Genomic DNA, 112,726 nt, shown 5'->3' on the forward strand with positions numbered 1-112,726 from the left:
GGCGTTGGGGTGCGTGCATCGCAAGGCGGAGGAGGGAGTCCATGCGGAGCATCGGCGACTGACGACAACGCGGCGAGGTGCGTGCCCCAACGCCGCCACGCAGGCGGGAGTTTGAAGACACGCCCTAGCTCTCCGGACCCGCGTTCCTAGGCCTTCCAGGCCGGGTCCCGCCCGAGCAGGGCCAGCGCGCGGTCGAACCGGCCGCCCGCCGTACCCGCTTCGAGGCGCGGGGCGAACGCCTTGCCCGGCACCCGGTTCTCCGGTGCGGCCGGGACGGCCTCGGCGACCGCCAGCAGGGTCGCCGCCAGCTCCTCGTCGCCGTCCACGACGGCGGTGAACGGGGCCTGGACGCCGAGCGCGGCCGCGACGTCCCAGCCGTGCACCAGGGTGTCGAGCAGGTGGAAGCCGACCGCGTGCGCCAGCGGGAAGGGGCCGCCGTGCTGGATCTCCGGCAGCCAGACGTCGCGCCCGGCCGCCGCGGCCTCGCGGAACGCCGCGGTGAGCTCGGCGCCCGTGCGACGGAAGGCGCCCGCCGGGTCGTCGCCGACCGGGGCGTCGGCCCAGAGCGCGAGGTCGGGCCCGGCGCCGCGGGCGGCCGCGGCGAAGCCCTGGTGCTGGCCGACGATGTGCCCCATCAGCCGGCGCAGCGTCCAGCCCGCGCACGGGCTCGGCAGCTCCAGCTGGTCCGGCCGCAGGCCGTCCACCACTTCGACGGCCAACTCCAGCGATCGGGCGTGCAGTTCGACGAGTTCTCCGGCACGGCTCATGCGGCGCTGACCTCCTGACCGGCCGACAGGAAGCCGATCGCGTTGTCGATGACGGTGGGCTCGGCGACGATCCGGCGGTGGCCGAGCCCTCGGGTGACCAGTAGCTCCAGCCGGTCACCGTACGCGGCTTTCAGGCGCCGCGCGTGCGATATTCCGACCACGTCGTCGCCCTCGTCGTGCGCCACCAGGATCGGCGGCGACACCTCCTCGGGCCGGTGCGCGGCGTCGAAGCGCCGCCACGGGTCCTCGGTGCCGGCGAACAGCTCGTGCTCGATCCGGTGCCGCAGGTCCCGCTCGATCACCGGGCCGAGGCCGAGCCCGGCGCAGAACGCGCCCGGCAGGTAGGCGAATTCGCTGACCCCGGCGAGGGCGACCAGCCGCCCGGCCCGGACTCCCTCGCGCAGCGCCAGGAACGCCCCGGCCACGCCCAGCGAGTGCGCCACGATCGCCTCGAACCCGCCGTAGCCGTCCTGGAGTTGCCCGGCGATGGCGCGGTACTCCAGCACCGTGGTGGCCCGGCCGCCGGAGTCGCCGTGACCCGGCGCGTCGAAGGCGACCGGGCTCAGCCCGAGCGCGCGCAGCCGGGGCACGTAGGGGGCGAAGCGCGAGGCGCGGGAGCGCCAGCCGTGCATCAGCAGCACCGGCCGGGCGCCGTCGCCCCAGCGGTAGACGACGACTTCCTTGCCGTTCACGGTGATCCGCTCGACGGCGGCCTGTCGGTGGGTCTCCCGCTCGGCGGGGCGGACGGCGCTGCGCCGCAGCGGACGCTGGAACAGCTCGTACGCGGCGCGGCCGGCCAGCCGGGGCGCCAGGTGCGAGGTGGTGTTGAGGGCGGTGCGAACCAGTGCGAGGGCCGGGTCCATGCGGTCTCCCTGTCGGTGCGGACGGGCGTGCCGGGGTGCGGGGGCCGTGCTGGGTCCGGATATTAGCACGACCGTTCGTGCAATTTTATGGACGGGAAGTCCGCCGCCCACCCCCGGGCTACCCTGGCGGCACGCACCGCGACGGCGACGGCGACGACGAGAACTGAGGTGGCCGATGGCCGGATCGACCACGGACGGACGGGTCCTGCGCGGCGAGGAGACCCGCCGGGCGGTGCTGCACCGCGCCGTCGCGATCGCCTCCGTCGAAGGCCTCGGCGCGCTCTCCATCGGTCGCCTCGCCACCGACCTCGGGCTCAGCAAGAGCGGCGTGTTCGCCGGCTTCGGCTCCAAGGAGGAGCTCCAACTCGCCACCGTCCGCGCCGCCCGCCGCATCTTCGCCGACGCCGTCGTCGCCCCGGTCGCCGACACCCCGCCCGGCCTCGCCCGGGCCCGCGCCCTCTGCGAGAGCTGGCTCGCCTACTCCCGGGCCCGGGTCTTCCCCGGCGGCTGCTTCTTCTACGAGGTCACCGCCGAGTTCGACGCCCGCCCCGGCGCCGTCCGGGACGCCCTCGCCGACTGCGCCCGCGAGTGGCGCCAGGTGATCGCCGACGCCCTCGCCGAGGCCCGCGCCACCGGCGGCCTGCGGCCCGACACCGACCTCGACGACCTCGCCTTCGCCCTGATCGCCCTCCTGGAGACGGCCAACTCCCAGGCCGTGCTGCACGACGAGGACACCCCCTACCAGCGGGCCGCCCGCCTCCTGCTGCGCCTGCTGCGCGCCGAGGCCACCGACCCGGCCGACCCGGCGCTCGTCTAGGTCGCCTCTAGGCTTCTCGGCCCAGCGCCTCTTCCAGGAAAGCCGCCTGGGCCAGCAGCCGCTCGTCGCCGCCCGCCGCGCCGACCACCTGGAGGCCCAGCGGCAGCCGCTCCGCCGTCCGCCCGGCCGGGAGGCTCAGCGCGGGCAGGCCCAGGTAGCTCCACGGCAGCGACATCACCGGGTCCCCGGTGCTGTGCAGGCCCTCCGGCGCCCCTCCGGTCGCCGACGGCGCCAGCCACAGGTCCACCCCGGCCTCGGCGGTCGCCCGGGCGACCCGCTCGCGCAACCGCTCCCGGGCCTGGAGCGCGGCCGCCCGGTCCTCTGCCGCAACGCCCTGGCCGACCCGGATGCTCGCCGCCGTCTCCGGCCGGTACAGGCCGCCGAACCGGGCGAACCAGTCGGCGTGGCCGCGGGCCAGCTCGAAGCGGTTGATCGTCTGCAACTGCCGGGTGATCCCGGCGAAGTCCGGGAACAGCGGCACCCGGCGCACCGTCAGGCCGGCCTGCGCCAGGCGATCCAGGCTCTCCTCGAAGGCACGCAGCGCCGCCGGCTCGGCCCGCTCCAGGTACGCCCCGTCCGGGACCCCGAGCACCGGACGGCCCCCGGCCGCCGGTCCGCCCCGCCAGTCGTCGCCCCGCCAGTCGTCGCAGAGCAGTGCGGCCGCCAGGGCCGCCCCGGCCAGGTCGGCCGTGAACACCCCCAGGGTGTCGAAGCTCGGCGCGTTCGGGATCACCCCGGCCATCGGGATCCGCCCGTACGTGGGCCGGAAGCCCACCACCCCGCAGTACGCGGCCGGCCGGATCACCGACCCCACCGTCTGGGTGCCGACCGCCAGCGGCACCAGCCCCGCCGCGACCGCCGCCGCCGACCCGCTGCTGGAGCCGCCCGGGGTGTGCCCGGAATGGTGCGGGTTGCGGGTCGGTCCTGGCGCGCTCGCCGCGAACTCGGCGGTCACCGTCTTGCCGGCGACCAGCGCCCCGGCCGCCCGCAGCCGGTCCACCACCACGGCCTGCGGCCCCGCCAGGACTCCAGGCGGCAGCGCCGAACCGCCGTGCGTGGGCAGCCCGTCCACGTGCACGATGTCCTTGACCCCCACCGCCACCCCGTACAGCGGCGGCCGCCCGGCCGGCTCGGGGTGCCGTGCGGCCAGCGCCCGCGCCTGCGCGTGCAGCCGGTCGTACCGCCCCGGCTCCGGGACGAACGCGTGGATCAGCGGGTCCACCCGCTCGACCAGCGCGCAGAAACGGTCGACGTGCTCGGACAGGCCCGGTACGCCGGACCGCAGCCCGGCGGCCTCACGGGTCAACGACCGCGGCCGGGCGAGGGGTTGCTCCATGCCGATCACGGTAGACCACCCGTGGACGCGCTACTGGTGTTCGGCCGACAGGTACGGCGTCTCGCGCAGGTAGTACGCCCCGCAGGTGTGGCAGCACAGCTCCGGTGTCTTGCCCCAGTCCACGGGCTCCCGCACCTGCGCGCCCGGGTCGAGCTCCCGGCCGCACATCGCCACGCTCTCCACCCCCCGGACCATGTGCCACAACCGCACCCCGCCGGTCGCACCCCCGGCCCCGTACTCGGCTCGCATCTGGTGCTTCATGCGGCCATCGTCAGGCCCCCCGGCCACCCCGGCAACCGGTGGCCGAACGGGCGCCTGGGCAGCATCGATCACTTAGCGCCAAATCTGATCGAAACAAGCCACTCGCAACCGGTATGGTTCGCGGGCGCGACCCGCGCCGACGGCCCTACCGGAGGCCTCAAGTCGCCCGAAATCGACCCCATTTACCCCAATCTGGAGCTTCTCAACGTGCGCTCTTCTCGCCTTCTGGCCGCCTCCGCGCTGATGGCGCTCTCCTTCGGCACCACGGTCGGCGCCGTCAGCGCGAGTGCGGTCGGAGTCCCCTCCTCTCCGCCCCCCACCTCCACCACGGCCACCCCGAGCGCCACCACGCCGAGCACCCCGGCGCCGACCACTTCGGCCCCGACCACTTCGGCGCCCACCACCCCGGCCCCGACCACCCCGGCGCCCACCGGCAAGCCGACGAACCTGCCGACCCCGCCGATGCCGACGCACAGCGGCGGACCCTGCCGCGGCTACCTGCACCAGGACCTCAAGGTCACCGGCACCGGCCTCGCGAAGACCACCCTGGTCAAGGGCGGTGCGGCGCAGGAGGCCACGGTGACCTTCGAGAACACGGGCCCGGTCGACCTCAAGAAGGTCGACGCCGACTTCTTCTTCACCAACGTGAGCGAGGTGGAGCCGGTGATCAACCCGGTCACCTGGGGCAAGGAGTCGTTCACCATCCAGGTCAAGCTGCCCGGCGGGGACTGGAAGACCCCCGACGCGAGCAGCGTCAAGGGCGGCATGACCTACCTCCAGGTGGGCCTCGGCGAGTACAAGATCGCCAAGGGGCAGAAGATCACCTTCCAGGTGCGTCTCGCGGCCACCGACAAGGCGGTGACCGCCCGCTACTTCGCCCAGCTGAGCGGCAACTCCGAGCAGTTCGAGAGCAAGGACGTGCCGGGTGCCCCCGCCACCGACAGCTGCCTCGAGTACGACGGCAGCTACCGGGTCGACGACCTGTTCAAGGTGACCGACGCGTCGGCCGCCACGCCGACTGCCGGCACCCCCGCGGCCGCCGGCCACGGTTCGGCCTCCGCCTCGCCGTCGGCGGGCCCGCACCTGGCCGAGACCGGCGCCGACTCCAGCACCCTGCCGATCGCCCTCGGCGGCGCCGCCGTCCTGGCGGCCGGCGCCGGCACCGTGTTCGTCCTGCGCCGCCGCAAGGCCGGCGCGCACAGCTGACCCTGAGCCCGGGTGAACGCCGGGGGCGCGGACCATGGTCCGCGCCCCCGGCGTTCGTCGTATCAGTTCGTCGTATCAGTTCGTCGTATCAGCCCGTCGTCATCAGCGCGTCGTCATCAGTTCGCCGTGTCAGGACGCCTGCAGCAAGGCCCCGTCCTGCCACTTGAGGATCTTGTCGAAGCTCACGATGGCGCCCCGGAGCGGGTGGTTGCGGAGCTGGACGTGGTCGGTGAGGGCGTGGATGAGGAAGAGGCCGCGGCCGGATTCGGCGGTGAGGTCCGGGAGGGCGTCGAGGTCCACGGGGCGCAGCGTGGGCGCCGCGGGGCGGGCGGGGAGGACGTGGGTGTCGTAGGGGTGGCCGTCGCGCCGGGGCTGGTGGGCGGTGAGGACCCGGGCCGGGACGGTGGCGCGGCCGCGGCGGGGGCGGCGGTGCGCGGCCGGGCGGGGCGGCGGCGGGGGGACGGGGCGGCGGCGCAGCGGCGGGGCGGGGGTGCCGACGGGGCCGGGCAGGCCGGGGCCGGAGTCGGTGACCTCGATCCGCAGGCGGTCGCCGCTGATCGAGGCGGTGACCTGGAAGCCGTCGTCGGGCCGCCCGCCGGCGCCGTGTTCGACGGCGTTGGCGCAGGCCTCGCTGAGGGCGACGCCGAGGTCGTGGGCGATCTGCGGGTCGACGCCCGCCGTCGCCATGGCACCGAGCAGGATGCGCCGGGCCAGCGGGACGCTGGCCGGGTCGCGCTTGAGGTGCAGAGTCCACCAGATGTCCACGGGAGGTCCCTCCTGGCTGCGGCTCCACATACAACTAGGTATCTCCGGGCGATTCGGCGGTGAACCGTGCCCGGGGCCCGCTGCCGCCCGTTCGGCGGATGGACTGAGGCCGTGGATTGTGCCGAGTGGCGCACTCTCCGGCCTGCACGCCGCTGCCGAACGGGGCATTCGTAGGGATTTCCCACCCTGCCCACGCGGGTGAGGTAGGCGGTGAGATGATGTCTCGGCCATGACTGCCCTCCCCGCCGCCCCGCTCCCGGGCGCCCTCGCACCGGATGCGCCGGTGGGGGTCGCCGCTTGGGACCTGCGGCTTGCCCGGGCCGTCCCGTTCGCCCTGGTGTGCACGCTGATAGCGGCCGCCGGGCACGCCCTGGCGGGTGGCGGGAACGTGCCGCCGGCCGCGTTGGCGACGGGCTTCGCCGCGGTGCTGGTGCTCGCGGTGGCCTGCGGTGGGCGGGAGCGTTCGCTGACGGCCATCGCCGGTGCGCTGGGCGCGGGTCAGCTCGGGCTGCACTGCCTGTTCCACAGCTTCAACGGCCACGCCGCGATCGGCGGCATGGCCGGCATGCACCACGGCGGCTCCGGTCCGCTGACCCTGCCGACCGTGGCGGGCCGGCTGATCTGCAACGAGGCGCGCCCCGGCACGCTGGCCGGCCTGCCCGGGAGCCCGACCGCCGAGCAGCTGGTCTCCTCGGCGGGCCTGGACCCGAACACGTACGCCGTCGCCCCGTGGTGGCAGGGCGGCGTGTTCGGGATGACGCCGTCGATGCTGGCCGGGCACCTGGCCGCCGCGCTGGTGGCGGGCTGGTGGCTGCGGCGTGGTGAGGCGGCGCTGTGGCGGCTGGTGCGGGTGACCGCGTCGGCGGCCCGGGAGCACTGGGCGGCGCCGCTGCGGTCGGCGCTGGTGCTGGTGGCGGCGCTGCTGCGCGGCCTGTTCGGCGCGGCCGGTCCGGCCCGTCGGTTCGGGGTCCGGGGCGGGGAGAGTCCGCTTCCGGCGGGTGCCGCGCTGCGGCACAGCGTGGTGCGGCGCGGTCCGCCGCGCGGGGCCTTCGCGTACTGATCCGGCTCCTGGCGCCCCGTTCGTGTCGGGCCCCGGTCGTGCGCAGCGTCCCCGGGCCGGTCCCGTGTGTCCCCGACATCCCGTGTGTCCCCGACACGCCGACGGCCCCCGGTTCCGCCCCCACACGTCCCCAGCACGTCCCCACGCGCGGCCCCGCCGAGGCACGGTCTTCCCGTCGCCCGGACGCGGGCCGGTCCGCCGAGCTCCGATCGGAGACACCGCATCATGCGTTCCCTTCCCACCCGCCGTCTCGCCGCCGTCGCCCTCACCGCCGCCGCCTCCGTGGTGGCGCTGGCCGGCCCCGCGTTCGCGCACGTCACCGTGAACCCGGGTGCGGCCGCCCAGGGCGGCTACACGGCCGTCGACTTCCGGGTGCCGAACGAGAGCGACGCCGCCGGCACGGTGAAGCTGGAGGTCAACCTCCCGCTGGACCACCCGCTGGCCTCCGTCCGCACCCTGCCGCTGCCGGGCTGGACCGCGGCCGTCGAGAAGGCGAAGCTCGACAAGCCGCTCAAGGTGCACGGCAGCGACGTCAACGAGGCCGTCTCCAAGATCACCTGGACCGCCGACGCCGGCACCAAGATCGCCCCCGGTCAGTTCCAGGAGTTCCGGGTCTCGATCGGCCCGCTGCCGTCCGACGCCGACAGCATGGTCTTCAAGACCCTGCAGACCTACGACAACGGCGACGTCGTCCGCTGGATCGACGAGTCCAAGGACGGCCAGCCCGAGCCGGCCCACCCGGCCCCCGTCCTGAAGCTCACCAAGGCCGCCGCCGGTGAGGACGCCCACGGCGGCGTCACCGCCTCCCCCTCCGCGGGTGCCCACGGCGACAGCTCCGACCACGCCGCGGCCCCGGCCGGCGCCAAGTCCAGCGACTCCACCGCCCGGGTGCTCGGCGTGGTCGGCATCGTGGTCGGCGTGATCGGCACCGCCGTCGGTGTGCTCGGCCTGCGCCGCCGGAGCAGCGGCTCCGCCTCCTGACCCACCCCGCCGGCGGGGCCGTACCCACGCCCCGGGTACGGTCCCGCCGGCGGTCCCACCCCGCACGATCGGATCTCCCATGCCCCGCACCACCCGCACCACCCGCCTGGCCGGCGCGGCCGCCGTCGCGCTCGCCGCCGCCCTGACGCTGACCGCCTGCGGCTCCTCCGGGGGCGGCTCGACCCCCGCCAAGGTCACCAAGCAGAAGTCCGACTCGCCGTACCAGGGCACGGTGCTCACCAAGAACTTCGAGAAGCCCGACCTGCAGCTGACCGACACCTCCGGCCAGCCGTACGACCTGCGGCAGCAGACCAACGGCAAGACCACGCTGCTGTTCTTCGGCTACACCAGCTGCCCGGACGTCTGCCCGACCACCATGGGCGACATCGGCGTCGCGATGAAGGCGCTCCCGGCCGAGGAGCGGCAGAAGGTCAACGTCGTCTTCGTCTCCACCGACCCGCAGCGCGACACCCCCAAGGTGCTGCGCACCTGGCTGGACTCGATGGGCAGCGACTTCATAGGCCTGACCGGCGACCTGGCCAAGGTGAAGACGGCCGCCAGGTCGCTCGGCATCATGATCGAGGACCCGGTGGTCAACGCGGACGGCACCGTCACCTCGACCCACGGCGCGCAGGTGCTGGCCTTCCTCCCCTCGGACGACAAGGCGCACGTGCTCTACCTGAGCGGCACCGAGGAGAAGACCTACGAGCACGACCTGCCGCTGCTCGCCAAGGGGGTCGCGGCATGAAGGCCTCGACCGGCCACGCCCCGGCCGGCCGCGCGACCCTCGGCTTCCGGCGGACGGCGCTCACGGGCGCGGTACTGGCGACGGCCCTGGGCGGCGGCGCCATCCTGGTCGCCTGCGGGGCAGGCGGTCAGGACGGTGCCGGCGGCGGGGCGGCCAAGCTGAGCGTCGCCGACTCCTACATCCCGCTGCCCCCGGCCGGCGGGATGGCCGCCGGCTACCTGACCGTCCGCAACGACGGCGGGCAGGACCAGCTGGTCAAGGTGAGCAGCCCGGGCGCCGAGTCCGTCACCATGCACCGCTCGACCCCGTCGAGCATGGAGCAGGTCCCGAGCCTGGACGTGCCCGCGCACGGCGCGTTGCAGTTCGCCCGCGGCGGCACCCACCTGATGATCATGGGATGGCAGAAGGCCCCCGCCCTCGGCGACGAGCTGGAGCTCGACCTGACCTTCGCCAAGTCCGGCACCCTGTCGGTCAAGGTGCCGGTCAAGGAGCTCACCTACCGCCCCGGCCAGAGTTAAGGGGACCGCCAGCATGGAGAAGGCCGCCCACCGCCGCATCGCCGGACTGCTCGGGACGCTCGGCGCGCTGCTCGCGCTGATGCTCGCCGGCGCCGGACCGGCCGCCGCGCACGCCACCCTGGAGTCCACCGACCCGCACCAGAACTCGGTGGTCGCCACCGCCCCGCAGGCGGTCACGCTGACCTTCAGCGAGTCCGTGTCGCTGTCCAGCGACTCGGTGCGGGTGCTCGACCCGGCCGGCAAGGCGGTGGACACCGGCAACCCGGGGCACGCCGACGGCAAGGCGGACACCGCCCGGGTCGGACTGAACAGCGGGCTCGCCAACGGCACGTACACCGTCGCCTGGCGGGCCGTCTCGGAGGACTCGCACCCGATCGGCGGCGCGTTCACCTTCTCCATCGGCGCGCCCTCGGACACCTCGGTGTCCGCCACCGCGCTCCAGGGCGCCAAGGCCGACGGCCTGGTCTCCGCCCTCTACGGCACCGGGCGCACCGTCGCGTACGCGGCGTTCGCGCTGCTCGCCGGCGTCGCCGCGTTCGTGCTGATCTGCTGGCCGGAGGGCGCCACCCGGCGCCGGATGCAGCGGCTGCTGATGACCGGCTGGGCGGCGCTGCTGGCCTCCACCGTCGCGGTGCTGATGCTGCGCGGGCCGTACGAGCGCGGTTCGGGGATCGGCAAAGCCCTCGACCTGTCGCTGGTGCGCGCCACCCTGGACGAGCGGATCGGCACCGCGCTGGCCGCCCGGCTGCTGCTGCTCGCGGCGAGCGGGGTGTTCCTGTCGCTGCTGGTCGGCCAGTTGGGGCAGCCGGCCCGGCCGGCGGCGCAGCCCGGCGGCGCCGGGAGCACGGGAAGCGCGGGGAGCGCCGGACGCGTCGGCGACGAGGAGGCCGAGGAGGCCGAGCTGCGGGAGCTGGAGCAGCGCGCCGCCGAGCGGCCGCAGCGCGAGGCCCGGCTGGGCCTCGGCGTCGCCGGGCTGGTGCTCTCGATCGCCCTGGCGGCGACCTGGGTCGGCGCCGACCACGCCTCGGTCGGCATCCAGGTCTGGCTGTCGCTGCCGCTCGGCATGCTGCACCTGATCGCGATGGCGCTCTGGCTGGGCGGCCTGGCCGCGCTGCTGGTCGCGCTGCGCGAGGGTGTCGGCGCGCAGGTCGTCGACCGCTTCTCGAAGGTCGCCTTCGGCTCGGTCGCGGTGCTGGCCGCCACCGGCGTCTACCAGTCCTGGCGCGGCCTCGGCAGCTGGGGCGCGCTGACCGGCACCGAGTACGGGCGGCTGCTGCTGGTGAAGACCGGCTGCGTGGCCGTGATGCTCGGCGCCGCCTGGTTCTCCCGCACCTGGCTGGCCCGGCTGCGCGCGGCCCCGGCCGAGGCGGCGGAGATCGAACGGACCGCGGTGCCGGAGCCGGTCGGCGCAGCCGCCGCGCACTCCGAGGACCCGCTCCGGCAGGCCCAGCTGGCCCGCCAGCAGGCGGCCCGGGAGAGCGCCGGGCGCGAACGCGGGCTGACCCCGACCAGGGCCGGGCTGCGCCGCTCGGTGCTGGTCGAGGCGCTGGTCGCGGTGGCGGTGCTGGTGGTCACCACGATGCTCACCAACTCCCCGCCCGGGCGGGTGGCGAGCGAGGTCAAGGCCGGTGCCGTCGCACCCGCCGCCGGGCCGGCCGCCGGGGGCGCGCCCGCCCCGCAGACCGAGCCGGGCCGCACCGTCGAGCTCAAGCTCCCGTACGACACCAAGGGCCGCACCCCGAACGCCAAGGGGACCGCGACCGTCACCCTCAACCCGGCCCGGACCGGCCCGAACGAGGTGCACCTCGCGCTGACCGGCGCGGACGGGCAGCCGGTGGACGTCCCCGAGGTGCAGCTCGCCTTCACCCTGCCGGACCGCGACCTCGGCCCGCTGCCGGTGGCGCTCACCCCGGAGGGCACCGGCCGCTGGAGCGGCACCGCGCAGCTGCCGCTGGCCGGCACCTGGGTGGTGTCGGTGCAGATCCGCTCCTCCGACATCGACCAGACCACCCCGACCCAGCAGTTCAAGATCGGCTGACCGCGATGGAGCACACCTCGACGGACCGCACCACAGCGGACCGGGCCACGACGGACCGGGCCACGACGGAGAGGCCTGCAGCACAGGGTGCCCAGGCGCCCGGCCGCGCCGGCTTCACCCGGCGGGCCCTGCTCGGCACCGCCGGCGCCGGGCTGCTGGCCGGCGCCGGAGCCGGCGTCGCCGGTGCGGTCGCCCTGGACCGCCCCGGCGCAGCGCCCGCCGCCGGGGCGGGCGGCGCGCTCGGCGCGGCCCGGGTGCCGTTCCACGGCGAGCACCAGGCCGGCATCCTCGAACCCCAGCAGGCCCGGGTCCAGCTGGCCGCCTTCGACCTGGCCGAGGGCGTCGGCCGGGACGGGCTGCGCACCCTGCTCCAGCGCTGGACGAAGGCCGCCGAGCGGCTGACCGCCGGGGAGCCGGCCGAGGACGCCGACAACCAGGTGGCGCTGGACGCCGGCCCCTGCTCGCTCACCCTCACCGTCGGGTTCGGCGCCGCCCTGTTCGACAAGGCCGGGCTGGCCGACCGCCGCCCGCAGGCGCTCGAACCGCTGCCGCCCTTCCCCGCCGACGCGCTCGACCCGGCGCGCGGCGACGGCGACCTGTTCGTCCAGATCGGCGCCGACGACGCCCTGGTGGCCGTGCACGCGCTGCGGGTGCTGCAACGCCAGGCGGCCGGCACGGCGGCGCTGCGCTGGCAGTCGGCCGGCTTCGCCCGTACGCCCGGTGCCACCGCGCGCCCGATGACCGGCCGCAACCTGATGGGCCAGATCGACGGCACCAACAACCCCCAGCCGGGCGAGGACGGCTTCGCCGCCAAGGTGTTCTGCACCGCCGGGCCGGACCAGCCGGCCTGGCTCGCCGGCGGCTCGTACCTGGTGTTCCGGCGGATCCGGATGCTGCTGGACAACTGGGAGGCGCTGCCGACCGACCGGCAGGAGCGGGTGATCGGGCGGCGCAAGTCGGACGGCGCGCCGCTCGGCGCGCCCGCCGGGGCCGGCGAGCGCACCCCCGTCGACCTGGCCGCGCAGGGCCCGGACGGCGCGCTGGTGATCCCCGCCGACGCGCACGTCCGGGTGGCCGCCCCGGCCGCCAACGGCGGGGCGGCGATGCTGCGGCGCGGGTTCTCGTACCACGACGGCCTGCTGCCCGACGGCTCTCCGGACGCCGGGCTGCTCTTCCTCGCCTTCCAGGCCGACCCGCGCAAGGGCTTCACCCCGGTGCAGCGCAAGCTGGCCCGGGGTGACGGCCTCTCCCGCTTCCTGCGGCACGAGGCCAGCGGCCTGTACGCGGTGCCGCCGGGCATCCCGGCCGGCGGCTACCTCGGCCAGCAGCTCTTCGAGTAGCACGCCCCCGACGGTCTCCGGTCCCGGCCACTGAAACGCTTTCCTGGCCGGCGCGCGGAGTCGTTATGGTGACTTCTTCGGCAACACCCCTGCCCCGGTTCCACCCTGTTCCCCACGGAGGCGTCATGTCGGCCACCCGCTACACCTACCTCGGCCCGGCCGGCACCTTCACCGAGGCGGCGCTGCGCACCCTGCCCGAGGCCGCGACCCGGGAGCTGGTGCCGCTGGCCTCGGTGCCGCTGGTGCTGGACGCGGTGCGCGGCGGGGACGCCTCCGGGGCGTTCGTCCCGATCGAGAACTCGGTCGAGGGCGCCGTCACCGCGACCAATGACGAACTCGCCGCCGGCACACCGCTGATGATCTACCGTGAGGTGCTGCTGCCGATCTCCTTCGCGCTGCTGGTGCGGCCGGGCACCGACCTGGCGGGGGTCAAGACGGTGACCAGCCACCCGGTGGCCCAGGCGCAGGTGCGCCGCTGGCTGGCGGCCAACCTGCCGGACGCGCAGTGGGAGTCGGCCGCCTCCAACGCGGACGGCGCCCGGCTGGTCGCCGAGGGCCGCTACGACGGGGCGTTCGCGGGCGAGTTCGCGGCGCCGATCTACGGGCTGGACCCGCTGGTCAAGGACATCGCGGACGCGCAGACCGCGACCACCCGGTTCGTCCTGGTCGGCCGCCCGGGCCGGGTCTCCTCGCCGACCGGCGCGGACAAGACCTCGATGGTGGTCTGGCTGCCGGACGACCACCCGGGCGCGCTGCTGGAGCTGCTCCAGGAGTTCGCGGTGCGCGGGGTCAACCTGATGCGGATCGAGTCGCGGCCGACCGGCGAGGGCATCGGCAACTACTGCTTCCTGATCGACTGCGAGGGGCACCTGTCCGATCGCCGGGTGGCGGAGGCCGTGATGGGGCTGAAGCGGATCTGCCCGCAGGTGCGGTTCCTCGGCTCCTATCCGCGCGCCGACCGGCAGGTCTCCACGCACCGGCGGCCGGGGACCTCGGACGACGATTTCACGGCCGCCGCCGACTGGCTCTCCCGGTGCCTCGACGGGCGCGGCGACATCTGATCCACGCGACGGCACCGCGACGGCACCGCGGCAACATCCGATCGCCGCCCTTTGTCTTTCCGCCCTTTTCCGATCGTTTTCCCGCGGCCGGACGGAAGGGGGCGGGTGACCGCACCCGTCGTCCACAGGGGCCCGTGGCCCCGGAACCCGCCATCCACAGGGGCGGGGACTATCCACAGCCGAAAGTTATCCACAGGCCTGGGGATGAGTCGACAAACCGGTATAGCCACTGCGGGTTTCGGTCGGATCATTGGTTAGCGGCGTAGAGATGACTAATCGGACCAGAGTCACCCGTGTGCCAGCAAATCACCTGTCTGAGTGCTTCAATTCCCTCACCCGAGAAGGTCAAATGAGGTTTGAAACCTCAATTCCCTGGCTTCGGTGATCGGAGGGTCGACCTCCCCTTCAATCCACAGGCACCGCCCGGATCCTGTGGATAACCCTGGCCCCGCCCGTTCCCCACAGAAGTTATCCACAGGATCCGGGCGGTTATCCCCAGGGGAAAACCCGTACCGGTGGACGAGCCTGCGCCCGGTACGCTTGGGCCTGTGATTGACCTTCGCCTGCTTCGTGAGGACCCTGACCGAGTGCGCGCCTCGCAGCGCGTCCGTGGCGAGGACGTCGACCTGGTCGACGCCCTCCTCTCCGCCGACGAACGGCGCCGGTCCTCGGGCAGTCGCTTCGACGAACTGCGCAGCGAGCAGCGGACGCTCGGCAAGCAGGTCGCCCAGGCCAAGGGCGAGGAGAAGGCCGCCCTGCTGCAGCGCACCAAGGAGCTGGCCGCCGCGGTCAAGGCCGCGGACGCCGAGCAGGGCGTGGCCAAGGAGGAGGCCGAGCGCCTGCTCCGCTCGCTGGCGAACCTCATCGACCCGGCCGCCCCGGTCGGCGGCGAGGAGGACTTCGTCACCCTGGAGGAGATCGGCACCCCGCGCGACTTCGCCGCCGAGGGCTTCGAGCCGCGCGACCACGTCGAGCTCGGCCAGATCCTGGGCGCGATCGACACCGAGCGCGGCGCCAAGGTCGCCGGCGCCCGCTCGTACTACCTGACCGGTGTCGGCGCGCTGCTGGAGCTCGCCCTGGTCAACATGGCCATCGCCCAGGCCACCGCGGCCGGCTTCATCCCGATGATCACCCCGACCCTGGTCCGGCCCGCCGCCATGGACGGCACCGGCTTCCTCGGCCAGGCCGCCGAGAATGTGTACCACCTCGCCGAGGACGACCGGTACCTGGTCGGCACCAGCGAGGTCCCGCTCGCCGCGTACCACATGGACGAGATCCTCGACGCCGAGAAGCTGCCGCTGCGCTACGCCGGCTACTCGTCCTGCTTCCGCCGCGAGGCCGGCACCTACGGCAAGGACACCCGCGGCATCATCCGCGTCCACCAGTTCGAGAAGGTGGAGATGTTCGTCTACACCACTCCCGAGGACGCCGAGAACGAGCACCGCCGCCTGCTCCAGTGGGAGAAGGACTTCCTCAACGCGCTGGAGCTGCCCTACCGGGTGATCGACGTCGCCTCCGGCGACCTCGGCGCCTCGGCCGCGCGCAAGTTCGACATCGAGGCCTGGATCCCGACCCAGGGCAAGTACCGCGAGGTCACCTCGACCTCCAACACCACCGAGTACCAGGCCCGCCGGCTCTCCATCCGGATGCGCGAGGAGGGCAAGACCCGCCCGCTGGCCACCCTGAACGGCACCCTGGTCGCCGTCCCGCGCACCATCGTGGCGATCCTGGAGAACCACCAGCAGGCCGACGGCTCGGTGGCCGTGCCCGAGGCGCTGCGGCCGTTCCTCGGCGGGCGGACCGTCCTCGAACCGGTCAAGTAGCACCGCGCCACCCGCACCACCCGCAACTCCCGGGAGACGTACGGCCCATGAGCACCACCAGCCCCAGCCCCGTCTCCCCCAACGGTGAGCACCCGAGCGGTGGCGACCTGCCCTACCGGCTGGTCGCCACCGACCTCGACGGCACCCTGCTGACCAGCGCGGAAACCGTCTCCGAGCGCACCCGCGCCGCCCTGGCCACGGCCACCGGCGCGGGCGCGCTGCACATCGTCGTCACCGGCCGCTCCGCCGCCTGGGCCCGCCCGGTCTTCGACGAGATCGGCTACACCGGGATAGCCGTCTGCGGCCAGGGCGCCCAGGTGTACGACGCCGGCGCGCACCGGCTGCTCACCTCCCTCACCCTGGACCGCCGGCTCGCCGCGCTCGCCATCGCCAAGATCGAGGCCGAGACCGGCCCGTTGGCCGTCGCCGCCAACCAGGACGGCCTGGACGGCCAGGTGCTGGCCGGCCCCGGCTACGAGCTGCTGATCGGCTCCGACCTCCCGGTCGTCCGGGTCGACCGCGACCAGCTGCTCGACGCCCCGGTCAGCAAGCTCTACATCCAGCACCCGGGCCTGACCGACGACGCGCTCGCCGAGGCCGCCCGCCGCGTCGCCGGGGACCTGGTCGGCGTCGTGATGGCCGGCGCCGGAGTGGTCGAACTGCTGCCGCTGGGCCTGTCCAAGGCCACCGGGCTGGCCGTCGCCGCCCGCCGCCTGGGCGTCCGCGGAGCCGACACCATCGCCTTCGGCGACATGCCCAACGACGTGCCGATGTTCGGCTGGGCGGCCCGCGGCGTGGCGATGGCCAACGCCCACGAGGAACTGCTCGCCGTCGCCGACGAGGTCACCGCGAGCAACGACGAGGACGGCGTCGCCGTCGTCCTGGAACAGCTCTACCCGGGCGTCTAGAGGCTCTCTTTCGGATCACGCCGTGGTGTTCGGCGAGGGTTCACCTCCAGTTGTAGGATGACCGGGCAAGCGGTTGTAGGATGACCGATGACCGGCGTTGACCAGCGACGCGGCGACCAGCGACGAAGGGAGCACCGGCATGACCAACGACGGCAACAGCCTCCAGGCGGCCGGACGGCGCTCCCTGGTGGACACCGCGATCGACCAGCTGCGCGAGCAACTGGCCGGCGGCATCTGGCCGGTGGGATCGCAGATCCCCACCGAGCACGAGCTCGCCGAGCGGCTCCAGGTCGGCCGGAACACCGTCCGGGAGGCGATCCGGGTGCTGGTGCACGCCGGCATGCTGGTCTCCCGGCAGGGCGAGGGGACGTTCGTCCGCTCCACCAGCGACCCGGCCGCCGTCCTGCGCGGCGTCCAGCGCTCGGGCATCCGGGACGTCCTGGAGGTCCGGGCCGCACTGGAGACCGAGGCCGCCCGACTGGCCGCGCTGCGGCACACCCGCGAGGACGTCGAGCGGATGCGGGCCGCGCTGGCCCGCGAGGCCGAGGTGATCGCCTCGCACGCCGAGCGGACCGACCGCGAGGCCACCGTCGAGCACGACCTGGAGTTCCACACCGCCATCGTCGAGGCCGCGCACAACCCGGCGCTCACCGAGGTCTACCGCTACTTCGGCGCCTCCGTGCGCGAGTCGATGACCTCGGCCTTCGGCGACCACGACATGCCCGAGGTGGCCGTGGCCACCCACGCGGCGCTGGTCGACGCGATCGAGAGCGGCGACCCCGACCGTGCCGAGGCCGCGTGTCGTGCGCTGCTCGCCGAGCCGACCGCGGCCGTCGAGCAGCTCCTCGCGGCCATCGCGGCCCGGAAGTGACATAGGCACCCGCCTGCCTTCCGCCCTCCGCGCCCTCGCGCACATTCACGAAAGAACAGCACACCCATGGCCGTCACCCGTGCCCAGCAGCCGGTTGCCACCACGTCCCTCCCGCTTCCCGTCCGCACCCGGCTGGCCCACCCCGCGCTGCTGCTGACCGGCATCCTGCTGGTCGCGCTGAACATGCGCGCCTGCCTGGCGGCGGTGTCGCCGATGGTCGGCGAGATCCAGCGGACCTTCGGACTCTCCGCCACCGCGAGCGGACTGATCACCACCGTGCCGGTGCTGTTCCAGGGCGTCGGCGCCCCGCTCACCCCCCGGCTGACCCGGCGGTTCGGCACCGAGCGGGTGGTGCTGGGCGCCGTCCTGGTGCTGGGCGCGGGCGTGCTGCTGCGGGTGCTGCCCTCGGTGGCGGCGCTGTACGCGGGCTGCGTGGTGATCGGCGTGGCCATCGCGGTGCTGAACGTGTCGATGCCGGGCCTGGTCAAGCGGGAGTTCCCGGACCGGGCGGCGGCGATGACCGGCGTCTACTCGACCACCATGCTGGTCGGCGCGACCATGGCGGCCGGCCTCTCGGTGCCGCTGGAGCACGCCCTCGGCGGCGGCTGGCAGGCCTCGCTGGGCACCTGGTCGCTGCTCGCGCTGATCGCCGCGGTGGCCTGGCTGCCGCAGGTGCTGCGCTCCCGGCAGGAGCGGGCGGCGGCAGCGACCGGTCTCTCCGCTGGCCCTGCGGCCGGTCAGGCGACCGGTCGGGCGGCCGAGAAGCCGATCGAGGGCATCTGGCGCTCGCCGATGGCCTGGCAGATCAGCCTCTTCATGGGCATCTCGTCGCTGCTGGTGTACACCCTGGTCGCCTGGATGCCGACCATCCTGGCCGACCACGGCATGGACCGCGGCGAGGCCGGTCTGGTCTTCGCCTTCTCCAACCTGGTGCAGGTCGCGGGCGCCTTCCTGGTGCCGCTGCTGGCCGGCCGGATGACCCGCCAGCGCGGGCTGGCGGTGGCCATGGCCGGGCTGAACGGCCTCGGCATCGCCCTGCTGCTGATCGCGCCGGTGTCCGGCGCCTGGGTGTCGGCGACCATCCTGGGCGTCGCCCAGGGCGGTTCGCTGGGCCTGGGCCTGGCCTTCATCGTGCTGCGCACCGGCAGCGCGGCCGGCGCCGCCCAACTGGGCGGGATGTCGCAGGCGGTCGGCTACCTGGTCGCGGCGGCGGGCCCGGTCGGCGCCGGCGCGCTGCACCAGCTCACCGGCGGCTGGACGGCCACCCTGGTGCTGATGCTGGTGCTGGCCACCGTGGTCGGCGCGGCCGGCTGGGGCGCGGGCCGCAACCGGACGCTCGGCTAGCACCTCTGCTCGGACCGACCCGGGCTGCCCCGGGTCGACCCCAGTTACCCCGGGTCGGCCCCGGCCGGCTACTCCTCGGCGGCCAGGGTCAGTCCGGCCAGCTTCACCGAGGCCAGCACCGTCGCCGCGACGGTGACCGCCAGCAGCAGCGGGACGGCCACCCCGAGCGAGACGTCGGCGCCGATCGCGGCGTCCCCGGCGACCGCCTCGGCCACCGACCGGCCCCACTGCTGGACGCTCAGCGTCCGGGCGCCCGACACGAAGTTGCCGATCAGCGACTCCCAGACCAGCGCGTACCCCAGTCCGGCCACCACCGCGTGCCGGGTGACCACGCCGAGCAGCAGGAACAGCGCGCTGTACGCCACCCCGGCGACCAGCACGGCCACGGTGTAGCCGAGCGCGATGCCGTCCCTGGTACCGATCAGCAGCAGGCCGCAGAGCAGCGTCGGGAGGGCGGCGAACACCCAGGTGGTGCCGATCGCGACGACCAGTTTGGTGGTGACGATCTTCCACCGCGGCAGCGGCTTGGCCAGCAGGTAGACGATCGAGCCGTCGTCGATCTCGGTGGCGATCACGCCGGTGCCGACGACCAGGCCGAGGATCGGCACCAGGGTGCCGAGGCCGAGCTGCCCGAGGATCTTGACGGTGAGGTCGTGCTCGTTCCCGCTGGCGGTGCCGCTCGCGACGGCCGAGATGACCAGCAGCAGGGCGGGGACCACCAGCAGCAGGAGGCCGCGGCGGCGGCCCAGCAGGCCGCGCAGGGTCAGCCTGGCGACGGTCGGGTTCATGGTCGGTCGGCCCTTTCCTGGGTCCGGTACGGGAGTTCGGTGGCTCGGACGCCGGGCCTCACGCGGAGACCAGGTAGGAGAAGACGCTCTCCAGCGACTCGTCCGCCGGCGAGACGGTGTACAGCCGGATGTCCGCCTCCTGGGCGACCCGGGGCAGCAGGGTGGTGAAGCCCTGGAAGTTCACCGCCTCGATCCGCAGCGCCCGTTCCCGCGCGTCCACCTCGACACCGGTCGTGGAGCCGTCGGCGATCAGCGCGGCGGCCAGCCGGCGGTCGTCGCTGGAGCGGACCAGGTAGCGGTGCGGCCGGTCGGTCATCAGCCGGCGGATCTTCCGGAAGTCGCCCGAGGCGGCGTGCCGGCCGGCCACCACGACCTCGATGTGCCGGGCCAGTTGCTCGACCTCCTCCAGGATGTGGGAGGAGAACAGCACCGTCCGGCCGTCCGCGCCGAACCGGCGCAGCAGCTCCATCAGCTGGAGCCGCTGGCGCGGGTCCATGCCGTTGAACGGCTCGTCGAGCAGCAGCACGGCCGGGTCGTGGACCAGCGCGGAGGCCATCTTGACCCGCTGCTTCATGCCCTTGGAGTACGTCCCGGTGCGGCGGTCCTTGGCGTAGGCCATCTCCACCAGGTCCAGGGCACGCCGGGCGGCGGCGCCCGGGTCGGCGAGGCCGTGCAGTTCGGCGTTGGCGAGCACGAACTCCCAACCGGTCAGGTAGTCGTACATCGACTCCCGCTCCGGGACCAGGCCGATCTGCCGGTACACCTGCTGGTTGCGCCAGATCGGCGCGCCGTCCAGGGTGACCGCCCCGCTGGAGGGCGCGAGGAATCCGCTCATCATGTGGATGAGGGTCGACTTGCCCGCGCCGTTCGGACCGAGCAGGCCGGTGATGCCTGGGCCGATCGTCATACTGATGTCGTTGACGGCGACCACGTTCCCGAACCAGCGGGAGACCTTGTCGATGGTGATGGTGGCCATGACGCCCTCTCAAACTCCTCGGTTCATCAGACGCTGCGGTAGCGGCGCAGCAGCAGCCCGTACGAGCCGGACACCATCGCGACGACGGCGACGGTGAAGACGACCACGCCGAGCCCGCCGGGCGCGTGCATCCGGCCGTCCATCCCGCCGACGTCGAAGAGCTGGTTGGTCAGGCTCTCCACCAGGTCGTTCGGCGACAGCAGCGCGATCCACTGGGCGGAGTCCGGGACGGTGAGCTCGGTGGCGGTGCCGATCCGGGTCAGGATCGCCACCACGGCCGTGCTGATCGCCAGGTAGCCCATGATCCCGGCCACCCCGAAGCCGCGGCGCGGGGTCGCGGCGGCGACCACCAGCGCCACCGAGGTCGGCACCAGGGAGTACAGCAGCGCGGCGACCAGACCGGACAGGAAGTGCCCGGTGTTGTGCCCGAAGTCCAGCCCGCCCAGCAGCGCCCCGATGTAGAGGACCAGCAACGGCGCCGCCATCAACAGGAACTGGGCGCTGACCATGGCGGCGAACTTGGCCCGGACGTAGTCGGCCCGCGTGATCGGGCGGGAGAAGTACAGCGGGACGGTGTGGTACCGGAGATCCCGGGAGAACAGCACCGGCGCCTGCGAGGCCAGGAAGATCGACACGACCAGCACGAACGAGGACAGGTACCGCGGGTAGTCCAGCGGCAGCTCCTTCGCACTGGTGGCGAGCGCCACCGCCACCATGACCACGGCCGGCAGCGTCACCACGCCGAGCACCAGCATCGGCAGCACCTTGGACTTGCCGGAGCGCCCGAGCCCGTACGCGGCGCGCAGGCTCTGGGTGAACAGCGAGCGGGTCGCGTAGGCCCGGCCGAGCCGGGGCCCGGTGTAGCCGCGGTAGCCGATGTCGTGGATGACGCCGGTGTCGGAGGACCTGGTGTCAGGAGGCAGCGACATCGTCCGTCCCTCCCCTGTTCTCGTCGGTGAAGATTTCGGCGACCCGGTGGCGGCGCTGCTCCAGCCGGACCAGGCCGAGACCCAGGCCGGCGACGGCGTCGCGGATGGTGTCGTAGGTGTCGTCGCCGGCCAGCCGGACCAGCAGCAGGTGCGAGCCCTCCGGCTGGACGGACAGCCCGGCGGCGGCCAGCCGTGCGCGGACGGCGTCGCCCGGCTCCGGGACGGCGTCCTGCGGGTGGTCCGTCACCTCGACCGCCAGGACGGCCGTCGCCTCGGTGAAGGAGGCGGTGGAGGAGGAGCGCAGCAGCTTGCCGCCGTCGATCACGACCAGGTGGTCGCAGGTGCGCTCCAGCTCGCCGAGCAGGTGGGTGGTGACCAGCACCGAGATCCCGAAGTCGGTGTGCACCCGGCGGATCAGGCCCAGCATCTCGTCCCGGCCAGCCGGGTCGAGACCATTGGTCGGCTCGTCCAGCAGCACCAGCTTCGGGTCGTGCACCAGCGCCTGCGCGAGCTTGACCCGCTGCTTCATGCCGGTCGAGTACCCGCCCATCGGCCGGTACCGCTCCTCGTACAGGCCGACGTGCCGCAGGGTGTCCGCGGTGCGCTCACGGGCGGCGGTGGCCGGCAGCCCCGCCATCCGCGCCATGTGCACCACGAACTCGGTCGCCGACACGTCCGGTGGCAGGCAGTCGTGTTCGGGCATGTAGCCGACCCGTTCACGGATCTCCGGGCCCCGGGTGGCGACGTCCAGGCCGAGGACCTCGCCGCGGCCGGACGTCGCCGGGGCGAGGCCGAGCAGGATCTTGATGAGGGTGGACTTACCCGCCCCGTTGGCCCCGACCAGCCCGACCACCCCGGGCCGCACCTCGACGGTGAGCTGGTCGAGGGCGGTGACCCGGGGGAACCTCTTGGTGAGGCCATCCGTCTTGATGACAGCAGTGGACACCTGCTCAACGTAACGGGCTTGCGCGCCAAGGGCTATGAGCTGGAATGACGAGCCCGTCTGCTGCTGCGGTATGACACCGCCGACGATCTCCCCTAAGGGGCGGAGGATCTCCCCCTCAGGGTCGGCAACTCCGGACCCCGCTTGTACTCTTGTCGGACTCTTGACCAACGCGGGTGCCGGAGCACTGCGCCGGCTCGAAGGGGGGACGAGCAAGATGTCGGATCGCGCCACGGCGTTCGACCGGATGATGAACCCATGGGCCTACGACGCGGACGGCAACCTGACCGCCAGGGCCCGGGCCCAGGAGACCGCGCGCACCCAGGTCAACTCGGCGCAGGCACCCGGCGGAGGCGGCGGCTTCACCGTCGACCCCGACGCGCTCGCCACCGCCGGCACCAACTCCGACCAGGTCCACGCCCGGCTCAACACCGACGGCCGCGGCGCCGACTACGCCACCGCCAAGATCGCCACCTCACTGGCCAACTGGAGCACCGGCAAGGCCGCCCAGGCCGTCTTCACCACCTGGGACCAGCAGCTCGCCGCCCTCGGCAACACCATCGGCCAGACCACCCAGGCACTGCACGGCAGCTCCGCCAACTACCGGCAGAACGAGTCGGCCGTCCAACACGACCTCGGCACCTGATCGGTACCTGAGAGGACGACGCCCATGGTCGACTTCCACGAACTCGACAACGCCAGGTTCGACGTCCTGGAGAACGCCGCGACCGCCTGGACCACCGTCGCCCAGAAACTCAAGGCGATGGACGACGACTGGAACAGCACGGTGATCGCCAAGGTCGACTCCGCCTGCTGGAGCGGTCCCTCGGCCGACCAGGCCAGACCCGCACTGCAGCGCACCAACCAGCAGCTCACCGCCGCCGTCACCGAGGCCAACGCGCTCGCCTCCCTGTTCAAGGACGCCGCGAGCGAATTCCAGGCCGCCAAGGCCAAACTGGACAAGGCCGTCGCCGACGCCACGGCCGCCGGACTCACCGTCGGCTCCGACGGCACCGTCAGCTGGCCGTCACCGGACACGGCCACCCGGCACGACCCCGGCGGCTACCACGAATACCAGAAGGAGTGCGGAGCCAAGGCGGAGACCGCCCGCAAAGCCATCGACGCGGCCGTCCAGGAGGCCACCGCCGCCGACGAGCGGATCGCCTACGCCCTGCGCTCCGACACCAGCACCGACCAACAGAAGTCCTTCAACGGCGCGGCCATCGGCGGCGGCCCCGAGGCGGACGGCAAACGCGCCGCCCAACTCGCCGCCAAGGGCGGCGACATCAGCGACCCCGAACTCACCGAGCTCAACTCGCTGCTGGCCGCGCACTCCGGCGACCCGAAGTTCGCCACGAAGTTCTACCAGGACCTCGGCCCCGACGGGCTGATCAAGTCCTGGAACAGCATGGTCGGCGACCCGGCGCACTACCGCGACCCCAAGGACCCGCGCTGGAAGGCGTACCAGGACCTGCAGCGAAACCTCGGACTCAACCTCGCCACCGCCACCCGCACCACCAACGAGCCGCACCTGTCCGACGAATGGGCCGCCGCCCTGCGCAAGGCCGGCGCCCAGAAAGTGTGGGACAAGCCGTACCGGGCGTCCGGCCTGAACTACCAGCCGTACGGCTACCAGGTGCTCTCCGGCATCCTCATGACCGGGAACTACGACCCGCACTTCCTCAACCCCGTCGCCGAGCACATCACCCAGCTCGACACCCAGGAAGGGTACTGGCCGGCCCCACCACCCAACGTCGCCAACCGGGTGCACGGCTTCAACCTGCTCGGCGGCCCGGAGGCCGGCGCCGGGTTCCGGCCGACCACCGCCATCCTGGAGGCCCTCGGCCACAGCCCGGACGCGGCCAACACGTTCTTCACCAACCCTCCGACCGCGTACAACCAGGACGGCACCGTCAACCCCGGCGGCAAACCCAAACCGGCCGACTACTTCGACTACTACGTCCACGACAAGGACTGGATCCCGGACACCAACTCCCCCAGGGACCCGGACGTCGCGAACACGACCAAGCAAGGCGGCCCCGCCGCCCTCGGCCACGCCCTGGAAGCCGCCACCACCGGCCACCCGTACGACGAACCGGCCGCCGTCCCGCCGGCCAAGCACACCCCCGAGCAGGCCGGGCTGATGCAGAAGGTCGTGGACACCTTCGGCACCCACGGCGGCCACGGGGCACTCGACGACATCAAGGGCGACGGCAAACTCGCCCCGATGCGGACCAGCCTCGGGCACATGAGCGCCGAGTACATCGGGGACGTCCAACGGGCCCTGTCCGACGCGAACGACCTACCGGTCAACGGCTCCCCGGCCGGCCTCAACGGACCTGCGGTGCACGGCCTGCTGGACGCGCTCGGGCGCGATCCGGAGTCGTACGGCGCGGTGACCAACGCCAGCCAGGCGTACACCACCGCCCTCGTCCGCGGCCACATGGACAGCGGGCAGACCGACTTCGCCCGGCTCCAGGCGGACATCGACCACGTCGCCCGGGCCGGCGGGGTGGTCAACGGCCTCCTCGGCGAGGCCCGCATCGACGAGGTTCACACGCAACACGCCGTCTCCGACAAGGAGTTCAACGACGCGTTGGAGAAGAACGTGGGCTACGCCAAGGACGCCTTCAACAGCACCATCGGCATGGTGACGGACAAGGTGCCGCTCGGCGGGGAGATCTCGGGTGCACTGATCGACTCGATCGCCGAGAACGTGATCACGGCCAACTCGCGCGACACCACCGCAGACGGCCAACAAGAGGCCCGCTACTACGTCGACGAGGCCAAGAAGGGGGCGACGAACGCGGCCTACCAGGCGGTCAAGGACGCATCCATCAACGCCAACCTGCGCTACGACGACATCGAACGGCTGGCCAACAGCGCCCACGACCGGGCGAAGGACGGCTTCATCGACGGCCTCTCCACCGAGATGGCAACCATCGCGAAGGGCAACGCATGAGGGCGATCGGAGGCCGATGGGTGCTCTCCGCCACCATCGCGGTGGCGGTGGCGGCCACCGGAACCGTCGGCTACCTGGACTGGCGGGGCCACCGCCCCGTGGACCCGCCCGGCCGGGCGGCGTACCTCTGCGGACTGCGCACCGCTGACGACACCCCGCTCGGACGGCTGCTGCCGCCCGGTGGGCAGGACGTGGAAGAAGAGAAGGAGGGCCGCACCGGCGACCCGGTGTCCTGTTCCATCCGCGTGGACGGGCGCACCGCGCTCACCGTCTCCAGCGTCCTGCAGATGGGCCCGGTCACCCTCTCCCCCGAGGCCGCCGAGCACCCGGACACGCACAGATTCGACGCGGGCGGTGCGGCGGCCTCCTGGCCCGGCGGCGCCACCGCATCCGACTACTGCCAGGGCGGGCCCGTCGGCCACGCCCAGTTGGTCGTCAGCGCCGGCGAAGCGGCGCGACCCGGCACCACCGGCCGACAGGCGGACCTGGAACAGATCGCCCGGGACGGATTGAAGAGAAGCAAGAAGGACGTCTGCCAGTGAAACACTCCGGACCACTGATCGCGGGCGGGACGGCCCTGCTGCTCGGCAGCGGCCTGCTCGGTTGGCACCTGTACCTCGACCACACCGAGTACCGGCCGCCGGCCGTCGAGCTGTCGCACGGCGAGTGCAAGGGCGCCCTCGCCGACCCCGACGTCGCCGAGCTGCTCGGCGGCACCCCCCGGGTCTTCGTGAGCACGCGCTACCGGTCGGCGCAACCGAACTCCCCGGCCGCCCTGGACTGCACGCTCACCGGGGAGCGCGGGCGCGTCCTGCTCGCCGCGGTGACGAAGGGCTCCGCAGCCGCCTCCGGCGACAACGCCGGAGCGGTGGCCTTCACCTGCACCCTGAACGGCACGACCACGCCCTACCGGGCCTCCCTCAGACTCACCGACAAGACCCTCCACGCCACCGACAGCCCCAGCCCGGCGCGGATGGGTGAGTTGGCGACCGGCTTCGCCAGGCGGACCGCCGAGACCTTCGGCTGCGCCAACGGCGCCGAGTCCCTCACCACGAGCTGACCACCCGTGCCCTGTCGGCCGTCGGCGGACCGGTTGCTCCACGTGGATCGGCGGCGCGAACCACGTGGAGCGCTCGGCGGGGCCGGCAGCAGAATCCGTGATCAGCCCAGTTGGGCGAGGCCCTCGGTGGCGATCCGCTCGAAGACGGCGAGGTCGTTCTCGAAGATCGAGTCCGGCACCGGCCAGTGGATCACCAGCTCGGTGATGCCCAGCTCCTGGTACTTCCCTGCCCAGTCCACGAAGGCGTCCAGCGACTGAAGCGGCCGCTCCGCCGTCGAGCCCTGGAGCAGCATCTTCTCCAGCGTGGCCACATCGCGGCCCTTGGCCTCGCAGGCCACCGTCAGCTTCTCGATCTGCTGGGCGATCACCTCGGGCGCCCGCTCGACGGGCACGTCCGCCGGACCCTTCGGGTCCCCGTACGTCACCCAGCCCTGGCCGTACTCGGCCGCCAGCTTCAGCCCGCGCGGCCCGGTCGCGGCGACGTAGAACGGCAGTCGCGGAGTCTGCACGCAGCCGGGGATGTTCCGGGCCTCGACCGCCGAGTAGTACGCACCCTCGCGCGTCGTGGCGTCCGTACGCAGCAGCTCGTCCAGCAGCGGCAGGAACTCGCCGAACCGGTCCGCCCGCTCCTTCGGCGACCACGCCTCCTGCCCCAGCGCCGTCGCGTCGAAGCCCGTCCCGCCGGCCCCGATGCCCAGCGTCACCCGCCCGCCGGACACGTCGTCCAGCGTGATCAGCTCCTTCGCCAGCGTCACCGGGTGCCGGAAGTTCGGCGACGTCACCAGCGTCCCCAGCCGGATCCGCTCGGTGGCCGTCGCCGCAGCCGTCAGCGTGGGGACCGAGCCGAACCACGGCTCGTCCCGGAAGCTCCGCCAGGACAGGTGGTCGTAGGTGTAGGCGGCGTGGAAGCCGAGCTCCTCGGCCCGCCGCCAGATCTTCTGCCCCTCGCTCCACCGGTGGATGGGGAGGATCACGGTACTCAAGCGCATGCCGTCGACCCTACGTGTTCACTCCGGCAGGTGAGGTTTCGAGCGGCCCTCGGCTAGAGCGCCTTCACGGCCGCTACCGTGGCGCCGTGGGTGCATCGGGCAGGGCGGGGCCGAGCTTTGGACCATGATCGATGAGGGCCACCGTCGATGCCTACGGCGAGAGCCGAGCAACTCGCACATCACTTCGGATCACTTCGGAACCGGCTTGTGGGGAGAGCAGGACATGGCGATCGCCGTTCGGGGCGCGGATCACGGCGAGCGCTCGCTCGCCGACCTCATCGAGCGCAGTGCCGAGTTGAAGGGAGAGCTGGTCGCCTTCGCGCAGGGTGCGCGCTTCGACCGGTGGTTGACTCCCCTTCTGTTGGAGGCCGCCGGGCCGGAGCGGCTGCTGGACGAGGGTGAGGCGGTCCGGATCACCGACCACTTCATCCTGCGCTTCCGCCTGCCGGACGGTTCGACGGTGGTGGACCGGTTCGTCGGTGGGCGGCGGGACTTGGGCGAGATCGACCGGGAGATGCTGCTCGGCTGGCGGGACCCGGTCGAGGGGATCTTCGAGATCCGCCGCAAGGACGGGGATGCCCTCATTCTGCTGAACCTGGTCGACGACCTGGAGTACCGCACCTACTCGAACGCCGGACGGGCTGCTTTCCGCGGAGTGACGAGGGGAGGGTTCCTCCACACCTGCCTGGTGCCCGTCTTCTCGGCCGACGGGACGTGGCTGGTCTCCGGGGCGATGTCGTACTACCCCAAGTCCAGCGCCACCGAGATCGCCCGGGCCGCACTCCAACTGGCCACCAGCCACCCCGAACTGGTCTTCCGCAACCCCGAGAAGATCGAGCAGGGATGGGAGTCGATGCGGAAGGACCGGGCCGCGTTCGTCGAGTTCTTCGGCAGCGACGAACTGGTCCTTCCGCCCGCCGAAACCGAGGAACGGCTCAACGCCTACTACCGGCACCGGCGGGAGAACACCGCCGCCGAGCATCCCGACCGCGCCCGGGGCAGGCGGCGCCCGGCCCTCGACTTCCCGGCTTTCGAGCTGCCGCGGGACCTTGCGGACGCGGACACCGTCGGAGTCATCTACGACGAGGTCGACGGACTCAACTTCTACGCGGGCTACGGGCTGTTGCGGGACCTCTTCGCCGACCCATCCCGCACGGGCCGCAAACCGCACCAGGACCTGCTGCGCACGTACCTGCGCGAGGAGTCGATCACGCCACTGCCGATCCGCCGACTGGCCGCCGCCCACCCGGAGGCGGCCGACTCGGTGTTCCGGAAGCTGCTGCGGAAACCCGGGTTCACCTGGAGCGAGCACGGAGAGGCCTTGCTGCGCCGCCACAAGCCCTGGTACTACGCGCAGGAGCCCCGCCCCGGCTTCTCCGTCATCGGCGAGCGCCTCGGCGAACTGGCCGCCGGCGGGCGACGGCAGCGGTTCACCAGCGCACGGCGCGTGCCGGGCCAACCCCATCGCCCGTAGCCGCGAACGCCGTGGCCGCCGTCGTCAGAAGTCCGCTGAAGGGCGGCCGGTCAGAGCTGGCGGACGATGGGGAGGGTGTCCGTGCCGTGCTGGCGGGCGGCGCGGCGGGCGAGGCCGGGGGAGTTGCCGGTGCCGAGGATCTGGCCGTCGGCGATCGCGATCCAGGTGCCCGGCGCCAGCCCGGTGGGCGGGGTGAGGGAGAGGGCCGACGTCAGGGCGGGGTCCGGCTGGAGGCGGTCGGGGTGTGGGGCCGGCGAGTCGGTGCCGGAGCGCCAGCGGGCCGTCGTCCGCTCGCCGCCCAGTCGGCGTGACCACAGCACGTGCTGCACCACGATCAGGGGGCCGAGCACGGTCAGCAGGGGGAAGCCCGCCGTCAGCGCGCCCAGGGCGAACAGTGCGCTGACCGCACTGGTCACGACCACTCCGACGGCTGCCGCCAGCAACGCGGCCGTCCGTCCGAACGCCTTGGCGGCGACCAGCGGGAACAGCACGAGGAGCAGCAGGTCGCCGAGGCCCACGGCGACCGGCGGGCTGCCGCCCGTCAGGACGAGCATCGGGGCGAACGGCCTTCCCTGGACCTGGGTGACGAAGTTCGCGGTGACCTGCGTCAGGGTGGTCGCCACCAGGTCGTAGCAGGACAGGACGGCGGCCAGGCCGGCCGCGTGCGCCGATCGCATTCCGCTCTGCGTCCACAGGTTGGCCACGCCCACCACCGCGACGGCGAGCATCACGTCGGTGCAGGCGCGCACCGCGGCGGGGTGGCCGCTGCACGCCGCCGTGGCTCCGGCGGCCACGAGGGCGAGGCCCCAGGCCCAGCGGCCGGAGCAGACCGGTGCCAGGGTGAACTGCACCGCCAGGCAGAGCACCAGGCCGAACAGCGCCGAGACGACCACGCCCGGCAGCTTGAGGTAGAGCAGCGGGGCCAGCACGACGCCGACGCACAGGACGGCGATGTCGCCGGAGGTGTAGACGCCCACCGGGGGCCTGGGCATCCGCACGCGGACCAGGTACCCGCCGGCCGCGGCCATCAGCAGGGCCACGCAGCAGCTCAGGGCGACGAGGGGGATCGCGTTCATGCGCCGCTCCCGGCCCGGACGCCGACCGGACGGGCCGACTCGAAGGTGTGTTCCCGCAGGTCCGCGCGGACCGGGCTGGACGGCGGCAGTTTCGACCGGTCGTCGTGGAGCACGATGCCGGCCAGCGGCAGCCCCGCCGCCGACGCCCCCTGTTCGAGCCTGCGGTGCAGTGTCGCCGCGGGCAGCGCACGGACCAGGAGGTGCAGCAGCGCACCGCCGTCCGGCTCCTCGGTCAGCGTGTACCTGGCCGGCAGCGGCACGTCCGGCTCCCCCTCGACCAGGTCGAGGACGTCCCTGGTCGGCACGGAGGCGCTGAGCGGCCCCGACCAGCGGCCCAGGACGGCGGACGTGGCCGGCAGGTGCGCCCACTCGCACCCGGCCTCGCCGACGGGCAACCGGACCAGGTCGCCGGTGGCGTACCGCAGCAGCAGGGTGCACTCCCGGTAGGGCACGAAGGGGGTGTGCACCAGCATCCCGACCTCCCCCGGCGCGGTCGGCTCCCAGGTCTGCGGGTCGAGCACCTCCAGGTGCCCGAACTCGGTGGTGTGGTGCAGATGCCCCTGGGAGCACGGCATGCCGCCCGAGGGGAGCGTCTCCGTCATCAGGTAGGACGTGGACACCGGTGCGCCGAACGCCGCTTCGGCCCGCTCCCGCAGGGGGGCCGACAGCACCTCGCCGCCCACGCCGATGTTCTCCAGCCCGAAGTCCGCGGACCGCCACCCGCCCTGTTCGGCCTCCTGCACGAGCGCGGAGAGGTACGACGCGGAGGCGGTGAGGTGGGTGATCTGCGGGGCCTTGCCGGGCAGGCCGAGCGGTGCGGCGAGGCGGTCCAGGGCGAGCGCCGGGTCGATCGTCCCGAACTGGACGAACGAGGCGCCGACCCGGGTGGTGGACTCCTCGGCGACGACCAGCGGCAGGGTGGCCCTGGAGCAGCCCGCGTACGCCACGGTGTGCCGGGGGCGCAGCCCGAGGGTCAGGGCCGCCGAGATGGTGCTGAGGGCGATCGTCGTCTCCAACTCGGCCCGGGAGTACCAGACCGCGGTCGGGGTGCCGCTGGTGCCGGTGGTCAGCGCCATCAGGGCGGGCGCGGCGGCGGCGGAGACGAACGCGGCGGGCAGGCCGCGCAGGGCCGCCTTCGGGGTGACGGGCACCCGCGACCAGGTCTCCGTGTCGAGCGTGTCGGGGTCGATCCCGAGGTCGTCGAAGGTCCGCCGGTAGTAGGCCGTGTGGCGGACGGCTGCGCGCGCGGTGGCCCGCAGGCTCCGCCGGGTGACCGTGCGCCGCACCTCCGGGTCGACCTGCCCGGCCTGCCCCGGCAGCAGTGCCGAGTCCGCGCCCGGCTCGCCGAACTCGGCGAGCGTGCGGACCATGTCGTCGGCGATCCGTCCGAGGTCCTGGGGCCGGATCCTGCGGTTGAGCAGGATCGATGCGCCGTACCGGAGTTGACTCACCGCAGTGCCGAACACGAGACCTCCTGGAACCTGGGCCGGGGATGCTCACCCCGGCCCAGGCCGGGACGACTCGGTCAGGCCATGTGCGCGAACATGGCGGCGGTCAGGGTGCTCAGGGCGTACTTGAAGTAGTGCTTGACCATGTCAAGACCTCCTGGTGGGGCTGGCCGGCGCGGCCGAGCACGCCCCGATGACGTGCTCCGGTGCCGGCGGGTGGGGAGTGCAGTTTAGGGAATCGAACAATGCGCGACCAGAGGTGAGACGGCATCAAATTCCCTGCCCTGAAAGGGCGGTGCCGCAGCTCGGCCGGACCGGACCTACGGGTGCGGGCGGGTGCGCTGGGCCGGGAGGCGGGGCTCGGGGGCGCGGCGGGCGATCTCGGCGAGGGTGTGGAAGAGGACGTCGCCGAGCAGGACCGGCTCGCGGGAGGCGTCCGGGGAAGCGCCCGAGGAGGCGTCCGGGGAGGCGGCGGGCGGGATGGTCGGGGGAGGCTCGTCTCGGAGCTGGCGAGTGGGCATGGCTCTTCCTGCCGACGGGGTGGCCGTGCACACTCCTGCCCGTCGCGCCCCGGGGACACCCCGGCCGCCGGGCGAATAGGCCGGAAACGGCGCCTCGGGGTCCGAAAGCCACAGGTCCGGCGGGTCGGCGGCGCCGTCCTGCGGGTCCGCGACGAGGTCCGTCCTCGCCGGTGACCGGTGTGGCACCGATGGGCGAAGATGGACCGGTGACCGAAGCCCGTACCGCCCCCCGCCTCATCGCCACCGACCTGGACGGCACCCTGCTGTGCGCCGGCGGCACCGTCAGCGAACGCACCGCCGCGGCCCTGGCGGCCGCGGAGGCGGCCGGGGTGCAGGTGGTGTTCGTCACCGGGCGGCCGCCGCGCTGGATGCAGCAGGTGAGCGCGCACATCGGCGGCCACGGGGTGGCGATCTGCTCGAACGGCGGCGCGGTGGTGGACGTGCGGCGCGGTGAGCTGCTGGAGTCGTTCCCGCTGCCGGTGGAGACCACCCTGGCGGTGGTCGAGGTGCTGCGCGCCAAGCTGCCCGGCACCGCGTTCGCCTTCGAGTACCCGGACGGGTGGGCCCGCGAGCCCGAGTACGCGGTACCGATGTGGGGCGACGACCTGGAGCACGCGGTCGGCCCGGCGGAGAAGCTGCTGAGCGCCGGCGGGCCGGTCCGGGGCCTGTTCAAGCTACTGGCCAAGCACCCCGACCTCGACCCGGACACGTTCCTCACCCAGGCCCGGGAGGCGGCCGGGCAGCTGGCCGAGATCACCCGCTCGGCGCCGATCCCGCTGCTGGAGATCAGCGCGCCCGGCGTCACCAAGGCCAGCACGCTGGCCCGTTGGTGCGCCGGGCACGGGATCGACCGGAGCGAGGTGGTGGCCTTCGGCGACATGCCGAACGACCTGGAGATGCTGGACTGGGCCGGCACCGCGTACGCCGTCGCCAACGCGCACCCGCAGGTGCTGGCGGCGGTGCCGCTGCACACCGTGAGCAACGAGCAGGACGGCGTCGCGGCGGTGCTGGAGGAGCTGCTGCGGCTCCCCTGGCTCCCCTAGCTCCCCTAGGACGTATCGCCCGGACCTAGCCGAAGCGGCCGTTCACGTAGTCGGAGGTCCGCTGGTCGCGCGGGTTGCCGAAGACCTGCGCGGTCGGCCCGGCCTCCACGATCCGGCCCGGGGTGTCGTGGGTGGCCAGGAAGAAGGCGCAGGTCTGCGAGACGCGCTGGGCCTGCTGCATGTTGTGGGTGACGATCACGATGGTGAGCCGCCCGCGCAGTTCGGCGATGGTCTCCTCGACCCGTCGGGTGGAGGTCGGGTCGAGCGCGGAGCACGGCTCGTCCATCAGTAGGATGTCCGGCGAGACCGCCAACGACCGTGCGATGCACAGGCGTTGCTGCTGCCCGCCGGAGAGCGAGCCGCCCGGGGTGTGCAGCCGGCTGGAGACCTCGTCCCAGAGCCCGGCGCGGCGCAGGCTGGTCTCCACCAGGTCCCGGCGCTCCTCCTTGGAGACCTTGATCCCGGCCAGCTTCAGGCCGCTGGCGACGTTGTCCTGGATGGACATCGCCGGGAACGGGTTGGGCCGCTGGAACACCATGCCGATCCGGCGCCGCACCTCGGCGGGGCGCCGACCGGGACGGTAGACGTCGTCGCCCTCCAGCAGCACCTCGCCGGAGAGCGCGGCGCCGCGCACCATCTCGTGCATCCGGTTGAGGATCCGCAGGTAGGTGGACTTGCCGCAGCCGGACGGGCCGATCAGCGCGGTGACCTCGCCGGCCGGCATCGCCAGCGAGACCCGCTCCAGCACCTTGCGGGCGCCGAACCAGGCGGAGACCTCCCTGGTCTCCAGCCCGGCCAGCGGCTCGCCGCCGGGGTGCGGGGCCGGCGGCAGCGGCGGGAGGGTGAGGGTGTCGGCGGCCGGGTCGGTCGCCGGGGCGTCGACCGTCCCCAGGCCGGTGGTCGGGGTGTCGGTCATCGGTGCATCCGTCATCGGTACGGCCTTCCGGGCGCGCTTCAGTAGAGGTTGGGCAGCAGGGCGGCGGCGTTCTCGTAGACCGCCCAGAGCAGTGCGCCGAGCACCGGCGCGAGGCTCAGGTAGGCCGCCGAGGCCCGCCAGTACCGGGCCAGCAGGAGCGCGCCGAGCACCACGCCCAGCAGTCCGAGCGACCACAGTTGCAGCGTGGCCAGCGCGCCCTTGTCGGCGGCCAGCGCCTTGTCGTACGGGACGGTCCGGGGCCGGCCGCCGGGGTTCTGCTGGGGGTCGCCGTCCAGCCGGGCGCCGACCATCACGGTCGAGCCGGGGATCCAGTCCGAGTCCCCGGTGACCAGGACGAGCCGGTTGCGGGCCGGGTCGGTGATCGGGTGGTCGCCGTCGCCGTACACGTTGACGGTGTAGGTGAACTTGCCCTGCCCGGTGGTGGCCTCGATCTTGTCGCCGACCCGGAGCCCGGACAGTTGCGCGAAGGGCGCGCCGAAGGTGGCGCCGCGGCCGAACAGCACCGCGACGCCGCCCTGGCCGGGCAGGGCGGTGTCCCGGCGGTGGCCGGGCCCGCGCATGAGGTCCCGGCCGGTGGTGCCCTCGACCACGACGGCCTGGTGCAGGCCGATCGCCGGGATGTCCAGCAGGGCCACCGGGGCGCCGTCGGCGGCGGCCCCGGTGGGGGCGACGGCCCGGGCGAGCTGGTCCCGGAAGGTCTTGTACGCGGTGGACTGGAAGTGCCGTTCCTGGACGTGCGAGAGCGTGAACAGGTAGCCGACGAAGCCCAGCACCAGCGCGGCCAGCAGGCTGGCCACCCGGGCGCCCTGGAGGAGGCGGCGCCGCGAAGGGGCGGCGGCGGGCCCGGCCGCGGGGGTCGCGGCGGGCGGGCCCGCGGGCGTGGCCGGCCGCGCGGGGGCGGCCGGCTTCTCCAGCACCGGGGCGGTCACGAGGCGCCGTCCGAGGACTTGCGCCGCCGCAGCAGCCGCCGGCCGAGCAGCGGCGGGACGAGCACCACGGCGAGCAGTTCGAGGGCGGTGAGCGTGCTCAGCGTCCAGTCCTCGGGCTTGCCGGCCACCTCGACCACGTTCGCCGCGACCTCGGTGCTGCCGCCGCGGCCGCGGGCGACGACCTGGCCGGTCTGCGGGTCGACCACGTCCTCGGTGCCCGGGTCGCCCGGCGCGGCACCGGCCGCGTTCGGGTCCGTGCCGGCCGCGCCGTCGGCAGCTGCGCCGCCGTCCCCGGTGCCGCCGGTGCCCGCGCCGCCGCCGCCCGTACCGCCACCGGTACCGCCGGTGCCGCCGGACCCGCCTGCGGCCGTGCCGTTGCCGGTCCGGCCCGAACCGCCGGCGGCCGTGCCGCCCGTGCCGCCGGTACCGCCCGTGCCGCCCGTGCCGCCGGTCCCGCCGGCCGCGCCGCCGCCGGTGCCGCCCGAACTACCAGCGCCCGAACCGGTCTTGACCGGCTGGCCGTCCTGCACGGTGCAGTCCAGCGGAGCGCCCTGCTTGTCGCAGGGGCTGGGCTGCGGCGCGTTCTTGAGGACGGTCAGCTCACCGGCCGAGTTGAAGGTCGGGTTCGCGCAGTTGGAGAGGGTGTCCGGGTCGACGGGGCTGGCGTTGCCCGGGATGCTCTTGGTCTGCAGCAGCCCGCCCTTGACCAGGTTGCGCGGGATCGGCGAGTAGCCGAGGCCGTCCGCCTCGCCCTGGCCCTCGCACAGGACGTAGGCGAGGAAGCGGCTGAGTGCGCCGCCCTTGTCGTTGTTGAAGCGGGGCGGCGGCTTGAGCTCCGCTCCGGCGCGCGGCACGATCACGTAGCTGTAGCTGGAGATCGGGTAGGCGCGGGGGTCGTCCATCGTGTAGACGCCGTCGAGGTTCTGCTGGAGGTAGTTCGGGTCGGTCGCCGGGGTGTTGTCGTCGACGCCGCGGATCTTCGCCGCGGTGAGCGCGACCGCCACGTTGGAGGCCGTCGGCAGGGAGTAGTAGCCGGCCTTGTTGAGCACCTTCACGACCGGCCAGTTGCTGCGCTTGGCGAAGGCGTACTCGTCGTAGCCGATGGTGCCCTGGCCGATCGAGGACTTGATGTAGCCCGCGACGATGTCGGAGCCGTTCTGCGCGGTCATCCGGCCGGACGGCGGGTAGAACTCGGTGTAGTCGCCGCAGGTGGTGCCGTTGACGGACTTGCAGTAGTCGTCCCACTGGGCCTGGTAGCTGTGCTCCATCCAACGGGTGAACTGCGCGGTAGCGCCGGAGCCGTCCGAGCGGACCACCGGGGTGATCGGCATGCTCTGCAGCGGCTTGCCGTAGTCGGCGGTGATCTTCGGGTCGTTCCAGTTGGTGATCTTGTTGGTGAAGATGTCCACGATGGTCTGCGGGGAGAGTCGCAGGTCGCGGACCTGCTTGCCGCCGACCTGCAGGTTGTACATGAAGGTGGTGCCGCCCGCGGTGATCGGCACGTACGAGAAGCCGTAGACCGGGTTCTCCCGGCCGCCCTGGCCGCCGGTGCGGGCCGATTCGCTGAGGCCGGTGTCATCCCCGCTGCGGAACGGCACGTCCGAGGCGGTGAAGTCGGTCTGCCCGTTGCTCCAGGCCGTGCGGCCGGCGGCCGAGCCGACCGGGTTGAAGTTGATCTGGATGCCCTGCGGCCCGACGTCCTGGCGCCACTGGTCGATCGCCGGACCGGACCAGCTGGAGCCCTGGGCGCTCAGCGCGACCGACGCCGCGAACGCCGCCCCCTGCCCGAGCAGCAGTGAGGCCGCGGCGAGCGACAGGGACAGCAGCACGGCCAGGGTGCGGGCCACGGGGCGGCTTGCGGCCTCCCACGACATGGGAACTCCTCTGGTACGGAGGGTGGTTGGGCTGGGCATCAGCGCTTCTCCGGCTGGATGGCGTACGGACGGGCGACGGCGGCCGCGGCGGCCGCCTCGAGACGACGGGCGTCCCGGTTGATCCGGCGCTTCTGACCCCGCGTCAACTGGCCGGGCCGACGGCCGCCGAGCACCCGAGCGGTGACGAACAGGACCAGCACCACGGCCATCAGGGTCAGCCCCGCGGCGAAGGCCCGCGCGACCATCTCGGGGTAGGGCTGCTTGACGTAGTTCCAGATGTAGAGCGGCAGCGACACCTGGGGCTCGGTGAACGGGTCGGCATTGAACTGCGCGGTGAAGCCCGAGGTCAGGAGCACCGGCGAGGTCTCGCCGACGCCGCGCGCCATGCCGAGCACCACCGCCGTCACCAGACCGGGCCGGGCGGTCGGCAGCACCACGTTCCACACCGTCCGCCACTGGCTGCCGCCGAGCGCGTACGAGGCCTCGCGCAGGGTGCCCGGCACCAGCCGGATGACCACCTCGGCGGCCCGGGTGACGATCGGCATCATCATCACGGTCAGCGCCAGCGAGGCCGCGAACCCGCTCTGCTCGAACCCGAGGGTGAGGATCACCACGCCGAGCACGAACAGGCCCGCGACGATCGACGGCAGCGCGGTCATCGCCTCGACCAGGGTCCGCACCGGACGGGCCATCCGGCCGCCGACCTCGGACATGAAGACCGCCGCGGCGATGCCCAGCGGCACCGCGAACAACGTGGCCAGGCCCAGCTGTTCGAGCGAGCCGACGATCGCGTTGAGCGCACCGCCGGAGGTGATCGGGGAGAGCGCGGCCGTCCTCTCCATCGACTCGGTGAAGAAGTTCAGGTGCTGGGCCGCCTCGGAGCCTCGGACCACCAGATAGCCGATCTGGTCGACGATCAGCGCGAGCACCAGCAGTCCGGAGCTCCACGCGACCACCGACACCAGGCGCTCGCGCACCAGCAGCCTGCCCCACTGGAGCCGCCCGAGGGTGAAGTAGCCGGCCAGGAACAGCACATACCAGCAGACCAGGAAGCCGAACGCGCCGCTGAACGGCAGGATCCGCTCGTAGCTCATCCAGTCCAGCGCCAGCGAGCCGACCAGCGAGCCGGCCACGGTGAGCACGTCCTCGCGGGTGACCCCGCCGAGCTTCAGGCGCTGCTCCGGGCGCGGGGGTACGGGTGCGGGGGCGGGCGGCGCCTCGGCGGGCTCGGACGCGGCCACGGGTGGCAGGTCGAGCGTGGTCATCGGGTCGTCCCTTCAACGGGGTTGGTCATGTCGGCCGCCCTTCTCAGTCCGCGGTCGAGGCGCCGGAGCGCGACCGGTTGATCACGAAACCGGCCGCGACGTTGACCAGCAGGGTCAGTGCGAACAGCACCAGGCCGGCCGCCATCAGCGCGGAGAGCGACAGCGCGTCCGACTCGCCGAAGCGCAGCGCGATCAGCGCCGAGATCGAGTTGGCGCCGTTCTCGAGGATGTGTGTGATGGTCTTGAAGTTCGGCGAGATGATCAGCGCGACGGCGATCGTCTCCCCCATCGCCCGGCCGAAGCCCAGCATCACCGCGCCGATCACACCGCCCTTGCCGAACGGCAGCACCACCGCGCGCACCATCCCCCAGCGGGTCGAGCCGAGCGCGTACGCGCCCTCCCGCTCGCCCTGCGGGGCCTGGGAGAACACCTCCCGGCTGAGCGAGGTGACGATCGGGATGATCATCAGGGAGACCACGACGCCCGCGATGAAGGTGGACGAGGTGTAGGACGTCCCGATGTCGCCGGTGCGCACCTTCAGGAAGGGGATCGCGTCGCCGAGGTGGTTGGCCAGCCAGCGGACGAAGCCGATGATGCGCGGCTGGAGGAAGAACAGCCCCCACAGGCCGTAGATGATGCTGGGGATCGCCGCCATCAGGTCGATCAGCGAGACCAGCACCGAACGCAGCCGCACGGGCGCGTACTCGGCGATGAAGACCGCCGTGGTCAGCGCCACCGGGACGGCGATGGCCAGGGCGATCACGGCGATCAGCAGGCCGTTCGGCAGGACGGCGGCGATGCCGAAGTTGTGCGCGGCGGTCTGCCACTTCTGCTCGGTCAGGAACGACCAGCCCACCGCGCGCAGCGCGTCCGTGCCGCGCAGCAGCAGGAAGAACGCGATCAGCCCCATGATGGCGAAGACCGAGATCCCGGCGAGCCGCAGCACGCCGCGGAACACCCGGTCGCCGGGGGTGGCGGGGGCGGTGATGACGCGCGGGACGTCGGGGTCGGGCTGGCCGTCGGGGTGGCCTGGCGCCCCGGCGTACGGTGCCGCGGGCTCGGCGGCGGCTGTCATGGTCTGCTCTCCGTGCTCGGGTACGGGTGCCGGGGCGGTGCCCCGGCCTGGACGGCGGCCCGACGAAAGCGTCGAAGGCGGCTCGGTCGGCTGGTTCGTGGTCGTCGGTCGGTCGTCGGCGTTCCGGTCGGTCGCCGGCGTTCCGGTCGCCGGTCGGTCCGGTCGCCGACGTTCCGGTCGCCGGTCGGTCCGGTCGCCGACGCGCGGGCGGCGCGGGTCGGGCTGCGGGCCTGGTCAGCGGGCCCGGGGCAGACGGCAACGGGACCGGGCGGACGAGTCGGCGGGGCCGGAACGGCGGCCCCGCCGAGTCGTCCGAGGTGCGCCGGCGTCAACCGGCGCGGGCGTCAGCCGCGGGCGTCAGCGGCCCCAGCGGCGGCGACGCACCCGCGACCAGCCCTCGCGCAGCCCGGTCAGTGCCTTCTGCCCGGCCGGAGTGCCGCCCAGCAGCAGCGTCGCCGGTCCGCCGACCAGCAGCACCAGGCCGCCGATCAGCGCGATCGGGAGCAGCAGGCGGGCCATGCCGGAGCGGTCCGCCGCCGGCGTGCCGGCCGCGACGGGCGCCACGGTGATCGGCTTGCCGGACGCGGCGGGGGCGGCGGCGGCCTTCGCCCCGCCGGCCGTTGCGGCGGCCGGGACGGCGGCGGATCCGCCGGTGCCGGCCGTGCCGCCGGTCGTCCCGGTGGAACCGGTGGATCCGATGGAACCGGTGCCGCCGGTGCCGCTGGTCCCGCCGGTCGTGCCGAAGGTGTTGCCGTCGGCCGAGGTGTCCCCGGTCCCGCCGGCCGCCGTGCCGCCGTCGCTCGCGGGCGCGGGCGCGGTGCCGGGAGCGGCGCCGTCCGTGGAGCCCGATCCGCCCGCCGGGGTGCCGCCGGTGCCGCCGGTCGTCCCCGGGTCGGGGGTGACGGGGGGCGGGTTCGGCGGCGCGGCCTGGTTGCCGGGCAGCTTGCCGTCCTGCGTCTCCACGTGCGAGGCGGCGTCCGCCGCCTGCGCGCGCTGGGCGTTGGTCAGGGCGAGGAAGCCCTGCGCCAGCCGGCCCGGCTCGGTGCCGTACACCTGGCCGCTGGTCGTCACCGTCTTCAGGAACTTGGTGATCGCCGCCGCCTTGGCGTCGGGCACGCCCTTGGTCGGCACCATCGCGTACTGCACGCTGGTCAGCGGGTAGGCGAACTGGTCGTGGGCGTACGCCGTGTCGGCGACGCCGTACGGCAGTTGCTGGACACCCGTCGACGCGTCCACCGTCATGTCCGCCACCGCGGACTGGAAGCTGGACGTGCTGGGCGCAGCGAACCCGCCCGCCGGGTTGAGGAGTTGGGCCTCGGGGAGCGCGTAGGCCTTCGCCTGGCCAGCGTCCATGATCGAGAACAGCGTCCGGCTGCCCGGGTCCATCGGCGCGCACTGGTTGTGGCCGCCGTCGGGCTGGATGGTCGGATCGATGCAGGTCGGCTTGTTCTGCAGCAGCTTCCGCGCCACGTCACCGAGCCCCGTGGTGACCGGATTCCACTCGTACTCACGCCAGTTGCTGCGCGGCTGCGTCGTCGCCCCGACCAGCCCGGAGGAGTCCTGCCGGGCGAAGGAGTCGGTCGGGTAGCCGGAGAAGGCCGGCCGCAGGTAGTACGTGTCCACCCGCATGCCCCACGGGTCCGGCTCGCCGTCCAGGAAGCGCGCGGCGTCCGGGTCGGAGGCGATCCACGAGGTCAGCTGGTACACCAGGTCCGTCGTGCCGCCGACCACGATGGGGCTGGACTGCGAGACCGCGCAGGACGTCGGCCACTTCAGCCCGCTCTCCGGCGGCAGCGGGTTCAGCTTCAGGAACTCCTGGTCCCGGAAGATGCAGGTCGGGTTGCCCTTCACGGAGGCGATCACGCCTCCGGCGGGCGAGTACGACTGGGTGAGCAGCTTGGCCAGCAGCCGGGCGTTGAGCTTCATGTCCCTGATCTGCCGACCGGTCGACGGGTCGTCGACCACGAAGGCCACCGACACGCCCGAGGCCGACAACGGCGCGTAGACGTACGGGCGTTGCGGCGTCGACGTGTCCGGTCGGACCGTCAGGGCAACATCCGTCGCTCCGCCGAGGAAGTCGGCCCGGGCCTGCGGCTCGCCGCCGGCGGGAAGGTACTGGAAGGACAGCGGGTTGTCGCCCAGGCACAGGCCTGAACGCCACAGCTGCACGGCCCGGTTGGCCGCCTCCAGGCCTGCGGCACGGAACGCCGACGTCTGCGCCTCGCAGGCGGCCGGCGAGGGCGCGAAGGCCAGCGGCACCACGGCCCGGTTCTCCCAGGCGCACTGCTCGCCGCTCGACATGCCGTTGGCCGCGTCCTTGCCGAACACCTCGTCCGACGCGAGCTTGTATCCGGTGGTGAGATCGAGGGTGTGGTTCGTGCAGTCCACGGTCTGCTGCGGATTCGTCTGGCCGAGGCTGTCACCGCCGTAGTTGGCCTCCACCACCAGGGAACACGGGTGGGTGGCATCGCAGGCCAGGGTCGGGCTCTGCAGCCCCGTGTACAACTCGATGGTCGCGGCTCCCGAACCGTCCATACTGGTGGGGGAGATCACCATGTTGCTCGGGAAGTCCGGCGCAGGCACGTCGGTCTTCCGCTGCTGGAACCCGGCAGCCGGATCAAGCCCGTACATGGTGCTGCCGTAACAGTCGGTGACCTTTGGATCGGTACCGCGGCACTCGTAGATCCGGACGGCGAAGAAGGAGTAGGCGTCGCCGGGCTTCACGATCGTCCTCGGCTGGCCGTTGCCGTCCGTGGTCGGGGTGAAGCCGCTCCAGGAGAGCTGGACCACCTGGTTGGTGAGGTCCTTCGACTGCGAGAGCGTGATGCTCCCCTGCTTGCCGTACGTCCCGGTGCTCGGATTCCAGAGCTTCGGCCCCTTCACCGTCACCGCGGACGACGCCGCCACCGCCTGTGGCACCGCCCCCAGGCCGATCGGCACCACCCCGAGGGCCACCACCACCGACCACACCATCGCGATCGCCGGCCATCGGCGACGCCACCACCCCGGATCCCTCCGGTCGGGTAGTCGGACTCTCATGGCGGGCACCTCCGTGCGAATCCGCGCCGCCCAGCACGCGGCGCAAGGGGGATCAGGCATGCGGACGACCGGACGGTTCCGGTACCTGACCATTGCGCCAGCCGGATATGGCCGGATCCGGTCGACAGGGTGTACGAGACCCCAACGCGGCACCCATGGAACGGAGTTGCGTCGTCCGAATGCGTACGGGCCCGCACCGGGGTGCGGGCCCGCAGATCACCCCGCGGTCATCGCGGGCCGGGGGTCAGCTGCCCGGGGTGAAGGACAGGGCGAGCGAGCCGACCGACTGGCCGCCGGTGAAGTACGTGGTGCCGAGGGCCTTGTCCAGGTACTGCGCGCCCTCCGCGTCCACCTGGAGGCTGGAAGCGGTGAGGCTCTGCGTGGTGCCGGTACGGCCGACCTGGGTGTCGCCCAGCGGGTCCAGCAGCGCCACCGGGTTGGTGCCGCCGTCCGGGACGGCCGTGATCTTCCAGCTGCGGACGCCGAAGTCGAGCTGCTTGAAGACGACGCTCTTGCCGTTCGTGGCGTTGAAGAAGAGCAGGCTGCCGCCGAACTGCACGTCCCCGGAGAAGGACGGGATGTTGGCCGCTCCGCCGGTCACCGGGAAGGTCGCGGTGATGGCGTTGTTGGCGGCGGCCGCGGTGGCCGGCGTCAGCGGGACGACGACGATGCCCTTGAGCACCGACTTGGCCAGGAACGCGCCGTCGACGGTGATCACGGCGCTGCCGGTGGGCGCGGTGGCGGTGGTGTCGGCCACGGCCACACCGCCGACACCGGTGACCGCCAGGACGACGGCGGCACCGGTGGTGGCGAGGCGGGTACCGGTTCTTGCCATGCTGAACTCCTTGGGAGAGGTGGGATGGTGCGGGTGGAGCAGTGGTCAGCTGTGCGTGATGCTCCCGCAGGCGTGGGGCGGCAGCGGAAGGAAGCCGAACCCGGTGATGTCCGCGAGGGCGGTCGGATTGGTGCAGATCCAACCGTCGGCGCCGAAGACGGAGCGCAGTGCGGCACCGTGGGCGTCGGCGGCGTTCCAGTCGGAGCGGCGGAGCACGTGGTAGAGGGAGAGGACGTAGCTACCGCCGACGAAGTTCTTGTTGATGGCCTTCTTCGCGGTGTCGACCGGCGCGTCGCCGTTGACGTTGCGGATGGTCAGCGGGCCCTGCACATCCGAACCGCTGCCCCGGCCGTAGTACATCTGCCCGACGTAGTGCCCCACGGAGTAGGGGACCAGCGCGTCGGGGTCGTTCAACTGGGCGTCGCTGCCCTCGTTCTCCTGCACACCCTCGGTCACACAGAGGCCGAAGGCCGAGACGCCGATCTTCCACAGGAAGTTCGTGCGGAGGGCTGAGCCGGGCTGCGGCAGGAACGGCTTGATGGTGGTGCTGGGCAGGCTGGGGTCGATCTGTTCCCAGGTGGTGACGTTGCAGGTGTAGATGTCCTTGAGGTTCTGCGTGGTCAGGTTGGCCGGCGCGTTACCACCGGATTTGGCCGCCCAGGACACCGCGTCCGATGCGAACGCCACGAAGTCGAAGGTGTTCGGGTCGGTCAGTGCCGGACCACGTGAGGAGCGGGCGAAGTCCACCACGGTACTGGTGTTGTTCTTCAAGGCCTGGATGCCGGCGTCGGCCCCGTTCGGGCGGGCGATCGACGTGGCGCCGGTCTTGGTGGTGATCGGCGAGGTGCCGGTCGCGTCCCAGCTGTACAGGCGCGGCGTGGTGGTGTCGGTGCTCGGGATGGTGGCGTTGTAGTCCGCGGAGAGCTGGTTCATCACCAGCTGCGTGACGCCGTCCCCCACCCCCACGATGTCCCGTGCGGCCGGCAGCGACGTCGGATCGGCGGCCCCCGTGCCGCCGGTCGCGGTGACGACCGCCGTCGCCAGAGCGGCGGCGGCGAGCAGCTTCTTCGTCGTTCCACGCATGATCCCGGGCCCCTTCGACGGCTCCTCCGATGGCCGGCGGCCACGGGCGCTGCGCCCGTGGCCGCCGGATGGTGCGGGGTGGATCAGGAGTGGGTGACGCTGCCGCAGGCGCCGGCCGGCAGCGGCAGGAAGCCGAAGCTCTTCAGGTCGGCGGACGCGGTGGCGTTGGTGCAGACCCAGCCGCTGGTGCCGAAGATGGCGCGCAGCGCGGTGCCGTGGGTGTCGGTGGCGATCCAGTCGGAGTGACGGACCACGTTGTAGACGCTGCGGGCGTAGGAGGTACCGGCGAAGGCGTTGGTGATCACCTTGTTGACGGTGTCGACCGGGGCGACGCCGTTCACGTTGCGGATGGTCAGCGGGCCCTGGACGTCGGCGCCGCTGCCCTTGCCGTAGTACACCTGGCCGACGTAGTGGGCGACGGAGTAGGGGACCAGCGCGTCGGGGTCGTTCAGCTGGGCGTCGCTGCCCTCGTTCTCCTGCACGCCCTCGGTGACGCAGAGGCCGAAGGCCGAGACGCCGATGGTGGAGAGGAAGAAGGAGCGGGTGCCGGAGCCGGACTGCGGCAGGAACGGCTTGATGGTGGTGCTGGGCAGGCTGGGGTCGATCTGGTCCCAGGTGGTGACGTTGCAGGTGTAGATGTCCTTGAGGTTCTGCGTGGTCAGGTTGGCCGGCGCGTTGCCGCCGTTCTGGGCCGCCCAGGACACCGCGTCCGTGGCGTACGCCACGAAGTCGAAGGTGTTCGGGTCGGTCGACGCCGGGCCGCGCGAGGAGCGGGCGAAGTCCACGGTGGCGCTGGTGTTGTTCTTCAGCGCGGTGATGCCGGCGCCGGAGCCGTTCGGGCGGGCGATGGAGGTGGCGCCGGTCTTGGTGGTGATCGGCGAGGTGCCGGTCGCGTCCCAGCTGTACAGGCGCGGGGTGGTGGTGTTGCTGCTCGGAATGGTGGCGTTGTAGTCCGCCGAGAACTGGTTCAGGACGGCCTGGGTGGTGTCGGAGCCGACGCCCACGATGTCCTTGGCGGCCGGGAGCGACGCCGGGTCGGCCAGGGCGGTGCCGCTGGCGACGGTGGCCAGGGAGGTCGCCAGGGCGGCAATGGTGAGCAGCTTGGCAGCGGTCTTACGCATGTTTCTCTTCCTCCGGTGGGAGAGACGTCCATCGCGTGGACCCGTGCTCTGGTTGGGAGCCCGGGGCCGGTGGCCGCGTCCGCTGCGGCCGCTCCGGCAGTGCAGATCCTGTCCGGCCCGGTGGTTCCGCCGGAAGGGAGGTCGAGGGCGGGTCGGGATTGTCGACTCATCGGTTCGACGAGGTTTAGCGACTGGTCAGCGCGGGCGCGGCGGAGGGGAAAGGGGGTGGTCGGAGGCCGGTGACGTTCTTCTCCAGGTGGCGACTCGGGGTGTTGCCGGAAACCTGCGCTTCACCGGAACTGCACGTGGGCCCCGGCCGCCTCACAGCGGCCAGCGGCCGTCCCGACCGCCCCGCCGCAACTCCTGCCCCACCCACTGGAGTCCGGACAGGAAGCCCTCGGCGCCGGCCTGGCACTGGTCGCGCCGCAGGTAGCCGCGGGCGCTGCGCGCCACCGGCGCGGGCTCGATCGCCGTCCGCCGGGTGCTGCGCACCGGCAGGTAGGCGGACCACACCCACTGCCGGCCCTCGGACTGGGCCACCGAACATCGCAGGGCCGCCCGCTCGATCAGCAACACCCGGACCGCCTCGGCGAGTTCCTCCTCGCTGCGGTAGGTGCGCACACCCATGCCGAGCGGCCGCCCGTTGGCGGCGCGCAGCGCCCAGCCCAGGCAGCGTTCGGGTGCGGGGACGATCAGCAGACGGGGGCCGCGCCCCTCAGCGGCCATCGGGGCGTCTCAACGAGACGGTGTTCCGGGGAAGTTCACGGCCCGGAAGTTCACGGCCCGGCAGGTCTCGAACCGGCCGCTCCCGAGCGGGCCGCTCACGAACGGACTGGTCGCGAGCGGGCCGGTCCCGAGCGGGCAGCTCACGCGCGGGCAGCTCACGAACGGGCAGGTCCCGCGCGGGCTGTTTGGCCAGCAGCACGACGAAGCGCCGGAAGGCGTTCTGGCAGGTCGCGTACCGCTCGTACGCGCGGCTGGAGCGCACCTCGGGCAGGCTGCGCGACCCGGGGACGACCCAGATCCAGCCGATGCCGTCCCGGACGTGGGTGATCCGCGCGGTGAGTTCGGCGGCCCCGACGCGTAATCCGTCGAAGCCGCGCTCGGCCTCGCCGGGCGTCTCGAACATGGCGGCGGTGATGGCCACCACCCGGCCGTTCGGCGCCTTCAGCTGCCAGCGGTACCGCCCGTCCGGGGCGCGCTCCGTCCTGAACCCGCCTCGACTTGCCCCTGCTGCGGTGTTCCCGCGGCCAGACGCGTCCACTGCTCCCCCGTCCGGTTACCCCTCCGAGACCGGTGCAAAGCTATGTGTGCACACGGACCCACGGAAAGCCCAGAACGTTCACAACTTGCGCTGTTGGTCGGGAAGTTCTCCCTCGTTTAACTTTCACCGGCCAACCGCCGAGGAGGATCGGGCCGGGTTCAGAGCCGGGCCGTCCAGCGGACCCTGGTGCCCTTCCCGTACGGCCCGGCCTCGTGCCAGGCGGCGCCGCCGAGCGCCTCGGCCCGCCGGGTCAGGTTGAGCAGGCCGCTGCGGCGCCCGCCCGCCGGGATGCCGACGCCGTCGTCGGTCACCGTCAGCAGCACGCCCGGGCGCCCGCCCCGGTCCAGCGACTCCGGGTCGCCGCTCACCGGCCGGCCGGTGTCGTCCAGGTGGGCGGTCGCGTCGATCTCGACGCCGACCCGGGAGGCCCGCGCGTGCCGGGCCGTGTTGGAGAGCATCTCCCTGAGCGCGGCGAGCAGTTGGCGGCCGTTCTTCTCCTCGACCAGGCTCTCCACCGGCCCGACGAAGCTCACCGAGGGCTTGAAGCCGAGCGCGGCCGCGGCCTGGCTGGCCTCCCGCAGCACCCGGGTGCGCAGGGTGTCCGGCGCGTCGCCGTGGTTGTCGTGCTGGAGGGCGTAGATGGTGGTGCGGACCTCCTGGATGGTGGCGTCCAGCTCGTCCACCGCCTTGCCGATGCCGACCTTCACCTCGGGCACCACGGACCGCCGGGCCGCGCTCTCCAGCATCATCCCGGTGGCGAACAGCCGCTGGATCACCAGGTCGTGCAGGTCGCGGGCGATCCGGTCGCGGTCCTGGAAGACGGCCAGGCGCTGCTGGTCGCGCTGGCCCTCGGCGAGCCGCAGGGCCAGCGCGGCCTGCGAGGCGAAGGTCTCGGCGAGCTGCTTCTCGGTGTCGGTGAACGGCAGGGCGCCGCGCGGGCGCCAGACGCAGAGCCCGCCGAGCACCCGCCCGGCGGCGACCATCGGGACGGCCATGGACGGGCCGAAGGCGCGGGCGAGCCGGATCTCCACGGTCGGGTCGCTGGACATGTCGTCCAGGTAGACGCTCTCCCCGGCGAGCAGCCGGGCCGCGAAGCTCTTCCTGGGCAGCAGCTCGCCCCGGACGAACTCGGCGGCCTCGCCGGAGGCGTGGGCGACCCGCATCTGCCCGTCGCCGTCCTCCGCCGGTTCGGTCGGGAGCAGGATCATGCCGAGCGCGGCGTCCGCCAGCTCCCGGACCTGCTCGGCCGCGACGGTGAGCGCGGTCTCGGCCTGGTCGGTGGAGAGCAGCGCCGTGGTGACGGCGGAGGCGCCGGCGATCCAGCGTTCCCGGCGCCGCCCCTCCTCGTACAGCCGGGAGTTCTCGATGGCGACGCCGGCCGCCGCGGCGAGCGCGTGCACCACCTGTTCGTCCTCGGGGGTGAAGGCGCCGCCGCCCTTCTTCTCGGTGAGGTAGAGGTTGCCGAAGACCTCGTCGCGGACCCGGATCGGCTCGCCGAGGAAGGTCTTCATCTCCGGGTGGTGCGGCGGGAATCCGGAGGAGCGCGGGTCGGCGCCGAGGTCGGCGAGCCGCAGCGGCTCGGGGCGGTCGATCAGCGCGCCGAGGATGCCGCGTCCGGCGGGCAGTTCGCCGATCTCGGCGGCGGTCTCGTCGTCGACGCCGACGTGGATGAAGTCGGCCAGACCGGTGCGGCCGGGGGCGATCACACCGAGGGCCGCGTACCGGGCGTCGACGAGTTCGGCGGCGCCGGTGGCGATCCGGTGCAGGGTGGCGTGCAGGTCGAGCCCGGCGCCGATCGAGACCACCGCCTCCAGCAGCCGCTGCATCCGGTCGGTGACCGCGGCGGCCGACTGCAGCCGCTCCGCGACCTCGGTGACCAGGGTGTCCAGCCCGAGCGAGGCGATCTCCGGCACCCGATGGGGTGTCGGCTCGGGCGCGGCGGCGGAGGGCTCTGGCGTGGGGTCCATGCAGAAAGCCTAGTTTGTACGCTTTTCATCCGAAGGACGGCGCGGCTCGGGAAACGCGCCCTGACCGGGCCTGGCAGGCGGCCCCGACCGGGCCTAACGGGTGGCCCCGACCGGCTCCACCAGCCCGTCCGCCTCCCGCTCCAGCAGCCCGTCCGCCTCCCGCTCCCGCCGCCACATGGCGTGCAGCCGCCCGTCCCGGTCCGCGATCAGCTCCGACCAGCGGCCGCGCTCGGCGACCCGGCCGCCGTCCAGCACCAGCACCTCGTCGACGGTGGTGTCGTCCAGGCCGGCCAGCCGGTGCGTGATCAGCACGGTGGTGCGGCCCTCGGTGGCGGCCAGCAGGTCGGTGGTGAGCGCGTCGGCGGTGGGCAGGTCGAGGTGTTCGGCGGGCTCGTCCAGGACGAGCACCGGGAAGTCGGCGAGCAGGGCCCGGGCCAGTGCGAGGCGCTGCCGCTGGCCGCCGGAGAGCCGGGCGCCGTGCTCGCCGACCATGGTGTCCAGGCCGTCGGGCAGGGTCAGCGTCCAGTCCAGCAGCCGGGCGGCGGCGAGCGCGGCGCGCAGGTCGTCCTCGGTGGCGCCCGGCCGGGCCAGCCGCAGGTTCTCCCGCAGCGAGCTGTCGAAGACGTGGGCGTCCTGGGCACACAGTCCGATCACCCGGCGGACGTCCTCGCCCGCGAGCGCGCGGCTGTCCACTGCCTGGGGGCGGCCGTCGGCGAAGGTGACGCCGCCCGCGCTCGGCTCCAGGAACCGCAGCAGCGCCTGGGCCAGCGTGGTCTTGCCGGAGCCGGACGGGCCGACCACGGCGATCCGGCGGCCGGCCGCGAGGTCGAGGTCGACGCCGGTGAGCGCGTCCGCGGCCTGCCCGGGGTGCCGGACGGTCAGTCCGCGCACGGCGACCGGCAGCGGCTGTTCGGGCAGCGCGGCGGGCGCGGCCGGCTCCGGGACGGCGGCCTCGGCCTCCAGCACCTCGTCCAGCCGGGCCCGCGCGGCCCGGCTGCGCTGGCGCGCCTGGACGGCCAGCGGCATCCCGGTGACGGCCTCGAACGCGGCCAGCGGGGTGAGCACGACCACGGCCAGGCAGACCGGCGCCAGCGCGCCGCCGTGCACCCCCTGGACGCCGACGGCCGCCGCGGCGGTCACGGTCAGCCCGGTGAGCAGCGCGATCAGCCCGGTGCCGAGCGCGGTGGTGGCCGCCGAGCGGGCGGCCAGCCGGGTGAGCGCGGCGTCGGCGCCGTGGACGGCGGCGAGCCGGCCGGGCAGCGCGCCGGCCACGGTGAGTTCGGCGGTGCCGGTGAAGGCGTCGACGACGGTGGTGGCGAGCCGCCCGCGCTCCGGGGCCTGCCGCCGTTCGGCACCGGCCGACCAGCGGGCGGCCAGGGCGGGCACCACCGCGCCCGCGAGCAGCAGCCCGATCCCGAGCACGACCCCGGCGGCGGGCAGGAAGGCGCCCATCGCCGCCGCCGCGGCCAGCGAGACCACGCCCGCCACGGCGGCCGGCAGCCGCCAGCGCAGGTGGTGGTCCTGGATCGCGTCGACGTCGGCGACCAGCCGGGAGAGCAGGTCGCCGCGCCGGAAGGCGGGCAGTCCGGCCGGGGCGAGCGCGGTGAGCCGCCGGTAGACGGCAGCCCGCAGGGTGCCGAGGGTGCGCAGCACGGCGTCGTGCGAGACCAGCCGTTCGGCGTAGCGGAAGACGCTGCGGCCGATGCCGAAGGCCCGTACCGAGGTGACGGCCATCATCAGGTAGAGCACCGGCGGCATCTCGGAGGCCCGGGAGATCAGGTAGCCGGAGGTGGCCATCAGCGCGACGGCGCAGCCGAGGGCGAGCGCGCCTAGCAGGACGGACAGCGCCAGCCTCGGGGTGGCGGCGTCGGCTTCGGGCTCGTCCTGCGCCGTGGCGGGGGCGGGCGTCGGCCGCCCGCTGTGCGCGGGCCGCCCGACCGCAGCGGAGGCCGCAGTCGCAGCCGGGCCGGCAGCCGCGGCCGGGGCGGGCGCCCCCGCCAGCCGGACCCGCTGGTCGGCGACGGCCAGCAGCGCCGGCCGGTGGGCGACGATCAGCACGGTGCGCGCCGGGTCCTCGGCGAGCGTCCGGACGGCGTCCACGACGGCGGCCTCGGAGGCGCCGTCCAGGTTGGCGGTCGGCTCGTCGAGGAGGACCAGCGGCCGGTCGTCGGCGAGCAGGACGCGGGCGAGCGCGAGCCGCTGGCGCTGCCCGGCGGAGAGCCCGGCGCCGTCCTCGCCGAGCGGGGCGTCCAGCCTGGTCACGAAGTCGAGCGCGTGCGCGGCCCGCAGCGCCGTCCACAGCTGCTCGTCGGTGGCCTCCGGGCGGTAGAGCCGCAGGTTGTCGGCGACCGTCCCGGCGAACAGGTGCGGGTGCTGCGGCACCCAGGCGATCTGCCGCCGCCAGCTCGCCGGTTCCAGTGCGGCCAGGTCGTGGGTGCGCCCGTCGGCGGCGGTGATCCGGACGGTGCCGGCGTCCGGGGCGACGAGGCCGAGCAGGACGGCGAGCAGGGTGGACTTGCCGGCCCCGCTCGGGCCGGTGAGGGCGGTGGTGGTGCCCGGGCGCAGGGTCAGCGCGGCGCCGTCCAGGGCGGGCTCGGTCCGGCCGGGGTGGCGTACGACCAGGTCGGAGACGGCGACGACGGCCCCGGTGAGGGCGGGTGCGGGCACCGTGCCGGCGGCGGGCAGCGGGGTCTCCAGCACCTGGAAGATCTCGTCGGCGGCGGTCAGGCCCTCCACGCTGGAGTGGTAGAGCGCGCCGACCTGGCGGATCGGGAAGTACACCTCGGGGGCGAGGATCAGGATCAGCAGCCCGGTCTCCAGGTCGAGCGTGCCGTCCACCAGCCGGAATCCGACGGTGACCGCGACCAGTGCGACCGACAGGGTGGAGAGCAGTTCCAGCGCGAAGGAGGAGATGAAGGCGATCCGCAGGGTGCGCAGGGTGGCGCGGCGGTAGTCGGCGGTGATCCGGGCGATGGTGGCGGCCTGGGCGCGGGCCCGGTTGAACACCTTGAGGGTGGGCAGTCCGGCCACCACATCGAGGAAGTGGTGCGAGAGCCGGGCCAGGGTGCCCCACTGCCGGTCCATCCGGCTCTGGGTGGCCATCCCGATCAGCACCATGAACAGCGGGATCAGCGGGAGCGTCCCGGCGATGATCGCGGCCGAGGTGAAGTCGGCGCCGACGATCCGCAGCAGCACGATCACCGGGACGACGACGGCGAGCGCCAACTGCGGCAGGTAGCGGGCGAAGTAGTCGTCCAGCGCGTCGACGCCGCGGGTGGCGAGGGTGGTGAGTTCGCCGGTGCGCCGGCCCGCCAGGTAGGCCGGGCCGAGCGCGGTGGCGTGGTCGAGCAGCCGGCGCCGCAGGGTGGACTTCACCCGGGCGACGGACCGATGCGCGGTGAGTTCGGTGAGCCAGCCGACCAGCCCGCGCCCGACGGCCGTCAGGGCGAGCAGCAGCAGCGGCGTGGTCAGTTCGCCGAGGGTCGCCTGGCGCTGGAAGGCGCGGACGACGATCTCGGCGATCAGACTCGCCTGGGCGACCACCAGGGCCGCGCCCGCCCCGCCGAGGAGCACGGATCCGGCGAGGAAGGCACGGGTGGTGCGGGCGTACCCGAGGAGTCGGGGGTCGACCGGCTTCACGGCGTCAGGCCTGGTCGAGCGCGGCGGCCGGGTTGTGCCCGGGGATGTGCTGGACGCCGATGCGCTTGCGGAACACCCAGTACGTCCAGCCCTGGTAGAGCAGCACGAGCGGGGTGAACACCGCGGCCACGATGGTCATCAGCTTCAGCGTGTACGGCGAGGAGGCCGCGTTGCTGACGGTCAGGCTCCAGCCGTCGTTGAGGGTGGAGGGCATGACGTTCGGGAAGAGCGCCAGGAAGAGCATCGCGACGGCGGCCACGATGGTCGCCCCGGAGAGGATGAACGCCCAGCCCTCGCGGCCGAGTTGGTTGGCCGCCAGAGCACCGACCAGGGCCAGCACGGCGATGATCAGGGCGGCCAGGCTGCGGCCGTTGCCGTTGTCGGCCTGCGTCCAGAGCAGGAAGGCCAGCGCCAGCACCGCCGCCACCACGCCCACCCGCAGGGCGGTGGCCCGGGCCCGGTCGCGGATGTCGCCGACCGTCTTGAGCGCCGCGAACACCGCGCCGTGGAAGGTGAACAGGCTGAGCGTCACCAGGCCGCCGAGGATGGCGTACGGGTTGAGCAGGTCCCAGAAGGTGCCGACGTAGTTCTTCTGCGCGTCGATGTCGACGCCGCGCACGATGTTGGCGAAGGCCACGCCCCACAGGAAGGCCGGGAGCAGCGAGGTCCAGAAGATGGCCTCCTCCCAGTTGCGCTGCCAGCGCGCGTCGTCGCGCTTGGCCCGGTACTCGAAGGCCACGCCGCGCACGATGAGGCAGACCAGGATGATCAGCAGCGGGATGTAGAAGCCGCTGAACAAGGTCGCGTACCAGTCCGGGAAGGCCGCGAAGGTGGCGCCGCCGGCGGTCAGCAGCCAGACCTCGTTGCCGTCCCAGACCGGGCCGATGGTGTTGATCAGGACGCGCCGTTCGGCGGTGTTGCGGGCGAGCGGCTTGGTGAGGATGCCGATCCCGAAGTCGAAGCCCTCCAGGAAGAAGTAGCCGATCCACAGGACCGCGATCAGTACGAACCAGACGTCGTGGAGTTGCATGTCAGATCCCCTGTGGTCCTCAGTAGGCGAAGGCGAGAGGCTTGTCGGCGTCGTCGTCCGAGGACGGTCCGCGCAGGGTCGGGTCCTTGGCGGGGGGCTGCTCGGTCACCACCGGACCGGCCTTGGCGTACTTCACCAGCAGCCGGACCTCGACGACGGCGAGGATCGCGTACAGCAGGGTGAAGGTGGTGAGGGCGCCGATCTGGGTGCCGACACTCACGTTGGGGGAGACCGCGCTCGCCGTGGTCATCAGGCCGAAGACGGCCCAGGGCTGGCGGCCCATCTCGGTGAAGATCCAGCCGAAGCTGTTGGCGATCAGCGGGAATCCCATGGTCAGGATGCCGATCCGCCAGCTCCACTTGGTGAGGAACGGACCCATCTCCCGCCCGGGGGTGAGCATCAGCCGGGGCACCTCGGTCTCGCCGGTGCGGAACTCGGGGCGCAGGAACTTCTTGCGCCGGGTGGTCCAGAGCCCGATCAGGCCGGCCACGAAGGAGGTCATCCCGAAACCGATCATGAGGCGGAAGCCCCAGTAGGTGACGAAGATGCTCGGGATGTAGTCCTTGGGGTCGCCGCCGTACTTGGCGGCCTCGGCGGCCGCGGTGTCGTTGATGCCGGGGACGGAGGAGTTGAAGTCGCTGTGGGCGAGGAAGGAGAGTATCCCGGGGATCTCCAGCTCGACCGAGTTGTGGCCCTTGCTGACGTCGCCGACCGCGAAGATCGAGAACGGCGCGGGCGACTGGGTGTCCCACAGGGCCTCGGCGGCGGCCATCTTCATCGGCTGCTGCTCGAACATGACCTTGGCGAGCGAGTCGCCGCTGAGCGCGGTGCCGGCGCCGAAGACCACGGCGAGGACCAGGCCGAGCCGCAGCGAAGTGCGCATCACGGCGGTCTTCTTGGGGTCGGCGCTCTCCGGCTTGCGCTTGGCCTTCCAGAGGTGGAAGGAGGCGATGCCGACCATGAAGGCCGCGCCGGTGAGGAAGGCGGCGGTCAGGGTGTGCGCCACCACGGTGAGGGTGGTGTTCTGGAACAGCACCTTGGCGATGTCGGTGAGCTGGGCCTTGCCGGTGGCCGGGTCGATCGAGTAGCCGACCGGGTGCTGCATCCAGGAGTTGGCCGCCAGGATGAAGTAGGCGGAGAGCACGGTGCCCAGGGCGACCATCCACATGCAGGCGCAGTGGATCTTCTTCGGCAGCTTGTCCCAGCCGAAGATCCACAGGCCGATGAAGGTGGACTCGAAGAAGAAGGCGATCAACGCCTCCATCGCGAGCGGGGCGCCGAAGACGTCGCCGACGAAACGGGAGTAGTCGGACCAGTTCATGCCGAACTGGAATTCCTGGACGATGCCGGTGACCACGCCCATCGCGATGTTGATCAGGAAAAGCTTCCCCCAGAACTTCGTGGCGTGGAAGTACTTCTCCTTGTTCGTCCTCACCCAGGCGGTCTCCAGCCCGGCCACGATGGCGGCGAGGCTGATGGTGAGCGGGACGAAGAGGAAGTGGTAAACGGTGGTGATGCCGAATTGCCATCGCGCGATGGTCTCGTGAGCGATTGCCAGCTCCACGTCGCCCTCTCTCCAACCGACCGGCCCTGTTGAAGGGCATGTTTCGGACAAACTTCATCTATAGCTGTAGACCGCTGCCCAACTACGCAAGCTTGTCCGCTTGTGAACGTGAACACGTTCACAAGGAGCAGTATCCATCATCCTTACGAAGGAATCGCAGGCGGGGTGGGGTTGACACCTTCGGAACGGTGCGTAGCCGTACGTAGCGGGGCGTGGCCGCGTGTGGCCGGGTGTGACCGTGCGGCGGCGGTGCAGTGGTGAACGCAGTGGCGGTGGGGACAGTCTGCGGAGCCGCCCACGGCCCTGACAACGAACGGCCGGGCAGCCGGCGGAGCGGTCTTGGCCGATCCGGCGCTTGACACGACGGCGCCCACGCCGTCGCGGACGACGTGGGCGCCTGAAGGGACCAGCGGCCCCTGGTCCCGTCCTCGTTTCTCCGCTACACCCTTTGGCTACGGGCTACGCCCGGCCGAGGAGCTGGGTGCCCGGGGTGGAGTCGGCGCGGGCGGTGAAGAACTCGGTGAAGCCGTGCAGGAACTCCTCCACGGTGATCCGGCCGTCCCCGTCCACATCCAACTGGCGGAACCCGTGCGACAGTTCGGCCGGATGAACGCGCGGGCCGCCGAACACCGCCCGGTACTCGTCCGCCTCCAGGAAGCCGCTGCCGTCGGTGTCCGCGGCAGTGAACACGGCCCGCAGCGCGGGCAGCAGCCCCTGCTCCAGATAGGCCGGATCCCGGTCGCAGCCCGCGACGGTGGCCGCCACGAACTCCTCCCGGCTCACCTTGCCGTCGCCGTTCGCGTCCATCGCCGCGCGCAGCTGCTCCCACCAGCCGTCGAAGGCCTGGTACACCCGCGCCTCGGCGGCCTCGTCCAACTCCAGCTGCCAGCACACGTTGTGCGCCATCGCCCGCAGGTCGTGGACGGTGAGGAAGCCGTCGCCGGTCTGGTCCAGCACCTCACGGAAGAACCGGTCCACCCGGGAGCCGCGCGCGTCCCGGCGCGGGTCCCTGCGCGGCGGACGCCACCGGGCCGGAGCACCGCCCTGGTCCGGAGAGCGGTAGCGCACCCGGTCCGGCAGCAGCGGGGCGACCGCGCCGGCGCCCCGGTGCAGCAGCCAGGACAGCAGCGCGGCCCGCCGCGTCCGCACCAGCCCGAACCGCTCCCGCACCGCCGGCGGCAGATCCGCCACCGTCAGCGCCGTGATCGCCCGCGCCACCACCACCCGCAGCACCCGCCACCCGGCGTCCCCGAGGAACCACAGCCGGCGCGGCCGCGGCGCCCCGCGCAGCATGTCCTCCAGCAGGTAGCGGGTCGCCTCGGTGAACTCCAGCCGCTCGCGCGCCGCCCGGGCGAAGTACGCGGGCAACTCGGCGGCGCTGGCGGGAAGTTCGCCCTCAGGCAGCCCGAAGGCCGCCACCGATCCGGTGAACTCCCGGTACGCCGCCTCCAGTTGACCGGCGTCGTACGGATCCCCGCCCAGCCGCCGCATCGCGACCACGCACTCGAACAGCGTCAGCAGCACCCACGCCCGGGTCGCCGCGTCCTCGGCGTCGTACGCCCGCCCGTCCGGCGCCGTCCCGCGGATCCGCTTGTGCGCCCGGTCCAGCCGCGCGACCTCCCGCCGCAGCGCCTCCCCGTCCTGGTAGAACAGCCGCCGCCCGCTCCCCAACGTGTGCTCCACCCGCCGCCACGGATGCGCCTGGTACGTCGAGTGCTCGGCCATCCCGGCCCCCACCACCGGATCCGCCGCCTGCAACACCAGCAACCGCCACGCGACCAGCGCGACCCGCCACTCGGACAGATCCCGCCGGAACGACACCCCAGGACCAGCCACGGGATCAGCCACGGCGCTCACCGGTGATCTCCGGCCCGATCACGAACCCCTTCGCGGGGCCCTCGGGGATCACGGCCTCCTCGCCGTACGGGATCCGGGTCGAGGAGGCGTAGGCACGGCGTTCGGGATCGGGACGGGAAAGTACGGTCACGGTACCGCCGTGATCGTAGTCATCGATGATCGCGTACACCGGAATGTCTGCGGAAGCGTAGGCGCGCGGCTTGAACTCCTGGTCACGGCGTTCGTAGCAGTCGGGCCACACGACCTCGGCGACAAGGGGAATCCCGGACGCCAACAGCCCCACACCCTCCGGGTGTTCGGTCGCCTTCGTGTCGTCCGGTGCCACGGCGAGGTCAGGTTTCATCGCCTTCAAACCGGCGGTCACATACCGGCCTTGCGTCGCCGTGTACCCCGTCCCACGCAGGTGCTTCGTCAGCGCCTTCCTGAGGCCACCTCCCACCGCTGCATGGCGGAGGTCACCGATGACCGAGATGGTGATGCTGTCTTCGTCGATCTCTGCGCGTGCGATCTCCGGGACGGCCATGGCCTTCCAGGCCTTCCACAACCTCTGATCAGGGTCCATAGCGATCTCCCGGTGCGTGAGTGAGCACCTGGACCGTCGCACACGACCGGGGGGCCGGTCGGGTGAACTCCCGCCGTTCACCCGATCGGGGCGTTTCGGGCCCGGAAACGCGAAACCGCAGGGCGGGCCGGGAGGGGGCCTGCCCTGCGGTTCGGGGTGCTGTGGGGTCCGCGCCCTCCTCCCGAGCGGGCGCGAACCGGGTGGATCAGGAGGAGGAGCGGGCCGGCTTGCGGCGGGAGACGTAGAGGGCCGCCGCACCCAGGCTGAGGGCCAGGCCGGAACCGAGCGCCAGGTACGGGGTGGCCGGGTTGGAACCGGTCTCGGCGAGCTCGGTGGTCGAACCGGTGGTCGCCTTGGCCGTGGCGGCGGTCGTCGACTTGGCCTGGGTGCTCGCGGTGGTCGCCTTGGTGCCGGTGCCGTTGGTGGTGGTGGTCGCGGTGGTGTCCGAGACCGGGGTGACGGCGGCGGGCTGCTGGGCCGGCTGCTCCGCCGGGGCCGGGGCGGGCTGCTCGACCGGCTTCTCGCTCGGCTTGTCGCTCGGCTTGTCGGCGGGCTTGTCGACCGGCTTCTCGGCGGCGGCCTTGGCGTCGGCGAGGGCCTTGTCCGCGGTGGCCTGGGCGGCGGCCGCGGTCTTGGTGGCCTCCTGCAGCCCGTGGAGCTTGCGCATCGCCGCGACCTTGGCGTCGTCCAGCGCCGTGCCGGCGGCGGTCGCGGCGGCCTTGGCGTTGGTGTCCGCGTCGGTGGCGGCGTTGGCCGCGTCGAACGCCGCCAGCATCCGCACCCTGGCCGCTTCCAGTTCCTCCGGCTTCGCGGAGCGGTACGCGGCGGAGGCCTCCACGGCTTCGTTGTAGGTCTTCTCGTGGGCCGCGGCGGCCGTCTTGGCGGCGGCCTGGGCCTCCTGGAGCTTGCCGAGGTAGGGCTGCGGGTTGTTCATGAAGGCCGTGGTCTCGGCCTGCCCGGCGGCCTCGGCGGCGACGGCGGCCTGGTGGGCCTTGGCCGCGCTGGCGGCGGCCTTCTCCAGCTCCGCGATCGAGCCGGTGTCGTTCTGGGTCTGCGCCGTCGAAGCCGACTCCGCGAAGGCGGGTGCTGCGGAGAGCATGGCTGCGGGCGAGATCACGGCAGCGACGAGGGCGGCCGAGACCAGCGTACGGCGGAGTTTCACAATGACCCCTTTCGGGTCGGAAAGAAAGCAAAAGCCGTGTGCCGGGCCGTTATTGACGCCCCGACAGCGTTGATCATAGGCACACGGATTCTTTACGCTCCATGCCGTGTTCCGGCAACGAAAACGTCCTTCCATTGCCTGGTCAGCAAGGGAATTGACGTGTCGACAATGCCGTCAGGAAGTCCGGTCACCGTTGGTGGGCAGTTCGACCCGGAACGTGGCGCCGGCGCCGGGGGCGGTGTCCAGGGTGAGGGTGCCGCCGTGCGCGTGGGTGAGCGCGGTGGCGATGGCGAGGCCGAGTCCGGCGCCGCCGCCGCCGTGCCGGCTGCGGGAGGCGTCGACCCGGTAGAAGCGGTCGAAGACCCGCTGGGCCTGGCCGTCGGTGAGCCCCGGCCCGGCGTCGGCGACCTCCAGCAGGCAGACGCCGCCCGCGCCGCCGACCCCGATTCGCACCGGGGTGCCGGGCGGGGTGTGCTTGACCGCGTTGCCGACCAGGTTGGTGACCACCTGCCGCAGCCGGGCCTCGTCGCCGAGGACGGGGGCCGCACCGGGGGCGCCGGTGCCGGACGGGCCGGTGAGGGAGACGGGCCGGGTCGGGTCGAGGGCGGTGAGGTCGTGCAGCGCGTCCGCGGCGAGGGTGCGCAGGTCCATCGGGGCGAGGTCGAGCGGGCGTTCCTCGTCGAGCCGGGCGAGCACCAGCAGGTCCTCGACCAGGGCGCCCATCCGGACGGCCTCGCTCTCGATCCGGGTCATGGTCCGTTTGACGTCCCCGTCGGTGGGCAGCGCGCCCATCCGGTAGAGCTCGGTGAAGCCGCGGATCCCGGCGAGCGGGGTGCGCAGTTCGTGCGAGGCGTCGGCGACGAACCGCCGCATCCGGGCCTCGGATTCGGCGCGGGCGGCGAAGGCGGCCTCGATCTGGGTGAGCATGCCGTTGAGCGCGATGGAGAGCCGCCCGACCTCGGTGCCGGGGGAGAGTTCCGGCATCCGGTGGGAGAGTTCGCCGTCGGCGATCCGGGCGGCGCCGGCCTCGATCCGGCGCAGTGGCCGCAGCCCGGCGCGGACGGCGAAGAACCCGAGCGCGGCGATCAGCACCAGGACGGCGCCGCCGATCGCGAGGAAGGAGCTACGCAGCTTGCCGACGGTGGCGTCGATGTCCGCGCGGGAGACGGCCACCATGACGTAGGTCGCGGTGACGGCGGGCGAGGCGTAGTCGCTGGGGCTGGCGGCGGCCGGGGCCCGGGGGGTCTGGATCGGCAGCACGAGCACCCGCCAGTTGTAGTGGCCGCGCTGGTCGGGCAGGTCGAAGGGGACGTCGGGCTCGGTGCGGGTCGGGTCGAGGCCGGCCAGTTGGGGCGCCGGGTCGCTGTCGGAGACGGGCTGGCGCATGACGGCCTGCACCTTGCCGTCCGAGGAGAGGTACTGGACCAGGTACTGGCTGGGCAGGGTGCTGCGTTTGCCGGTGACGGCGGGGCGCCCGGCCTCCGGGGTGCCGACCCGGACCGGGCCCTTGTGGGACAGCGGCAGCCCGTACCGCTGGAGCTGCTCGTCGAGTTGGTCGACCAGCTGTACCCGGACGGTGCCGAGGACGACGGCGTCGCTGACCACCAGCCCGGTGGTGACCAGCACCAGCGCGAGCACCAGCAGCCGGGCGCGCAGGGACAGCCGGGACAACCTTGACAGCTTTGACAGCCCCGACAGCTTTGACAGCCGGGAGAGCGGCCGCCGGGGCAGGGGCAGCCGGGAGAGCGGCCGCCGGAACACCGACAGCCGGGCGGAGAGCCGGGCGGACACGAAGCGGACCGGTCAGCCCTGCGGGGGGCGGCGCAGCGCGTAGCCGATGCCGCGCACGGTGTGGATCAGCTTGGGGCCGTGGGCCGGGCCGGAGTCGAGCTTGCGGCGCAGGTAGGAGATGTACGACTCGACGATGGAGAGGTCGCCGCCGAAGTCGTAGGCCCAGACGTGGTCGAGGATCTGCGCCTTGGAGACCACCCGGCCGACGTTGGCCATCAGGTAGTGCAGCAGCTTGAACTCGGTCGGGGAGAGCGCGACGGGGATGCCGGCCCGGGTGACCTCGTGGGCGACCGGGTCGAGGCTGAGGTCGGCGACGATGAGCCGGCCGTCCTCGGCGGGCCCGCCGGAGCGGCGCAGGATGGCGCGGATCCGGGCGATCAGCTCCTCCAGGCTGAACGGCTTGGTGACGTAGTCGTCGGCGCCCGCGGCGAGGCCCTGGACCTTGTCGCCGACGCCGTCCTTGGCGGTGAGGAAGAGCACCGGGAGGTGGTCGCCGGGGTGGCCGTGCACGGGCCCGGCGATCTGGCCGCGGTTGGTCCGCTCGCGCAGCTTCTCGACGACGGTGAAGCCGTCGAGGTCCGGGAGCATCACGTCGAGGACGACGAGGTCGGGGCGTTCGACGGCTATCAGGTCGAGGGCCTCGGTGCCGCTGGCGGCGGAGGCGACCCGGAAACCGGAGAAGCGCAGCGAGGCGGCGAGCAGCTCGCGGATGTTGGGTTCGTCGTCGACGACGAGGAGGAAGGCCTCGCCAGGGCCGCCGGCCACCGTGGACCCGCCTGGTGTGGTGACTGTGCCTTGCACGGGGCTTTCGCCTCCTGGTCGGACGATGGCGTTCAGCATGAGGCTAGCCCCCGGAGGCTATGCGGCATCGATGAATGTTGGATTAACACCTTATCGGTCGGTTTTTTAAGCACAAGGCCCCCAGCACAGGCTGGGTGGTATGCGCACGGACGGTAACGCCCCGGAAGCGCCGACGGCCGAGAACCCGACGCCCGAGAACCCGACGCCCGCGGCCGGGGAGGCCACTCCCCGGCCACGGAAGGTGCTCCGGTCAGGCGTGCTGACCGGGCCGGTACCCGCCGGCGGGCATCCGGGTGATCACGTTGCCGCGGTTGAAGGCGTTGATGATCGCGATGAGGGACACCAGGGCCGCGAGCTGCTCCTCGTCGTAGTACTTCACGGCGTTCGCCCAGGCCTCGTCCGTGACCCCGCCCGCCGCATCGGCCAGGCGGGTGCCCTGCTCCGCCAGCTCCAGGGCGGCGCGCTCGGCGTCCGTGAACACCGTCGCCTCCCGCCAGGCCGCGACCAGGTTGAGGCGGGTCGCCTCCTCCCCGGCGTGCACGGCGTCCTTGAAGTGCATGTCGACGCAGTAGCCGCAGCCGTTGATCTGGCTGGCGCGCAGCTTCACCATCTCCTGCGTCGCGAACGGCAGAGTCGAGTCCACGATCACCTTGTTGGCCGCGATGAGGTGCTTGAGGAACTTGGACATGGTCTGGCTGGCGAAGGGGTTCAGTCGGGCTTCCATCGTGTGCTCCCTTGTCGTTGTCCGCTGGTGCCCTCTGAGACAGGGCACCCCGGCGAGTCGTGACAGGTGTGGATGTGACCTGCATCACCATCTTCGGCGTGCCGTTGGGTAGCCTGCGGATACCCTGCTCGGCGAACCGGGGGAGGAGCTCCATGGCGGAATCGGCAGTTGCGACGGATGCGGCCGGCTACCGACCGCTGCTGTTCTCCATCGCCTACGGGATGACGGGCTCCGTCGGCGACGCCGAGGACATCGTCCAGGACGCCCTCCTCGGCCTGACCCGGGCCGACCGGGCCGGGACCACGATCACCAACCTCAAGGCGTACCTGACCACGTCGGTGACCAGGCTGGGCATCAACCACCTGACGTCGGCGAGGGTCCGCCGGGAGACGTACGTGGGCGAGTGGCTGCCCGAACCCGTCGTGGTGACCGCCGACCGCCCGGGGCCCGCCGAACACGCCGAGCTGGCCGACGCGTTGTCCATGGCGTTCCTCATCCTGCTGGAAGCCCTCTCCCCGACCGAGCGGGCGGTGTTCATGCTCCGCGAGGCCTTCGGGTACGGCTACCCCGAGATCGCGGACGCCGTCGGCAAGTCCGAGGCCAACTGCCGCCAGATCCTCACCCGCGCCCGCAAGCGCCTCGCCCCCTCGGCCCAGGCCGTCGACACCCGGGCACGCAAGGCCGAGGCCGACGAACTCGCCCGCAGATTCTTCGAAGCCACCGAAGGCGGCGACCTGGACGCCCTGCTCCACCTCCTCTCCCCCGACGTCGCCTTCCACGGCGACGGCGGCGGCAAGACCCGCGCCCTCGGCAAGGCCCTAACCGGCCTACGCCGCGTCGCCCAACTCCTCATAGGCGGCCTCCGCCGCAACCGCAGACTCGGCGTCACACTGACCCCCGCCACCGTCAACGGCCACCCCGGCGCCGTCCTCCACGACGCCGAGCGCCGCATCGTCGGCGTACTGGAACTCGACATCGCCGACGGCGCCATCCGAGCCGTCCACTCGGTGTCCAACCCCGACAAACTCACCCACCTCGGCCCGGTCTCCGACATCGCCCTGGTGAAGCCGAAGTGACCCTCCTCAGAGCTTCCACCGGATCGAAGATCCGTCCGGCCCCGTGTAGCCCACGAACTGCCCCTCAGGCCCCGTCTCGACGGTGAACCATTCCCGACGGGGCCGCTGACGGCGACGGTCGACGAGCCGTCGGGGCGGTCCCTCGACCACCCGCGAGGGCAGCACCGCGCTCCCCCGCTCGATCTCCGAGGCCAAGCCGATCCGCAGGAGTTGCTCATCGAGGACGCTGGTCATGCCCGGTCGGTCCTTCCAGGTAGTCACAGATGGCGATGGTGGTGCCCAGCCGTCTACTCGCCGGGGTCGGGCCCCTTGTAGGCCGGCGAGCGGAAGATCCGTGGGAACGATCCGGGCCCGTGCCGCCGGGCGAGCCAGTTGGTCAGGCGGGCCAGGTCGCCGCTGATCATTGCGGCGACTATGAGCTCGTGCAGCGCGCCCGCGGTGGCCCCACCCATCTCGGCCAGAAAGCGCTGGTAGCGCGCGCCGATGCCGCGCTCGTATCCGGCCATGGCCAGCTGGAAGCGCGTCGCCACACCAGGCTCGAAGTGGTCGAAGTCGCTTGGCTTCAACCGTCCTGTGGTGTCGCGGAACGCCAGCTGGTCGGGCAGTGCGATGCGCTCGGCCAGGCCGAGTCGGTCGGCCACCATCGCAGCGATCATCCGGGCCTCCCGGTCGGTGGCCCCCTCCATGATGACGCCGAGATTCCGCGTCGAGACGGCGTCGTCCTTGTCCAACGCCGAGTACGCCTGGCCCTGCGTGTCACGCCGGTTGATCCCGTACCGGCTGCGGATCACCTGCCCACCCTGGAGCCGGTACTCCCGGAACGAGCCGAAGTGCAGGCAGTCATGGGCGTACGACCGCAGCAGATCGAGCGCACCCAGTTCGGGTGACGCCGACCCCGGATCATTCAGCCTCCCGTACATCGTGATCACCGACGCGAGCTGAATATGTCGGTAGCCCTGGTTCGGGTGGTGGAATCCACCGAAGGCATCGGGCTGAGTCGAACGCACCCCGACCCACACGCGGTCGATCGGTAACAGCTGTCTCAGACCCAACTCCCGGTACCGGTCCGCCAGAAGCCCAGACCCCTGGCGGAAGACCTCACGAGCCGCCTCGTCGGCCCAGGTGTCCAACACCCAGTGCAGCAGCGAGAACGCCATGTGCGGGTGCGCCTGGTCGAGCGCCGCCGTGGACCGCCGAGCGGCCAGCAGGTGTGCCAATTCCGAGCGATCGGCCGCCCCGCCGGCCAGTTGCTCGTTCGGCCCCAGGCACGACGGTGTGAGCGAGCGGCCCAGCGTCAGGAGCGCTGACGGCCGATCAGTTGCCGGTGCGACTCCTGCAGTCCCTCGGGAAGGTCGTCCGGTGAGAACCATCGAGCCTCCAGAATCTCGAACGAGGCCACCTCGATCCGGCCGCTGACGTACAGCGCCTCGTAGGCGACTTCGACCCGCAGTTGGTAACCGCTCTTCAGGTGCACCAGCTCGCACACCTTCACCGTGAGCCCGGCCTCCTCCCGGACCTCGCGCACGACGGTGTCCTCGAAGGTCTCCTTCGCGTTCGCGTAGCCGGTCGGCAGCCCCCACTGCCGACCCTCCGGCCACATACGGTGCTTCAGCAGCAACACCCGGCCGTCCTGGTCACGGACGATGCCCGTCACACCGACCATGAACTTCGAGTGCCACAACCACAGCACCCGCCACTGCATCGGCCCCCGAATGATCCGCCAGAGCCGCGCAGCGATCTTCTTCATGGGTTCGCCCCTTCATCGGTCGGGCCACTCTTACGCTTCTCGCGCAGTCGACCCACGATCCCGCACGCCACGCCACCGACGCCAACTCTGCGATTTGTCAGATGAATTCGAGGATCAACTCGCGCATCGGGGCTGCCACCTCACCCGTGGCGGGCGAGCACCAACATATAGGTCGGTAAGGCGCGCTAGAAGACGATTTCCTGTTCCCTCAAGAACTCGTCCCTGATGCTCTCGATCAGGCTACGCATCTCCTCACCGGACAAGGCCACGCCCACGAACCCGTCGAACTTTCGAACATAGACCTCAACGTCGCGAGGGTCAGTGACTACCACCTCGGCATGAACGGTTTCGACCGTGACCATGCGGTCATCCCGGATGACGAAGGAGTGTGCAGGCACGTCCGACTGCGGTGCAGCGAGAGGCACAATTCGAATATCCACATGCGGCAGGCGGGATACGGAGGCGATACGGTCCAACTGTCCGGCCATCATTGCGGGCGGGACCAAGCGCCACCGGAGAACGGGCTCGGTGATGACGAACCGCAGCGTTTTGGTGGCGTCGTAGAGGGATTGCTGCCTTGCAAGCCGTGCTGCAACCGCCCTCGACAACTGCTCTTCGGTGAGGTCTTTTCTCGCGAACACGGCACGCACGTACTCCGGGGTTTGCAGCAGCCCGGGAACCAGGGAAGGCTGGAACAGACGAAGAAGCGTGGTCGAGTCGTCCAACGCTTTGATCTGCTGCTGCTTGCGGTGGTAGCCCAGACGCCGGATCAGGCGCCACGCTGTCGCCTCCGTGGCCTCCGCCCGTGCAGCGGCCATGTACTCGGCCCTGACGTCATCGGACACGCCTATGGCCGTGAGGATGCGCTCCACGTCCACGACGGTGGGTGACACCTTGCCGGTCTCGATCTTGCTCAGCTTGCTCGCAGACATGACAGCGCTGCGGGCCACGGCTTTGGCTTCTTTGCCTGAAGCCTTCCGAAGTTCCCGCAGCGCCGCCCCGAGCCGTGTTCTGTTCACTCGCCGTACTGGTCCCACCATTCCGCGAACGGCACGGAACGCGCCATCACCGTTTCGCGGTACGCCCTGAACTCATCGATCCGGCCGCCGTCGAGGAATTCACTTCCGAGGTACTTTCCGTTCCCGTCATAGCTCATTGCGGCCACGGCCTCGTCATCGAACAGCCAGAAATCCGGAGCCTCCGGAATGGGGTTCTCCTGGCTGGTGGTATCGAGGATGAAGAACTCCTCACCAGCCGCCATGTTCCTCTGATATCCCCATCCGAGCTCGAACCGAAGGTAGTCGGTGAGCGGACGCGCGAGGATGTGAACTCGATACATGCGCTTACCGGCACACGTGGCATCGGCCACTGTCCTGACCCAGTCGGCGGTCTTGAAGTCAGCCGGCTGGGCCTCGCCGGCAAGGAATGCACGATAGGCATCCACTCCTCCGGACTGGCTGTAGTCATCCAGCGTTTCCAACCGAAAAGCATCCCGGTTGAATACCGAGAACCAGTCCCCGAGAGTCCTAGATGAGGTTGTCACGAACGGCCTTTCGAATGAGTTCGACGGGAATTTCGACCAGGATCTCGTGAGCCGGGATCCGGAGGTCGTGTTCGGTCACCTGCACGCCCTGGACGGCAAGCGTGCCCCGATCAGTCAGGTACAGGGTCGGACAATCACCCTCGTCACAGGAACCCACAAGCTTTGTCAGCTCCACCATTGCCCCCTCGATCGCTCGACGTCCCCACGATGTTCCCGAGGCAACCACGACACGGCAAGAGGTTCGCGTTTCCGATACTGGAAACCGTCCAACTTCGAACAGTTGATCCGGAGTTCATCGACCGCACGCCTGTCCGGCGGCAGCCCCTCGCGCGGGTGGGCACGAGGGGGCGGCGGCTTCGGCGCAGGAAGTCGGTTTGGCCGACTTCCTGCGCTGAGGGGACTCGGACAGTGCCGTGGCGCGCCGTCAGCGGCTGGGTGTGGGAGGGGGTGGGGCGCGTCGGGGCGCTGTCGGTGGGGCCGGGCGGGGGCAGGTCGCGCGAGTCGGCGTCGAGGCTCCCGGGCGTGGGCAACCTTTTGGGCCGCTCGCGGCATCTAAGTGGTGTCGGGGCTGCGAGAGGGGGAGGGCGCGGTAGGCGGGCAGGCGTGGTCCGTGGTCGTGCCACCGAGGGGGAGCTGAATTGGTTGCGGGCGTCCTGAGTTTCTTATTGCATTGATTTGGTGCGTATGCGACTTGATGTATTGAAGTCGAATTCCGGTATCTGTTGCACAGCCGTGACAGCCGCATGCGAAAAATCGTTCGACCAGCGAGGTGTGCGGGCTAGCATTCCTGGATGGAATCGAATCTCCCTCCGATATGGAATTCCTCCGACAGCGCGGCTCTCCCCCCGCCCCGCAAGGCGCCGCTTCGGCTGGCCCGCTTCGGTGCGATCTTCCTGGCGGCGAGCGTGGTGTCCGGTGTGCTGCTGGCGGGCCTCGCCCTGCCTGCCGCCGGCGGTTTCGGGCTGACTGCCAAGGGCACGGCGGAGGGCTTCGAAGACATCCCCAGCGACTTCAAGACTCCGCCGCTCACCCAGGCGACGCAGATCTTCGACGCCAAGGGCGGCCTGATCGCCAAGGTGTACGAGCGCGACCGTACCGTCCTCGCCCCTGAGCAGATGTCGCCGTTCATGCGGCAGGCCCAGGTCGACATCGAGGACGCCCGCTTCTACGAGCACGGCGCCGTCGACCTCAAGGGCGTGCTCCGGGCGATCGGCAAGAACGCCGAGAGCGGCACCGCCTCGCAGGGTGCCTCGACGCTGACCCAGCAGTACGTGAAGAACGTCAACGTCGAGAAGGCGGGCGAGGATCAGGCCGCGGTGCTGGAGGCGCAGCGCAAGACCCTGGGTCGCAAGATCCAGGAGCTCAAGGTCGCGATCAAGCTGGAAGAGGACCTGTCGAAGGACCAGATCCTCACCAACTACCTCAACATCACGTACTACGGGAACGGCGCCTACGGCGTGGAGGCCGCCTCCCAGCGCTACTTCAGCAAGAGCAACAAGGACCTGACCATCGCCGAGGCCGCCATGCTGGCCGGGCTGGTGCAGAACCCCTCCCAGTACGACCCGAAGCTGCACCCGGTGGCCGCGCAGAAGCGCCGGGACACGGTCATCGACAAGATGCTGGAGAACAAGCACATCACCGCGGACCAGGCCAAGGAGGCCAAGGCCGCCCCGCTGGGTCTCAACTTCAAGGATCCGCAGAACGGTTGCATCACCGCCACCGCCCAGGGCGGCATGGGCTTCTTCTGCGACTACGTCCGGCACGTGGTCAAGCAGGACCCGGCGTTCGGCCAGAACGCCGCCGACCGCAAGAAGTTCTGGGACACCGGCGGCCTGAACATCTACACCACGCTGGACCCTGACAAGCAGGCCGCCGCCCAGAACGCGGTGACCGCCAACGTGAAGGTCACGGACAGCGTCTCGGCCGCCGCCACCATGGTCGAACCCGGCACCGGCAAGATCCTGGCCATGGCCCAGACCCGCCCGTACGGCCTGGACGCCAACAAGAACCAGACCGTCGTCAACCTCAACGTCGACGCGGCGATGGGCGGCGGCAACGGCTTCCAGCCCGGTTCCACGTTCAAGCCGGTCGTCGCGGCCGCGGCCCTGGAGGCGGGCCTGCCGGCGACCCAGGAGTACTCGGCCCCGAACTCGATGGAGTACCCCACGATGAAGACGTGCGAGGGCACCTGGAAGAACCAGGGCCGGCCCAAGGCGGTGGTGCCCAACGAGTCCGCCAGCGAGAAGGGCCCCTACCAGCTGAAGCAGGCCATGGCCCTCTCGGTCAACACCTACTTCGTGCAGATGGAGCAGGAGATCGGCCTCTGCGCGGTCAAGCAGATGGCCAACAAGCTGGGCGTCACCGGCAAGGCCAGCGGCAAGCCGCTGGAGGAGGTCCCCGCGATGGCCCTGGGAGTAGAGGAGATGAGCCCGCTGACCATGGCCAACATCTACGCGACCTTCGCCGCCCAGGGCAAGCACTGCGCCCCGATCGCCATCAACAAGATCACCACCGTGGACGGCAAGGACGTCCCCGTCCCGGCCGGCCAGTGCGAGAAGGCGTTCTCCGATGACACGGCGCGGGCGATGAACACCGTCCTGAACGGCGTGACCGAGAACAAGGGCACCGGCGCGGCGCTCAACCTCGACGACAACCGCCAGATCGCCGGCAAGACCGGCACCTCGGACCGCAAGCGGGCCGCCTGGTTCAACGGCTACACCCCGCAGCTCGCCACCGCCGTCTGGCTCGGCGGCCCCAACGGCGGCGTCGAGATGCGCAACCTCACCATCAACGGGAAGTACCGCACCGAGGTGTTCGGCGCCGACGGCCCCGGCCCGATCTGGCGCGACGCCATGAACCAGGCCCTGCGCGGCACGCCCAAGCAGTCCCTGCCGATGGCCGACATCCCCGACCCGGCCCCCAAGACCGACCCGAACAACACCGGCACCGGCACCGGCGCCCCGGCCACCAACCAGCCCGACCAGCAGCACTGACAGCAGTCACACCGGCGGCCCCTTGCGAGCAGCAAGGGGCCGCCGGATCGTTTCGCTCAGACGTCGGCGGTCAAGTGGTCGAACTCCCCGGCCTTCGCGCCCTGGAGGAACGCGGCGAACTTGAGGGCGGTGGTGCGGACAATGACCTCGCCCTCGTCGGACTCCCGGAGTTCGACCAGCCCGGCGACCGCACGGACCTCGACACAGTTTTCGCTGGAGCTACTGAAGGACGACTTCTGCCATTGGTCTTGAGACATCTCAGCCTTTCAGGTTCTTGCCCGTGCGATGGATTAGATCTCGCGAATCCTCGCCGCTGAGGGCAGCCTTCTCGATGCGGTTGAAGACTTCACGATAGGACTCAAGCTCACTCGGGGCATCGAAGAAAATCGGGCCCTGCGATGACTCCACCTCGGCCGTATCAAGCTCGGGCACCTCCCCGGAGGTGTAGATGAGGCTCTCGACCGGTCCGGGATAGGTGTGGGCGGTGAAGGGAATGACGCGGATGCTTATGTCATCCCTGAGGGAGTCATCGATCAGGCTGTGAAGCTGCCCTCTCAGCACGTCGGTGCCACCGAAGCGCGTGAGCAGACTGGACTCATGTAGATAGGCTTCGAGCTTCTTCCGAGGGCTCTGAAGGACCCTCGTTCTGCGCTCCGATCGGAACGCGACATGCAGATCGAGTTCGTCGGCAGGAAGTCGAGGGATCCGTCGACTGAAGATTCCTCGTGTGTAGTCGTCTGTCTGCAGAAGCCCCGGAAGGAACGTCGACGCGCAAACCCTGATCGTCGTTGCCGCGAAGTCCTCGTGCTCGGCGGATTCGAGGAAGACGTCGGGGATGTGGTTGCGGTACTGCTCCCACCAACCCTTGTCTCGCACTGTGATGATGCCGTTGAGGGCGTCGATGAGCGGCTGGTTGTAGCACTCGCAGGCATCGGCGACTGTCCGGAGCCGGTCCACGCTGACGCTGGTCTTCCCGCTCTCCATCTGCGTCACCTGGGCAGGGCTCACTCCGAGCACGCGAGCAAGTTGGCTGCCTCCGAGGCCTGCTTGCTCTCTCATCTTTCGCAGTTCAGCGCCCAGGCGACGCTGACGAAGGGTTGGGTTGTGGCGACCTGGCATGGCGTCCTCTCAACATCCTGTGGGATCAGTGTGCCGCGTCGGCTGCGGCAAGGACCATCCGTCCCCCGGGAGAGGGATCTTCCTCGCAACTACCTAAATTTAAGTTCCAATGCGCTATCGTCAACCCCAGATCGATCCGATGGATCGTCAGAAATGCCTGTTCGTCGGGCAGTAGGCGCCTGCTGCCCGCGCGCTGAAGGCATCCCCCCTCCCCACACCAGCAGCCTCGCGGAGGTTCCCGTGTGCACCCTCAACACCCCCTCGCTCGCGCTCGCCCGGCAGTCCCTGCGGGACGCCCTGACCCGCTCCGGGTGGGACGCCGAGACCATCTTCTTCGCCGAACTCGCCCTGGCCGAACTGGTCGTCAACGCCTGGCGGCACGGCAAGACCGCCTCCCCCGTCGTCCTTCTCTCCCTCCTCGGCGGCACCCTCCGGGTCTCCGTCTCGGACGAGAGCGACGTCTTCCCCGAACGACGCCAGCTCCCCGCCCTGGCCACGACCGGCCGGGGGCTCCAGCTCATCGAAGGGCTCACGCATCGCTGGGGCGTGGACTCCCAGGAGCGCGGCAAAACAGTCTGGTACGAGCTGGACTTCGCCGCGTGAGCGCCGCCCGCGAACCCGTCGCGCCGGACGACCCCCGGATGCGCGACTACACCCAGCCCCAGATCGTCGCCCTGCTCGGCGAGGTGCACCAGCGCGGGCGCTCCTACGGGCTCCTCTGGGGCTCCGCCTTCCCCCACGAGACCACCCTCGACGGCCGGATCCTCGTCGACTTCGGCAACGCCCCCGTGAGCACTCTGCTCAACCTCCTCCACCTCCTCCGCGACGTGGAACGGGACGAGGCGTGGGGGTGATGAACTTCTTCGTCGGAGCCGTTCCCCTCAGAATTCCGCGCCCCGACGACCGCGACGACCGCAACTACCGGCGCTGACCACACGCGAAGGCCCTCGCCCCAGGGATGGGCGAGGGCCTCGCGGCGTCCGGGAGCTACGGGGTCAGCCCCCGGACGGGTTCTTGGGAGCACCGCCACCGCCGAAGCCGCCGCCGAAGCCCGCGCCGCCCGCACCGGCCGCCGCGCCCTCGACGAGCTGGCTGGCCGCGTAGCCGCCGTTGGCGTCGGGGGTGCCGACGACGGTCACGCTCTGGCCGGGCTGGAGGTCGGCGACCTTGCCCTCCTTGTTGAGCTGGACCTTCGTCGCGTCGCCGGTGGTGACCTTGACGGTGTTGCCGTTGGCGTCGGTCAGGTAGACGGTGGTGCCGTCGACGGCCTTGACCGTGCCCCGAGTGAGCCCGCCCTGGCCGCCCTGCCCAGCACCCTGACCAGCAGCACCCTGCCCGCCCCGGCGGGACCCGCTCTGCCCGTACCCCCCGCCACCACCACCCGCCCCGGCCGCCCGCTGCTGCCCGGCGGCGGAAGCCGTCGCGTGCGAGGCGCCGCTGTTCGTCCCGTGGTTCTGCTGGTACCAGACCCCGCCCGCGAAGGCCCCGCTGGCGATGACGCCCCCCGCCAGCACCAGGCTGAGCCAGGGCAGCTTGCGCCGCGGCGGGGCGGCGAGTTCGGCGGTGACATCGCGGGCGTCCGGCGGGGTGGCGAGCAGGGCGACCTGCTCGGCCGGCGTGCTGCTGCTGACCGTGGCGATCTCGTTGCTCATGGGAGTCCTACTCGTGCCGGAGGGCGTCGATCGGCCGCAGCGAGGCGGCCCGGTTGGCGGGGTAGCTGCCGAAGAACAGCCCGATGGCGACGGCGATGCCGAACGCGCCGATCACGGATTCGGGGATCACCACCGGTTTGATGCCGACGATGCTGAAGTGCGAGCCGGCGATCCCGGCGGCCACCCCGAGCCCGGCGCCGAGCACCGAGAGCAGGGTCGATTCGGTCAGGAACTGCCCGAGGATCACCGCGCGCGGGGCGCCGAGCGCCTTGCGGATGCCGATCTCCCTGGTCCGCTCGGTGACCGTCACCAGCATGATGTTGGTGATCCCGATCCCGCCGACGAGCAGCGAGATCGCCGCCACCGCGCCGAGCAGCACGGTGAAGGTCTTGGTGGTGCTCTCCCTCGCCGTGAGCAGCGAGGACTGGCTGGTGATCCGGAAGTCGGCCTTGGTCGGGTCGGCGATGGCGTGGGTGCCGAGCAGCACCCGGGTGATCTCGGCCTGGGCCGCGGTCGTACTGTCGGCCGAACTGGCCTGCACCAGAATCTGGTTGACGGCCCCGAAACCGGTGAAGGCGTTCTGCACGGTCGGCAGCGGGGCGATCACCACGTCGTCCGGGTCGGTGAAGCCGCTGCCGCCCTTGGCCTGGAGCACGCCGACCACGGTGAACGGCGTGCCGCCGAGGACGATCTTCTTGCCGACCGGGTCCGCGGTGTCGAACAGCTGCTTGGCCGTCGTGGCGCCGAGCACCGCGACCTTGCGCGAGCCGAGCACGTCGTCGTCGGTGAAGTACTCGCCGTGCGCGACCTTCTGGTTGGCGGTCTCGAAGTACGCCGGGTAGGTGCCGACGATCGAGCCGGGGCTGTACGAGATGTCGCCGTACAGCGCCGTCCCGCTGGTGGTGACCACGGGGGCGACCGACTTGATCGCGGTCGAGTCGGTGTCGGCGGCCAGCGCCTTGGCGTCGGCGACCGTCAGCTTCTTCACCGAGGAGGTGGCACGGGAGCCGCCGCTGGCCGAACCGGAGCTGACCGTGAGCGAGTTGGTGCCGAGCGAGGTGATCGACTCCTTCACCGCGACCGACGAGCCGTTGCCGACGGCCAGCAGCAGGATCACCGAGGCGACGCCGATCAGCACCCCGAGCATGGTGAGCGCCGAGCGCACCTTGTTGGCGGCCAGGCCGCCGACCGCGAAGCGGAGCATCTGCCAGAGGATCACGCCGGCACCCCCAGCTCGCGCAGCAGCGGCGGCGGCCCGTCCACCGGGGCCTGCCGGACGTCGCTGACGATCCGGCCGTCGACCAGCCGGAGCACCCGCTTGGCGTGCCGCGCGACTTCGTCCTCGTGGGTGATCAGGACGACGGTGCGGCCGGTGGCGTTGAGCGCGTCGACGAGGTCGAGGACCTCCTCGGTGGAGCGGCTGTCCAGGTTGCCGGTGGGCTCGTCGGCGAGCAGCATCGCGGGTGCGGTGACCAGTGCCCGGGCGACCGCGACGCGCTGCTGCTGGCCGCCGGAGAGCTGGTTGGGTCGGTGCCCGGCCCGCTCGGCGAGGCCGACCAGGGAGAGCGCGGCCAGGGCCCGGCGGCGCCGTTCCGAGGCCCGGACGCCCGCGTAGGCGAGCGGCAGCTCGACCTGGGCGAGCGCGGTGGTGCGCGGGATCAGGTTGAAGGACTGGAAGACGAAGCCGATCTTGCGGTTGCGGACCAGCGCGAGCTGCCCCTCGTCGAGGTGGCCGACGTCGATGCCGTCCAGCAGGTAGCGGCCGGCGGTCGGGACGTCGAGGCAGCCGAGGATGTTCATCATGGTGGACTTGCCGGAGCCGGAGCTGCCCATCACCGCGACGTAGTCGCCCTGGTGGATGTTCAGGCTGACGCCGAGCGGGCCGCCGGTGTCCGGGTCCTCCGGGCCGTGCAGCGCGTGCACGACGGCGTCGCCGTGCCCGTACGCCTTGGTGATCCGGCGCAGCTGGATGACGGGCGGGGGCGCCGCCGGGACGCGCTTGTCGATGACGTGACGCATGCTCAGCCCTTACCGCCCCGGCCGGCCCCGCCGCCGGCGGCACCGCCGCCACCGCCGACGCCCGCCAGTCCGGCGCCGCCGCCCTGACCGCCGCGGCCCTGGCCGCCGCCGACGCCCGGGAAGGAGGCGTTCGGGAAGCCGTTGCCGCCGCTGGTGGTGGGGAGTTCGACCTTGTCGCCCTCCTTCAGCCCGGAGACCACCTGCACCGTGCTGTCGCCCTCGACGCCGACCCCGACGCTGACCCGCTCGCTGGAGCCGTCCGGGTGCACCACGGTCGCGGTGCGGCTGGTGCCGGTGCCGGAGAGCGCGGAGGTGGGCAGTGACAGCGCGCTGTCCGCCTCGCCGGTGATCACCTGGACGGTGGCGCTGAGGCCGGTGCGCAGCGCGCTGGTGTCGCCGCTGAGCTGGAGCGTGGCGGCGTACTGGACGGCGGTCGAGCCGGCGCTGCCGCCGCCGCTGCTGGGCAGCGAACTGACGGACAGGACACTGGCGTTGAGCTTGGTGTCGGACTGCGCGTTCAGGGTGACGGTGGCCGCCTCGCCCTTCTTGAGCTTGAGCGAGTCCAGCTCGGAGAAGTTGGCGGTGACCTGCATCCCGGTCGGGTTGGTCAGCACGATGAAGCCGCTCGGCGCGCCGCCCGAAGCGGTGCTGCCGGTGGACGACTTGCCGGTCGACCCGGCCGACCCGGTGGAGCCGGACGAACCGGATGAACCGCCGGAGCTCGCGCCCACGGTGTCGCCCACCTTCGCCGAGACGGACGCGACCGTCCCGTCCACCGAGGCGGTCAGGGTGGTGCCGGTCAGCGCCGCCTGGGCGTTGGCGAGGGTGGTCTGCGCGGTGGCGACCTGCTGCTGGGCCTGGGCGACGGCCGCGTCGTCGACCTTGGTGGTGGTGATGGTGGTGGTCTGCGGAGCGGGCGTGCTGTTCGCGCCCGCTCCGCGTTCCCCACCACCGCCGCCGTTGCCGCCGGCGCCGGAGGTCGCACCCGGCAACGGCTGGGTGGTCGTGGTGGTGACACCGGCCTGCGCCTTGGTGAGGTTGGCGTCGGCCGTGGTGAGGGACGCCTGGGCGGCGTCCACCTGCTGCTGGGCGGCCGTGGTGTCGACGGTGGCGAGCAGCTGGCCCTTCTTGACGGCGTCCCCGACCGCGACCTTGACCGAGGTGAGCCGGCCGCCGGTGGCGAAGTCCTGGGCCGCGTCGGTCGGTGAGACCAGAGTGCCGGTTCCGGACACGGTGGCCAGGACCGTTCCCTTGGCCACGGTCGCCGTGCGGATCTGGGTCTTGCCGGCGGCGGCACTGGTGCCGCTGTTCACTGTGGCGTACACCAGGGCGGCACCGCCCAGGAGCGCCACGCCGAGCGCGGAGTTGACGAGGACGACGCCTCGCCGTCGCGGGAGCACCTTCATGCCGGACAGCTTTCCTGGGCGCTCTTGCGGAGCCCTGGGCGCGGGCTGGGAGAAGACTGACCGGGCGGATCCGGGCATTCCGGTCACACCGCCCGGTTCGCGCGGGCGCCTTGGCCGTGCCGTGGGCCGTCGTTGGCCGAACTCCCAGCGGGCTCCCAGTGAGTTCCGATGATCTCCAGCCATCCGGCAGCGCCCCGGGCGGCCGGCCCGTAGCGCCGGAAACGCCGCAGGGGCGCACCGCGAACCGGTGCGCCCCTGCGACGGAACCTGTGAAGGCCCCTGCGGAGGAGCCTGCGAAATCTACGGAACCCGCGAAACAGCCGGTCAGAGCGTCTTGCGGAACGCCTCCGCCACCGAGAGGAAGATCGAGTTGCCCTCGGTCTCGCCGATCGAGATCCGGACGCCCTCCGGGAACGGCCGGACGATCACCCCGGCCTCGGCGCACGCGACGGCGAACTCCTGCGAGCGCTCGCCGAGGCCCAGCCAGACGAAGTTGGCCTGCGAGTCCGGGATCTCCCAGCCCTGGGCGCGCAGCGCGGCCACCACCCGGGTGCGCTCCTCGACCAGCGCGTCCACCCGCTCCAGCAGCGCCTGCTCGGCGCGCACCGAGGCGACGGCGGCGTTCTGGGCGAGCTGGCTGACGCCGAACGGGACGGCGGTCTTGCGCAGCGCGTTGGCCACCGGCTCGTGCGCGATCGCGAAGCCGACCCGCATGCCCGCGAGGCCGTACGCCTTGGAGAAGGTGCGCAGCACGCAGACGTTGGGGCGGTCCCGGTAGAGGTCGATGCCGTTGGGCACCTCGGGGTCGCGGATGAACTCGATGTACGCCTCGTCGACGACCACCAGGACGTCGGACGGGACGGCGTCCAGGAAGCGCTCCAGCTCGGCGCGGTGGATCACGTTGCCGGTGGGGTTGTTGGGGTTGCAGACGAACACCAGCCGGGTCTTCGGGGTGATCGCGGCGAGCATCGCGTCCAGGTCGTGGTCGCCGGTCTCGGTGATCGGCACCGGGACGGGGGTCGCGCCGGCGACCTGGGTGATGATCGGGTACGCCTCGAAGGAGCGCCAGGCGAAGACCACCTCGTCGCCGGGGCCCGCGGTGGCGAGGATCAGCGACTGGGCGACGCCGACCGAGCCGGTGCCGGTGGCGATGTGCTCGACGGGCACGCCGAAGCGCTCGGCCAGCACCTCGCTGAGCTCGCCGACGGCCATGTCGGGGTAGCGGTTGAGCGAGCCGGCCGCCGCGACCGCCGCCTCCAGCACGCCGGGCAGCGGGTCGTACGGGTTCTCGTTGGAGGACAGCTTGTACGCGTCGGCGCCGGCCGGCTTGCCGGGCTTGTAGGTGGGGATGCCGTCCAGGGTCGGCCGCAGCCGCGGGCCCTGCGCTGACGTACTCGTCACGGTCCTACTCCTTCTCGATGCTGTCCGCGCGCGTTCGGCGCGTGTTCGGCGCGTGTTCGGCGCGTGTTCGGCGCGTGTTCTCCGGTGCGGTCGCCCCCGCCACCTGTGGGATCGCCACCGTGCCCGGGATCTCGGAACGCGTCCGGGGCACCCCGGTCGGGTGCCTTGAACGATACCGACCGCACTCACCCGTAGGGGTGAGATGCCCGGTCGGGTGACAGGCGCAGATCAGCCATTCTGCCGGGTTCCTTTGGCACATGTCAGAGGTAAGACGGCTGGTTTCGTGCGGGTATCGAAGGAGCGCACCCCGGCTCACTCTTGGAGAAACGTATCTCCAAGGGCTCCCGATGCGCCGGTCACAGACCCTTGTCAGGAGCCATACGATCGGTCCGCCATGACAGCAGCAGCCAACCAGAGCGGTCGGCGTCCCACCACCTCACGGCGTCTGGAGCGGGCCGGCATCCGGGATGTGGCAGCAGCCGCCGGAGTGTCGATCACCACCGTCTCCGACGCGCTGAACGGAAAGGGCCGCCTGCCCGACGAGACCCGCAGCCGGGTGCGCGAGGTCGCCGAACGCCTCGGCTACCGGCCCTCCGCGGCCGCCCGCACCCTGCGCACCGGACGGTCCGGCCTGATCGGGCTGACCGTCACGACCTACGGCGAAGAACCGTTCACCTTCACGGAGTTCGCGTACTTCGCCGAGATGGCCCGGGCCGCCACCAGCGCCGCCCTCGGCCGCGGCTACGCGCTGGTGGTGCTGCCCGCCTCCTCCCGCCACGACGTCTGGGGCAACATCGCCCTGGACGGCACCGTGGTGATCGACCCGCCCGACCAGGACCCCCTGGTCAGCGAGCTGTACCGGTCCGGCGTCCCGGTCGTCAGCGACGGCAAGCCCGGCAACTGCCCGGTCACCGCCTGGGTCGACAACGACCACGAGGCCGCCGTGCTCGGCATCCTCGACCACCTCTCCGAGGCCGGCGCCCGCCGCATCGGCCTGCTCACCGGCACCAGCACCGACACCTACACCCGGCTCTCCACCGAGGCCTACCTCGGCTGGTGCGCCAAGGTCGGCCAGGAGCCGGTCTACGAGGCCTACCCCGCGCACGACCCGGCCGCCGGCGCCGTCGCCGCCGACCGGCTGCTCGCCCGCCCCGACCGGCCCGACGCCGTCTACGGCCTGTTCGACCCCAACGGCACCGACCTGCTCGCCGCCGCCCGCCGCTACGGCCTGCGGGTCCCCGACGACCTGCTGCTGGTCTGCTGCAGCGAGAGCGACGTCTACGCCACCACCGAACCGCCGATCACCACGCTCTCCCTCAAGCCCCGCCGGATCGGCACCACCGTGGTCAACCTGCTCATCGACGCCATCGAGGGCGTCGACTCCGGGACGGGCGTCGACATCGCCCGGCTCTTCCCGCCGCGCTTCCGCACCGCCGGCACCGGCCCGCCACCGGGCACCCTGATGCCGACCGAGCTGATCGTCCGCGCGTCCTCCCTGCGCCGGAGCCCGCGCACCACCGTCAGCCCTCCCCGACCCCCGGGCGAGGTCTAGACCATACCGAGCCGGGACAAAACGGACCTTGCGGGACGACCCGGCTGACGCTCCGGAGGATTGGATACCCACCAGGTGACGACGCCGGGAGAGTGGTCTTCCTATGATGGGCGAATGACACCCGAGGACCGCTTCCCCGGGCCTGAACACCCCGACTCAGGCCCCCGCCACCAGCCGGACCTCGACGTGCTGCCGTACGGCACCTACTACGAACCGGAGCCCGCCACCGGCTACCCCGGCACGCCGTACGAAGCGGAGACCTACAGCGGCTACGGCGGAGCCCGCTACCTGGAGCAGCACTGGCCCGCCGACGGGCAGGACCACACCGTGCACGCCCCGGAGAACGCCCCGGTCTTCCACCAGGACCACCCCGGTTCCCACCAGGACCACCCCGGCTACGAGCCGACCCTGCCCGACCAGCAGTCCCCCGCCCACCAGGCCCCCGCCCACCAGGGCCCCGGCCGCGACGACCCGCCGACCATCGAACTCGGCCCGCCGCTGCCCGACCCCTCCGCGCCCAGCTACCCGTACCCCGCCCCCGGCCCCGGCGAGCCCCCCGGCCCGCTCTACGTCGTCGGCGACGTGCACGGCTACCTGGAGGAACTGCGCGCCGAGCTGCGCCACCAGGGCCTGATCGACGCCGAAGGCCACTGGTCCGCCGGCCGCTCCCGGATCTGGTTCCTCGGCGACTTCACCGACCGCGGCCCCGACGGCATCGGCGTCATCGACCTCGTGATGCAACTCGCCGCCGAAGCCGCCGCCGCCGGCGGCTACTGCCGCGCCCTGATGGGCAATCACGAACTGCTCTTCCTCGGCGCCGCCCGGTACGGCGACGAACCCGTCCAGTCCACCGCCGGCACCGCCTCCTTCCTCGCCGCCTGGCGGCTCAACGGCGGCCAGCAGCACGACCTGGACCGCCTGGAGGGCCACCACATCAGCTGGCTCTCCCGGCTGCCCGCCATCGCGCTGGAGGACGGCCACCTGCTGCTGCACTCCGACACCACCGCGTACCTGGAGTACGGCGAGTCCATCCCCGACGTCAACGACGCCGTCCACAGCCTGCTCGCCGACGAGGGCGTCGACGAGTGGTGGGACTGCTTCCGCCGCTTCACCAAGCGCTTCGCCTTCCGCGGCGACGCCGGCCCGACCGCCGTCCACGAACTCCTCGACACCTACGGCGGCACCCGCATCGTGCACGGGCACAGCCCCATCCCGTACCTCACCGGCGCGGTGCACGCCGACGACGGCCAGCCGCCGCACATCCCCGGCCCCTACGTCTACGCCGACGACCTCGCGGTGGCCATGGACGGCGGCGTCACCATGGAAGGGCGCCTGCTCGTCGCCCGACTCCCCGTCAACTGAGGCCCGCGGACCGGGGCCGGTCGAACGGACGTTCCCGGCGCCCGGGCCACCGCACGCGCGCGGGCCGGGGCGCGAAATTCCGGAAACCGACTGTCAGCACGGCCGCGCCCGCCCCTACCATGAGGCACACCACACCCGGCCGCCCGTCCGGCGGCCCGCCTCCGCGCCCGTTTCGGCGCCCCTGAGGGTCCCGCGGCCCCTGGGGCGGAGCGAACCGGGGTCCGCATGAACGGGGTCCCCATGACCAACCCCCCGCCGCTGCTCGCCGAGGACCGCCCGGAATACGAGCGCCTCCTCGCCGAAGCCCTGCGCGACCGCACCGTCCTCACCGCCCTGCGCGCCCCCGGCGCGCTCACCACCGACCAGCTGCACATCCGCGCCCTGCGCGACGCCGACGCCATCGCCGCCGCGGCCGCCACCGAGTACACGCACTACACCCAGCTGCGCGAGACCCTGCGCACCACACCCCCGCCACCCCCGGGCGCCGAACCCATCGCCCCCGGACTGCTCACCCAGCTGCGCTCCGCCAACGGCGGCGCCGGACTCTTCCCCGTCCTCACCGTGCTCACCCCGGTCCTCGCCTGGACCGCCGCCCTCGTCCTGCTGCTCATCGGCTACCTGCTGCGCGCCACCAACCCCGACCTCACCCTCGCCCGCAGCCTCGTCACCGCCGGCTGGGTCGCCCTCGCCGCCGGAGTCGCCGCCATGGCCATCGGCATCATCGGACTCGTCCTCACCGCCATACGCGACGGCGGCGCCGCCGCCCCGGCCGGCACCGACCCCGAACTCGCCGCCGAACTCGCCGACGCCCGCCGCGAATGGCGCACCGCGCTGCGCGACCGCGGCCTGCTCCCCTACCTACACACCCACCTGCCCGCCGTCCCCGCCGGCGCCCCCGACTTCACCAGCCCGGGGTACACCTCACCCGACTTCTCCAGCCCGGGCCCCGTCCCCACCGCCGACTACACCTCACCCGACTTCACCAGCCCCGGCACCGTCCCCACCCCGGCCCCCGACTTCACCGCCCCCGGCTACACCAGCCCCGCCTTCACCAGCCCCGACGACGTCACCTGAACACCGGACACCGGCGGCCGCCCGCCCAGCAGCCGCTCGCCCAGCGCCCGCTGGCCGCGCGCGAGCCACCCCACCGGCCAGCGCAGCAGCACGTACAGGCAGAGCCCCCAGCCGGCCGCGTGCACCGCCCACACCCCGGCCATGGTCGGGCCGCCCCAGGCCTGGTGGTAGTCCGTGTCCAGGTACCAGACCGGGTACCCGAAGTTCCGCACCGAGTTGAAGAGCGAGTACCCCACCAGCAGGAACGCCGCCGCGTCCAACGGCAACCCGAGCGCCGCCCGCCCCAGCACCCGGCCACCGGTCCAGCCCCGGCCCCCGGACACCCACGCCTGCCACCGCGCGGCCCGACCGGGCCGGCCGGCGAGCACCAGCGCCGCCCCCACCACCCCGGCCGGCAACGCCAGGAAGGCCCGGGCGGCGGTGCTGGTCTGACGGCGGATCGCGGACATCTTCGGGCTCCTCACCCTCGTTCGGCTGTTGGCCTCACCCTCCCGTGACACCGACCGGGCGGTCGTCACACCACGGGGCCGGATCAACCGTCATACCCCGGTACGACGTCCGGTGGTGCGCCGCTGCTCCCCCGCACGGGGGAGCCGGTTCCCCCCGGGTGCAGACCGTCGTCTTCCGGCTCGGCTCACCGGGTTCCGGTGGGCAACAGCCGTCAGGAGGTCAGCAGTTCGGCCGCCGGGGTGTGGTTCCCGGTCGCGGACGCCCCCGCCATCGCCGTGGAGGCCTTCTCCGGGTCGGTACGGGGCGGCACCACCAGGAGGAGGAAGTGGTCCTGGAAGCCGCGGGTGACGCTGATGGTCGCGTGGCTGCTGGTGAGCCAGTTGACCCTGATCAGGAGGCCGTTCACCACGACGGACCGGGGCACGCCGTCCCAGGCCGAGGTGTCCAGGCCCACCCGGATGATGCGCCCCAGGTGGGCACCGAGCGCGGTGACCAAGTCCGGCAGTTCGGCCAGCACCCGGTTCGAACGCGGCCACCAGGCGCCGTCGAAGACCCCGCCCCGCGACATCGTCGGCTCCAGCACCAGACGTGGCAGCAACGGGACACCGGGCACGGACCACGGCCCGGGGGTGGCGGGAACAGGGAGGGGGATCGGCAGCATCAGAAGCCGCCCGTCCGGTCCGCAGGGACCTGTCATGACCTAGGGCGACACCAGCGCCGGTACCGGTATACGGAATGTCCTCGGTTGTCTCCCAACGGTACTCCGCGGCACCCCGTCGCGGACCTGCCCACCTACCGCGGAACGTCGCGAACGCTGCGTTGAACAACGTCGGTCAGCACACCGGCAACGGTGGCGAAGTCGTTGTCGTCGTGCAGCACGATCAGCCCGTGGTGGGCCGCGGTGGCGCAGATCATCAGATCGACGGTGGACAGCGCCCGGACGGCGCCGCCGCTCTGGGCGAGCCGGAACTGGGCGGACTCGATCCAGCCCCACATGTTCTTCGACAGGGGCACGTCGGGGTACAGGTCGGAGAACATCGCGCCCATCTGCTCGTAATGGACGAGATTGCGGGCGGAACGCCGGAATTCGGTGCGCTGGGGAGCGCACGACCCGATCACGCGCAGGTCGATGTCCTCCCCCCACGCGTCGTTCAGGTGCTGCTCGCGAAGCAACCGCCACACGGCAGTGGAGTCCACGAGGTACCGGATCACTCCGCTCCCCGCTTCTCCGCGTCATGGAGCTGCTGCCAGCCCTCGTAGTCCCATTCCTGGGCAGCCTGCATGTGCCGCGCACGCCGAGCAGCACGCTCGTGCCTCTCGGCGTACTCACGGAGGGCCGTGTTCACCACGTCCTTCTTGGTCGCCCCTCCGGAGAAACGCAGAGCCTTCGCCAGGGCGTCATCGTCCAGGTCGATGGTCGTCACGCTCATACATGCCTCCGATATATAAGGCCAACAACACCTTTGAATATAACAGCGGCCGACCCGGACGGGCCGAAAAAGACGGGCGCCGGGAGGTGGACCCGGTTGCGCCACCGAGGCGCGCCGCTCCGGCTAAGGGAGGTCCGCGGCGAAGACCTCGATGTCGCACTTCGCCGCGCCGCTGCGCCTGATCCTCGCGTCACTGGTGATCAGCGGTACGCCGAGGGCCTCCGCCAGGGCGACGTACTGGGCGTCGTAGGCGCTGAGGTTGGCGTGCAGCTTCTTCACCCTGTCCCAGAACGCCAGCGTCTCCCGCTTGGCGATGGGAAGCATCCGGTAGGCGGCGACCGCTCGTTCCACTTCCCGCTCGGTCAGCTTGCCGCCCCGCTGCATGCCGAGGAGGGCCGACTGGATCTCGTAGTCCAGGAGGGTGGGGGCGTAGACGTCCCCCGCCGCGGCCACCCGGCCCCGGACGAGTTCTCCGTCCGGGCCGTGCGCCGTGAGGACCAGGACCAGGGCGGAACAGTCGATGACGATCAACGCCCGGCTCGCCCCTCGTCGATGGCCGCGACGACGTCGGCGGCACTGACACGGGCGGTGGTCTCGCGGTCCAGCCGCGCCATCATCTCCGCCATCGTGGGCCTGGACGCCTCCCTGGCGATCAGGTCCTGCATGAACGCCTGCAGCGACTTGCCGGCCTGGGCGGCGCGGACCTTCAGGGTCTGGATCTGGTCGTCCGGGACGTCCCGGATGGTGAGCGCTGTCATATCTGCATTCTAGCGCCGATGCCTGCACAATGCAGACAGCCAAGCCCGCGCGGTTCGCGCGGCGAGCCCTCCCCCGCACCCGGGGAGGGCTCGCCGTGCGCGGCAGCCTCAGTCGGCCAGGGGGAGGTAGACGCGGTTGCCCTGGGCGGCGAACTCGGCGGACTTCTCCGCCATGCCGGCCAGGGCCTCGGCGTCGAACTCGGTCTCCACGGCGCTGGAACCGTCACCGTGCTCGGCGCGGATCTTCTGACTGATCTTCATCGAGCAGAACTTCGGGCCGCACATCGAGCAGAAGTGGGCCGTCTTGGCGGGTTCGGCGGGGAGGGTCTCGTCGTGGAAGGCGCGGGCGGTCTCCGGGTCGAGGGCCAGGTTGAACTGGTCCTCCCAGCGGAACTCGAAGCGGGCGTCGGAGAGGGCGTCGTCCCAGTCCTGGGCGCCGGGGTGGCCCTTGGCGAGGTCGGCGGCGTGGGCGGCGATCTTGTAGGTGATCACGCCGGTCTTGACGTCGTCGCGGTTGGGCAGGCCCAGGTGCTCCTTGGGCGTGACGTAGCAGAGCATCGCGGTGCCCCACCAGGCGATCATCGCGGCGCCGATGCCCGAGGTGATGTGGTCGTAGCCGGGGGCGACGTCGGTGGTGAGCGGGCCGAGGGTGTAGAACGGCGCCTCGTCGCAGATCTCCTTCTGGAGATCCATGTTCTCCTTGATCTTGTGCATCGGGACGTGGCCCGGGCCCTCGATCATCACCTGGACGTCGCGCTCGCGGGCGATCCGGCCGAGTTCGCCGAGGGTCTGCAGTTCGGCGAACTGCGCCTCGTCGTTGGCGTCCGCGATGGAGCCGGGGCGCAGGCCGTCGCCGAGCGAGAAGGTGACGTCGTAGCGCGCGAGGATGTCGCAGAGCTCCTCGAAGTTGCTGTAGAGGAAGTTCTCCTGGTGGTGCGCCAGGCACCAGGCGGCCATGATCGAGCCGCCGCGCGAGACGATGCCGGTCTTGCGGCGGGCGGTCAGCGGGACGTACCGGAGCAGGACGCCGGCGTGGACGGTCATGTAGTCGACGCCCTGCTCGCACTGCTCGATGACGGTGTCCCGGTACACCTCCCAGCTCAGGTCCTCGGCCTTGCCGTCGACCTTCTCCAGGGCCTGGTAGAGCGGCACGGTGCCGATCGGCACGGGGGAGTTGCGCAGGATCCACTCGCGGGTGGTGTGGATGTTGCGGCCGGTGGAGAGGTCCATGACGGTGTCGGCGCCCCAACGGGTGGCCCAGGTCATCTTCTCCACCTCCTCCTCGATCGAGGAGGTGACGGCGGAGTTGCCGATGTTGGCGTTGATCTTCACCAGGAAGTTGGTGCCGATGATCGCCGGCTCCACCTCGGGGTGGTTCACGTTGACCGGGATGACGGCCCGGCCGCGGGCCACCTCGGCCCGCACGTACTCGGGGGCGAGGCCCTCGCGCAGCGCCACGAACTCCATCTCGGGTGTGACCACGCCCCGCTTGGCGTAGGCGAGTTGGGTGACGGCGGCACCGCCGCGGCCGCGCAGCGGGCGGCGCGGGCGGCCCGGGAAGACGGCGTCCAGGTTGCGCAGGTTCCCGCCGCGCGGCGAGGTGTGCTTGATCCCGTCGTCCTCGGGGCGCGCCTCGCGGCCGTCGTACTCCTCGACGTCGCCGCGCAGGCGGATCCAGGCGTCGCGCAGGGCGGGCAGGCCGCGCCGCACGTCGGGTTCGTAGGCCTGGTCGGTGTACGGGCCGGAGGTGTCGTACAGCGGGACGGTCCTGCCGTTGGTGAGCTGCACCTCGCGGTACGGGACCCGCAGGTCGGGCCGGGACCCTTCGCGGTAGGCCTTGCGCCAGGCCGGGGTGGGGTAGCCGGTACCGGCGCTGGTGACGGAGGCGGTGGCGGCCTCGCCGGTCTCGCTGCCGCCGGCCTCGGTGCCGCTGTTCCCGGTGCTGCGGGCAGGCTGCGGCTGTGCTTCGAACGTGGTCATCTGACCTCAAACTCCCTACGCCGGCATTACCCGGTCAGGTTCCTGCGGTCGACGCAGCCGTCGGTCCGTCCGTCGACGTCCCGGTCAGCGCCCTCTCAGCCCGGTGCTCCGAGCTCCCGCGTCGGCAGGCGGTGTTGCCTGCACATGACGCCCAACACCGTAGCGAGCCGATCGCCGCAGGTCCAGCACGCCTCCGGCCGGCCGGACGCCGCGCCAGGAACGCCGAAGGCCCGGCCCCCCGTCCAGGGGGCCGGGCCTCGGGCGGTTGCTCAGCCCTTGGCGGCCTTCTTCACCAGGACCACCACGGCGGCGGCGATACCGGCGACGACCAGCACCTTGATCATGATGCTCAGCAGGGCGCCGACGACACCGAAGACGAATCCCACGATGTTCCAGAGCAGCACCAGGACCAGCACCGGGATGACGATGTTCCGCACCCAGGAGGGCAGCGACTTCCAGAGCTCAGCCATGACCGTTCCTTCTCTCCCCGTGGGGTCGGCTGCCGTCCGGTGCCGCATCCCGCTTGCTTTCGGTACTTCGATCGTACGGGGACACGAGTGCCGGAACGAGGCCCGATGGCCCGGAGAGAACCCCTAGATCACCCCGACCCGGGGCCCCGGGGAGACCCGGGTACGGGCCTCGGGGACGACCCCCGGAAAGGGCCCCGCACCCCCTGCGACCAGCGGTCAGACCGGCCAGCGCTCGCCGCGCCAGGCGGCGTCCCAGAACATCCACTCGTAGCGAGAGGTGGTCGTGAAGTGCTCGACGACCCGGCGCCGTTCGGCCGGGGAGATCTCCTCGCCGAGGCGGTCGGTGAGCGCCAGCACCCGGCGGACGACGGACTGGAACGCCTCGTCGCCGTAGGTGGCGATCCACTTGGCGTACAGCGGATCGGGGGAGCCCTGGGCGAGCAGCGCCTCGCCGACCCGGGCGTAGATCCAGTAGCAGGGCAGCACCGCGCCGACGGCCTCGGCGAAGGAGCCGCCGTAGACGGTGGCCAGCAGGTAGCTGGTGTAGGCCCGGGTGGTGGGCAGCACCGGTTCGGCGGCGACCTGCTCGGCGCTGCCGCCGAAGGCGGTCAGGAACTCGGCGTGCATGCCCTGTTCGGCGGCCAGCGCGCCGACCGCGTCGTCGGCGAAGGCCCGCACGTCCTCCTCGCCGGGCGCCTTGGCGGCGCAGACGGCGAGCGCGCGGGCGTAGTCGCGCAGGTAGTGCGAGTCCTGGACGACGAAGTGGCGGAAGGCCGCACGCGGCAGGGTGCCGTCGGTGAGGCCGCCGATGAAGGGGTGGGCGAGGATCTCGGCGTACACCGGCTCGATGGCCGCCCAGAGTTCTTCCGTCAGGCTCTTGCTCATGCCCAGGACCCTAGACGGTCGGCCCCGGCCGGCCCGCGGACGGTCAGTCCCCGGCCAGTTCCCGATCGGTCCGCGGACGGTCAGCCCTCGGGCGGGGAGAACACCACCAGGACCCGCAGTTCCTCGGTGACGTGGTGGAAGCGGTGCTCGGTGCCGGCCGGGACGTAGACGACGGTGCCGCGACCGACCGTGGCGGTCTCGGCGCCGACGGTCAGTTCGGCGCGGCCGCTGATCACCTGGTAGATCTCGTCCTGGTCGTGCGCGGTCTGCGGGTCGGTGTCGCCGGGGGAGAGCGCGTAGAGCCCGGCGGACATCCGCGGTTCGCGCAGGAAGCGCAGGTACGCGCCGTCGTTCGCCGCGCGTTCGACGTCCAGTTCGTCCAACCGGAACAGCTTCACCGCTGCTCCCCTCCTTCGTCCATCCACCGTGCGGGCCACGGGCATTCAACACCACGGGCGCCGGACCGGGGGCGCCAAGATGTCCGGCGGGAGCGCCAACATGTCCGAGGAGAGCTTCCCCCGGGACGGCGGGGCCTGCCAGGCTTGGGCGTCATGAAGGGTTTCCTCATCAAGACAGTGATCAACGCGGTGGCCATCTGGGTCGCCGCCTGGATCGTCAACGGTATCCAACTCGCTACCGGCAAGGCCGACCTGGGACACAAGGCCCTGACGGTGGTCGCCGTCGCCGTGGTCTTCGGCCTGGTCAACTTCCTGATCAAGCCGCTGGTCAAGCTGTTCTCGTTCCCGCTGTTCATCCTCACCCTGGGGCTGATCACCTTCGTGATCAACGCCCTGATGCTGTGGCTGACCTCCTGGGCCGCGGGCAAGCTGCACCTGGACTTCAACGTCACGGGCTTCGTGCCGGCACTGCTCGGCTCGCTGATCATCAGCCTGGTCTCGTGGGGGCTGCACCTGGCCCTGGACGACGACTGACCTCGGCCGTGGCCGGGCACCGACTGGCCGAACCCGACCTGGCCGGTCACCGACCGGCCGAACACGAGAGGGGCCCGCGCCCGGGTGGTTCACCCGGCGCGGGCCCCTTCGTCGGTGGCGGCGGTGCGGCCACCGCTCACCCCGCGTTCTCACATCCCCGGAGGATGTCCGCGAGCTGGGCGTCGAGTTCCTGCCCGGTGATCTCCTGGCCCATCGGCACCAGCCGGTCGGTGCGCGCCAGGAAGGCGACCAGCGGCGGCGCCGAGGCCCGCAGCAGGGCGTCCCCCTCGGGGGAGTGCAGCACGATGCAGACCTCGGTGAGCTCCTCGCCGACCGGGTGGATGTGCACGTCGCCCTCGCCGGAGGGCCGGCTGATGCCGTCGAGCAGCAGCTCGCGCGCGAACACCCAGGTGACGGGTTCGTCGCCGGGCAGGTGGAAGGTGAACCGGACGGCGTACGGGTCGTCGGGCTCGTACTCCAGGTCCACCACGATGCGGAAGGAGAGCTCGTGCGAGACCACGAGGTTCATCACCAGGTGTCCCTGGACTGTGCTGTGCTGCATGGCGCCAGTACCTCTCGTGGGGCGTGGGGGGAGCGGCCGGGTGGGCCGTGGGGTGGAGGGCGGCGGGCTTCGGATGCGGGGGGCTTCGGGTGGGGGGCCGGGATCGTCAATTGCTGGGTGAGGGGCAGTTTCTGACGGTTTTGTGCAACCAATCCCTGTTAGATCACCATCGTCCACGTTTGGGGACGTAGTGGACAAGGTGTGCTTTTTCAAATGGTGAACGAACGGGATCCGTTCCGGCCCGAGGAGCGTCAGAGGACGAACGACGGGCCCATCGCGCCCACGCTGCGCCGCAGTTGGCCGGCGACGACGGTCAGCCGGTCGGCCTGTTCGACGGGCAGCGACAGGGCCATGGTGGCGACCATCGGCCCGACGGTGATGGGGACGGCCGCGCAGACGGTGCCGAGCGCGTACTCCTGACGCTCCAGGACGGGCATGGTCGGCCGCAGCGAGGCGAGCCGGCGCAGGACGGCAGCCTCGCCGGTGACGGTGGAGGGGGTGAGCCCGACCGGCGGGTGGCGGGCGAGGTGGTCACGGCGCTCCTCCTCGGACAGTTGGCCGAGCAGGCACTGGCCGATGGCGTGCGCGTGGCCGGTGGCGCGGAGGTCGGCCCAGGGCTGGACGGCGGGGCGGCCGGGGTCGTCGGCGACGTCCACCACGTGGATCTCGCCGTCCCGGTAGAGCGCGAAGTAGACCGGGGCCCCGAGTTCGTCCCGTAACCGCTGCATCCGCGCGCGCAGGTCGTGCCGGTCGGACTGCCGGTCGTCGGCCCGGCCTATGCCGTTGACCGACTCCCCGTAGAAGAACCGGCCGTCGGAGCGCCGGAGGTAGCCCTCGTGGGTGAGGGTGCGCAGCAGGTGGTAGGCGGTGCCGAGCGGCAGTCCGGCGGCGCGGGCCAGTTGCTTGGCGGTGGCGCCCTGCCGGAATCCCCCGACGGCCTCCAGCAGCCGCAGCGCCCGCTGGACGGAGCCGATCAGGGTGGGGCCGCGGCCCTTGCCCGGCGAGGTCGACGGCGAGGTGGACGGCGAGGTGGGCGTCGGCGGGCCGCCGGGCGGCGAGGTGGGCGTCGGCGACCTGGCGACGCGCCCGGTGCGGACCGTCCTGGACGGCTCTGCGATCTGATCCATGGCCACGTCCATCCCCCAGCCCGAGTCAATGCACAGAAAGGGCATCCGGAGCGAAGCCCTCCGATCTGCCCGATAGTGGCTCATTGCAGCACAGGGACGACCTCCCTGCAATCACTCTTACAGCGATCACTCGGCAAAATCCTTCGATTCAAAGGTAAATATCAGAATCGATCGACATTTGGAAGATCAGTTCAAGATTCACCTTCGCTATCCAAGATCTATCCGCAGTTACTCCCCGCCCCCGAACGGACGCACCGGTTCGGGCGGGTTTCGGCCGGACCGTCCCGCGGGAGACTCCCGCACAACGCTCCAGCCCCGGAGGTCGCCATGGGCCCCGACAACCGAACCCCGCCGCCCCGCCCGGTGGTGAAGCGCACCGCGCGGGCGATCCTGCTGGAGCTCGACCCGGACGACCCGTACGGCCCGGCCTCGATCGTGCTGATCCGGCGGGTCCGGCCCGGCTCGCCCCAGCCGTACTGGATCACTCCCGGCGGCGGGGTCGAACGCGGCGACCGCACCGTGGTCGAGGCGCTGCACCGCGAGGTGGACGAGGAACTCGGCGGCAAGATCGTCGACGTGGTGCCCGCCTTCGTCGACACCATCAGCCACACGCACCATGACGACGGCACCCTGCTCCACCCGCACGGGGTCAAGGTGCAGCACTTCTTCGCCTGCCGGCTCGCCTCGATGGACCTCAGCCGGCGGCACGGCCCCGAGGTGGACGAGCCCAACGGCGAGTACCAGGTGGTCCGGCTGCCGTTCACCCGCGAGGGGGTGACCTCCGTCAACGTCGTCCCGCCCCGGCTGCGGGCGTACCTGGCGGCCAACATCGAGGGCGTCCGCGCGCTGCTCGCCCCGGACCTCGGCTGACCGACCGATCACCCCGCCGCCCGCTCACCCCGCCGCGAGGTCGCCCACCAGGTCGTGCCGGATCCGCTCGGCCGGCACGCCCGAGCGCAGCAGCACCCCCACGCCCCGGCGGACCATCGCGGGCGGCCCGCTGAGGAACGCCTCCCGCCCGGCCCACGGACCGAACCGCCCTACCACCTCCGGGAGTTCGCCGGTCAGCGCACCCTCGGCCGGCCCGGTGCCGGAGAGCACCGGCCGCACCGTGAGCCACGGCAGCCGCCGGGCCAACTCGTCCAACCCGTCCAGCTCGTACAGGTCGGCGGCGCGGCGGGCCCCGTAGAACACGTCGACGGCGCCGACCGGCGTGCCGCGCTCGGCCACCTCCTCGACCAGCGCGCGGATCGGCGCGATGCCGGTGCCGCCGCCGAGGCAGAGCAGGTCCGCGCCGGCGACGTGGTCGGCGGTCATCGTGCCGGCCGCCGGGCCCAGCCGCAGGACGTCCCCGGGCGCGGCCCGGTGGACGAGCGCGTTGCTCACCCAGCCCGCCTGGACGGCCTTCACGTGGAAGGTCAGCAGCCCGTCCGGCCGGGGGGCCGAGGCGAACGAGAAGTGCCGCCAGACCCGCGGCCACCAGGGCGTCTCCAGACTGGTGTACTGCCCGGCCCGGTACGGGTACGCCTGGTCCGGCCGGACGGTGATCACCGCGACGTCCCGGGTGCGGCGCTCGTGCCGGACCACCTCGCCCTGCCACCAGGGCGGCGAGGTGCGGGCGGCGTCCTCGGCGGCCTCGATCATGATCGAGGAGACCAGCCGGTAGACCCGGCGCCAGGCCAGCTCGGTCTCGGCGTCCCACCGGCTGCCCGCGTACCTGGCCAGCGCCTGCACCAGGCACTCGCCCACCGGGCCGTAGTGGCCGGTCAGCGTGCCGTACCGGCGGTGGCCGCGGCCGAGCGCGCCGAGGTGGACGCGCAGGCCGGCCGGGTCGTCGGCGCTGCGGGCGGCGGCCAGCAGCGCGCGGAACAGGCGGTCCCGCTGGACGTCCATGGCGGCGGGGAAGAGCGCCCGGACCTCGGGGTGGTGCAGGAAGATCAGCGCGTAGAAGTGCGCGGTGGCGCGGTCGGCGACCGGCTCGACGACCGCCAGGCTGGCCCGGATCAGCTCCACGTCCCGTACGGTGAGCGGCTGTTCGACGGCGGAGGCGCCGCGGTCGGGGGCGCCCCGGTCCGGGGCGGGCAGCGGGGCGGGCAACGGGGCCGACAGTTGGGTCGGCCGGCCCTCGGCGGGCTCCTGCGTGGCCCAGGCCCTGGTCCAACTGTCTCCGGGTCCAGCCCAGTTGAGGCCGGGAGCATCGGTGAACAGCGGCCGGAACGCGGGGGCGGCCGGCGGCTCGGCGGGCGGCTCCGGGTAGCCGGGCGCGGGGACGGCCGGCGGCTGCACCGGCGGGGCGGGCACCCACGGGAGGGCGGGCACCGCCGGGAGGACGGCCGTCGGCGCCTCGGCCGGGATCTGCGGCGGGAGGTCCGGCGGGTCCAGCGGCATCGGCGGCCGTTCGGGCCCCGCCCCGGCCACCGCGTCCGCCGCCACGTCCGCCGGGAGCTCCGGCAGGCCCGGGACGGAGGCGGCGCCCGCCGAGCCGTACCCGGTGCGGACCAGAAGTGTTCTGCGGGACTTCACCGCAACGTTTCGAGTACCCAAGAGAATCGTTTCGCCTCCGGCCGCCCTGCGCCACCACCTGGCTTGTCTCTGCTGGCGCCTAGGCAGCGTGGCACGCCCGAACTGCTCATCCGACAAATCACGCGAAGCCCGGACACCCGGGCCCGGGACGCGCTAGTCTCCCTCGATTCACGCCCTGTCGCCCTGGGTGCGGAGCACGCCACCCAGGGCGACCGAGCCGTGCTCAGAGCTGCCGCAGCAGCGTCCCCGGCCGCTCCACGCAGTCCGCGACGAACCGCAGGAAGCCGCCCGCCGTCCCGCCGTCGCAGACCCGGTGGTCGAAGGTGAACGACAGCTGCACGACCTCGCGCACCGCCAACTCCCCCTCGTGCACCCAGGGTTTGGCGACGATCCGGCCGACCCCGAGCATCGCCGCCTCGGGGTGGTTCAGGATCGGGGTGGAGCCGTCCACACCGAACACCCCGTAGTTGTTCAACGTGAAGGTGCCGCCGGTCAGTTCGGCCGGGGTGAGCGAGCCGTCGCGCGCCGCCTCGGTCAACCGGCCCAGCTCCTCGCCGAGTTGCTCGGTGGTGCGGGTGTGGGCGTCCCGCACCACCGGGACGACCAGACCCCGCTCGCCCTGCGCGGCGAAGCCCAGGTGCACCGCCGAGTGCCGGATGATGCCCGAACCGTCCTCCGTCATACTGGAGTTGAGTTCCGGGAAGCGGGCCAGCGCGACCGTGCAGATCCGGGCGAGCAGCGCCAGCACGCTCACCTTCGGGCCCGGGGCGGCATTCAACTGCCGCCGCAGCAGCATCAGTTCGGTGGCATCGGTGTCCACCCAGCAGGTCACGGCGGGGATCTCCCGGTGGCTGCGGCTGAGCTTCTCGGCCACCGCCTTGCGCAGCCCGCGCAGCGGGACGACGCCCTCCCGCGCAACCGGCGCCGGAGCCGTCGGCGCCGTCGGGGCCGCCGCCTTCACCGCGACCGCCCGTTCGACGTCCGCGCGCATGATCAGCCCGTCCGGGCCGCTGCCGGAGAGCGCGGCCAGGTCGACCCCCTGCTCCCGGGCCAGCCGCCGCACCAGCGGTGAGATCACCGGCACCACGCCCGGAACGGTCCGCACCACCAGCGCGGGAGCCGCAACAACAACCGGAACAGCAACAGGAACGACAGCAGGAACAGCACCCCCCACCCGGCGCCGCCGCCCGCCCTTCCCCGGCTCGGCGACCCCGTACCCGACCAGCGGCCGCTCCACCTCCGCCGCCGCCTCGGCCAGCATCCCGGCCGCCGCCTCGACCAGCAGCGAGGCCCCGTCCGCCGGAGCCACCGCGACCGTCACCAGCGGCGCGCCCACGGCGATCTCCTCGCCCTCCTCGCCGTACCGGGCGGTGACCACCCCGCCGTACGGGCAGGGCACCTCCACCACGGCCTTGGCGGTCTCCACCTCCACCACCGGCTGGTCGACCGCGATCACCTCGCCGACCTCGACCAGCCACCGCACCACCTCGGCCCCGGTGAGTCCCTCACCGAGGTCGGGCAGCCGGAACTCGCGCACGACGGGCATCATCCTCGGTCCTCCCACTGCAGCCGGGCGACCGCGTCCAGGATCCGGTCCACCCCGGGCAGGTGGTGGTGCTCCAGCATCGGCGGCGGGTACGGGATGTCGAAGCCGGTCACCCGCAGCACGGGCGCGGCCAGGTGGTGGAAGCAGCGCTCGGTGACCCGGGCGGCGATCTCCGCGCCGGTGCCGCCGAAGCCGCTCGCCTCGTGCACCACCACGGCCCGGCCGAGCGAGCGCACCACCCGGCAGACCGTCTCGTCGTCGAACGGCACCAGGGTGCGCAGGTCCAGCACCGCGAGGTCCCAGCCCTCGGCCTTCGCCGTCTCGGCCGCCTCCAGGCAGACCGGCAGCGAGGGCCCGTAGGTGATCAGCACGGCGGAGGTGCCGGGCCGCCGCAGCACGGCCCGGCCGATCGGCTCGACCGGCGTGGCCGGGTCGAATCCGTCCTTGCCCCAGTAGAGCCGCTTGGGCTCCAGGAAGACCACCGGGTCGTCGGAGGCGATCGAGGCCCGCAGCAGCCCGTACGCGTCGGCGACCGTCGCCGGGGTGACCACGTGCAGGCCGGGGGTGGCCGCGTAGTACGCCTCGGAGGCGTCGCTGTGGTGCTCGACCCCGCCGATGCCGCCGCCGTACGGGATGCGGACGGTGATCGGCAGCGGGAGCCGGCCGGCCGTGCGGTTGCGCATCTTGGCGACGTGCGAGAACAGCTGCTCCAGCGCCGGGTAGGCGAAGGCGTCGAACTGCATCTCGACGACCGGGCGCAGCCCGTACATCGCCATGCCGATCGCGGTGCCGAGGATGCCGGCCTCGGCCAGCGGGGTGTCCAGGCAGCGGTCGGGGCCGAACTCGGCGGTCAGCCCGTCGGTGATCCGGAAGACGCCGCCGAGCGCGCCGACGTCCTCGCCGAGCACGTGCACCGCCGGGTCCTCGCGCAGGGCGTCGCGCAGCGCCGCGTTGAGCGCCTGCGCCATGGTCGCCGTACGGGTCGGTGTGGCCGTCTGGTTCATCAGTGCTGCACCTCGGCCTCGGCGGCCAGCTCGGCGGACAACTGGGCGGCCTGTTCCCGCAGTTGCGGGGTCGGCTCGGCGAAGACATGGGTGAACAGCGCCATCGGGTCCAGCTCGGGGTCGACGTGGAACTCGGCCCGCATCCGGGCCGCCAGCGCCTCCGCCTCGTCGGCCGCCGACTGCACCAGCGCGTCGTCCAGGACGCCGAGTTCGCGCAGCGAGCGGTCCATCAGCAGGATCGGGTCGTACTCCCGCCAGGCGGCCACCTCCGGATCGGTGCGGTAGCGGGTGGCGTCGTCGGCGTTGGTGTGCGCCTCGACCCGGTAGGTGAGCGCCTCGACCAGGGTCGGGCCGCCGCCGGTCCTGGCCCGCTCGACCGCCTCGGTCAGGACGCCGTGCACGGCGGGCGCGTCGTTGCCGTCCACCAGCCGGCCCGGCATGCCGTAGCCGACGGCCTTGTGGGCGAGGGTGGGCGCGGCGGACTGCGCGCTGAGCGGGACGGATATCGCGTAGCCGTTGTTCTGCACCAGGAAGACCACCGGTGCCTGGAGCACCGCGGCGAAGTTCAGCGCCTCGTGGAAGTCGCCCTCGCTGGTGCCGCCGTCGCCGAGCATGGCCAGTGCGACCACCGGATCGCCGGCCAGCCGGGCGGCGTGCGCCAGCCCGACGGCGTGCGGGGCCTGGGTGGCGAGCGGGGTGCAGAGCGGGGCGGTGCGGGTGGCGCGCGGGTCGTAGCCGGTGTGGGCGGTGCCGCGCAGCAGGGTCAGCGCCTCCAGCGGGTCGACGCCCCGGGAGACCACCGCGAGGGTGTCGCGGTAGCTGGGGAACAGCCAGTCGGCCTCGCCGAGCACCAGCGCGGCGGCGACCTGGCAGGCCTCCTGACCGGTGGACGCCGGGTAGACGGCCAGCCGGCCCTGCTTGGTCAGGGTGGTGGCCTGCTGGTTGAAGCGGCGGCCGACCACCAGGCGGCGGTACAGCTCGCGCAGCAGTGCGGGGTCGTACTTCTCCAGCGCGGGGGTGCCGAGCACCCGGACCGGTGAGGCGTCCGGGAGCAGGGGGGCCGGGTCGGTCCGCGGGGCGGTGGCTCCGGGGGTCCAGCCGGGCACCGCCGTGTGGTGTCTGTGGTCGAGAACGGTCATCTCGGGGCACCTCCTGGGGTGGCGGGGGCTCCCTACCGATTGTTCGGTCGTCTGTTCATCTTGACCAGAAGCGTGACAAGGTGGTGGACATTCGGCCTGAGCGGCGGTCGACTGGTGGCAGTGTGTCCAATCGGCGAGGGTGGGGGGTCATGTCGGCTGAACAGATGTCCAGACTCGACCGGGTCGACCGTTCGATCCTGCGGCTGCTGCAGCAGGACGGCCGCGCCTCGATCCGCTCGGTGGCCGAGCGGGTGCACGTGTCCCGGGCGAACGCCTACGCCCGGATCTCCAGGATGGTCGAGGACGGCATCATTCGCGGCTTCACCGCCCGCGTCGACCACGAACGGGCAGGTCAGGGCGCGTCCGCGTACATCACCCTGAAGATCGTCCAGAACTCCTGGCGTACGGTCCGGGAGCAGCTGCTGCAGCTCCCCGGGGTCGCCCACATCGCCCTGGTCGGCGGAGACTTCGACGTCCTGCTGCTGGTGCACACCGCCGACAACCACGCGCTGCGGGAGCTGGTGCTGGGCAGCATCCAGTCCATCCCCCAGGTGCTCGGCACCCGGACCATGCTGATCTTCGAGGAGACCGACCAGGTCCCCCCGGACTGACGGCCGGGCCACCGGCCGGCCGGTGGCGGCTACCGCGCGCGCAGCCCGTCGAAGGCCAGGTGGACGACCGCGTCCGCGACGCCGTCGGTGCCCTTGAGGCCCGGCCGGTACCACTCCACGATCGAGTTGATCATCCCGAACAGCAGCCGGGTGGCCAGCCGCGGCTCGACGTCCGCACGCAGCGCACCGTCCGCGACCGCCGCCCGCAGCAGCTCGGCGACCTGGTGGTCGAACTCCCGGCGCCGCTCCAGCGCCCACTGCTCGGTCACCGTGTTCCCGCGCACCCGCAGCAGCAGCGTCACGTACGGCAGTTCCGCGAGCAGCACCTCGGCGGTGCGGCGCACCACGTGCTCCAGCCGCTCCACCGCCGGGCCCCGCACCGCCGCCGGCTCGGCCAGGATCGCGAACAGCCCGTCCAGCGCCCGCCCGACGGCCAGCCGCAGCAGTTCCTCCTTGCCGCGGACGTGGTGGTAGATGGACGACTTGGAGATCCCGGCCGCCCGGGACAGGTCCTCCATCGAGGTGCCGTCGTAGCCGCGCTCGTTGAACACGTCGACGGTCACCGCGAGCAGTGACTCCACGGTGTAGGCGGTACGCGTGCTGTGATCGGCCATCCTCCGAGTATCCCCGGCCGCCCCGCGCCGTACGCGATCGGGTCCGGTCGGGTCCGCACCGGCGCTCTGGTCCACACCAGGCCCCGATGCGCAGGCCCTAGACTCGGCGGACGATCGTCCACGTCCAGCAGGGTGGGGTCCAGTCCGAATGAACGCAATACCGGCCGTCGCCTCCGACGTGCCCGAGCAGCGCAGCGATGATCCGGGGGGCGTGCCCGGCAGCGGCTGGCGGGAAGGCGCCCGCGCCCTGGTGGTCCGGTTCGGGCCGGCGGTGTGGTGCTACGCGGTGCTGAAGCTGATCGGCTTCACCGTCTTCATGAAGCTGCTCTCCTTCTCCGGCGACTACCTCAAGAAGCCGGCCCGGTTCGGCGGCGGCGCCAACCCCTGGGACGTGCTGGCCACCTGGGACGGCTGGTGGTACCAGCAGGTGGCCCAGTTCGGCTACCACCCGGCGCTGGTCACGATCCCCAACGGCCCGGTCGGCTTCTCCGTCGAGCAGAACTCCGCCGCGTTCTTCCCGCTCTACCCGGGCCTGATGCGGATGACCTCGGACGTCACCGGCCTCGGCCTGTACGGCGCCGGGATGCTGGTGTCGGTGGTGGCCTCGCTGTTCGCCGCCGCCGGGATCTACGCCGTGGTGGACCGGATGGCCGGCCCCAGGGCGGGCGTGATCGCGGCCGGGATCTGGGCGATCGCCCCGGGCTCGGGCGCCGAGTGGGCGGTCTACTCGGACTCCACCTTCGTCGCGCTGGCCGCCTGGGCCTGCTACTGCGTGATGACCAAGCAGTGGGTCGCCGCCGGGGTGATCACCCTGGTCACCGGGCTCAACCGGCCGACCGCCGCGGCACTGATCGGCGCGGTCGGCCTGGCCGCGCTGGTGGAGCTGTACCGGCGGGAGAGCGGCGTCCTGCGCCCGCTGACCGCGATGCTGCTGGCCCCGGTCGGCCTGCTCGGCTACGTGGCCTGGGTGGGCTGGCGGATGGGCGAGTGGGGCGGCTACTTCCGGCTCCAGCACGACGCCTGGCTGCACTACTTCGACTGGGGCCAGGGCACCTGGCACGCGATCCGCGGCGTGCTGCTGGGCCGCAACGACTACCCGTTCGCGTTCCCGGTGCCGGACCTCTTCGCCACCCTGATCGTGCTCACCCTGCCGGTGCTGATCGTGCTGCTGATCCGGCTGCGCCCGCCGCTGGTGCTCACCGCCTACACGCTGGCCACGATCGTCTCGGTGCTGGGGAGCCTCGGCATCTTCGGCAACGTCTCGCGCTACCTGCTGCCGGCGTTCCCGCTGCTGATCGCGCTCGCGGTGGCGATGCGCAAGCTCAGCTGGCCGGTGCTGGCCGCGGTGCTGGGGTTCGGCGCGGTCGCCTCCGGCTGGTACGCGGGGTACGTCATCTTCGAGCTGGGCGTGCCGTAGGCCCTGCCCGGCACCGGCCCACGGGGGCGCGTCCACCACGGACGCGCCCCCGCGCGTTTTCCGGACACCGCGCCCGCGCGTTTCCGGACACCGCGCCCGTGCGTTTTCCCGGATTCCGTTCCCTGCACCCTCTTGAGCCGACCGATCGTTCGGTTACCCTGTGACGTGTCCCGTCCTCCCTCCTGAGGAGCGCACAGATGTCCGCAGCGGTCACCCACCCCCTCGTCGGCGAGCTGGTCGAGCGCCACCAGGCCACCCTGGACGCCGCCCTCGACGCCGCCGCCAAGCGCGACTACTGGTCGCCCTACCCCGAGTTCCCGAAGGCGTACGGCGAGAGCGGCCCGGCGGACGGCAAGGCCGCCTTCGACGCCCTGCTCGGCAAGCCGTTCACCCTCGACGGCCACCCCGCCGACGGCGACCTGGTCGGCGGCGAGGCCTCCCCGTACGGCATCGAGCTGGGCATCGGCTACCCGCACGCCGAGCCGGACGCGCTGATCGCCGCGCTGAGCGCCGCCCGCCCCGACTGGGCCGCCGCCACCCCGCTGGAGCGCGCCGCCGTCTGCCTGGAGATCCTGCACCGGATCAACGCCCGCTCCCACGAGTTCGGCCAGGCCGTCATGCACACCACCGGCCAGGCCTACGGCATGGCCTTCCAGGCCGGCGGCCCGCACGCCCAGGACCGCGGCCTGGAGGCGGTCACCTACGCCTACGCCGAGCAGACCCGGCTGCCCCGCCGGGCCGACTGGACCAAGCCCCAGGGCAAGCGCGAACCCCTGGTGATGACCAAGGAGTTCACCGTCGTCCCGCGCGGCCTCGCGCTGCTGGTCGGCTGCAACACCTTCCCCACCTGGAACGGCTACCCCGGCCTGTTCGCCTCGCTGGCCACCGGCAACCCGGTGCTGGTCAAGCCGCACCCGCGCGCCGTGCTGCCGCTCGCGCTGACCGTCCGGACCGCCCGCGAGGTGCTCGCCGAGGCCGGCTACGACCCCAACCTGGTCTGCCTGGCCGTCGAGCACGAGGGCGGCACCGTCGCCCAGACCCTCGCCGTCCGCCCCGAGATCCGGCTGATCGACTACACCGGCTCCACCGCCTTCGGCGACTGGCTGGAGGAGCACGCCAAGCAGGCCGAGGTGTACACCGAGAAGGCCGGCGTCAACGCGGTCGTCATCGACTCCACCGACGACTACAAGGGCATGCTCGGCAACCTGGCCTTCGCCCTCTCGCTCTACAGCGGCCAGATGTGCACCACCCCGCAGAACCTGCTGATCCCGCGCGGCGGCATCGCCACCGACCAGGGCGACAAGTCCTACGACCAGGTCGTCGCCGACCTCGCCGCCGCCATCGACGGCCTGCTCTCCGACGACGCCCGCGCCGCCGCCATCCTCGGCGCCGTGGTCAACCCGGGCGTGCTGCAGCGCTCGGCCGCCGCGGCCGGCGGCGAGTACGGCGAGCTCGCCCTCGCCCCGCGCGCGGTGACCTCGCCGGACTTCCCCGGCGCGACCGTCCGCACCCCCGCGCTGGTCAAGCTGGACGCCGACAAGCCGGACGACCGCGCGGTCTTCCGCACCGAGTGCTTCGGCCCGGTCTCCTTCGCCGTCGCCGTCGAGTCCACCCCCGCCGCCGTCGAACTGCTGCGCACCACCGTCCGCGACAAGGGCGCCATGACCGCCTCCGGCTACACCACCTCGCCCGAGGTGGAGGGCCTGCTGGTGGCGGCCGCGCTCGACGCCGGCGTCTCGCTCTCGCTCAACCTGACCGGCGGCGTCTACCCCAACCAGACCGCCGCCTTCTCCGACCTGCACGGCACCGGTGCCAACCCGGCCGCCAACTCGGCCTACTGCGACGGCGCGTTCGTCGCCAACCGGTTCCGTACCGTGGAGGTCCGCCGGCACGGCTGAGCGCCGTCCCGGCCCCGTCCGATCCGCTCCGGGCCCCGGCGGTCACCCACCGCCGGGGCCCGGCGGTTCACAGCTCCCCGCGGGCCCTGGATGATGGAGTCTGGGAGAACGCCGGACACGGCGTCCAACCGCCCTCCGAACACCGGGAGCTGACACATGACCGCGAAGCCGACGACCGCCACCGACATCCTGATCGTCGGTGCCGGACCGACCGGACTGCTACTGGCCGGCGATCTCGCCGCGGCCGGGGTCGGCGTCACCGTCCTGGAGAAGCGCGGCGCCGAGTCCAACCTGACCCGGGCCTTCGCCGTGCACGCCCGCAGTCTGGAGCTCCTGGACGCCCGCGGCCTCGCCGACGACCTCATCGCCACCGGCCGCCCGGTCACCGGCCTGAGGATGTTCGACCGCTTCGGCATCGACCTGAGCTCGCTGCCCACCCGCTTCCCGTTCGTCCTGATCACCCCGCAGTACCACGTCGAACGGCTGCTCCAGGAGCGCGCCGAGCAGGCCGGCGCGACCATCCTGCGCGGCGCCGAGGTCACCGCCCTGCGCCAGGACGCCGAGGGCGTCACCCTGGAGACCCGCGACGGGAACGCCTTCACCGCCCGGTACGCGGTCGGCACCGACGGCGTCCGCTCCACCGTGCGCGACCTGCTCGGCATCCCGTTCCCCGGCGAGTCCGTGGTCGACTCGGTGATGCTCGCCGACGTCCGGCTGGAGCGCGAGCCCGCCGACACCATCACCGTCGGCGCCAACGAGACCGGCTTCTCCTTCCTGGCCCCCTTCGGCGACGGCTGGTACCGGCTGATCGCCTGGGACCGCAAGGAGCGGCAGCCGGACGGCACCACCCCCTCGCCGGAGCGCCTCGCCGCCATCGCCCGGACCACCCTCGGCGAGGACTACGGCCTGCACGACGTCCGCTGGAGCTCCACCTTCCACAGCGACGAGCGCCAGGCCCCCAACTACCGCTCCGGCCGGGTCTTCCTGGCCGGCGACGCCGCGCACTGCCACTCCCCGGCCGGCGGCCAGGGCATGAACACCGGCCTCCAGGACGCCGCCAACCTGTCCTGGAAGCTCGCCGCCGCCCTCCAGGGCCGCGCCACCGACGCCCTGCTCGACACCTACCAGAGCGAACGGCACCCGGTCGGCCGGACGGTGCTGCGCACCTCCGGCGCGCTGATCCGGCTCGCCCTCGCCGAGTCCGCCCCCACCCGCGCACTGCGCGGGGCGCTCACCACGCTCGGCGGCCACCTCGACCTGGTCACCGAGCGCGGCGCCCGGATGGTCTCCGGCATCGACATCTCCTACCCGGCCCCGAAGGACGCCCACCCGCAGGTCGGCAAGCGCGTCCCGGACCTGCGGCTGACGGCGCTGCGCAAGCCCGTCGAGGGCGCACCGGCCGCCCCCGAGCGGCTCTACGAGGCGCTGCGCGAGGGGAAGTTCGTCCTGGTCAGCAACGACGAGCTGGCCGCCGCCGAACCCTGGGCGGACCGCATGGTCACCGCCGCCCCGGCCGACCCGCACGGCAAGCTGCGCGACACCGTCCTGCTGATCCGCCCGGACGGCTACGCCGCCTGGGGCGCCGTCGACCCCGGCCAGGGCGAGCTCCGCACCGCCCTCACCGCCTGGCTCGGCACCCCCTGACCCCCGCCGGCGGGTGCGCGGCCTCCCCGCGCACCCGCCCCGGCCCGCCGTCAGAGCTTCCAGGCCCACCGTCAGACCCTCCCGGCCCCCTCCGTCGGCCCCGCCCGGCCCGCCGTCAGAGCAGCTGCCGGGCCGCGCCTTTCACATAGTTCCGCGCCGCCCGCGCCCGATTTCCGCGCGTCGTCATTCGGCCCACGCCGGCCGTGCTTCCCGCCCGGCCCCACCCGATTCCACGTCCGTCCCTTCCGCCCCCCACCGGTAGGGACCGGTTCCGGAATCCGGGCCATTCACTGTATGGAATCCCCGCATTCCGGGTGTCCACAGTTGACTGTTTTTTAGCAACGAATTGCTTGACCATGAGCCACTTTGCCCACTGGTTCTGTCATGTTCTAGCCAGCGTTTTCGACTCCGGAACGCTCTGGCCCCTTGCCGGCCCCCACAGCCGGCCAGAGGAGGATCCGTTGCGCCCCCGCTCCCTTGCCCTCGCCGCGGCGATAGCCGTACTGCCGCTGACCGCCGTCTCGCTCGGTGTCTCCACCGCGCAGGCCGCCCCCGCTCCCCGTGTCGCGCTCCCGAACACCGTCAACCCGGCGGTGGCCCACTCGGAGAAGAAGGGCGACGTCCCGGCCGAGCAGCAGATCTCGGTGGCCGTCAGCCTGAAGCTGCGTGACACCGCCGCCCTGGACCACTTCCTCACCGCGGTCGCCACCCCCGGCACCCCCGAGTTCGGCAAGTACCTGACGCCGGAGCAGTTCACCGCCCGGTTCGGGCCGACCCAGGCCGCCGTCGACCAGGTCAAGACCTACCTGGCCGCCCAGGGCCTGACCGTCACCGAGGTGAGCGCCAACCGCCAGGTGGTCAGCGCCCACGGCACCAACGCGCAGATCTCGCAGGCCTTCGGCACCCACGAGAGCTCCTACGTCGACCCGCAGCTGCAGCGCGCCTTCTTCGCCAACGACGCCGCCGCCTCCGTCCCGGCCGACCTGGCCGACGTGGTCCAGGGCGTGAGCGGCCTGGACAACCACGCGGTCCGCAAGAACCGCCTGGCCAAGCCGAACTCGGTCACCCCGCACACGGCCTCCTCGACCCCGAGCGGCTTCGGCCCGTCGCAGTACGACGGCGCCTACAACCTGAACAAGACCGGCGCCGACGGCACCGGCACGACGGTCGCCCTCTGGGAGTTCGACGGCTACTCGTCCTCCAACCTGACCACCTACGACTCGCAGTACGGCCTGTCCGGCCCGGCCGTCTCCACGGTCTCGGTGGACGGCGCCAACTACGACTCCGCCCCCGGCCAGGGCCAGGGCGAGGTCGAGCTGGACAGCGAGATCGTCCGCGGCGCGGCGCCGAAGGCGACCCAGCTGGTCTACGAGGCGCCCAACAGCGACCAGGGCGAGATCGACATGGCCAACAAGATCGTGGCCGACAACCAGGTCTCGGTCATCTCGATCTCGTGGGGCTCCTGCGAGCCTGACACCACCGCCGCCTCGATGACGGCCGTGGACAACGCCTTCAAGCAGGCCGCCGCCCAGGGCATCTCGATCTTCTCCGCCTCCGGTGACGACGGCTCCCGCGACTGCACCCGCTCCACCAGCGGCTCGTCGGTCAAGGCGGTCGACTTCCCGGCGTCCAGCCCGCACCAGACCGGCGTCGGCGGCACCAACCTCCAGGTGTCCGGCACCTCGTACTCCTCGGAGAGCGCCTGGAGCGGCGCCGGCGGCGGCGTCTCCACCGTGTTCGGCAAGCCGACCTGGCAAACCGGCACCGGCACCATGCGCACCGTCCCGGACGTCTCCTCCAACGCCGACCCGGCGAGCGGCTTCGCGATCTACACGGCCGGCTCCTGGCAGGTCTACGGCGGCACCAGCGCGGCGGCGCCGCTGTGGGCCGGCTACGCGGCCCAGTTCAACCAGAAGGCCAAGGCGGCCGGCCAGCCGGTGCTGGGCGAGGCGAGCCCGAAGCTGTACGCGGTCGCGAACAGCAGCAACTACGCCGGTGCCTTCCACGACGTGACCAGCGGCTCCAACCAGGACTTCCCGGCCGGGACGGGCTACGACCAGGTCACCGGCTGGGGCACCCCGATCGCCGACGGCCTGACCACCGCCCTGCTCGGCGGCGGCTCCACCACCCCGCCCGGCGGCTGCACCGCGGCCCAGCTGATCGGCAACGGCGGCTTCGAGACCGGCACCGCCGCCCCGTGGACCACCTCCAGCGGCGTGGTCGACAACAGCTCCTCGCAGGCGGCCCACTCGGGCAGCTGGAAGGCCTGGCTGGACGGCTACGGCAGCGCCCACACCGACACCCTGTCGCAGACCGTCTCGGTGCCGGCCGGCTGCAAGTCCGCCAGCCTCACCTTCTGGCTGCACATCGACACCGCGGAGACCGGCTCCACCGCGTACGACAAGCTGACCGTCCAGGCCAACGGCACCACGCTGGTGACGTACTCCAACGTCAACGCCGCCGCCGGCTACGTGAAGCGCACCCTGGACCTCTCCTCCTTCGCCGGCAAGAGCGTGACCATCAAGTTCACCGGCACCGAGGACGGCTCCAACCAGACCAGCTTCGTGATCGACGACGTCGCGCTGAACGTCAACTGACCACCAGCGGGTAGCACCACCTGACCCCCGCCGGGGCGGCGCCGACACGGCCCGCCCCGGCGGTGTGCGTCCGCCCGTCGCGGCGGGCGGCGTGGGCGGACGGCGAGGGCGTGTGTTTCCGAACTGTTTCAAGATCACTAACCCTTCGGTTCACCTGCCGTGACCCCTGTCATACGCACGACTGATGACGTAGCCTCTCGACCGTGCATAGGGTTCCCCAAAGCTCGGTGAAGCCGTCGGCGGCGAGCCTCGGCGCCGGCCAGGCCCCTCCGAACTCACCTGGCGGGGAGGGTCACCGCATGGCCGCACAGCAGCCTCAGGACTCCGCGCGACTCCGGCTGGTCGGACTGCGCCCGGAGCGCCCCGGCCCGTCCGTACCCGCACCGCCTCCGGCACCCGCGCACGCCGGGCGGGCCACCGCCCCGGGCGGCTTCGCGGACACCCTGCACCTGGCCATCGAGGCCAGCGGCCTCAGCCTGGACAGGATCAGAGCCGCCCTCACCCAACGTGGCGTCAGAGTCAGCGTCACGACGCTGAGTTACTGGCGGCGCGGGCGCAGCCAGCCCGAACGGGCCAGCTCGCTGAGGGCCGTCCACCTGCTGGAGGAACTGCTCGGACTGCCGCACAGCGCGCTCACCTCGCTGCTCGGCCCGCCCCGCCCGCGCGGCCGCTGGGCCGCCGTCGCGAACACCTGCCACCTCGGCCTGGAGGACGTCTGGCCGGGCGAACGGCAGATCGCGGACATCTTCGCCGAGCTGGACGCCCCGCCGCAGGGCGAACTGGAGCGGCTGAGCATCCACGACTCGTACTACGTGGATGCCGAGCGGCGCGGCAACCTGCTGCGGATGCGCCAGGTGGTGCGCGCCACCGTCGGCGGCGTGGGCCGCTGCCTGGTCGTGCACAAGGCCGACGAGGAGGCGACCGGCTGCCCGGAGATCACCTCGGTGCGGCACGGCCGGCTGGGCCGGGTCCGGCGCCGTCCGGAGGCCGGCCTGACCGTCGGCGAGCTGATGCTGGACCGCCCGCTGGCACTCGGCGACAGCACGGTCTTCGAGTACGAGGTGGAGATCCCGCCGGGCGGCCCGACGCTGGAGTACAGCCGCCGCTTCGCCACCCCGGTGCGCGAGTACGTGCTCCAGGTGCACTTCGACCCGGCGGCCGTCCCGGCGCACTGCGAGCGCTACGACCGCGAGCCGGGCGCGGACGTCGACCACCGCCGCGAGCAGCTCTGGATCGGCGCCTCCGCGAGTGCCCACGTGCTCGCCCCGGACCAGCAGCCCGGGCACATCGGCATCCGCTGGGAGTGGCAGTAGCCGCCCCCCGGCATCCAGTCATCCCTGACATCCAGCCGCCCCCGCCGTCCTCGAACCGGCCCGCGCACCCCCGCCACGCCTGACCGACCGCCAGGCCCCGCACCGGCACTACCGTCTCCTCCTCGCCCCCGCCACGCCCGGGCCGCCGAACGGTTGTCACCCGTCCGGCGCAATCCGCCGTGCCACCTTCCGCCCGCTTTGGGACTTTGGTCCCGGTAACACGCGGGGCCGGCCCGGGAAGGCCAGTCCTGTCACGCCGTCAGGCGTCGACCAGGAAGACCGCAGGAAAGAGGCGGAGCATGACCCGTACCGACCACCTGTCCCCGCTGCTGGAATTCGACGAGGTCGAACCGGACGAGGACTGCATATGCGGGGGCTGCAGCGCCCGCCGCCGCGCCCGGCGGCACGCCGCACCCGTGCACGAGGGCGGGCACGCCGCGGCCCGCAGCATCCGCCGCCGGGCCGCCGTGCTGATGGCCGCCGTCGGCACCGCGGTGGGCGGCGGGACGGCCGCCGCCGGACACGCCACCGCCGCCCCCACCCCCGGCCCCACCCCGGGCGGCAGCAGCACCGCCCAGCCCCCGCAGACCCCGCAGGGCGAGGTCAGCGGCCTCTACGGACAAGCGCCCGGCGCTCGCGCCTTCGCCGCCCCGCGCGCCGCCACCCAGCCGCCCACCCGGGCGCAGATCATCCAGCGCGCCCAGGGCTGGGTCGACCAGCAGGTGCCGTACGGCATGGGCAGCTACTGGTCGGACGGCTACCGCCAGGACTGCTCCGGCTTCGTCTCGATGGCCTGGGGCCTCGGCAGCAGCCAGACCACCTGGACCCTGCCGAACTTCGCCGAGCGGATCGGCAAGGCCGACCTCCAGCCCGGCGACGTGCTGATCTACAACAACCCGGCCAGCCCGCAGTCCGGATCGCACGTGACGATCTTCGGCGGCTGGACGGACTCCTCCCTCACCCGCTACCTCGCCTACGAGCAGACCTCCCCCGGCACCAAGAAGCGCGACACCCCGTACGCCTACTGGAACAACTCCGGCGCCTACGTCCCGTACCGCTACACCGGCCTGTCCGGCGGCAGCAACGACGGCGCCCCGGCCACCGCCTTCCCGGGCGCGGACAAGTTCGGCCCCGGCGCGAACAACGCGTACGTCACCGAGCTCGGCCGGCTGCTGGTGCAGCGCGGCGGCGCCCGGTTCTACTCCGAGGGGCCCGACCCGCGCTGGGGCGAGGCCGACCGGCGGGCCACCCAGGCCTTCCAGGAGGCCCAGGGCTGGCGCGGCGCCGAGGCCGACGGCATCCCCGGCAAGGACACCTGGGACTACCTGGTCAACGGCAAGGGCCGTGCCATCGGCGCCGGCACCACCCCGCTGCCGCCGCCGGTCCCGCCCGCCACCGGGGCGCCCGCCTTCCCCGGCCGGCAGTACTTCGGCCCGGGTCAGAACAACGACCAGGTCCGCCTGCTGGGCGAGCAGCTGGTGCGCAAGGGCTTCGGCGGCTCGTACGGCGTCGGCCCCGGCCCGCGCTGGAGCGAGAGCGACCGGCGGGCCGTCCAGGCCTTCCAGCAGGCCCAGGGCTGGCGCGGCGCCGAGGCCGACGGCTACCCCGGCCCGGACACCTGGCGCCGGCTCTTCGCCTGACGCACGCCGACGGCGTGGTGCCCGCCCCGCGGGCACCACGCCTCACCCCCGCGGCTTCGACGACATCCAGTGGAAGAGACCCATCGCCACGCTGGTGGCCAGGTTGAAGCTGGACACCCCCGGCTGCATCGGCACCGAGACCAGGTGGTCCGCCCGCGCCTTGAGCTCCGCCGAGACGCCGTGCCGCTCGGTGCCGAAGGCGAGCAGCGCGTCGTCCGGGAACGGCAGCGTCCGGATGTCCGCGCCCTCCGGGTCCAGCACGTACAGCGGCCCGGCGGGCAGCTCCGGCAGGGCCAGCCGCTCCACCGCGGTGGCGAAGTGCAGGCCCGCGCTGCCGCGCAGCACGGTCGGGTGCCAGGGGTCCAGATCGCCGGTGGTCACCACGCCGGTGGCGCCGAAGCCGGCCGCCAACCGGATCACCGCCCCGACGTTGCCCAGGTTGCGCGGGTTCTCCAGCAGCACCACCGGGGCCGGGCGCGGGCGCCGGGCCAGGGCCGCCAGGTTCGCCCCGACGGACGGCCGCGCGGCCAGGGCGACCACCCCGGTCGGGTGCAGCCGGGGTGCCAGCGTCCGCAGCCGGTCCTCGGGCAGTTCCACCGCCAGCGCGTCCAGCGCCGGCGCGACGTCCGGCGCCAGTTCCCCGGCCAGGGCCAGCAGCGCCGCCCGGTCGGCGGTCAGCACCCGCCGGACGTCCCCGCCGAAGCGCAGCGCGTGCTTCAGCGGGTGGAACCCGTCCAGCAGGACGGCCCCCGGCTCCCGCTCCGCCGCCCGCCACGCCCGCAGCACCTCGTCGTCCATGGCGTTCATGGCGTTCACTCTGCCACCTCGTCCGAGGCCGTCTGATCCAGGGCCGTCTGATCCAGGGCCACCTGATCGAGGACCGTCTGATCCGAAGCCACCCCGACCGGGACGATCCCGCCGGGGTCGGGCTCGCCGGGGCGGCCGGCGGCGGCGATCACCTCGTCGAAGCCGAGCGGCCGGCCGGTCGGGCCGTCCGGATCGGCGGCGAGCCCGGCGAGCGCGAGGTCGAGGTGCCGGTGGACCAGCGAGCCGTCCGCGTCGAGCGCGGCCAGCGCGCCCGGCAGCGGGCGGGACACCCGGACGCAGAGCAGCACCAGGTCGCCCATCCCCACGTCGGCCCGCAGCCACCCGGCGTCCTGGGCGGCGCGCAGCAGTGCCTCGACGGCGGTGACGGCGTCGCGGCGGACGGCGACCAGGTCCTCGTCCACCACCAGCCGCTCCAGCAGCACCACGATCGCCGCGCCCATCCGCAGGTCGGCGGCGGCGTGCACGAAGCGGCGCAGCGCCCGGTACGGATCGGTCTCGTCGCGGCGGGCCTGTGCGGCGGCCTCGGCGAGCCGGGCCAGCAGGTCGGTGACCAGGGCGCGGACCAGGGCCTCCCGGTCGGGGAAGCGCCGGTAGAGGGTGGCCGGGCCGACCCCGGCCCGCCGGACCACGGCGTCCAGCGGGGCGTCCGGGCCCCGTTCCAGGAACACCTCGCAGGCGGCGTCCAGGATCCTGCGCCGGCTGCGTTCCGCGTCGGCCCTCATCGGCAACTCCCTAACCGGAGAAATTCTCTCCCCCTATGCTAGCGTCCAGTGAATCGGAGAAAATCTCTCCGCATCGTTGAGGAGCCGAGGAGTGACGCCGTGACCACCACCGCGCTCACCGTCCACACCGACATCGACGGCACCAGCCACCCGCGCGAGGCCGTCCTCGCCTGGGAGCTCGACCGCGCCCGCACCGCCCTGCGCCTGCTCAAGCAGCGCCTCGGCGACGACCGGACACGCGAACTGCTCACCCCCGACACCACCGCCGCCGACACCGCCCTGGCCGCCTGGGCCCACGCCTCCGGCGGCCGGTGGAGCACCGCCGTCACCGAGCTCACCGCCACCGGCATCGACGCCGACCGCTTCCTCACCTGGTGGCAGGGCCGCCTGCACGCCCCCGACCGGGACGCCCTGCTCGCCGCCAACCCCGAGCACTATCTGGCCGACTCCACCGGCGAACGGGTCGAGATCATCGAGACCCTCGGCACCGGCCCGGCCCGCTTCTTCCTGCGCTTCCACGACGACGTCCCGATCGCCGGGCCCGGCCACCAGGCCTTCCCGGTCCGCATCGGCGGCACCGGCACCCTCGCCGACGGCACCGAGGTGCTGCGGGTGATGCACGAGTTCGCCGACACCCCGGACGGCCTGCAGATCCGCCTCACCGTCCAGTTCCCCGAGGCCGCCCCCGCCCTCCTCGGCACCGGCCACCAGTGGCACTTCGCCTGCGAGTTCGCCAACTGGCTGGAGGCCGCCGCCCGCGCCGCCTGACGCCCCGGCGCCGTTCGCCTCCCCGACGTTCGCCCCCTCCGTTCGCCCCCGCCGTTCGCCCTTCCAGGAGGGGCGAACGGCGCCTACTGCGGCCCCCGCACGTCCTCCCGCCCCCGCAGCGCCCGCTCCAGGTCCTTCAGCGCCTGCCCCAGCAGCCGCGTCCCCGCCCGCACCACGTCCCGCTGCACCCCCGCCGGCGCCTGCGCCAGCCGTTCCTCCAGCCGCGCCTGCGCCTCCCGCACGGCGCCGAACTCCACCGGCTGCCCGGTGAGCAGCGCCGCCCCCGCGAGCGCGGTGGCCAGCCGCAGCTCCTCCGCGTACTCCGCCGTCCCCGGCACCGGGTCGGCGTCGGCGGCCGGCAGGTGCGCCTCCAGCAGGACGGCGACCCGCCCCAGGTGCCCGACGGCCGCCCGGGCCCGGTCGACCTGGCGCCGGGACACCCCGGGCAGCCCGGAGGCGTGCCGGCCCGGTTCGGCGTCGGCGCGCTGCATGGCCTGGAGCAGTTCCGAGCGGGCCTCCCGGGAGTCCAGCAGCGCGGCCCGCACCGCCCGCCCGCGCGGCGCGGCCGGGTCCTCGTAGCAGGCGACCACCGCGGCCGCGTACCGCCCGGCGGCGGCGAGCCACTCGGCCAGCCGCTCCCCGAGCCGGGCGGTCTGCCAGGTCGGGAAGAGCGCGTACGCCACCAGCGCCACCGACCCGCCGAGCAGGGTGAGCCCGACCCGTTCGAAGGCCGTCGTGAGCGGGTTCCCGGCCTGGAGCCCGAGCAGGAACACCACGTACGTCGAGATCCCGACCGTCGTCAGCGCGTACCCGGTCTGGAACGCGAGGTACGACCCGCCGATGCACAGCACGGCCAGCGCGGCCAGCACCCACTCCCCGGGGTGGGTGAGCTGCACCACCAGCGTCGAGACGGCGACCCCGACGACCGTCCCGGCCAGCCGGGCGACACCCCGGCTGTAGGTCTGGGCGAAGTCCGGCCGCATCACCATCGCGGCGGTCATCGGCGCCCAGTAGCCGTGGTGGAAGCCGACCAGCCGGGCCAGCAGGTAGGCGACGGTGACCACCCCGGCGAGCCGGACGGCGTGCTGGAAGATCGCCGAGCGCGGCCGCAGCTGCCGGCGCACCGTCCGCAGCGCGACCGGCAGCATCCGCAGGATCGACGGCTTGTGCAGCGCCCCGCCCGCGCCGATCACGGGCGTGGTGATGGTGTCCGCGTCGCCCCGCTCCAGCGTGTCCGCGGCCTTGCGCAGCAGCCCGCCCAGCCGACGGGCCGACCGCCGGGCCGCCCCCTGCAGCCGCGGCCCCTCGTCCGGCGGGACCAGGGTGAGCGTGGGCGCCGAGCGGGGCAGCCGGACGGGGTCTCCGGTGCGGACGGCCCGGGCCAGGGCGTCCATGACCTCGGCGGCGGCCGCCAGCACCTCACGGGCCCGGTCGCGTTCGGGCCCCTCCTCCGGGGCGCCCACCTTGGGGTCGGCGAGCGCGGCCAGGGTGGGCCGGATGCGCTCGGCGAGGCCGCGCAGGCCGCGCAGTTCGGCCGGCCGGTGGCGGTCCTGCCAGGGGGTCAGGGCGGCGGCGTGCCGGGCCGTCATGAACGGCGCCGGGTCGACGTGCGCGGTCGGGTCCTGCCTCAACCTGCGCGCGTAGTCGGCGAGTTCCGCGTAGGTGTCGGCGAGGGCGTCCCGCTGGGCACTCCAGCTCCCGATCGGCCACAGGGTGATGACGACGGCTTGGACGACCCCACCCAGTGCAGCGACCAGGCCGTGTCCGAGCGCGGCGGTCGCGCTGACCGGGAGCTGGACGACGATCAGCATCACCGAGACGGTGTTGGTCGCGACCACCCCGGCGGTCGGCCCGATCGCCCAGGCGAGCCCGGCGCCGAAGGCCCACACCGCGAGCAGCACCGGGAACAACCCGGGGACCCCGGCCGCCAGGTAGCCGAGGAAGGTGCTGACCCCGAGCCCGGCCCCGGCCGCGACGGCGAGGCTGGCCCGGGGCCGGAAGCTGCGCTGGAAGGTGGCCGTGCCGGCGATGAAGGCGCCCATCGCGGCCGAGGTGGCGAGCGCGACCCCGCCGAGCGCGAGGGTGGGGAAGAGCACCAACGCCACCGCGACGGCCCCGCGCAGGGCCCGCTTGGGGTCGGTGAGCGCCCGGTCGAGGGTGAGTCCGGTCCGCGCGGTGTCGCGAAGGGCGGCGAACCAGGACATACGGGTCAGCCTAGGGCACGCCCTCGGTGACCGGCGCTCGTGACCGCCGGATCCGCCGCAGCCGCGCCGCCGCCCAGAGCAGCGCGCCGGTCGGCAGGAACACCGCGTCCGCCGCGATCATCGCGAGCGAGAACACCGGCAACCCGAGCAGCAGCGCGATCCCCAGGTGCTCGGCCAGCAGCACGGCCAGCAGCACGTTCTTGACCCGCCGGTTGAGCAGCGTGAACGGGAACGCGACCTGCACGACCACCGTGCCGTACGAGATCAGGAAGACCGGCAGCAGCGCCGAGCCGACCAGCCCGGACAGCCACGGCCAGGGAGTGAAGTAGTCCAGGTGCAGCGGGTAGTACAGCGCGGTGCCGTCCTGCCAGCGCGAGCCCTGCACCTTGTACCAGCCGGCCGTCGCGTAGATCAGCACCACCTCGACGGCGATCACCAGCATCGCGCAGTTGTGCACCATGTTCGCCAGCGCGTCGAGCACCGCGCGCGGTTCGCCGTCCGGCCGCAGCCGCCCGAGCGTCCACCAGAGCCCGGCCACCGCCCAGAGCCCCCAGAACAACGGCGCCCAGCCGACGTACGGGAAGGTCCGGACCGTCCAGGTGAGGCTCTCGCCGGAGAAGCCGCCGAACTGGCAGGCCGCCAGGACGGCGCCGAGCAGCACCCAGAGCACCACCCCGGCCCGCCCCGGCCGGGCCCGCCGGGCGTCCAGCGACCACACCTCTGCGCAGCGGGTGAAGACCAGGTAGACCGCCATCAGGTGGACGACGTTGTCGCCGCCGTCGCCGAGGAAGACGTTGCGGTTCTGCAGCGACAGCACGGTGACCAGGAACAGCACCGCACTCGCCCTGGTCCGCCAGCCCAGCACCACCGCGACGGCGGCCAGCACCGCCAGGTGGTAGACCAGCTCGGACCAGGGCCGCCCGCCGAACCACGGCAGCACGGTGAACGCCCCGTTGTCGGTCAGCAGCCGCTCGGCCAGGTCCATCGACCAGGGCGACCGGTCCCCGTACAGCACCCGCCGGTTGGGCCACTCGCGCAGCAGGTAGGCGAGCCAGACCAGCCCGAAGCCGATCCGCACGACGGCGGCCTGGTGGCGGCCCAGCGCGCGCCCGGTGAAGGCGGCCATCGCCCGGGCGGCCAGGTCGGCTGGGCCGGGCCCGCGCGGCGCCGGGTCGGGCCGGGGCCCGGGGGCCGAGCCGGCGGCGGGCGGTTGCCCGGCCTGGCGCGGGATGCCCTCCGACCACCGCTGCTCGGGCTGCGGCGATACCTCCGGCGAGAACTCAGG

General features: G+C 72.5%; 104 protein-coding genes and 1 riboswitch. Of the genes, 36 read left to right on the forward strand and 68 right to left on the reverse strand.

Features of this window, described 5'->3' with window-relative positions; all coding sequences use genetic code 11:
- Nucleotides 1-146 precede the first annotated feature (146 nt).
- Entirely contained in the window at nt 147-767 is a 621-nt protein-coding gene (locus AB0R04_RS04120; RefSeq protein WP_363368031.1) for a TIGR03086 family metal-binding protein, read from the reverse strand.
- A complete protein-coding gene (locus AB0R04_RS04125) occupies nt 764-1,630 on the reverse strand; it encodes an alpha/beta hydrolase (protein ID WP_363368033.1) in 867 nt (288 codons plus the stop codon). Before AB0R04_RS04125 ends, AB0R04_RS04120 begins: the two co-directional genes overlap by 4 nt.
- A gap of 175 nt (nt 1,631-1,805) precedes the next feature.
- Between AB0R04_RS04125 and AB0R04_RS04130 the strand changes: the two genes are divergently transcribed.
- The gene (locus tag AB0R04_RS04130) at nt 1,806-2,447 is read left to right on the forward strand and encodes a TetR/AcrR family transcriptional regulator (protein WP_363368035.1); all 642 of its coding nucleotides are present in this window, start codon (nt 1,806-1,808) and stop codon (nt 2,445-2,447) included.
- A 7-nt stretch (nt 2,448-2,454) separates the two neighbouring features.
- Here AB0R04_RS04130 and AB0R04_RS04135 read toward each other — a convergent pair whose 3' ends face one another.
- Both AB0R04_RS04135 and AB0R04_RS04140 read right to left on the reverse strand, forming a co-directional pair.
- A complete protein-coding gene (locus AB0R04_RS04135; protein ID WP_363368037.1) occupies nt 2,455-3,783 on the reverse strand; it encodes an amidase in 1,329 nt (442 codons plus the stop codon).
- Between the two features lie 30 nt (nt 3,784-3,813).
- Nucleotides 3,814-4,044, reverse strand: coding sequence for a hypothetical protein (locus tag AB0R04_RS04140; RefSeq protein WP_363368038.1), 231 nt, complete (start codon nt 4,042-4,044; stop codon nt 3,814-3,816).
- Between the two features lie 207 nt (nt 4,045-4,251).
- Between AB0R04_RS04140 and AB0R04_RS04145 the strand changes: the two genes are divergently transcribed.
- Nucleotides 4,252-5,250, forward strand: a complete 999-nt coding sequence (locus tag AB0R04_RS04145) for an LAETG motif-containing sortase-dependent surface protein (protein ID WP_363368040.1) — start codon at nt 4,252-4,254, stop codon at nt 5,248-5,250.
- A gap of 129 nt (nt 5,251-5,379) precedes the next feature.
- Here the strand turns inward: AB0R04_RS04145 and AB0R04_RS04150 are convergent, their stop codons facing one another.
- Nucleotides 5,380-6,015 (reverse strand): ATP-binding protein, encoded by a 636-nt coding sequence (locus AB0R04_RS04150; RefSeq protein WP_363368042.1) that lies wholly within the window; start codon nt 6,013-6,015, stop codon nt 5,380-5,382.
- Between the two features lie 229 nt (nt 6,016-6,244).
- Between AB0R04_RS04150 and AB0R04_RS04155 the strand changes: the two genes are divergently transcribed.
- The 11 genes from AB0R04_RS04155 (at nt 6,245) to AB0R04_RS04205 (ending at nt 18,707) form a co-directional block, all read left to right on the forward strand.
- A complete protein-coding gene (locus AB0R04_RS04155) occupies nt 6,245-7,075 on the forward strand; it encodes a hypothetical protein (RefSeq protein ID WP_363368044.1) in 831 nt (276 codons plus the stop codon).
- A gap of 225 nt (nt 7,076-7,300) precedes the next feature.
- Nucleotides 7,301-8,056, forward strand: coding sequence for a YcnI family protein (locus AB0R04_RS04160; RefSeq protein ID WP_363368046.1), 756 nt, complete (start codon nt 7,301-7,303; stop codon nt 8,054-8,056).
- A 79-nt stretch (nt 8,057-8,135) separates the two neighbouring features.
- Nucleotides 8,136-8,804: an SCO family protein gene (locus AB0R04_RS04165; protein WP_063348371.1), complete on the forward strand. Its 669-nt coding sequence runs from the start codon at nt 8,136-8,138 to the stop codon at nt 8,802-8,804.
- On the forward strand, nt 8,801-9,322 hold the full coding sequence (locus AB0R04_RS04170) for a copper chaperone PCu(A)C (RefSeq protein ID WP_079135711.1): 522 nt from the start codon (nt 8,801-8,803) through the stop codon (nt 9,320-9,322). The genes AB0R04_RS04165 and AB0R04_RS04170 overlap by 4 nt, the downstream gene beginning before the upstream one ends.
- Nucleotides 9,323-9,335: 13 nt before the next feature.
- Entirely contained in the window at nt 9,336-11,360 is a 2,025-nt protein-coding gene (locus AB0R04_RS04175; protein ID WP_363368048.1) for a FixH family protein, read from the forward strand.
- A 5-nt stretch (nt 11,361-11,365) separates the two neighbouring features.
- Entirely contained in the window at nt 11,366-12,700 is a 1,335-nt protein-coding gene (gene efeB / locus AB0R04_RS04180) for an iron uptake transporter deferrochelatase/peroxidase subunit (RefSeq protein ID WP_363368050.1), read from the forward strand.
- A 125-nt stretch (nt 12,701-12,825) separates the two neighbouring features.
- Nucleotides 12,826-13,761: a prephenate dehydratase gene (pheA, locus tag AB0R04_RS04185; protein WP_063348373.1), complete on the forward strand. Its 936-nt coding sequence runs from the start codon at nt 12,826-12,828 to the stop codon at nt 13,759-13,761.
- Between the two features lie 548 nt (nt 13,762-14,309).
- A complete protein-coding gene (gene serS, locus AB0R04_RS04190; protein WP_363368052.1) occupies nt 14,310-15,584 on the forward strand; it encodes a serine--tRNA ligase in 1,275 nt (424 codons plus the stop codon).
- Nucleotides 15,585-15,631: 47 nt separating this feature from the next.
- On the forward strand, nt 15,632-16,492 hold the full coding sequence (locus AB0R04_RS04195) for an HAD family hydrolase (RefSeq protein ID WP_363368054.1): 861 nt from the start codon (nt 15,632-15,634) through the stop codon (nt 16,490-16,492).
- A 139-nt stretch (nt 16,493-16,631) separates the two neighbouring features.
- The gene (locus tag AB0R04_RS04200) at nt 16,632-17,363 is read left to right on the forward strand and encodes a FadR/GntR family transcriptional regulator (protein ID WP_363368056.1); all 732 of its coding nucleotides are present in this window, start codon (nt 16,632-16,634) and stop codon (nt 17,361-17,363) included.
- A gap of 66 nt (nt 17,364-17,429) precedes the next feature.
- Entirely contained in the window at nt 17,430-18,707 is a 1,278-nt protein-coding gene (locus tag AB0R04_RS04205) for an MFS transporter (RefSeq protein WP_363368058.1), read from the forward strand.
- 68 nt (nt 18,708-18,775) lie between these two features.
- Here the strand turns inward: AB0R04_RS04205 and AB0R04_RS04210 are convergent, their stop codons facing one another.
- Genes AB0R04_RS04210 through AB0R04_RS04225 form a run of 4 tightly spaced genes read right to left on the reverse strand, consistent with a single transcriptional unit; the run spans nt 18,776 to nt 22,346 of the window.
- Nucleotides 18,776-19,495, reverse strand: a complete 720-nt coding sequence (locus tag AB0R04_RS04210; RefSeq protein WP_363368060.1) for an ABC transporter permease subunit — start codon at nt 19,493-19,495, stop codon at nt 18,776-18,778.
- Between the two features lie 58 nt (nt 19,496-19,553).
- Complete coding sequence (locus AB0R04_RS04215) at nt 19,554-20,471, reverse strand: ABC transporter ATP-binding protein (protein WP_363368062.1); 918 nt, start codon at nt 20,469-20,471, stop codon at nt 19,554-19,556.
- A gap of 26 nt (nt 20,472-20,497) precedes the next feature.
- Complete coding sequence (locus AB0R04_RS04220) at nt 20,498-21,400, reverse strand: ABC-2 transporter permease (RefSeq protein ID WP_363368064.1); 903 nt, start codon at nt 21,398-21,400, stop codon at nt 20,498-20,500.
- The gene (locus tag AB0R04_RS04225; RefSeq protein ID WP_363368065.1) at nt 21,384-22,346 is read right to left on the reverse strand and encodes an ABC transporter ATP-binding protein; all 963 of its coding nucleotides are present in this window, start codon (nt 22,344-22,346) and stop codon (nt 21,384-21,386) included. The genes AB0R04_RS04220 and AB0R04_RS04225 overlap by 17 nt, the downstream gene beginning before the upstream one ends.
- Nucleotides 22,347-22,560: 214 nt before the next feature.
- Here AB0R04_RS04225 and AB0R04_RS04230 point away from each other — a divergent pair, with 214 nt between their 5' ends.
- Genes AB0R04_RS04230 through AB0R04_RS04245 form a run of 4 tightly spaced genes read left to right on the forward strand, consistent with a single transcriptional unit; the run spans nt 22,561 to nt 26,365 of the window.
- Nucleotides 22,561-22,989 carry a hypothetical protein gene (locus tag AB0R04_RS04230; RefSeq protein ID WP_363368067.1) on the forward strand — a complete coding sequence of 143 codons (429 nt, stop codon included), beginning with the start codon at nt 22,561-22,563 and terminating at the stop codon, nt 22,987-22,989.
- Between the two features lie 24 nt (nt 22,990-23,013).
- On the forward strand, nt 23,014-25,305 hold the full coding sequence (locus AB0R04_RS04235) for a hypothetical protein (protein ID WP_363368069.1): 2,292 nt from the start codon (nt 23,014-23,016) through the stop codon (nt 25,303-25,305).
- Complete coding sequence (locus AB0R04_RS04240) at nt 25,302-25,847, forward strand: hypothetical protein (protein ID WP_363368071.1); 546 nt, start codon at nt 25,302-25,304, stop codon at nt 25,845-25,847. The genes AB0R04_RS04235 and AB0R04_RS04240 overlap by 4 nt, the downstream gene beginning before the upstream one ends.
- Nucleotides 25,844-26,365: a hypothetical protein gene (locus AB0R04_RS04245; RefSeq protein ID WP_363368072.1), complete on the forward strand. Its 522-nt coding sequence runs from the start codon at nt 25,844-25,846 to the stop codon at nt 26,363-26,365. Before AB0R04_RS04240 ends, AB0R04_RS04245 begins: the two co-directional genes overlap by 4 nt.
- 101 nt (nt 26,366-26,466) lie before the next feature.
- Here AB0R04_RS04245 and AB0R04_RS04250 read toward each other — a convergent pair whose 3' ends face one another.
- Nucleotides 26,467-27,354: an LLM class flavin-dependent oxidoreductase gene (locus AB0R04_RS04250; protein WP_363368074.1), complete on the reverse strand. Its 888-nt coding sequence runs from the start codon at nt 27,352-27,354 to the stop codon at nt 26,467-26,469.
- 223 nt (nt 27,355-27,577) lie between these two features.
- Between AB0R04_RS04250 and AB0R04_RS04255 the strand changes: the two genes are divergently transcribed.
- A complete protein-coding gene (locus AB0R04_RS04255) occupies nt 27,578-28,828 on the forward strand; it encodes a hypothetical protein (protein ID WP_363368076.1) in 1,251 nt (416 codons plus the stop codon).
- 50 nt (nt 28,829-28,878) lie between these two features.
- Here AB0R04_RS04255 and AB0R04_RS04260 read toward each other — a convergent pair whose 3' ends face one another.
- The 3 genes from AB0R04_RS04260 to AB0R04_RS04270 all read right to left on the reverse strand — a co-directional run bounded on the left by AB0R04_RS04260 (nt 28,879) and on the right by AB0R04_RS04270 (nt 31,873).
- Entirely contained in the window at nt 28,879-29,904 is a 1,026-nt protein-coding gene (locus AB0R04_RS04260) for a hypothetical protein (protein WP_363368078.1), read from the reverse strand.
- Nucleotides 29,901-31,370 (reverse strand): phenylacetate--CoA ligase family protein, encoded by a 1,470-nt coding sequence (locus tag AB0R04_RS04265; RefSeq protein WP_363368079.1) that lies wholly within the window; start codon nt 31,368-31,370, stop codon nt 29,901-29,903. The genes AB0R04_RS04260 and AB0R04_RS04265 overlap by 4 nt, the downstream gene beginning before the upstream one ends.
- Before the next feature lie 302 nt (nt 31,371-31,672).
- The gene (locus AB0R04_RS04270) at nt 31,673-31,873 is read right to left on the reverse strand and encodes a hypothetical protein (RefSeq protein WP_363368081.1); all 201 of its coding nucleotides are present in this window, start codon (nt 31,871-31,873) and stop codon (nt 31,673-31,675) included.
- Nucleotides 31,874-32,079: 206 nt separating this feature from the next.
- Between AB0R04_RS04270 and AB0R04_RS04275 the strand changes: the two genes are divergently transcribed.
- Nucleotides 32,080-32,916, forward strand: coding sequence for an HAD family hydrolase (locus tag AB0R04_RS04275; RefSeq protein WP_363368083.1), 837 nt, complete (start codon nt 32,080-32,082; stop codon nt 32,914-32,916).
- A gap of 25 nt (nt 32,917-32,941) precedes the next feature.
- Here AB0R04_RS04275 and AB0R04_RS04280 read toward each other — a convergent pair whose 3' ends face one another.
- The 21 genes from AB0R04_RS04280 to AB0R04_RS04380 all read right to left on the reverse strand — a co-directional run bounded on the left by AB0R04_RS04280 (nt 32,942) and on the right by AB0R04_RS04380 (nt 61,435).
- Nucleotides 32,942-33,832 carry a phosphate ABC transporter ATP-binding protein gene (locus AB0R04_RS04280; protein ID WP_079135714.1) on the reverse strand — a complete coding sequence of 297 codons (891 nt, stop codon included), beginning with the start codon at nt 33,830-33,832 and terminating at the stop codon, nt 32,942-32,944.
- A 38-nt stretch (nt 33,833-33,870) separates the two neighbouring features.
- A complete protein-coding gene (locus AB0R04_RS04285) occupies nt 33,871-34,782 on the reverse strand; it encodes a class E sortase (RefSeq protein WP_363368084.1) in 912 nt (303 codons plus the stop codon).
- Complete coding sequence (locus tag AB0R04_RS04290; protein WP_363368086.1) at nt 34,779-36,656, reverse strand: substrate-binding domain-containing protein; 1,878 nt, start codon at nt 36,654-36,656, stop codon at nt 34,779-34,781. Before AB0R04_RS04290 ends, AB0R04_RS04285 begins: the two co-directional genes overlap by 4 nt.
- Nucleotides 36,657-36,694: 38 nt before the next feature.
- Nucleotides 36,695-37,921, reverse strand: coding sequence for a phosphate ABC transporter permease PstA (gene pstA / locus AB0R04_RS04295; protein WP_363368088.1), 1,227 nt, complete (start codon nt 37,919-37,921; stop codon nt 36,695-36,697).
- A 43-nt stretch (nt 37,922-37,964) separates the two neighbouring features.
- A complete protein-coding gene (gene pstC / locus AB0R04_RS04300) occupies nt 37,965-38,996 on the reverse strand; it encodes a phosphate ABC transporter permease subunit PstC (protein ID WP_063348389.1) in 1,032 nt (343 codons plus the stop codon).
- Nucleotides 38,997-39,353: 357 nt separating this feature from the next.
- Nucleotides 39,354-42,035 carry a hypothetical protein gene (locus AB0R04_RS04305; RefSeq protein WP_363368090.1) on the reverse strand — a complete coding sequence of 894 codons (2,682 nt, stop codon included), beginning with the start codon at nt 42,033-42,035 and terminating at the stop codon, nt 39,354-39,356.
- A gap of 244 nt (nt 42,036-42,279) precedes the next feature.
- Entirely contained in the window at nt 42,280-42,870 is a 591-nt protein-coding gene (locus tag AB0R04_RS04310; protein ID WP_363368092.1) for a hypothetical protein, read from the reverse strand.
- 45 nt (nt 42,871-42,915) lie between these two features.
- Nucleotides 42,916-43,953: a substrate-binding domain-containing protein gene (locus AB0R04_RS04315; RefSeq protein ID WP_363368094.1), complete on the reverse strand. Its 1,038-nt coding sequence runs from the start codon at nt 43,951-43,953 to the stop codon at nt 42,916-42,918.
- A gap of 83 nt (nt 43,954-44,036) precedes the next feature.
- Nucleotides 44,037-45,074 carry a substrate-binding domain-containing protein gene (locus AB0R04_RS04320; RefSeq protein WP_063348393.1) on the reverse strand — a complete coding sequence of 346 codons (1,038 nt, stop codon included), beginning with the start codon at nt 45,072-45,074 and terminating at the stop codon, nt 44,037-44,039.
- Between the two features lie 321 nt (nt 45,075-45,395).
- Nucleotides 45,396-45,800 carry a hypothetical protein gene (locus tag AB0R04_RS04325; RefSeq protein WP_363368096.1) on the reverse strand — a complete coding sequence of 135 codons (405 nt, stop codon included), beginning with the start codon at nt 45,798-45,800 and terminating at the stop codon, nt 45,396-45,398.
- On the reverse strand, nt 45,790-46,221 hold the full coding sequence (locus AB0R04_RS04330) for a hypothetical protein (protein WP_363368098.1): 432 nt from the start codon (nt 46,219-46,221) through the stop codon (nt 45,790-45,792). Before AB0R04_RS04330 ends, AB0R04_RS04325 begins: the two co-directional genes overlap by 11 nt.
- A 275-nt stretch (nt 46,222-46,496) precedes the next feature.
- Nucleotides 46,497-48,164, reverse strand: coding sequence for a GAF domain-containing protein (locus AB0R04_RS04335; RefSeq protein WP_363368369.1), 1,668 nt, complete (start codon nt 48,162-48,164; stop codon nt 46,497-46,499).
- Nucleotides 48,165-48,398: 234 nt separating this feature from the next.
- Nucleotides 48,399-51,944: a thiol reductant ABC exporter subunit CydD gene (gene cydD, locus AB0R04_RS04340; RefSeq protein WP_363368100.1), complete on the reverse strand. Its 3,546-nt coding sequence runs from the start codon at nt 51,942-51,944 to the stop codon at nt 48,399-48,401.
- Nucleotides 51,945-51,948: 4 nt separating this feature from the next.
- Entirely contained in the window at nt 51,949-52,974 is a 1,026-nt protein-coding gene (gene cydB / locus AB0R04_RS04345; protein WP_063348398.1) for a cytochrome d ubiquinol oxidase subunit II, read from the reverse strand.
- A gap of 19 nt (nt 52,975-52,993) precedes the next feature.
- The gene (locus tag AB0R04_RS04350) at nt 52,994-54,538 is read right to left on the reverse strand and encodes a cytochrome ubiquinol oxidase subunit I (protein WP_363368102.1); all 1,545 of its coding nucleotides are present in this window, start codon (nt 54,536-54,538) and stop codon (nt 52,994-52,996) included.
- Between the two features lie 459 nt (nt 54,539-54,997).
- The gene (locus AB0R04_RS04355) at nt 54,998-56,386 is read right to left on the reverse strand and encodes an EF-hand domain-containing protein (RefSeq protein WP_363368104.1); all 1,389 of its coding nucleotides are present in this window, start codon (nt 56,384-56,386) and stop codon (nt 54,998-55,000) included.
- A complete protein-coding gene (locus tag AB0R04_RS04360; RefSeq protein ID WP_363368106.1) occupies nt 56,379-56,957 on the reverse strand; it encodes a Uma2 family endonuclease in 579 nt (192 codons plus the stop codon). Before AB0R04_RS04360 ends, AB0R04_RS04355 begins: the two co-directional genes overlap by 8 nt.
- 205 nt (nt 56,958-57,162) lie before the next feature.
- Complete coding sequence (locus tag AB0R04_RS04365) at nt 57,163-58,119, reverse strand: LAETG motif-containing sortase-dependent surface protein (RefSeq protein ID WP_363368108.1); 957 nt, start codon at nt 58,117-58,119, stop codon at nt 57,163-57,165.
- Between the two features lie 174 nt (nt 58,120-58,293).
- Nucleotides 58,294-59,790 carry a HAMP domain-containing sensor histidine kinase gene (locus tag AB0R04_RS04370; protein WP_363368110.1) on the reverse strand — a complete coding sequence of 499 codons (1,497 nt, stop codon included), beginning with the start codon at nt 59,788-59,790 and terminating at the stop codon, nt 58,294-58,296.
- 132 nt (nt 59,791-59,922) lie between these two features.
- Nucleotides 59,923-60,711: a response regulator transcription factor gene (locus AB0R04_RS04375; protein WP_363368112.1), complete on the reverse strand. Its 789-nt coding sequence runs from the start codon at nt 60,709-60,711 to the stop codon at nt 59,923-59,925.
- Nucleotides 60,712-60,961: 250 nt separating this feature from the next.
- Nucleotides 60,962-61,435, reverse strand: coding sequence for a carboxymuconolactone decarboxylase family protein (locus AB0R04_RS04380; RefSeq protein WP_363368114.1), 474 nt, complete (start codon nt 61,433-61,435; stop codon nt 60,962-60,964).
- A 152-nt stretch (nt 61,436-61,587) separates the two neighbouring features.
- Here AB0R04_RS04380 and AB0R04_RS04385 point away from each other — a divergent pair, with 152 nt between their 5' ends.
- Nucleotides 61,588-62,511 (forward strand): RNA polymerase sigma-70 factor, encoded by a 924-nt coding sequence (locus tag AB0R04_RS04385; RefSeq protein WP_363368115.1) that lies wholly within the window; start codon nt 61,588-61,590, stop codon nt 62,509-62,511.
- Between the two features lie 6 nt (nt 62,512-62,517).
- On the opposite strand, the gene AB0R04_RS04390 is transcribed toward AB0R04_RS04385, so the two are convergent.
- The 6 genes from AB0R04_RS04390 to AB0R04_RS04415 form a co-directional block, all read right to left on the reverse strand.
- On the reverse strand, nt 62,518-62,745 hold the full coding sequence (locus AB0R04_RS04390; RefSeq protein ID WP_363368117.1) for a hypothetical protein: 228 nt from the start codon (nt 62,743-62,745) through the stop codon (nt 62,518-62,520).
- Nucleotides 62,746-62,798: 53 nt separating this feature from the next.
- Entirely contained in the window at nt 62,799-63,728 is a 930-nt protein-coding gene (locus AB0R04_RS04395; protein ID WP_363368119.1) for a hypothetical protein, read from the reverse strand.
- A 77-nt stretch (nt 63,729-63,805) separates the two neighbouring features.
- Nucleotides 63,806-64,258, reverse strand: coding sequence for an NUDIX domain-containing protein (locus tag AB0R04_RS04400; RefSeq protein WP_363368121.1), 453 nt, complete (start codon nt 64,256-64,258; stop codon nt 63,806-63,808).
- A gap of 185 nt (nt 64,259-64,443) precedes the next feature.
- Nucleotides 64,444-65,277, reverse strand: a complete 834-nt coding sequence (locus AB0R04_RS04405) for a helix-turn-helix transcriptional regulator (protein WP_363368123.1) — start codon at nt 65,275-65,277, stop codon at nt 64,444-64,446.
- Nucleotides 65,274-65,801: a DUF6879 family protein gene (locus AB0R04_RS04410; RefSeq protein WP_363368125.1), complete on the reverse strand. Its 528-nt coding sequence runs from the start codon at nt 65,799-65,801 to the stop codon at nt 65,274-65,276. Before AB0R04_RS04410 ends, AB0R04_RS04405 begins: the two co-directional genes overlap by 4 nt.
- Nucleotides 65,785-65,976, reverse strand: coding sequence for a hypothetical protein (locus AB0R04_RS04415; RefSeq protein WP_363368371.1), 192 nt, complete (start codon nt 65,974-65,976; stop codon nt 65,785-65,787). Before AB0R04_RS04415 ends, AB0R04_RS04410 begins: the two co-directional genes overlap by 17 nt.
- A 616-nt stretch (nt 65,977-66,592) precedes the next feature.
- Here AB0R04_RS04415 and AB0R04_RS04420 point away from each other — a divergent pair.
- Entirely contained in the window at nt 66,593-68,794 is a 2,202-nt protein-coding gene (locus AB0R04_RS04420) for a transglycosylase domain-containing protein (protein WP_363368127.1), read from the forward strand.
- A gap of 56 nt (nt 68,795-68,850) precedes the next feature.
- Here the strand turns inward: AB0R04_RS04420 and AB0R04_RS04425 are convergent, their stop codons facing one another.
- Together AB0R04_RS04425 and AB0R04_RS04430 are read right to left on the reverse strand one after the other, a co-directional pair.
- Nucleotides 68,851-69,051 carry a DUF397 domain-containing protein gene (locus tag AB0R04_RS04425; RefSeq protein ID WP_363368129.1) on the reverse strand — a complete coding sequence of 67 codons (201 nt, stop codon included), beginning with the start codon at nt 69,049-69,051 and terminating at the stop codon, nt 68,851-68,853.
- 1 nt (nt 69,052) lies between these two features.
- Entirely contained in the window at nt 69,053-69,913 is an 861-nt protein-coding gene (locus AB0R04_RS04430) for a helix-turn-helix transcriptional regulator (RefSeq protein ID WP_363368131.1), read from the reverse strand.
- 240 nt (nt 69,914-70,153) lie between these two features.
- On the opposite strand from AB0R04_RS04430, the gene AB0R04_RS04435 reads away from it, so the two are divergent.
- Both AB0R04_RS04435 and AB0R04_RS04440 read left to right on the forward strand, forming a co-directional pair.
- Nucleotides 70,154-70,516, forward strand: coding sequence for an ATP-binding protein (locus AB0R04_RS04435; protein ID WP_063348408.1), 363 nt, complete (start codon nt 70,154-70,156; stop codon nt 70,514-70,516).
- Nucleotides 70,513-70,767: a hypothetical protein gene (locus AB0R04_RS04440; protein WP_063348409.1), complete on the forward strand. Its 255-nt coding sequence runs from the start codon at nt 70,513-70,515 to the stop codon at nt 70,765-70,767. Before AB0R04_RS04435 ends, AB0R04_RS04440 begins: the two co-directional genes overlap by 4 nt.
- 141 nt (nt 70,768-70,908) lie before the next feature.
- Here AB0R04_RS04440 and AB0R04_RS04445 read toward each other — a convergent pair whose 3' ends face one another.
- The 5 genes from AB0R04_RS04445 to hisC all read right to left on the reverse strand — a co-directional run bounded on the left by AB0R04_RS04445 (nt 70,909) and on the right by hisC (nt 76,391).
- Nucleotides 70,909-71,565, reverse strand: a complete 657-nt coding sequence (locus AB0R04_RS04445) for a hypothetical protein (RefSeq protein WP_363368133.1) — start codon at nt 71,563-71,565, stop codon at nt 70,909-70,911.
- Nucleotides 71,566-71,572: 7 nt separating this feature from the next.
- Nucleotides 71,573-72,784, reverse strand: a complete 1,212-nt coding sequence (locus AB0R04_RS04450; RefSeq protein WP_363368135.1) for an ABC transporter permease — start codon at nt 72,782-72,784, stop codon at nt 71,573-71,575.
- Nucleotides 72,781-73,584 carry an ABC transporter ATP-binding protein gene (locus tag AB0R04_RS04455; RefSeq protein ID WP_363368137.1) on the reverse strand — a complete coding sequence of 268 codons (804 nt, stop codon included), beginning with the start codon at nt 73,582-73,584 and terminating at the stop codon, nt 72,781-72,783. Before AB0R04_RS04455 ends, AB0R04_RS04450 begins: the two co-directional genes overlap by 4 nt.
- Nucleotides 73,585-73,586: 2 nt before the next feature.
- A complete protein-coding gene (locus AB0R04_RS04460; RefSeq protein WP_363368139.1) occupies nt 73,587-74,990 on the reverse strand; it encodes a biotin/lipoyl-binding protein in 1,404 nt (467 codons plus the stop codon).
- Between the two features lie 324 nt (nt 74,991-75,314).
- The gene (gene hisC / locus AB0R04_RS04465) at nt 75,315-76,391 is read right to left on the reverse strand and encodes a histidinol-phosphate transaminase (RefSeq protein WP_363368141.1); all 1,077 of its coding nucleotides are present in this window, start codon (nt 76,389-76,391) and stop codon (nt 75,315-75,317) included.
- 394 nt (nt 76,392-76,785) lie between these two features.
- Between hisC and AB0R04_RS04470 the strand changes: the two genes are divergently transcribed.
- The 3 genes from AB0R04_RS04470 to AB0R04_RS04480 all read left to right on the forward strand — a co-directional run bounded on the left by AB0R04_RS04470 (nt 76,786) and on the right by AB0R04_RS04480 (nt 80,379).
- On the forward strand, nt 76,786-77,943 hold the full coding sequence (locus AB0R04_RS04470) for a LacI family DNA-binding transcriptional regulator (RefSeq protein WP_063348415.1): 1,158 nt from the start codon (nt 76,786-76,788) through the stop codon (nt 77,941-77,943).
- Between the two features lie 114 nt (nt 77,944-78,057).
- The gene (locus AB0R04_RS04475) at nt 78,058-79,305 is read left to right on the forward strand and encodes a metallophosphoesterase (RefSeq protein WP_363368143.1); all 1,248 of its coding nucleotides are present in this window, start codon (nt 78,058-78,060) and stop codon (nt 79,303-79,305) included.
- A gap of 240 nt (nt 79,306-79,545) precedes the next feature.
- A complete protein-coding gene (locus AB0R04_RS04480; RefSeq protein WP_363368144.1) occupies nt 79,546-80,379 on the forward strand; it encodes a hypothetical protein in 834 nt (277 codons plus the stop codon).
- On the opposite strand, the gene AB0R04_RS04485 is transcribed toward AB0R04_RS04480, so the two are convergent.
- The 10 genes from AB0R04_RS04485 to AB0R04_RS04530 all read right to left on the reverse strand — a co-directional run bounded on the left by AB0R04_RS04485 (nt 80,337) and on the right by AB0R04_RS04530 (nt 86,750).
- The gene (locus AB0R04_RS04485; protein WP_063348417.1) at nt 80,337-80,828 is read right to left on the reverse strand and encodes a hypothetical protein; all 492 of its coding nucleotides are present in this window, start codon (nt 80,826-80,828) and stop codon (nt 80,337-80,339) included. The two genes, AB0R04_RS04480 and AB0R04_RS04485, sit on opposite strands and share 43 nt — an antisense overlap.
- A gap of 212 nt (nt 80,829-81,040) precedes the next feature.
- Nucleotides 81,041-81,427, reverse strand: a complete 387-nt coding sequence (locus AB0R04_RS04490; protein ID WP_363368146.1) for a DUF5994 family protein — start codon at nt 81,425-81,427, stop codon at nt 81,041-81,043.
- A 194-nt stretch (nt 81,428-81,621) separates the two neighbouring features.
- Nucleotides 81,622-82,041 carry a PIN domain-containing protein gene (locus AB0R04_RS04495; protein WP_363368148.1) on the reverse strand — a complete coding sequence of 140 codons (420 nt, stop codon included), beginning with the start codon at nt 82,039-82,041 and terminating at the stop codon, nt 81,622-81,624.
- Entirely contained in the window at nt 82,038-82,259 is a 222-nt protein-coding gene (locus tag AB0R04_RS04500) for a type II toxin-antitoxin system VapB family antitoxin (protein ID WP_363368150.1), read from the reverse strand. Before AB0R04_RS04500 ends, AB0R04_RS04495 begins: the two co-directional genes overlap by 4 nt.
- Nucleotides 82,260-82,382: 123 nt before the next feature.
- The gene (locus AB0R04_RS04505; RefSeq protein WP_363368152.1) at nt 82,383-82,790 is read right to left on the reverse strand and encodes a type II toxin-antitoxin system VapC family toxin; all 408 of its coding nucleotides are present in this window, start codon (nt 82,788-82,790) and stop codon (nt 82,383-82,385) included.
- The gene (locus AB0R04_RS04510; RefSeq protein ID WP_043915407.1) at nt 82,787-83,017 is read right to left on the reverse strand and encodes a hypothetical protein; all 231 of its coding nucleotides are present in this window, start codon (nt 83,015-83,017) and stop codon (nt 82,787-82,789) included. Before AB0R04_RS04510 ends, AB0R04_RS04505 begins: the two co-directional genes overlap by 4 nt.
- A 108-nt stretch (nt 83,018-83,125) precedes the next feature.
- A complete protein-coding gene (gene thiC, locus AB0R04_RS04515) occupies nt 83,126-84,997 on the reverse strand; it encodes a phosphomethylpyrimidine synthase ThiC (RefSeq protein ID WP_363368154.1) in 1,872 nt (623 codons plus the stop codon).
- Nucleotides 84,993-85,127: riboswitch (TPP riboswitch) on the reverse strand. It overlaps the preceding gene by 5 nt.
- A 139-nt stretch (nt 85,128-85,266) precedes the next feature.
- Entirely contained in the window at nt 85,267-85,467 is a 201-nt protein-coding gene (locus tag AB0R04_RS04520; protein WP_063348421.1) for a DUF5326 family protein, read from the reverse strand.
- 216 nt (nt 85,468-85,683) lie between these two features.
- Nucleotides 85,684-86,352, reverse strand: coding sequence for a thiaminase II (gene tenA, locus AB0R04_RS04525; protein ID WP_363368156.1), 669 nt, complete (start codon nt 86,350-86,352; stop codon nt 85,684-85,686).
- 80 nt (nt 86,353-86,432) lie between these two features.
- Nucleotides 86,433-86,750, reverse strand: a complete 318-nt coding sequence (locus AB0R04_RS04530) for a cupin domain-containing protein (RefSeq protein ID WP_063348423.1) — start codon at nt 86,748-86,750, stop codon at nt 86,433-86,435.
- Between the two features lie 153 nt (nt 86,751-86,903).
- On the opposite strand from AB0R04_RS04530, the gene AB0R04_RS04535 reads away from it, so the two are divergent.
- The gene (locus AB0R04_RS04535) at nt 86,904-87,284 is read left to right on the forward strand and encodes a phage holin family protein (protein WP_363368158.1); all 381 of its coding nucleotides are present in this window, start codon (nt 86,904-86,906) and stop codon (nt 87,282-87,284) included.
- Between the two features lie 136 nt (nt 87,285-87,420).
- Here the strand turns inward: AB0R04_RS04535 and AB0R04_RS04540 are convergent, their stop codons facing one another.
- Together AB0R04_RS04540 and AB0R04_RS04545 are read right to left on the reverse strand one after the other, a co-directional pair.
- Complete coding sequence (locus tag AB0R04_RS04540; RefSeq protein WP_363368160.1) at nt 87,421-87,846, reverse strand: SsgA family sporulation/cell division regulator; 426 nt, start codon at nt 87,844-87,846, stop codon at nt 87,421-87,423.
- A gap of 251 nt (nt 87,847-88,097) precedes the next feature.
- Nucleotides 88,098-88,973, reverse strand: coding sequence for a helix-turn-helix domain-containing protein (locus AB0R04_RS04545; RefSeq protein ID WP_363368162.1), 876 nt, complete (start codon nt 88,971-88,973; stop codon nt 88,098-88,100).
- Between the two features lie 327 nt (nt 88,974-89,300).
- Here AB0R04_RS04545 and AB0R04_RS04550 point away from each other — a divergent pair, with 327 nt between their 5' ends.
- A complete protein-coding gene (locus AB0R04_RS04550) occupies nt 89,301-89,843 on the forward strand; it encodes an NUDIX domain-containing protein (RefSeq protein WP_063348425.1) in 543 nt (180 codons plus the stop codon).
- A gap of 24 nt (nt 89,844-89,867) precedes the next feature.
- Here the strand turns inward: AB0R04_RS04550 and AB0R04_RS04555 are convergent, their stop codons facing one another.
- From AB0R04_RS04555 to AB0R04_RS04570, 4 genes are all read right to left on the reverse strand, one after another.
- Nucleotides 89,868-91,496: a globin domain-containing protein gene (locus AB0R04_RS04555; RefSeq protein ID WP_363368164.1), complete on the reverse strand. Its 1,629-nt coding sequence runs from the start codon at nt 91,494-91,496 to the stop codon at nt 89,868-89,870.
- A gap of 223 nt (nt 91,497-91,719) precedes the next feature.
- On the reverse strand, nt 91,720-93,042 hold the full coding sequence (locus AB0R04_RS04560; protein WP_363368373.1) for a dihydrolipoamide acetyltransferase family protein: 1,323 nt from the start codon (nt 93,040-93,042) through the stop codon (nt 91,720-91,722).
- Nucleotides 93,042-94,046, reverse strand: a complete 1,005-nt coding sequence (locus AB0R04_RS04565) for an alpha-ketoacid dehydrogenase subunit beta (RefSeq protein ID WP_363368166.1) — start codon at nt 94,044-94,046, stop codon at nt 93,042-93,044. Before AB0R04_RS04565 ends, AB0R04_RS04560 begins: the two co-directional genes overlap by 1 nt.
- Complete coding sequence (locus AB0R04_RS04570) at nt 94,046-95,185, reverse strand: thiamine pyrophosphate-dependent dehydrogenase E1 component subunit alpha (RefSeq protein ID WP_363368168.1); 1,140 nt, start codon at nt 95,183-95,185, stop codon at nt 94,046-94,048. Before AB0R04_RS04570 ends, AB0R04_RS04565 begins: the two co-directional genes overlap by 1 nt.
- A 164-nt stretch (nt 95,186-95,349) precedes the next feature.
- Here AB0R04_RS04570 and AB0R04_RS04575 point away from each other — a divergent pair, with 164 nt between their 5' ends.
- On the forward strand, nt 95,350-95,796 hold the full coding sequence (locus tag AB0R04_RS04575) for an Lrp/AsnC family transcriptional regulator (protein ID WP_063348429.1): 447 nt from the start codon (nt 95,350-95,352) through the stop codon (nt 95,794-95,796).
- A 29-nt stretch (nt 95,797-95,825) separates the two neighbouring features.
- Here AB0R04_RS04575 and AB0R04_RS04580 read toward each other — a convergent pair whose 3' ends face one another.
- Nucleotides 95,826-96,410 (reverse strand): TetR/AcrR family transcriptional regulator, encoded by a 585-nt coding sequence (locus AB0R04_RS04580; protein WP_063348430.1) that lies wholly within the window; start codon nt 96,408-96,410, stop codon nt 95,826-95,828.
- Between the two features lie 148 nt (nt 96,411-96,558).
- Here AB0R04_RS04580 and AB0R04_RS04585 point away from each other — a divergent pair, with 148 nt between their 5' ends.
- From AB0R04_RS04585 to AB0R04_RS04610, 6 genes are all read left to right on the forward strand, one after another.
- A complete protein-coding gene (locus AB0R04_RS04585) occupies nt 96,559-97,827 on the forward strand; it encodes a hypothetical protein (protein ID WP_363368170.1) in 1,269 nt (422 codons plus the stop codon).
- A 197-nt stretch (nt 97,828-98,024) separates the two neighbouring features.
- Entirely contained in the window at nt 98,025-99,725 is a 1,701-nt protein-coding gene (paaN, locus tag AB0R04_RS04590) for a phenylacetic acid degradation protein PaaN (protein WP_363368172.1), read from the forward strand.
- 156 nt (nt 99,726-99,881) lie between these two features.
- Nucleotides 99,882-101,369, forward strand: a complete 1,488-nt coding sequence (locus tag AB0R04_RS04595) for an FAD-dependent monooxygenase (RefSeq protein ID WP_363368174.1) — start codon at nt 99,882-99,884, stop codon at nt 101,367-101,369.
- A 461-nt stretch (nt 101,370-101,830) separates the two neighbouring features.
- Nucleotides 101,831-103,966, forward strand: a complete 2,136-nt coding sequence (locus tag AB0R04_RS04600; protein ID WP_363368176.1) for a protease pro-enzyme activation domain-containing protein — start codon at nt 101,831-101,833, stop codon at nt 103,964-103,966.
- 299 nt (nt 103,967-104,265) lie between these two features.
- Entirely contained in the window at nt 104,266-105,279 is a 1,014-nt protein-coding gene (locus tag AB0R04_RS04605; protein ID WP_079135727.1) for a hypothetical protein, read from the forward strand.
- Between the two features lie 299 nt (nt 105,280-105,578).
- Entirely contained in the window at nt 105,579-106,919 is a 1,341-nt protein-coding gene (locus AB0R04_RS04610; protein ID WP_363368178.1) for a peptidoglycan-binding protein, read from the forward strand.
- Between the two features lie 42 nt (nt 106,920-106,961).
- Here AB0R04_RS04610 and AB0R04_RS04615 read toward each other — a convergent pair whose 3' ends face one another.
- Nucleotides 106,962-107,717 carry an RNA methyltransferase gene (locus AB0R04_RS04615; protein ID WP_363368375.1) on the reverse strand — a complete coding sequence of 252 codons (756 nt, stop codon included), beginning with the start codon at nt 107,715-107,717 and terminating at the stop codon, nt 106,962-106,964.
- 14 nt (nt 107,718-107,731) lie between these two features.
- Nucleotides 107,732-108,469: a helix-turn-helix domain-containing protein gene (locus tag AB0R04_RS04620; protein ID WP_363368180.1), complete on the reverse strand. Its 738-nt coding sequence runs from the start codon at nt 108,467-108,469 to the stop codon at nt 107,732-107,734.
- Between the two features lie 99 nt (nt 108,470-108,568).
- On the opposite strand from AB0R04_RS04620, the gene AB0R04_RS04625 reads away from it, so the two are divergent.
- Nucleotides 108,569-109,237, forward strand: coding sequence for a hypothetical protein (locus AB0R04_RS04625; RefSeq protein WP_363368182.1), 669 nt, complete (start codon nt 108,569-108,571; stop codon nt 109,235-109,237).
- A gap of 83 nt (nt 109,238-109,320) precedes the next feature.
- Here AB0R04_RS04625 and AB0R04_RS04630 read toward each other — a convergent pair whose 3' ends face one another.
- Both AB0R04_RS04630 and AB0R04_RS04635 read right to left on the reverse strand, forming a co-directional pair.
- Nucleotides 109,321-111,441, reverse strand: a complete 2,121-nt coding sequence (locus tag AB0R04_RS04630; RefSeq protein ID WP_363368184.1) for an FUSC family protein — start codon at nt 111,439-111,441, stop codon at nt 109,321-109,323.
- A 10-nt stretch (nt 111,442-111,451) separates the two neighbouring features.
- Complete coding sequence (locus AB0R04_RS04635; protein WP_363368377.1) at nt 111,452-112,567, reverse strand: HTTM domain-containing protein; 1,116 nt, start codon at nt 112,565-112,567, stop codon at nt 111,452-111,454.
- Nucleotides 112,568-112,726: the final 159 nt, after the last annotated feature.

The organism is Kitasatospora sp. NPDC056731, from assembly GCF_040687675.1.
Lineage (GTDB): Bacteria > Actinomycetota > Actinomycetes > Streptomycetales > Streptomycetaceae > Kitasatospora.

What these genes read in the sequence shown, in the direction of transcription:
- AB0R04_RS04120 (WP_363368031.1), bottom strand. Translation starts at nt 767, where the DNA reads ATGAGCCGTGCCGGAGAACTCGTCGAACTGCACGCCCGATCGCTGGAG.
- AB0R04_RS04125 (WP_363368033.1), bottom strand. Translation starts at nt 1,630, where the DNA reads ATGGACCCGGCCCTCGCACTGGTTCGCACCGCCCTCAACACCACCTCG.
- AB0R04_RS04130 (WP_363368035.1), top strand. Translation starts at nt 1,806, where the DNA reads ATGGCCGGATCGACCACGGACGGACGGGTCCTGCGCGGCGAGGAGACC.
- AB0R04_RS04135 (WP_363368037.1), bottom strand. Translation starts at nt 3,783, where the DNA reads ATGGAGCAACCCCTCGCCCGGCCGCGGTCGTTGACCCGTGAGGCCGCC.
- AB0R04_RS04140 (WP_363368038.1), bottom strand. Translation starts at nt 4,044, where the DNA reads ATGAAGCACCAGATGCGAGCCGAGTACGGGGCCGGGGGTGCGACCGGC.
- AB0R04_RS04155 (WP_363368044.1), top strand. Translation starts at nt 6,245, where the DNA reads ATGACTGCCCTCCCCGCCGCCCCGCTCCCGGGCGCCCTCGCACCGGAT.
- AB0R04_RS04160 (WP_363368046.1), top strand. Translation starts at nt 7,301, where the DNA reads ATGCGTTCCCTTCCCACCCGCCGTCTCGCCGCCGTCGCCCTCACCGCC.
- AB0R04_RS04165 (WP_063348371.1), top strand. Translation starts at nt 8,136, where the DNA reads ATGCCCCGCACCACCCGCACCACCCGCCTGGCCGGCGCGGCCGCCGTC.
- AB0R04_RS04170 (WP_079135711.1), top strand. Translation starts at nt 8,801, where the DNA reads ATGAAGGCCTCGACCGGCCACGCCCCGGCCGGCCGCGCGACCCTCGGC.
- AB0R04_RS04175 (WP_363368048.1), top strand. Translation starts at nt 9,336, where the DNA reads ATGGAGAAGGCCGCCCACCGCCGCATCGCCGGACTGCTCGGGACGCTC.
- efeB (WP_363368050.1), top strand. Translation starts at nt 11,366, where the DNA reads ATGGAGCACACCTCGACGGACCGCACCACAGCGGACCGGGCCACGACG.
- pheA (WP_063348373.1), top strand. Translation starts at nt 12,826, where the DNA reads ATGTCGGCCACCCGCTACACCTACCTCGGCCCGGCCGGCACCTTCACC.
- AB0R04_RS04195 (WP_363368054.1), top strand. Translation starts at nt 15,632, where the DNA reads ATGAGCACCACCAGCCCCAGCCCCGTCTCCCCCAACGGTGAGCACCCG.
- AB0R04_RS04200 (WP_363368056.1), top strand. Translation starts at nt 16,632, where the DNA reads ATGACCAACGACGGCAACAGCCTCCAGGCGGCCGGACGGCGCTCCCTG.
- AB0R04_RS04205 (WP_363368058.1), top strand. Translation starts at nt 17,430, where the DNA reads ATGGCCGTCACCCGTGCCCAGCAGCCGGTTGCCACCACGTCCCTCCCG.
- AB0R04_RS04210 (WP_363368060.1), bottom strand. Translation starts at nt 19,495, where the DNA reads ATGAACCCGACCGTCGCCAGGCTGACCCTGCGCGGCCTGCTGGGCCGC.
- AB0R04_RS04215 (WP_363368062.1), bottom strand. Translation starts at nt 20,471, where the DNA reads ATGGCCACCATCACCATCGACAAGGTCTCCCGCTGGTTCGGGAACGTG.
- AB0R04_RS04220 (WP_363368064.1), bottom strand. Translation starts at nt 21,400, where the DNA reads ATGTCGCTGCCTCCTGACACCAGGTCCTCCGACACCGGCGTCATCCAC.
- AB0R04_RS04230 (WP_363368067.1), top strand. Translation starts at nt 22,561, where the DNA reads ATGTCGGATCGCGCCACGGCGTTCGACCGGATGATGAACCCATGGGCC.
- AB0R04_RS04235 (WP_363368069.1), top strand. Translation starts at nt 23,014, where the DNA reads ATGGTCGACTTCCACGAACTCGACAACGCCAGGTTCGACGTCCTGGAG.
- AB0R04_RS04240 (WP_363368071.1), top strand. Translation starts at nt 25,302, where the DNA reads ATGAGGGCGATCGGAGGCCGATGGGTGCTCTCCGCCACCATCGCGGTG.
- AB0R04_RS04250 (WP_363368074.1), bottom strand. Translation starts at nt 27,354, where the DNA reads ATGCGCTTGAGTACCGTGATCCTCCCCATCCACCGGTGGAGCGAGGGG.
- AB0R04_RS04255 (WP_363368076.1), top strand. Translation starts at nt 27,578, where the DNA reads ATGGCGATCGCCGTTCGGGGCGCGGATCACGGCGAGCGCTCGCTCGCC.
- AB0R04_RS04260 (WP_363368078.1), bottom strand. Translation starts at nt 29,904, where the DNA reads ATGAACGCGATCCCCCTCGTCGCCCTGAGCTGCTGCGTGGCCCTGCTG.
- AB0R04_RS04270 (WP_363368081.1), bottom strand. Translation starts at nt 31,873, where the DNA reads ATGCCCACTCGCCAGCTCCGAGACGAGCCTCCCCCGACCATCCCGCCC.
- AB0R04_RS04280 (WP_079135714.1), bottom strand. Translation starts at nt 33,832, where the DNA reads ATGACCGACACCCCGACCACCGGCCTGGGGACGGTCGACGCCCCGGCG.
- AB0R04_RS04290 (WP_363368086.1), bottom strand. Translation starts at nt 36,656, where the DNA reads ATGTCGTGGGAGGCCGCAAGCCGCCCCGTGGCCCGCACCCTGGCCGTG.
- pstA (WP_363368088.1), bottom strand. Translation starts at nt 37,921, where the DNA reads ATGACCACGCTCGACCTGCCACCCGTGGCCGCGTCCGAGCCCGCCGAG.
- pstC (WP_063348389.1), bottom strand. Translation starts at nt 38,996, where the DNA reads ATGACAGCCGCCGCCGAGCCCGCGGCACCGTACGCCGGGGCGCCAGGC.
- AB0R04_RS04305 (WP_363368090.1), bottom strand. Translation starts at nt 42,035, where the DNA reads ATGAGAGTCCGACTACCCGACCGGAGGGATCCGGGGTGGTGGCGTCGC.
- AB0R04_RS04310 (WP_363368092.1), bottom strand. Translation starts at nt 42,870, where the DNA reads ATGGCAAGAACCGGTACCCGCCTCGCCACCACCGGTGCCGCCGTCGTC.
- AB0R04_RS04315 (WP_363368094.1), bottom strand. Translation starts at nt 43,953, where the DNA reads ATGCGTGGAACGACGAAGAAGCTGCTCGCCGCCGCCGCTCTGGCGACG.
- AB0R04_RS04320 (WP_063348393.1), bottom strand. Translation starts at nt 45,074, where the DNA reads ATGCGTAAGACCGCTGCCAAGCTGCTCACCATTGCCGCCCTGGCGACC.
- AB0R04_RS04325 (WP_363368096.1), bottom strand. Translation starts at nt 45,800, where the DNA reads ATGGCCGCTGAGGGGCGCGGCCCCCGTCTGCTGATCGTCCCCGCACCC.
- AB0R04_RS04335 (WP_363368369.1), bottom strand. Translation starts at nt 48,164, where the DNA reads ATGCAGCGGCTGCTGGAGGCGGTGGTCTCGATCGGCGCCGGGCTCGAC.
- cydB (WP_063348398.1), bottom strand. Translation starts at nt 52,974, where the DNA reads ATGCAACTCCACGACGTCTGGTTCGTACTGATCGCGGTCCTGTGGATC.
- AB0R04_RS04360 (WP_363368106.1), bottom strand. Translation starts at nt 56,957, where the DNA reads ATGGACCCTGATCAGAGGTTGTGGAAGGCCTGGAAGGCCATGGCCGTC.
- AB0R04_RS04380 (WP_363368114.1), bottom strand. Translation starts at nt 61,435, where the DNA reads ATGGAAGCCCGACTGAACCCCTTCGCCAGCCAGACCATGTCCAAGTTC.
- AB0R04_RS04385 (WP_363368115.1), top strand. Translation starts at nt 61,588, where the DNA reads ATGGCGGAATCGGCAGTTGCGACGGATGCGGCCGGCTACCGACCGCTG.
- AB0R04_RS04390 (WP_363368117.1), bottom strand. Translation starts at nt 62,745, where the DNA reads ATGACCAGCGTCCTCGATGAGCAACTCCTGCGGATCGGCTTGGCCTCG.
- AB0R04_RS04400 (WP_363368121.1), bottom strand. Translation starts at nt 64,258, where the DNA reads ATGAAGAAGATCGCTGCGCGGCTCTGGCGGATCATTCGGGGGCCGATG.
- AB0R04_RS04420 (WP_363368127.1), top strand. Translation starts at nt 66,593, where the DNA reads ATGGAATCGAATCTCCCTCCGATATGGAATTCCTCCGACAGCGCGGCT.
- AB0R04_RS04425 (WP_363368129.1), bottom strand. Translation starts at nt 69,051, where the DNA reads ATGTCTCAAGACCAATGGCAGAAGTCGTCCTTCAGTAGCTCCAGCGAA.
- AB0R04_RS04430 (WP_363368131.1), bottom strand. Translation starts at nt 69,913, where the DNA reads ATGCCAGGTCGCCACAACCCAACCCTTCGTCAGCGTCGCCTGGGCGCT.
- AB0R04_RS04445 (WP_363368133.1), bottom strand. Translation starts at nt 71,565, where the DNA reads ATGAGCAACGAGATCGCCACGGTCAGCAGCAGCACGCCGGCCGAGCAG.
- AB0R04_RS04455 (WP_363368137.1), bottom strand. Translation starts at nt 73,584, where the DNA reads ATGCGTCACGTCATCGACAAGCGCGTCCCGGCGGCGCCCCCGCCCGTC.
- AB0R04_RS04460 (WP_363368139.1), bottom strand. Translation starts at nt 74,990, where the DNA reads ATGAAGGTGCTCCCGCGACGGCGAGGCGTCGTCCTCGTCAACTCCGCG.
- AB0R04_RS04470 (WP_063348415.1), top strand. Translation starts at nt 76,786, where the DNA reads ATGACAGCAGCAGCCAACCAGAGCGGTCGGCGTCCCACCACCTCACGG.
- AB0R04_RS04475 (WP_363368143.1), top strand. Translation starts at nt 78,058, where the DNA reads ATGACACCCGAGGACCGCTTCCCCGGGCCTGAACACCCCGACTCAGGC.
- AB0R04_RS04480 (WP_363368144.1), top strand. Translation starts at nt 79,546, where the DNA reads ATGACCAACCCCCCGCCGCTGCTCGCCGAGGACCGCCCGGAATACGAG.
- AB0R04_RS04485 (WP_063348417.1), bottom strand. Translation starts at nt 80,828, where the DNA reads ATGTCCGCGATCCGCCGTCAGACCAGCACCGCCGCCCGGGCCTTCCTG.
- AB0R04_RS04500 (WP_363368150.1), bottom strand. Translation starts at nt 82,259, where the DNA reads ATGAGCGTGACGACCATCGACCTGGACGATGACGCCCTGGCGAAGGCT.
- AB0R04_RS04510 (WP_043915407.1), bottom strand. Translation starts at nt 83,017, where the DNA reads ATGACAGCGCTCACCATCCGGGACGTCCCGGACGACCAGATCCAGACC.
- thiC (WP_363368154.1), bottom strand. Translation starts at nt 84,997, where the DNA reads ATGACCACGTTCGAAGCACAGCCGCAGCCTGCCCGCAGCACCGGGAAC.
- AB0R04_RS04520 (WP_063348421.1), bottom strand. Translation starts at nt 85,467, where the DNA reads ATGGCTGAGCTCTGGAAGTCGCTGCCCTCCTGGGTGCGGAACATCGTC.
- tenA (WP_363368156.1), bottom strand. Translation starts at nt 86,352, where the DNA reads ATGAGCAAGAGCCTGACGGAAGAACTCTGGGCGGCCATCGAGCCGGTG.
- AB0R04_RS04535 (WP_363368158.1), top strand. Translation starts at nt 86,904, where the DNA reads ATGAAGGGTTTCCTCATCAAGACAGTGATCAACGCGGTGGCCATCTGG.
- AB0R04_RS04540 (WP_363368160.1), bottom strand. Translation starts at nt 87,846, where the DNA reads ATGCAGCACAGCACAGTCCAGGGACACCTGGTGATGAACCTCGTGGTC.
- AB0R04_RS04545 (WP_363368162.1), bottom strand. Translation starts at nt 88,973, where the DNA reads ATGGATCAGATCGCAGAGCCGTCCAGGACGGTCCGCACCGGGCGCGTC.
- AB0R04_RS04550 (WP_063348425.1), top strand. Translation starts at nt 89,301, where the DNA reads ATGGGCCCCGACAACCGAACCCCGCCGCCCCGCCCGGTGGTGAAGCGC.
- AB0R04_RS04560 (WP_363368373.1), bottom strand. Translation starts at nt 93,042, where the DNA reads ATGCCCGTCGTGCGCGAGTTCCGGCTGCCCGACCTCGGTGAGGGACTC.
- AB0R04_RS04565 (WP_363368166.1), bottom strand. Translation starts at nt 94,046, where the DNA reads ATGAACCAGACGGCCACACCGACCCGTACGGCGACCATGGCGCAGGCG.
- AB0R04_RS04570 (WP_363368168.1), bottom strand. Translation starts at nt 95,185, where the DNA reads ATGACCGTTCTCGACCACAGACACCACACGGCGGTGCCCGGCTGGACC.
- AB0R04_RS04575 (WP_063348429.1), top strand. Translation starts at nt 95,350, where the DNA reads ATGTCCAGACTCGACCGGGTCGACCGTTCGATCCTGCGGCTGCTGCAG.
- AB0R04_RS04580 (WP_063348430.1), bottom strand. Translation starts at nt 96,410, where the DNA reads ATGGCCGATCACAGCACGCGTACCGCCTACACCGTGGAGTCACTGCTC.
- AB0R04_RS04585 (WP_363368170.1), top strand. Translation starts at nt 96,559, where the DNA reads ATGAACGCAATACCGGCCGTCGCCTCCGACGTGCCCGAGCAGCGCAGC.
- paaN (WP_363368172.1), top strand. Translation starts at nt 98,025, where the DNA reads ATGTCCGCAGCGGTCACCCACCCCCTCGTCGGCGAGCTGGTCGAGCGC.
- AB0R04_RS04595 (WP_363368174.1), top strand. Translation starts at nt 99,882, where the DNA reads ATGACCGCGAAGCCGACGACCGCCACCGACATCCTGATCGTCGGTGCC.
- AB0R04_RS04605 (WP_079135727.1), top strand. Translation starts at nt 104,266, where the DNA reads ATGGCCGCACAGCAGCCTCAGGACTCCGCGCGACTCCGGCTGGTCGGA.
- AB0R04_RS04610 (WP_363368178.1), top strand. Translation starts at nt 105,579, where the DNA reads ATGACCCGTACCGACCACCTGTCCCCGCTGCTGGAATTCGACGAGGTC.
- AB0R04_RS04615 (WP_363368375.1), bottom strand. Translation starts at nt 107,717, where the DNA reads ATGGACGACGAGGTGCTGCGGGCGTGGCGGGCGGCGGAGCGGGAGCCG.
- AB0R04_RS04620 (WP_363368180.1), bottom strand. Translation starts at nt 108,469, where the DNA reads ATGAGGGCCGACGCGGAACGCAGCCGGCGCAGGATCCTGGACGCCGCC.
- AB0R04_RS04630 (WP_363368184.1), bottom strand. Translation starts at nt 111,441, where the DNA reads ATGTCCTGGTTCGCCGCCCTTCGCGACACCGCGCGGACCGGACTCACC.
- AB0R04_RS04635 (WP_363368377.1), bottom strand. Translation starts at nt 112,567, where the DNA reads ATGGCCGCCTTCACCGGGCGCGCGCTGGGCCGCCACCAGGCCGCCGTC.